Below are 84,362 nucleotides of genomic sequence, written 5' to 3'. Positions count from 1 at the left end.
GTCGGTGCGCACGTATTTCACCAGGTAGGCGCCGTCGGAAGTGCGGGGCTGAAGGGTCTCGCCGCGGCTGGTGGTGACTACGGGTTGCGACTCGCTGTAATCCGCATCCAATGTGAGGTAGAAGCGGAAAGTGCTCCACGACTCCGCCTCGTAATCACCTGCCACGGGGTCGGTCGCGGCGCCCTCGACAAAGGGCAAGGTGACTGTGTAGTAGACCGGGGTCGGTTCGGGCTCAGGCTCGGGTTCGGGTTCAGGCTCAGGCTCGGGCACCGCCTTCCACCGGGCATAGAGGGTTTGCGGCTTGTCGATGGTTTCTACTTTGGCTCCGCCACCGGAAGCGTCGTACCAACCCTGGAAGGTGTAGTCCGGACGGGTGAAGATATCGTTCGGGAGTGCATCGCCTTGAAGGATATATTTTTCAACAGCAGGGAGTGACGAATAGTTGGCATTAAAGGTGATGTTATGGTACGGCAAATTACCCGTGATGGGGTTGCCTGTAAGGGTTCCTTTGTCGTAGATAGTGCCGCTATTCGTAAAGGTGCCGCTATTCGTAAGGGTGACATTCGGGTCAATGGTAAAGGTTTGCCCGTCGCCGATAGTGACCGTTGCCCAAGCGGGGATTTCGGCGTTGCTCTTCAATGTGACGTTGCCTACCAGAGCGGAAGAGGTCTGCTCGATGGTGCCGCCGGGCAGTTGCTTGCCCCGGATAAACAGGCCGTTCTGATGTTCCTTTATCTTGGTAGTCGCAGGGTTTTCGCCCTCATCATCCGTCCCGTCGATGGCTATGACAAAGGCGTTTAATTCGATGGAAGAATAATCGAAGGAGATACCACCATCTATGCCGGGAGCCGGATTTTCGCCGCCACCGCCGATGGCGGTTACCGTGCCTCCGTTGATCTGAATCGTCATGCCCATTCCAGGATCGCTTACACCGATACCGGGCGCACCTGCCCCGCCTTCGGCATGGATGATGCCACCCCCTATGCTCAGGTATGTTTCACCACCGATCCCTGCTCCTCCGCCAGTACCGTCGGCTCCTTTTGCCCCTATGGCAGTCAGGGAACCGCTTCCTCGTAAGTTGAGCATGTTTCCGACCTCTATTCCGGCAGTTCCCGACGAGCCTGTCGAAACAAACCGGTTCGTTCCTTCTATTATGATAGTAACGAGATCCCCCCCCCTATTTTCAGAGGTACCCCTTCTCTTTCGATATTCAGGTCTTTTATTGTCACCCGGAGAGAGAGGCCTAAAGATTTTATTTCAATTCCCCAGTCGGTAGGATTTCCGTTTCCTGTAATGGTTACGTTATCACTACTTCTAATGGAAAGTACTTTATTTTCGTAGGAAATAGCAGTATTATTCCCATCAACGGTAACCTTAAAAGGACAGTCTTGCTCTTGTGCCGCCGCCCCGTTTACTCCGAACAGCAGGAGAGCCATAATCAGAAATATATAAGATGTAACATGTTTCATAAGTGATATCATTTTAGCTTGTTTGTGAATACCGGAAGAGCCGTTTGCCTGCCGGGTGAAATCGAAGCGGCTTGTTCGATGCCATCGAAACGGGCGGTTCGACGGCATCGAAAGGGACGTCTCAACGCCGTCGAGAGGAAGCGCCCGACGCGGGTGAGAGGGAGCCCTCGACGCCGTCGAGCCGATCCATGCCCGGGGATAGGGTTTATTCGATCACCGGACGATCGTCTTCACCGCCGCCACCGGGGTTGCCTACCACCAGCGGAATGGCATAGACCAGGGTACGCGACTGCTTGAGCTGCAAGCTGTTGGTGCTGAACCAGGTTTCGAGCGTGAGCTGGTAGCTGCCCTCCGCCAGATCGGCAGGAATGTTAAACATCAAACGTTTCGGATCGTTGATAGCCAACAGGGTGATGGTGGCAGCCACCGTCTGGTCGGCCATGTTGACCAGGGTAAGCGTACCCAGCCCGCTGCCGTCGGCATTGACGCTGCGTATCTTCACGCCTGAAACGTCGAGGATTCCGCCCGGGGTGACGGTGCCGTCGGTCTTGCCGGTGGTCACGTCTTTCACCAGCCCGAAGCCGGCGCCGCCCATGTCGCGCACGTTGCCCGAAAATTCGAGGGTTACGAGATCGGCCTCGGCACGCATGGCGGCGGTGCCGATCATGTTGATAACGGCTTTATTCTTCGCCGGGTCCACCAGGCCTTTTTTCCCGAGGAAAAGGCCGCTGACGGCGGGCGAATACTGCACGTTGTCGGTCACTACAATGTTGTTTCCGCAAACCAACTGGCGGATTTTCTCCTCCACCAGCTTGGTGATGTTCACGATCGTATCGACACGGTATTCGGTACGTTCTTCCGAGATGAGACGTGCCACGTCGGCCATGTAGAACGTCTGGATAGGTTTCACCTTGGCCGCGAAGTCTTCCTTCACGTCCTTTGTCATCAGATACTCTTCGAGATCGAATTTCCATACATACTTTTTTGTTGCCATGGTAATCAGTGTTTAATATTATTACTAGCGATAATTATGTTTGTTTATTCCTTTTCGTGTTCGTCGAGGATGCGTTGCGCTTCTTTCATCTCGAAATAGAGCCGGCACGCCAGCACGATCAATACGACCATCAGCAGGCTCAGCACCGCCACACCTACCCAAAAATACCCGGAATCATAATAAGCGACGAACCAATCGGGTACGGCGGTATTCCTATCATCGATGTGTTGCATTCCTATCATGTGCTTTATTTTTATGCCGCAAGGTGAAGAAAAAGGGGGAGAATGTTGTAACATTTTGCAAAATGTTACAAAATAGTGGGGGAATTTGCCGAATAATCAGATGTGTTTGTTGAGTCAACCACTGGTAAGCGAATGAATGTTTCTCCGGAAAAGGCTTTCGACATCTTTAAAGACGGGGTTATTCAATAACTCCCATATTTCATCCTACCCCCTATTCTTCCTGAAAGTAGCCGGGTTGAGCCCTGTTTGTGCCTTGAAGGCACGGTAGAAGGTTTGGCGGTTGGAGAAGCCGGAGTCGAAGGCGATGGTTTCGAGCGAAAGGTTGTCGTTGGCCGGATCGGAAAGCAGCAGGATGGCCTGACGAACGCGGCATTCGTTGATATATGCGGAGAATGGTTTGCCGTGGACGGTATTTACAGCTTTCGAGATCATGTTACGGTGAACACCCATGCGTTGCGACAGGGTTTCGAGATCGAGGTCCGGGTCGAGGTAAATCTGCTCTTCATCGGTCAGGCGGCCGAGATTTTCCATCAGGGTCCTGTCGATAGCATCTGCCTCTGCCGGAGGCACGACAGCCGGGACCTGCTCCGCCCATTCACGGCTACGGGCGGCCAGCCTGCGATAAGCCTGATGCTTTTTCCTGTAAAGGACGGAGATGACGAGCAGGACGACAAAGATTACCCCCGCCGTCACACTCATGATGACCGAGACGTGACGGAAGGTAACGAGCTGCGCCTCCTTACGGGCACGCTCCGACTCGAACAGTTCCTGTTTGGCACGGAGAACCAGAAGGCCGCTGTATTTTTCGTCCTGCCGGCGGTTTGCCACCGTAGTCGAGTCCATATAAGCAATCGAATGCTCCCGGTCGCCGATGCGGGCATAATAGCGGGCCATCACCGGATAGAGGTCGCACGAACGGTACGACATCACCCAGGGCCATTGTTCGATATGGTAAAGGGCGCTGTCGATCATGGCCTTGCAGCTATCCGGACGGCCCAGTTCCAGGTAACAGTCCGCCAGCCCGACGTAGATACCCGAGGTGAAGCTATGATCACCCTCTGCCTGTGAGGCGGGCAAAGCCGCAGCATGCAAGACGAGTGCTTCGCGGTACCGGCCGCGCAGGCGGTAGTTGGAGGCCAGGTTGCTCAAGGCGATGCAGTCGAACATGGGACGCTGCTTGACACGGTCTTTACATTCGAGCATGGAGCGAAAATAGTAGTCGGAAGTATCCGTTTCGCCGATAGTACGGTAATAAAGCCCCAGTGCATTGCGTGCCTGAAGGTTATAGAGATTGTAATAACGGAGAACAGGGGTATCCTGTAAAGCGGCTTTCAGGTAAGTGACAGCGATCTCATAATCGCGAAAGTCGAAATAAAGACGGCCCAGGTCGTAGCGGATGTTTTTCTCTTCCGCAGGATCGATATCACTACCGACCTCTTCCAGGCGTTTGGTGATATGTTCGGCACAAAGAAAAGCCCCGTAATATTGTTCATGTAAATACAGCCGGCGAAAAATATAGATAAGCGCCCTCATTTCCATAGAGGCATCCCCGCGGGCGACACATTTATCGGCAAGGGCGTAGAATACGGCTATTTTCTTATCGCGCTTTTCCGGCGTATTATCGGGCAGGGCGATGGCTTCGCCATATTCCAGTTCACGCTTGAGGATGCTCCCTCCGATCCGTCCGACTGTTTCACGCATCCGGCGGACGGCTTCGCGGCGGTCGGCATCTTCGGGGACGGCGTCGATGGCTTCTTCGTAATAACGTTGCATCTGATCCTCTATCGCTTCGTATCCGACTTGTGCGCAAAGGGCCAGGAGGCTGTCGCGATCGGGGATCCGGGTTTCGTTGTTTCCCGGAAGGTAGATACTGTCGGCTGCACGGGCCTGCATCTCGGGTATGTAACGCAGGTCGGATGCGAAATCAGGCAGAAAAAGGGTATCGGCCCTACTCTCTGTTGCCCCGAGGGCGGCAGAGAGTAAAAGGCCGATACCAATTAGTATATGTATTGTTTTGCTTGTTTGCATTCCGTTCCCTTTAATATTCACCGGAGATGCAAATATAAGCTTTTCAGGCTTAAGTATGACTCGAAAGGCTGAAAAATCAACAAATACGTATCAAACAGGCTATTTCTTGTTACCGTTTCCAGTATTGCTCCATCTGCTCCAACGTCTTCCCTTTGGTTTCAGGGACGAACTTCCAGATGAAAGCGGCAGCCAGGATACCCATCAGACCGTAAATCCAGTAGGCCATACCATGGTTGAATGTTTCGGTCAGGTACTGGTTCTTGTCGAGCATCGGGAAAGTCCAAGATACGAGGAAGTTGGCTATCCACTGTCCGGCTACGGCAATACTCATTACGGTAGAACGGATAGAGTTCGGGAATATTTCAGCCAGTAATACCCAGCAAACCGGTCCCCATGACATGGCGAAACCTGCTGTATAAACCAGCATGCAGACCAGCGAACCGATGCCTACCGAGTGCGTATAGAAGGTAGTCCCCAGTATTATCATAGAAACAGCCATAATCAAAGCACCGATAATCATCAACGGACGGCGGCCGAACTTATCGACGGTAAAGATTGCCAATACGGTAAACGACAGGTTCACGGCACCTACCACGATCTGCTGCAACAATGCGGCATCGGTAGCGGCACCCATCGTCTTAAATATCTCCGGTGCGTAATATAATACTACGTTAATACCGACAAACTGCTGGAAGCCGGACAACAGGATACCTACCATAATGATAAGTACGCCATACGAACGGATCGGGAACACCAACGATACAAAGAAACTGCCGATCAAAGCAATCTCCAACGCACTTGTATTACCGGCCAGTTCCAATGCCCCGTAAGCCAACAGGAACAAAACCAGCCACGCTCCCATAAAACGGAAGTACGGACGCATGGAGGGGGCCTTTTCTTTGAAACTTTCCTTTATATCGACCAGCTCTTTCGCCGCTTCGTCTTTCCCCATCAGACGGTCGAGGATGGTCAATGCTTTCTCCGTCTTTCCACGCATCACCAGGTAACGGGGCGTTTCGGGCACGAACATCAACAAGGTAAAAAAGAATACCGCCGGAATGATTTCGGAAGCAAACATCCACCGCCAACCCACGGTATGCAGCCATGAGGCGTCCCCTTGCAAGGCGATCGTGTAATTCACAAAATAAACGACCAGCATACCGAAGATGATAGCAAACTGGTTCCACGAAACCAGGTTACCGCGACGGTCAGCCGGGGCAACCTCAGCGATATACATCGGTGATACCATCGAAGCCAGACCGACCCCTATTCCTCCCAGGATACGGTAAGCTACAAACAAATACATATAAGTATGATCTCCGCTTCCGGGCAATCCCAATCCGAATTCGGGCCATGCCGAACCGATCGCCGAGAGCAGGAAAAGAATAGACGCCACAATCAATGTCGGCTTACGACCGTACCGCTGGCTGACCCAGCCGGCAAAAGAGGCTCCGAGGATACAACCGATCAGCGCACTGCTGACCACAAATCCTTCCAGCGAGTTAGCCTGGTCGAGAGGTAATCCGTAGGGCTCGATAAAGAATTTTCTTAGTGATTCTACAGTTCCGGAGATAACAGCCGTATCATATCCGAATAGTAACCCTCCAAGGGTAGCAACGAGGGTGATGCCAAAAATGTAACTATTGTTGTTTTTCATATCTATCAGACTAAGAAACAAAAAGTAACCTCTCTGATCCGGAGATGGGTCCGGAGGTGTGCTTTCATTTGGAAACACATAAATCACACACCTCCTACCCACTTCCCGGAAGGGAAAAAGTCACTCTTTGTAACTAATTTTATATATATAAATTGAGAATCATTTCATACAACTCCTGCTTGCCGCTGATCTGTTTCGGCTCGCCGTCGCGAAGAGCGATCGTACGCAGGTCTTCCAATGTCAGCTTGCCGTCTTCGAAAGCCTTACCTTCGCCATTATCGAAGCTGGCATAACGTTCGGCACGCATTTTCTTGTAATCGGAGTTTTCAAGGATAGCTGCAGCTGTCATCAAAGCACGGGCAAAAGCGTCCATACCACCGATATGAGCCAGGAATATATCGTCCAGGTCAGTCGAGTTACGACGAGTCTTCGCATCAAAGTTTGTTCCTCCTGTAGTCAGACCGCCACCTTGAAGGATCACCAGCCATGCCTGAGTCAGTTCGTAGATATCCATCGGGAACTGGTCAGTATCCCAACCGTTCTGGTAGTCACCGCGGTTCGCATCGATACTGCACAACATACCAGCATCAACAGCTGCCTGCAATTCGTGTTCAAATGTATGTCCTGCCAAAGTAGCGTGGTTCACTTCGATGTTCAGGGCGAAGTCTTTATCCAAGCCGTAATGACGCAGGAAGCCGATCACCGTTTCAGAATCCACATCATACTGGTGTTTAGTCGGTTCCATCGGTTTCGGTTCGATCAGGAAAGTTCCTTTGAAACCATTCTTTCTGCCATAGTCACGTGCCATGGTCAACATCATGGCCAGGTGATCTTTTTCACGTTTCATATCGGTGTTCAGCAGGCTCATATATCCTTCACGGCCACCCCAGAATACATAATTCTCACCGCCCAAAGCGATACAAGCGTCGATAGCGTTCTTGATTTGCGTACCGGCACAAGCGACAGCCGGGAAATACGGATTGGTAGCTGCACCGTTCATATAACGTTTGTTACCGAATACGTTGGCAGTAGACCATAACAGCTTCTTGCCTGTTGCCTGCTGTAAACCTTTGGCATGTTCTACCATTGTCTGCAGGTCTTTTTCAAACTCAACCATTGTAGGAGCCTCGTCTACAACATCCACATCGTGGAAACAATAGTAAGGAATGCTACATTTGGTCATGAATTCGAAAGCAGCATCCATTTTATATTTTGCACGGCTGATACGGTCGGCATCTGTATTCCAGGGGAATGTTTTTGTTCCGCCGCCAAACTGATCACCGCCTTCGGCACACAGTGTATGCCAGTAAGCCATAGCAAAACGCAGATGGTCTTTCAACGTTTTACCCATCACAACCTTGTTTTCATCATAATAATGAAATGCCATCGGATTCTTAGAATCACTTCCTTCAAACTGAATCTTTCCTATTCCGGGAAAGAATTCTTTTTCACCTTTATAAAAGTCCATGAAATTAAATGTTTTAATGATTTATATTACATTGGTATATTATTACATGCCCATCAACGTATCCAGACGTTCTTTCCAGATACTGTATGCTGCGCAGTATTTATCTGCTTTCAATCCGTCAGGTTCGATCACATCGATCTTCTTCAAAGAGGCGAATGCTTCTTCTGCCGACTGATAGATACCGGCACCGATACCGGCTCCCTTAGCGGCTCCGACGGCTCCGTTCGTATCGAACAGCTCGATCACCGCTCCCGTCACACCTGACAGGGTATCACGGAAAATCGGACTCAGGAACATATTGGCATTACCGGCACGGATCACACCGATGTCGATACCCATTTCGTTCATAATATCCATACCGTACTTGAAGGAGAACACGATTCCCTCCTGGGCGGCACGGGCAATATGCGCCTTATTATGAATATTAAAATTCAGTCCGTGTATAGAGCAGTCTATCTGTTTATTCTGCAGCATGCGCTCTGCACCGTTTCCAAACGGCAGGATAGACAACCCCTCCGAACCAACCGGCACAGTGGCAGCCAGATCATTCAGCTGCGGATAATTGATACCTTCCGGAGCCACGTTCTTCTTCACCCATGAGTTCAGGATACCGACCCCGTTGATACAAAGCAGTACACCCAAACGGGTCTGTTCGGATGAATGGTTCACATGGGCAAATGTATTTACTCTTGACAACGTGTCGAAGTTTACTTTCCCGTTTACACCATACACAACACCGGAAGTACCTCCTGTGGCAGCGATCTCCCCCGGATTCAGTACGTTAAGTGATAGAGCATTATTAGGCTGGTCGCCTGCACGATAGGTAACAGGAGTTCCTTTTTTCAATCCCAGCTCCGTTGCAACGGAGCCCAGCAGCTCGCCCTGCAAGCCGAAAGTCGGACGGATCTCCGGTATCAGATCGTTGCTGAATCCGAAGAAGTTCATCAGATCTTCGGAAACCGTCTCATTCTTGAAATCCCAAAAGATACCTTCCGATAAACCGGAAACCGTAGTAACGATATCTCCCGTCATCCGCATGGCTATAAAGTCACCCGGCAACATAAACTTATGGACGGAACGGAACAGCTCGGGTTCAAATTCTTTTACCCAGGCAAGTTTCGCCGCGGTAAAGTTTCCCGGAGAGTTCAACAGATGAGACAAACATTTCTTCTCCCCTATATTTTTAAAAGCACGATCGCCATAAGGAACGGCACGGCTGTCGCACCAGATAATAGAGGGACGCAACACCTCCATCTTCTTATCTACCAGCACAAGTCCGTGCATTTGGTAAGAGATACCGATTGCCCGGATATCCGTTCCCTGAATACCGGCTTGAGCAATGGCTCCTTTTATGGCTTCTTTCAGATATTTCCACCAGTCATCCGGTTCCTGTTCTGCCCAACCGGGTTTTACAGCTTTAATAGGAGCTTCTTCTTTCGGATAGAAATCGGCACCGACCGTCAGCCCTGAATGGGCATCCACAATAGATGCTTTTACAGAAGAACTACCTATGTCACAACCTAATAAATACATATTCTTACGTGATTAATTCTTATTAAATTTTGAATGTAACTTATTATATTTCACTTTATCGAAACGATAATAGCGGGCGGCACGATGGGCAACTCCGGTTTCAATCTCGTCGGTAGGCACTATGTATTCCAGTGAACTCATTTTCTTATGGAAGTTACGGACGTCCATTTCCTTATTATATATGATCTCATAAGTACGTCTTAACTGGAAAGCCGTGAACTTCATCGGCAGGTAGTCGAAGATGATAGACGGTTCTTTTTCCACCCATTCCCGTATTTCTTCCACAGCAGCTCCGATGATCTCCCGATGGTCGAAAGGCAGAGGCGGTAGTGAATCGACCGGGAACCAGGCCAATGAGGTATATTTATTGGTTGGATTCGACTTCCGCCCAATCTTGCTCAGTGCCAAATAAGCTACCGTGACGATCCGTTCGATCTTCAGCTTCATCGCATTTTCCAGCCATTGCATATCGTCGGCATTTTTTGTACGTGAAGGAGACCCGAAACTACGGAACTGTTTCAGAGGAACGCGTTTTAAACCGGTGGCCTCATTAAATACCCGGTATGCAGCCGTATCCAAATCTTCATTTTCATAAATAAGACTTCCGGGTAATTTGTAATGTTTCTCATCGCTCTTATCCACCTTCCGTTCTACCAGCAATACGCAAAGCTTGTCTTCATTTACTCCCAGTAGCACGCAATCAACAGATACGTGCGAATAAAGCATTTTCTTGTTTTCCATATGTGTTTCCATGATATTACGTTAAACAGTTGCAAATATAATCATTAATCCAATATACAAAACAGACAAAACATTTTTTTCAATATTTATAACAGCTTATTTATCTGTGATTTTACTATCTTACCTCATACAATAACATTTATCCCCCATAATGTAAACAAAACAATATTGCAGTAAAGCTCTGATATTTTTCTCTTTAACATGCTTTATCAAAACTTTCTGAACTATTCCCAGTCCAGAATACTTTTATTAATACATTTGTTACAGATTTTACTTGATCATGGACATAAAACATATACAGTTTACGTGCCGGATGTACTGGGCCAACGCAAAAGGACTGCTGAATATAGGGGCAGAAGGCATCATACTACTGGCTTCCATCGCTTCCCTGTTTGTTCTGGTGTATCAGTTCGGTTTTCAGCAGACCAGCGAAACCATACATCATTTATATCTGAGCCGCATCTATATTTTACTGGGATTCTTTATTGGGATCACATTAAGGTATATAGTCCGGTTTAACGAGATCATACAGGAAAAGTTACTGTATCTGGATATCGGCATCTATTTTCTTTTGTTTGCCGTTCTTTCAGCGAAGGTCTTTTTCAAAGATATTATCGAACAGTCGTTGCCTTATCTCGCTTTTCTCTCGAAACCACTGTTCGTATATATGCTGATGTTGCTGCTCAGTGTCATCCATCTGTCGCGGCAGACATTTACGCTGATGCAGACCCGCATCAAACCGTCTCTGCTGTTCCTGCTCAGTTTCATTTTCGTGATCCTGATCGGAGCGGGATTATTAATGTTACCGAACGCCACTACCCGACCGATTCATTTCGTGGATGCCTTGTTTACGGCTACGACTTCAGTTTGTGTAACGGGACTTACCACAGTGGATGTGGCAACCACTTTCACCCATATCGGGCATGTGATCATTATGATCCTGATACAGATCGGAGGGATCGGCGTGATGACTTTCACGAGTTTCTTTGCGCTTTCCTTTATGGGACATTCTTCTTTTACCAGCAAACTGATGCTGAAAGATATGCTGAACGAGGAGCGGATCGGAGGATTGTTCCGGGTGATACTGAATATCCTGTTCGTCACGTTCTTTATTGAAGGGATCGGGGCGTATTTCATTTATATGGATATAAGAGGGACATTACCGGGTGCCACGTTACAGGATGACATATTCTTTGCCATCTTTCACGCGGTGTCTGCTTTCTGTAATGCCGGTATATCTACGCTGAGCGGCAATATGTGTGATCCGTTGGTTGCCCACAATTATAATCTGCATGTGTGGATTTCTCTGCTGATTATCTTTGGCGGACTGGGATTTCCGATTGTATTCAACTACCTGAAATTGTTAAGGCATTTTATTGTAAATACGTTTATGGTAGCTACAAAGATGCAGAAGCGGTATATCCATACCCCCCGCATCATCAACATACATACTTATATTGTAGTGATAAGTACGCTGGTGCTGATCATCGGCGGTACGATCCTTTACTTTATTTTTGAAACGGACAACACGCTGGCAGGACTGCCGATGAAAGGAAAACTGGCAGATTCTTTGCTGGGGGCAGTCACTCCGCGAACAGCAGGGTTTACGGTTGCCGACATGGGAACGCTTCGTCCGGTAACACTGATGCTGACGCTTATCCTGATGGTGATCGGTGCCGCACCGATGTCTACCGGTGGTGGACTGAAAGTAACGACTGTTTTTGTAGCAATCGTAACGGCATTGAATGTGGCCCGTGAAAAAGAAAAGGTAGAAGTACGTAAAAGGGAAATATCTCCTTCTACGATCCGCCGGGCTTTCGCGACGATTGTCCTTTATTTTATCTTTGCTTCGGTTGCAGTCTGGATGTTGTCCTACACGGAAGAAGGGACACCGGTCTTTACGCTTACCTTCGAAGTTGTCTCTGCGCTGAGTACGGTAGGATCGAGCCTGAATTTTACTCCTTTGCTTTCCATGTCGGGAAAGCTGATCATTATCTGTGCGATGCTGATCGGGCGTATCGGGGTACTGACTTTTATGGTCAGCTTTATAAGAGAATACAAAAAGAGGGATTACACATACCCTCAGGAAAATATATTAATGTAATAAGAAATGCCTTATGAAATTTCTGGTTATAGGATTAGGAAATCTGGGACGTGCCATCGCGGAAAATTTGACCCGCATCGGCGATGAAGTGATAGGTGTCGATTTGAATCTGCATAAAGTGGAAGCTGTCAAACAGACTATCTCCGGTTCAGTCAGCCTCGATACGACCGACAGGGATGCGCTGAACACGCTCCCTCTAAGCGAGATGGATGCCATTTTTGTGACTTACGGCAAGAATTTCGGAACTTCGGTACAGACAGTCGCCTTATTAAAGAGCCTGGATGCCGGCAGGCTGATCGTCCGCTCGATCTCTCCTATCCATGAAACGGTGATCCGTTCCATCGGAGTGTCGGAGATCATTCGTCCGGAACAGGATTATGCGGCTACATATGCCTCACAAAGCTTACTGGGCGATCTGTTCCAGCGTTGGTATCAGGTAACGGAAACGCATCATCTGTATAAAATAAAAACACCCGGCGCTCTGATCGGGCAATCTTTAAAGACAATCGATTTTCAAACGAATTTCGGTATTCGCCTGGTGGGGGTTGAACGGGCAAAAGAAATACGCAACCTGATCGGACTGAAGCAAACTCAATATTATGTAATAGATCCGCTGAGCGACGATCTGGTCCTGGAAGCGGAAGACAGGCTAATACTCTTCGGGAAGATGGAGGTGCTTCATAAAATAAAAGAACTATAAGGAAGAAAAAAAGCGCTAGTCTTTTTCCTTAAAGACTTACGCTTTTCCCGAAATAAGCAGGCATCACCATAGGGAAAGGTGATGCCTACTTTATAACGATAGACACTAGTCGATCTTCTTAACGAGCACTTTATCAATACGTGCCCCATCCATGTCTACAATCTCGAATTCGAAATTCAGCCAGGTTAATGTTTCACCGGTTTTCGGAACACGTTCCAAAATTTCCAGGATCAAACCGCTCAACGTATTATAATCATGTTCGGCATACAGGTCTTCCAGGTCGAAATATTCCAGAAAATCGTAGAAGTTATACTGTCCGTCCACCAACCAGGAACCATCGGCGCGCTGAGTAATCTCTGCCTCCTCACCGATTTCCGGAACCTGGCCGATCAAACCTTCCATGATATCTTTCAAAGTAACGATACCCTGGATACCTCCGAACTCATCCGTCACGATACCATATTTGACACGAGCCTGCTTGAACTGCTCCAACGCATTATAAACACTCTGATTCTCCGGCAGATACTGAGCCGGACGTATTACCTGCTCCAAAGAGAAATCAGGTTCATCGATCCGTCCAAACAGATCTTTCAGGTAAACGACACCTTTGATATTATCGAACTTTTCGGAAGCTACCGGATATATATTAAATAGGTTTTCCTGTACTTTCTCACGAATCTTTTCGATACTGTCCGTTACATCCAGCCAAACCAAGTCACTCCGGTGTGTCATGATCGAACCGACATTCCGGTCTCCCAGGTTGAACACACGTTCCACAATGTCTTGTTCAACTTCCTGCACTTCACCTCCGTCAAAGCCCTCTTTGACGATCGCCTTGATCTCTTCTTCTGTTACTTTATTTTCTTCATTTGCTTTAATTCCGGTAATTTTAATAACAAAGGAAGTACTTTTCGACAATAGCCATACAAAGGGTAAAGCCAACTTTGATAGCAGAAACATGGGTCTGGCAACCAGCATCGAAACCCGTTCGGCATATCCCATGCCGATACGTTTCGGCACAAGCTCACCCATGATCAAAGTAAGATAAGTAACGATTATAACGATTACAGTCTTTGATAATCCAAGAGCATAAGGTTCGAGTACGGGAACATGACGAACCACTTCTGCCAGGTTATAGGCGAAAGCCTCTCCTGAATACAAACCGGTCAGGATTCCGATTAGCGTAATACCGATCTGGATAGTAGATAAGAAACGATCGGGTTCACCAGCCAACTTCAGGGCTGTTTGCGCAGATTTATTACCTCTTTTTGCCTCTAGTTCCAACCGGGCCTTACGGGCAGACACTAAAGCGATCTCAGACATCGACAAAATACCATTCAACAAAATAAGGCCGACAATAATAAAAATTTCCATTTGCTATATATACAGCGATTGATTAGGGAGCGAAGATATGAATTATATCGAAATTAATACTACATTTAGAACCTTAATTAATATATGATATAAAACATGAAACATCAGATCATATTACTTGGCAAAGATATCACCTCTGTTTATCACGGGATCAAAGAGTTTGCACCCGACCATGTGCATCTTCTTTGCACGAACGAGACAAAAGATGTAGCTACCCCTTTATTTCCGCTACTCCCCGCCAGCATCCGCCGGACCTTATACCGGACCGAACCGTACGACGGAGAAAACGTTCGCAACGTATGCCGCAAGATACACCAGGCCTACCCTACCGACGAGTTTGCCTATAATCTTTCGGAAGGAACCAAGCTGATGGCATTCGCCGCATTTACAATAGCCAAAGAATATAACGCCCCGGCCTTCTACCTGACTCAACTGGGCGACCTGATCCGGTTGGAAAACTTTGAAAAGCATCCGATGCAAAGCCAGTTGGATAATAAAGAGATATTGGGCCTGAGCGGAAATATCCTGACAGAATACCAGGACGCCAAACAATTGAGCGATGCCGACATACAGGCTTCCGTCTCCATCAAGCAGTTTATCGAACAATACCCGAAAGAACATACCATGATCCAGAAGTTCTTCAATATATTCTGCAATAAGGAACTATCTCGCTTACCGTCATCACGGGTTTTCAAGAGCGGATTGCGCTTCAAGCAAAGACAGGATACTTTCCTCATTGCACAGCAAAACCGTGTATTGCTCAGGTTAACGACTCCCAACGCAGGTATGTTATTTTTCAAAGGACGCTGGTGGGAAACACTCGTTGCCCATAAAGTCAGGACATGGAGCCAGAGACATCCCAACCGTCCCGAGGTATGGCAGAGCGTTCTATTCAGGACAGAAAACAACAGTTCCAGGACAAAAAACGAAGTGGATGTCTTGTTGAACAACCAACAGAAACTGATATTCATCGAATGTAAATCAGGAAATGTAACGCAGAATGATATATATAAGGTAGATGCGGTACGTGAAACCTATGGCGGAGATATCTCGCTGGCTGTATTAGCCAGTTATTACCCGGTGGAAGACAGTTTACAGGAAAAATGCAAGGATCTGCAGATCAATTTATTTGCCCCTGCCTATATCGACGATCGTATCCATCATCTGGATACCCTTCCCGACTGGTTGGAAAAGCTGTCCAACTCCCTGCAGTTATAAAAAAATGAAGCCGTTCTACCTTCTCAGGCGGAACGGCCTTTATCAATCGATAAGTTTTTGCTAATCTAATACATATTAGAAAACAATATCGGGAGATAGATACTTACACTTATTCTAAATTCTAAACTTCATCATCATATTCATAGAGGGGAACTCACTTATTCCCCAACACCTTTATTTATGCAAATGACGTGCCAAAAGAATATAAAGTCGGGATATACCTATCTAATATACTAACTATCAACAGATAAAAACATTTTATATCACATCTTGTATTTCCGCACATCTCACAACTGTGGTGTGGAATCGATGTGGAAGTGTGGATTTTTTCCACACCACACTAAAAAAGCCGGTCTATTCCTAGACCGGCTTTCACACGTACCTTTATATATTATACTTTACTTATTTTACAAACTTGGCTTTCAAAAGATAATCGGCACAACCTTTTATCCCGTCAAACTGGGTACGGCCATCCGGCATACCTTCCAGTTCGACATAATATTCCTTTACACCGATCTGATAGGCCTGTTTGAAGATCATCTCAAAGTTCATAAAGCCAGATTGTCCAAGGATTGCACGATCTTTGATATGCAACAGTTTAATACGATTCGGATATTTCTTCATGTATTCCACCGGATCATTCTGCCCGATCACCGTCCAATATACATCCATTTCAAAGAATACCAGATCAGGATCCGTATCTTTCAGGAAAAGATCATAGATTTTTTCGCCTTTGTTATGGCGGCCGAATATAGCTTCTTTACCTCCGGGAAGTACTTTGGCAAACTCAAAGTCATGGTTATGGTAGCCAAAAGGAATACCTGCCGCTTTTACAATTTTTCCGGCTTCGTTGAAAACATCGCAAACATAGCCTACCTCTTCCACACTGCGGGTACGGGGTTGTCCGGGCTGAACCAGATATTTCACACCTAACTTGGCATGATCGTCTGCCGTCTTTTTCCAATATTCCATAATCATATTGCGGGTATCCGGCGTGTACTCGCCTGTCGGAGGATTCACGTGAGAACTGGTGATCTTCAATCCGGCATCTTCTGCCATCTTCTTGAATTCCATCATATCGACACCATTGATCTTGCCGTTATTGTAACCCGCCAGTTCAAGAGTGGAATAACCCATCTTTTTAAGGTTCTTCATTCCACCGGGAACGTCCTTCATCAGTTCACCTCCCAAAGAATAAATCTGTAAACCGATACTTTTGGCAGCAGTCGTTTCCGATACGACGGGAGTGGCTGCATGTAATGATTCAGCCTTTCCGGCTACCAGCCCCCCTAAAGTCAGGACAGAGGCACTTTTTAGAAAATTTCGTCTATTTACCATGGTCTATTAAAATTTAAGTCTTCAAAGGTATTGTTTTTAATCTGAAAAATAATTCTATATTTGTTCTAAAATAAGAGGCTTATAAATAAATTTAAGAGTATGGAACCTATTTATTGTCAAAGTTGCGGTATGCCGCTGATATCCGATACGGATTATGGAACAAACCAGGACGGGAGTAAAAACAAAGAGTATTGCGCGTTCTGTTTTAAAGACGGGAAATTTGTACAGGATGTAACGATGGATGAAATGATCCAAATCTGTCTTCAGTATTCAGATTCTTTCAAACACGACAACGGCGAAAGCTACACAAAAGAAGAAGCGCTTGCCGGCATGCAGTATTATTTTCCTCAACTGAAACGCTGGAAAAAAGAGTGAACCTCTACGAATCCAATCAAACTGTGTAATACGCCATTATGTACCAGGAATATCCTCCATGCCCGTCACTGGCTCCCTATATCGACAAATATTGGGAGGTGAAAGGCGAGACTGAATACGACATGCGTTATAAGATATTGCCTGACGGATGCGCGGATTTCATCTTTTCCATCCAGGAACCGTCGCAACCTCTGAACGGTGAAATGCTGATGCAGCCTTACCGTTTTTATTTCGTCGGTCCCATGCGGGTTTATTCCGAACTGGTCACACGTTCGACCAACCTTCATATGATGGGTGTACGCTTCTCTCCTTGCGGACTGGCGGCATTCACAAAGGTTCCTTTGGGAGAATTTACCGACATGCGAATCGATGCTTCCGAATTGGATATGCTTTTCGACAATAGTTTTGCAGAAATGTTATGCGAAAGAGAATCTTTGCAGGAACGCATACAAATCATAGAAAGGTTCCTCCTTTCCCGCCTGTCCGCTATCATTCCCATAGACCGGCAGATGTTGCAGGCAACCGATCTGATCATCCGGTCGAACGGGATGCTCCCCATCCGTCAACTGACCGATAAATTATATCTCGGCCAACGTCATTTCGAGCGCAAGTTCAAACACGTCACTGGTTATACACCGAAAGAATTCAGCAGGATCATCAAATTCAGGAACGCAACCCGAGTTTTAAGGGGCATAAAAGATACAGACATGCAGCAGTTAGCCATCGACTGTGGCTACTACGACCAATCTCATTTTATCAAAGAGTTCAGAAGATTATCTGGAAGCAATCCATCCGCATTCATGTCTTTACCGATACCGGAAGACGATCCGCTTACCTATATATAATAGAAGAAAGTCGATTTTTTACAACAGCAACCGCGAAGTTTCCCTTATGTTTGCCTCCGAAACAAAAAAATAGTTTTATGGAAAAGATCAAACAAGAGGCAATCGAATTGCTGAATAACTGCGAGGTGTTGACATTAGCCTCCATCGACGAGCAGGGTTATCCCCGTCCTATAGTCATTTCGAAGATCAAGACAGACGGGATCGATACGATTTGGTTCTCAACGGGAACGAGTTCTGAAAAAACAAAGAATTTTATCGAAAACCCGAAAGCAGGCGTCGCTTTCTTCAAGGAAGGCGACAGTGTGACGCTGACAGGCACCATCGAAGTAGTCGAAGACGCTGCGGAAAAGAAAGCATTATGGGTAGACTGGTTTTATGAGCATTTCCCCAAAGGTGTGGAAGACCCGGAATATTGTATCCTGAAGTTCACCGCCGAACATGCAACCTACTGGATTGGCCATAAGTTCGTGAAGGGGAAAGTGTAAACATCATATACGTTTTAAATAAATATTCGTTCGATAACCGTTCTTTATTCGTTCGACAACCATCGAATAAATAAAGAACAGTTATCGAACGAATAGAGAACAACTGTCGAATGAATACTTATTTTAAACCCAACGGTAGTTTACATTCAGACATTAATCATCCAACTCTCCCTGATTCCGCATATGTTTGCCATCGCAGAAGGGTTTGTTCTGTGAAAGACCGCAACGGCATAATGTAACGCGGTTGCGCACCGGATAGACACGTCCGTTTTCGTCTTCTATAGGAATACCGCCTTTCACCCAGATAGGACCGTGTACGCTGGCAGGGACATCTTCCAGGATACTGATACCTTCGGGCAGTTCGGGTTCAATCCGTTTGCCATCTTTCGTAACGGCTGTCAGACGACCGCTGGGGCAGTTGGCGCACTGCTCTTTCACTATTTCAATCGTATCCTTCGAGTCACCCTCCTCCACCTGTTGCCAGGCAGTACCGTGCGTATCGCAGAAACGGGCTACCGCACAGAGGCTTTCGGCATCCAGCATATCGATGACTTTACCTTCATAAAGGACAGACATTTCATCATACGAATCGTGACTGGCCGTCGTATCTCCTTTAAAGCCAATCTTTTTATGCGTTCCGTCGCAGAAAGGTTTGTTGTGCGAGCCACCGCAGCGGCACAGATGATATACGCCTTCAACGGAATACTTTTGTATTTCCTTATAACCGGTGGAAGCTCCTTTCCGGTCGCCGATATAACGTAACTGATTCACCGGGACATCCCCGATCACTTCGTAAGGTCCGTTTGGGAGAACCTTGATTTTCTTTTCACTATTAGATTCCATCACCTAAGTTGTTTTAATTTTATGTACTATTTATTAAACAACCTGGATTTCAGTTTGCTTAGTCAAACCTTCCGGAAAATCAAGCCATCCGCTAAAATCCCAGTCCAAGCTCGAACATGAAACGGAAACTATCGGTCGAACCGAACCATGAATACTTCGTCGTGACCTTGTTGATCAACGTCAGCCATACCCCTCCTCCGTACGAGGTATGCCATCTTTTCGATTCTTCACCCGGAAACCAGACACGGCCGTAGTCGAACCCGGCAAACACTCCGTACTTCAAAGGGGTGAACGGATTCTTAAGTTTCCCCATATCCAACCGGATATCCGAATATTGGTAAAAAGCCTGTTTCCCGATAAAACGGTTATCCCGGTAACCGCGTAGTTCGGTGGATGCCGCCTGGTAGAATTCATATTTATTATTGAAGAGCAGTTTACACTTCGCCATCGTCGCCCAAGTCAGACGATCGGTAATCCGTACGTCCAGTTCCATAGAAGCACCGGCATAAGGGAAATTACGTCCGGCATCCCTCAGATTCATCATCCAACCGGCTGTTACAGCTCCACCGATCCGGGGGATAAAAGAAGAAAGCTCTTTCTCCGTCTCCAGCGTAGCCCCCAGGTCGAAGAAGTAGTTATTCTTGAAAATCCGGTGATCTTCGGGATAATATTGGTTGATGAAACGGTCGCTCGTTTCCTTCGCCTTGAACATTTCCAACGAAGTTCGAACAGTCAGCTTTTCATTCTTTCCGAAATTGAGCAGAAAAGAAGGCGACAGTTTGAACTCGCGGATATGGACACGGTTGTAATTTTTCTTCGCTTCCTTATATCCGTCCGTATTATTCCCGAAACCGAAAAAGTTATAGAAATTCCTCTTCGAACTGATTGTCGCCTCTATATTGAACGATTTCTTTCCGTCGTAAGAAGGAAAAATCCCTTGGTACATGAACCCTTGCAGGTAATTATAGCCGACACGGTGCTGGTAAGTAAACGGCGAACGTTTAAAGCCATACATCGTATAGGTAAAGAATGTACCGAGACTGAATCCTTTATCCGAGTCGTAAATCCCCCAGGGTGTGAGCGACATTTTATGATATTTGATCTTATTGTAGTCATACTGATGTATTTCCGGTATATCCGAAAAAACTTTACGGGCATGAAGAATGGAGTCTAACCGGGCCTTTTCCGACTTATACTCGTAAATCCGTATATGATGACCCGGGTCCAGCCGGTAGCTATTCTCACCACGGCCGGCAATCAGGAAGACGGGCATTTCTTTCTTTGCTTCTCCGTTCACTTCAAAACGGTCGTCACCTTCAAGACCGTATAGCCAAAGTTCCTTGGTCTTTTTACGGCTATATTTCCGGTCGAACACCAGTCGGTCTGTCTCTTTATCGTAGATGCGGATAAACAAACTGTCGGGATTAGTACGATCGATGACGAAACGGTCAGAGCGGTTGCTTCCCGTCAGAACCGGGGTTCGCTGCAACTGATCGAAATAAGCCGTTGCTATCTCTTCCAGCCTATCCCGTCTCTGTTTCACGATCGCGCCGATCCGTCCGATCTCCTTATCCTCTATTCCCTTCGGCAAACGCGAGAAAGCATCGTCTATCACCGAATCGGTCAGTGTCCGGCGGATGAATCGGGCCTGCTGCATCCATACATCGGCATCACTTTGGGAAGCCAACGCCATATCCAAAGAAAAACCCAAGGCGTTCTCTTTGCGGACGCTTTTCAGCGAAGGATCGTAATTAACAATGAAACCCAGGCCCAACACCCGGAGCATTTGTTTGAACAAAACGCCGTCAACCTTCGTAAAAGCATGGTTACGGTCGATGACGATCGGGTCGAAGGTTAGGCTGTCGCCCCGCTGACGCGCTATCCAGTTCCAGTTTTCGGGTATCTTATTCCAGTCACCTATCACCATATCCAACAGACGTTCGCGGATATAAAGTTCCTGATTCACCTGATAATTCTTATCCGTCCGGATAGTATCCAGCAAATCTTCTGTCAGGAGAATATTCGGGCGGGTATTAAAATCGGGCACATCGATGACACTGACCAGCTTATTTCCGATAGGCGTTCCATCCGCCACTGTATCGGTTGTGGAATACTCGGGCAAGTAAAAGATCCGCGAATTATTTGAGTTCAGGCCCGACGAACGCGCCAGATAATCGGCAGAGATAAAGGTAAACGGATTGATAATAGTATAGGCATCGCCGATGAACTGGTCCAGATATGTATTTCTGAATACTTGTTTGCTATAGACTTCCTGGAAGAATTTCGATTCGAGGAAGGTAGTATATCCGCCTAGCGGCTTCAAAAGACATAACTGTGCCTGATCGTTTTCCAGAAGTAATCCCTGGAAATCAGTAGCCTGCTCCACCACCTTCATCCCACCCCAAAGCGTTTGCAGGGTGACGGCAGGCACGGTGATCGGGATAGAATATAATTTCCGGTAATGTTCTCCCCAAAGCATCTTATAAAAATCACTTTTCTCAGTGGCCGACGACGGGTAGATCGATTTTCGGACCAGCGAATCGCCTTCGGTCATACCGGCACTGTCGACCGGCAACAATAGATCCGCTGCCGCCTCCGGAGACGGAAAAAACAGCAGGACCAACAATAATATATAGTAACAGACAGTATAAACATGTAATTTCATCATCTGCAAACTGAATCACAATTATATTCAAACAAGTAACACCTGTATATTTACATAACAGAGCAGACATTCAACTTGTTTTACTCATAACGCCTGGCAGCCTGATCCGGTTTTTTTTCGTATTTTAGCAGACAATAAACGAATCCTTTAAAAAGAAAAGCTTATGAGTTTTGCTGGCCATGTTTTCGATATGATACGAAGGAACAAAGAGGATCGGGAGATGCTCAGACAACTCCGTGACCGGGGAAAAGACACCCGTGCAAAGTACGCTTCCCAACTCCCGGACATCAGTGCCGAAGAGTTCGACCGGATCAACCGGCAGGTGAAAGAACGCGAACAAGATGAACAAAAGTACTTCTCACAAATAAAATATGTGATTTTACTGGCTGCCCTTGCTGCCTTTGTCTTATTATGGATCATATTAAAAGTATTCTCTTTCTGAAATTCTCATAAAAATATGGCAAAGAATAATCTGACTTACTGGTATCATCTGATCGCAATCATCACGGTTATTATTTGGGGTACGACTTTCGTTTCGACAAAAATCCTGATTCATAACGGGTTGTCTCCCGTCGACATTCTTTTCTACCGTTTCGCGCTGGCTTATGTCTGCATCTGGTTTATTTCGCCTAAGGTGCTGTTCGCCCGGAGCAAACGGGATGAGCTTATGTTCGTAGCCGCCGGGCTTTGCGGGGGATCGATCTATTTTATTACAGAAAATACGGCGCTGGGGATCACGCTGGCTTCAAACGTGTCGCTCATCATCTGCACCGCTCCTATCCTGACGGCGTTTCTTTCGCTCCTGTTTTACCGCGGGGAGAAGATCAAACCGAACCTGATCTACGGCTCCGTCATGGCGCTGATCGGGGTGGCGTTTGTCGTGTTCAACGGTAGTTTTCTATTGAAGATCAATCCACTGGGGGATATGTTGACGCTGATCGCAGCGTTGATGTGGGCGTTTTACTGTCTGATACTGAAACAGATGGGGAACCGGTATCCGACATTGCTGATTACCCGAAAGGTGTTTTTCTACGGGCTTGTCACATTAACCCCGATGTTCCTGCTCCATCCGCTGAATACGGATACGGCGATACTCTTCCGCCCGGTCGTTGCAGCTAACCTGCTGTTCCTGGGTGTGGTAGCATCGATGCTTTGTTACATCATGTGGAACACGGCAGTCAAAGAGCTGGGTCCGTTCCGCACGGCCAACTATATCTATATTGTCCCGCTGGTGACGCTGATCACTTCCGCCATCGTGATCGACGAAATCATCACGGTGATCGCCCTGATCGGATCGGTCTTTATCCTGAGTGGGGTTTATATTGCGGAGAGGGGGGTTCATTTGAAAAGAAACAAGGGATATATGTTTTAAACAATATCGAGATCATGGAACGATTACCTAAAGAACTCAACAACCAAATTTTCCGCAAACTGAAAAGCATTGTGGAAGTAGCGAGTATGACTCCCGACCAACGGCTTGAATACGAATTGAGCCTCTCCGTCGAACGTGACCTCTCCGCTGCCCTCGATACCAGCTTCGAAGACGGGATGGAAAAAGGCAAGGCAGAAGAACAACGCCTTATCGCTGCCAACTTAAAAAAACAGGGAATAAATATCGACACGATTGCGCAATGTACCGGATTGTCGGTAGAAGAAATAAGTAAATTGTAATCTATAATTGCTTATAAATCGAATCAGCCAGGTTGCTATACATGAAAAGCCGCCTGGCTGATTTTATTTTAGCTCATCTTTTTGAACTTTTCCCCTCTTTTCTCTTATTTATTTACTATTCATCTCCCGTGTGCCGAGTAAAATAATCGAGGGTGGTAAACCTCTCACCGCAGTGGTATTCCTATCAATCGTCTCAAAACCTCTCCGAAAACCCCAATTATTTTGTCTCATTTTGCAAATTGTTACAGATTCCTTGTTGCGTCCGACTACATTTAGGCAAAAATCAGTCATCACCATAACAACACTATTATTAATAATAAAGAAAGGAATCTGTTTATGCCTACAACAATTCATCTAAGGAAAAGTATCCGGGCGATGCTACTATCGCCCGGATACGGAACTGATATCAGTTCCGCCCGTTTACCGTACGGCAACGCAGCGCTGATCCGTCACCTGCCCGCCGCAGCCTTTTCACCCCGTACCCAAGACGCCCGTTCAACCCCCTTCCGTCCCCGTACCCCGAAGGCAAGCGTCTCCCCTGCCGTCCTGGCAATCCTGCTTTTAATCCTGCTCCTTCCCGCCGGTTGCGACAAGAAAGAGGGCCACAAGACCTCGCACCCCGACAAAGGTGCCGTAGCAGGCACCACGGAATGGTCGCAGCGCGGCGAAGACGTGGCAATCCCTGCCCGGTACCGTGTAGAAGCAGCCGGCAACACCGCCACGGCAAACAGTGCGGCATTCGTCGTACCCGGACTTTTCGAGCCGGGCACCGTGGAAGTGCTCGCCTATAACCTCCCGGCAGGCGTCAGCGTGAACGACGGTATCGCCACGATAAACACAATGCCGGACGCTGCGGCAAATGCTGCGGCAGACGATACACCGCCCACCCTGCTCATCCCCGATGCAGGCGTCTTCTTTTCCGGTACGGCAACCGCCGACGCGATTGCCGACGACACCGTACGGATCACGCTGCCCATGCACCAACGGATGCGCCGGATACACTTCACCCTCACCGTCACGGAGGGCGACCCGGAACGCATCGCCTCCGTCGAATCCCGCCTGGAAGGCGTAGCGGCGGCAATAGACCTGCGGACAGGTGAAGTGACAGGCGATTCCATCGCCGTACGGATACCGTTCGCCCGTACCGCCGACCGGCTCACTGCCGATGTATGGACCGCAGGTATCGTCGCGGAAGCAACACACCGCATCGTAACGACGCTCACCTTCTCCGACGGCCACCATATCACGACCATCGCCGACGTAACCGATCTCCTCCGCGACTTCAACGCAGACAAGCTCACCCCGCTCGACGTCACGGGCAGCCTCTTCGCCCCCGTGGGGGCCGGGCCGAACGGAACGATCATCGACTGGACCTCGGGCAACGGCAAGGGCGACGACGTGGATGCGAATATGTAACCGAATAACAGCATATAAAAATAAATACAAGTAGAAGCATGAAAACAATCAATCAAATCCGATTCGTTGCCCTCGTGGCAACAGCAGCCACCCTCTTCGGAGGATGTGAGAAAGAGAATACAAGCCCGGCAGACCATCCCTTCGTGGAGGCACGGATCACCTCCGTCATCGACGCGATGGCTACCCGTGCAGCAGGTACGGTATGGGCGCATGGCGACGCCATCGGCATAACCGGAAAGTCGGGAACGACGGAGTACAGGAATGTGAAATTCACCACCATGGCAGCCGACGGCATATTCACCCCGGACGGCGGAGCAACGGGCGGCATCTACTTCCAAAACACCGACCCCGTCGATTTCACCGCCTACTATCCCTATGCAGGCAGTAAAGGCACCCCGGCAGGCAAGGTCACCGCAAACGCCGATGACCAGACAGCCGCGGGGCAGGCGAAATACGACTTCCTCTTCGCCCGGGCCACCGGCAGCGCGGCGAAACCCGACGTGCAGTTCCGGTTCCGTCATTGCATGAGCCTCATCGTATTGAATTTCCTGCCGGGCAAAGGCATTCCGACGCTCGGTGACCTTCAATACGCCATCGACGCACTCGCATTGGAGGGAACATTCGATACCGCAACGGGGAAAACGGAAGGGACAAAAGCGAAGAAGCTGACCCGGAAGGTTCCCTCCAATGCAAGCGGAATGTCCTCCTCGCTGATTGTTTTCCCGCAACAGCAGAATAGCGCAAAGATCGAAGTCACCCTGGGCGACGCGGTTTATTCCGCGACGATCGACTACCCGGAGAACCCGGAAAACAGCCGCAAACGCGAATTTGCAGCCGGTTATTCCTATACCTATAATATAAAGGTGAACAAATCCGCGCTCACCATCAGCCCGGCCACGATAAAACCGTGGGAGAAAGGGAACGGCGAGAATGGAGAAGATGTCCCGGTGTGGAACTGAGCAGTTGACAGATGACAGATGAGAGAGAAGAGAGAAGAGAGAATAAAGAGAGGATAAATTAAATAAGAGATAAGTTATGAAAGCATACATTATATATATGATAGCTGCGCCGGCACTGCTGATACCGGCAGGAGGATGCAGCGACGGGCTGACCGAAGGCGGCGCAGCAGCAGACGGCGACATCGTGACCTTCAGCGCTACGGTCGCCCCGATGACAGGCGACACACAGACCCGCGCCACCGTGGACGGAACGTTCGAGGAAGGCAACACGATAGGCGTCCTCTCTAAGGGCGACACGAAGGCAAAGACTTACGTCTACCGCAGCGGACAGTTCGTCCCCGCCACCGATGCCGACGCCATCCGCTGGCAGGGCACCGCCAACGAGCAAAAAACCCTCACCGCCTGGTATCCCAACGTGAAGACGGACAAATTAACCGACCTATCCGCCGACCAGAGATCCGACGAGAATTTTGACGCCGCAAACTTTCTTGGTGCCGAGGAAATCACGATAACACGTACGCAGACGAGCCTTCTATTCGAACATTACTATAACGTCCGCATCACGGTGAATCTCCGTGCGGGAACAGGCATAAGCGAGGCAGCCCTGCGTCAAGCGACAGTGATGCTTCCCGCATTCAATATGAATAATTATATGCCGAATTCGGACGGGACTATTTCTATAGATGACGGAAACGTATCAGGCCCGGTTTTCCCCCACGAACGCACCCCGGCCACCGCCGGCTATATCCGAACGTTCGATGCGGTCGTGGGGGTAATAAAGTTTCAATACGACGTCATACAGTCCACCCCCATCGAACTCATCCGGATAACCATCGACGGCAACAAGGACTATTCGTATCGGAAGATACTGCAGCAAGGTGATCTCACGTTTCAAGATAACTGCCACTACACCTACAACGTGACGGTAAACGACGACGGTCTCACCCTCGCGCCCCCCACCGGCGGGACATGGGAGCAGGGCGGCAAGGACGATAACATCGAGAGCGAGGATGCCAATAGCACCCCAAGTAATAACCCATAAATCCATTCCCCATGAAACGAACAGAACAATTATACCGAACAGCGGTACTGCTGACGCTCCTGATGCTGGCAGCAGCCTGCACCCCCGACGACGCATTCGATAACGCTGCCCCCGGCAACGGCACCGACCCTGCCGCCGTGCTCACCATCACCGTTACCGACGGAGCCTATGCCGCCGCCCCGGAAGCCTCCGCCGCCAATGCCGCGACGAACAACGGCGCACCCGTGACCCGCGCCGTGGAAAGAGGCTTTGCCACCGAGTTTACCAAAGGCGACGCGATAGGCATCTATGTGGTGAAGAAGACGAAGGAGGCGCGAGAGGCAATTCTCGAAAACGGGAAATTCACCTATGATGGCCAAACATGGAAAGCTGAAACAAACCAGGCACTCCCGTCCATCCCCCACGACGACGAATACCTTTACTTTGCCTATTATCCCTACCAGAAAGACATGTCGTCCAAATATACAGTAACTATCAAAGAAGACGACGTGAAATATTTCTTCTGGAATCTTATCAACAAGTGGGATGTCAAAGATGACCAGAGCACCTACGCCAAGTACACCGCCAACGACCTGATGGTGGCGCGTGGCGTAGTCGCTCCCCTTCCGGACGGCAGCCCGGCTTCCCCCTCCGGCTCTACCCTCACCTTCACGATGGAGCATCAGATGGTGCTGTTAGTCATTCGCCTGCCGCACACCATCTGCACCTATACCGAAACCATCGACGGCAAGAATATGTCGAAAAGCTACAACCTTTATACAGGCGGCCATGTGAACAAGTGGTGGCAGGAAAATCATTACACGGCACGCCACATAATACGTATCAATGAAAATTGGGACGCCGGCACTGCTTCTTCTTACTATGATTCCGACTTTAAGAAGCACAAGTTCACACCGAATATAACGGAAAATGACGCATCAGGTGGCACATACCAAATCTACACCGTCGACAAGGGCACGGAGACCACCACAGAACGTCCGCTCGCGAAAGGCGACTTCTACATGAAGGACGGCACCGTCCTGCCGCAGGAGGCTTTCAGCAACGGAAAACTGCCCGACAACGTGAAAAAGGACTGCATCGGCGTCATCTTCTGGGTGGGCGAGAAGGAAGGGACACACTGGACGCAGACCAAAAATCGGCAAGGCGACCACCTCCTGATGGACGAGCATCCCACGTGCATCCACGGCATGGTGGTGGCACTTCAGGATGTCTCTGATTCCCCCGTCGCATGGGCTACGAAGCCGGAGGACGAAAAAACCCTTTGGGAGTGGGCTTATGCTTTCGACGGATTCACGGACAACGAGAAATCCCTTTGGGAGATGGTTTTCGCTTCAAACCCCTCCTACGGTTATGCCTACAACGCCCTTTTCGGGCTGTACACCGCTCACAATAAAGATGCTGATTTTCCGGCCTACGACGCGGTGAAGACCTATGCCGGCAGTCATCCCACGCCGGAGGGGTGCAGCGGGTGGTTTTTCCCGGGCAAGTTTGAGCTGGCAACGATATGGTTCGGCATACCTGATAATATCACTGGGAAATCGATTATATTAAATGAAATGAATCAGCAGATTGAAAAAGCCGGTGGAACCAAACTTAAAGGAAAGTATTGGAGTGGTTACAACTTTCAGGAATCGTACTCGTGGTTTATCTCCGACTCAGAACCTCATTATGGAATAGAAGTCCAAACCAAGGAGTGCAATGTCCGCGCCGTATTGGCCTTCTGAGGCCGGGCAGCCGGAAACGAAGTCAGCCATTTAGGTTCAGCCCCCGGCTGAAACGACAGCAATAAACCGGATAATTCACCCCCGCCCCGTCAAAGAAAGGAGGGCAACGCAAACGGGCGGGTATGTATTGAACAAGATTATAAACTTTCTAAAAAGAAACAAGTATGAAAACAAGAGAAGACAAAAACGAACCCACGGTTGAGGAACAGGACACATCGAAATACTTCGAGGACATCAAAAACGACCGTGCAGCCTTGCGCCAGTTCTTCACCGCCATGCCCAAAGGCGGCGACCTTCACAATCATCTTACCGGCTCGGCGTATGCCGAAACCTACTTCGAGATGGCAGCGAAAAAAGAAATGTACGTCGATATGACAACAGGCAAACTTTATAAGGACAAACCGGAAGGTATAAAGGTCGTCCGGCTCTCCAAAGATATGGACGACCTCCACAACCATCGCATGGAGCTTATCGACAAATGGAGCATCCGCAACTTCCAGCCCTACAAGTATCCCCTCGGCCCGGACGAATATTTCTTCGGTACCTTCGGCCTCCTTTCGGCACTGACTTCGGATATCGACGACCTCGCCCATCTGATGCGCGAACTGAAAAAACGCGCCGTCAAGGAGAATGTGCAATACCTCGAAGTGATGGCATCTTCTCCCCACGTCCCGGAATACTGTTTCCTCGACGAAGCCGACTACAAGAAATATGACACAGACCTGAAATATTATGTAAAGAAAGGGGATGATGATAAAGCGAAGGCACTGCTGGGCGAAATCTATGATCTTATCGACACGAAAGCTACTGAAGCCGCTGCCGACTACCTCGAATTTATAAAGCAGTTGGACGAGAAAAGCAGAATCAACGAAGAGGCTTGGGAAACCACGACCGACAACGGCAAAAGAAAGCTTCTGTGCCGCTATCAAGGATACTCTTCGCGTGGTGGGGAACCTCTGAAAGTATTCGTCCAGCTCTACGTTGTACATAAGGCATGCCTGCTTTCGTCCGATGAGAAAGAGAACTTGCTGGTGGGATGCAATATTGTCGCCGCCGAAAATGGGGAAAAGTCGATGCTCTATTACCACCTGCACATGCAAATGTTTGCCGTGCTTGCCGATAAACAAAACGAAAACAAAGACGAAGTCAAAGTCAACACCTCGCTCCATGCCGGCGAACTGACGCTCGGCCTGACACGCCCCGAACATCTGACTTATCATATCGACCAGGCTGTAAACATTGCCGGAGCAAACCGCATCGGCCACGGCGTAGACCTGCCTTTCGAGCCGAACAGCAATGAGATTTTAAAGACAATGAAGAAAGAGCCTGAGGGAGAACCAGAGGATAAGCCTACGGGAATCCCTGTGGAAATCAACCTTACCAGCAACGAATTCATCCTCGGTGTGAAGGACAGCGAACACCCCATCCTGCTTTATCATAAGGCCGGTGTCCCCATCATTATCTCCACCGACGATCCCGGTATCCTGCGCACCTCGCTCACCGAGCAATATACGTTGGCGACATTGCGCTACGGATTCTCGTATCCGGAAATCAAGGAGTTTGTCAATAACAGCATCCTATACGGTTTCCTCAATGACAAGGACAAGGGGCAGTTAAAGAGTGAATTGGAGAAACTGTTCCTGGATTTTGAAGCAACAATCCGGGAAAATCACCCCCAGCCCACCCTCATATAGCAAACGGAGGTTGTGTCAAAATGCACTGAGTTTTGACACAACCCCTGCTAACCGGCAAACACAGTATTAATAACCTAAAACAAAAAGCTTTATGGCAACAAAAAAGTATGTATGGAAATTCGACCTCGAAGAGTACTTAATGACCAAAGACGTATTGGAAGACTACAAAGCCATCCTTAAACCGATCCAGTCGCTGGACATCACCGACGTGGCACGCGCCATCGTCGAGGAAAGAACCGAATACCGCGTCGACACCCTGGTGAACACCGCCAACCTCATCGACGAGAAAATCCGCCAGTTGGTTTGCCAGAACAACATCGTCAAGACCGGCACGGCCATGTTCACCCCCGCCATCGAAGGCCTCTTCCTGGGTAAAACCGGTACGGTAGACCCTGCCAAAAACAAATGCACCGTCAACATCATCCCCACCGCCGCCATGCGCAGCGAGCTCGACAAGGTGACGATGGAGTTCTCGGGCACGGTCAAAGAATCGGGCGGCGCACGCATCGGCCTGGTGAAGGACGTCACCACGGGCAAGACCGACGGCACCATCACCCCGGGCGGCATGATCGACGTGACCGGCTCGAAGATACGCTGCATCAACGCCGACGGTACGGGTATCGGTTCGCTCACCCTGCTGAAAAGCACCGACCGCAGTGTGGCAACCTCCATCACCCTCTTCGGTATCAACGACCCGAGCCGCCTGATGTTCACCCTCCCCGCCAACCTGGAAGCCGGCACCTACGAATTGACCCTCGAAACCTACTTCAGCACCAACAAAACGCAGCTGAAACAGCCGCGCACCCTGGTCTACTCCATCCCCCTCGTCGTAGGCGGTGGCAGCAGCGGTGGTGGCGACGATCGGCCCGAAATCGAATAAGTTTCCTTAAAAAGCATGAGGAGGGGGTCACCCCTCCTCGATTATCCAACGCTCGATATTACGCTCCGCGCTGCTGAAATTCACCCCGATGCGGAACACACGCCGGGGATCGGCGGCAAACGGGTCAGCATAACGGCGTTCGGCAATCTGGCGAAGCGCCTCTTCGGCGGTGCCGTCCAGCTTAAATTCCATCACGTAGACGAAGCGGTCGGTCTGAAGCACCAGGTCTATCCGACCGCGGGAAGTGTGATATTCCACCCGGGTGTAGAAACCCACGAGGCGGAAAACGATGAAAAGTACATTCTGATAATGCAGCTCCAGGTCGCGGATCAACTCGTAAGGCGTACCGGCCATAAAGCTCCGCAGGCGGCTGAAGAAAGACTCGGGGTCGCCGGATTCCACCTCGCGGACAAACTTCTTGATCTCGAACTCTGCCTCCCGCTTCGGCTTGCCGGTGTAGTAAGGAGCGAGGAAACGGACAAAACCCTCCTCCACCTCGCGGTTGGGAAAACCCAGCAGATAGGTTTCAAACCGGGAATCGTAACCGTGAATCGTCAGGTAGCCGCTTTGGTAAAGCACCGGGATCGGATCGCTATCGTCGGTATAGATGCTGTCGAGCACCTCGGCGGTAGCCTGTTCTTTTTCCAGGTGAGGCAGGTTATAGTTATGTTCCTTCAACAGTTCCACCAGGTAGGTAGGCGTGCCGGTCTCGAACCAATAGCTGCCCATCTCCTCCTTGTCCAATGCATTGAGCAGGCTGAAAGGATTGTAAATGCCTTCGGAGTTGGGGGCGAAATGATAACCGTCGTAATAGGTCTTCAGCCGGGCGCACATCGCGTCGTACTCCATTCCTTGCGCCGCGGCAAGCGCACGGATGCCCGGCCGGAAATAAGCGTGAAGCTCCGATTCGGTAATGCCGCAAAGATTAAGGAACCTTTTATCCATCGAGATGTCTTTCAGGTTGTTCAGGTCGCTGAATATACTCACTTTGCTGAACTTGGTAACGCCGGTGAGCAAGGCAAACTTGATGTCGCCGTCCCTCGATTTGAGCACGCCGTAGAAGGCTTTCAGCGTCAGGCGGTAGGCGTCTTGCAACTCTTCGTCGCCGATCGCTTGCAGCATCGGCTTGTCATACTCATCCACGAGAACCGCTACCCGCTGTCCGGTCTGCTGATGGGCGCGCCGGATGATACCATCGAAACGGAGGGCAAGGGTCGTTTCGCCTTCACCCGCACCATAAACTGCCTCCCAGTCGAGCAAAGCCTTGTTGAGGACAGCTTCCAGTTCCCCGGGTGTGTTATACTTCCCGATATTCAGATCGAGGTGCAATACGGGATAGACGGTCCACTCCTTCTCCAGTTCCTCCATCGCCAGACCGTCGAACAACTCGCGCTTCCCCCGGAAATAAGCTTCGAGGGTAGACACCAGCAGGCTTTTACCGAAACGGCGCGGGCGGCTGAGGAAATAGTAGGTACCCGTACGAACCAGGCGGTGGATCAATGCCGTCTTATCTACATAGAGATACCCGTCTTTGCGAAGACTCTCAAAGTTCTGAATCCCGATGGGATAAAGTATTTCATTCATAATCGGTTCTCCTATCCTATGGATTAATGATTCAATTTACACCGGGCGGTAACCGTCAGGCAAAGACAAAGATAGCGATTGTTTTCCATATACAGCCAGCACACGGGGCGAAATATACCGAACCGAACGGCTCCATCCGGTCGAATCGCTCGGTTCCGACACATCGAATCGGACGACTCCACCCTGTCGAACCGTTCGGTTCTGACACATCGAACCGGACGGCTCCGGCAAAGGATACCGCCCGGTTCGATCGTTTCGATATACCGGATAAGAAAACTATTCGTTCCGGTGCACAAAGCTGAATCTTTTTATTTCAGTGCTTCGACCACCTGCGGCATCATCGTCCACACGGTATGTTCGCACTGGGCGGTGAAGAAGTTTCCGTCGATCTCCGATTTCTCGTCGGTGGCATGGCCCAGCTTGATAGCCGGTTTTGCCAACGGGTGAACCGCCACTTTCTTGCCTGCGGTGATCCCTGCGATGTCGAACATCATGGCTGCCGCGCAATGGCCGATCATGATCTTGCCTTTGTCGCCGAATACTTTGATGACCGCCAGCATATCCTGGTTGTAAGGCTTGCCTACATTTTCACCGAACTGGGGAACAGCGTCGCCACAACCGAATACCAACGCATCGTACTCGTCCTCATGCCCTTTCAGGTTGGCAATCACATCGTCCACGATCAGCGTAACGCCGGAATTGCTTTTTATCTCCGTCGAATCTGCCACCGCAAACACCTTGTAAGGTATCTTATTCTCAAAAAATGTTTCCAGATACTGGAACAAACCGAATCCGTTCACCGGATTCACTGCCAAAACTGCTACTTTCTTTGCCATGATCTTAATTATTAAATGAAACAATAGTTATTTTTCGTAAGTTTATTACTTTTGTTCGTCAAATGTAGATTATCCGGTTCGTCCAAACAAGAACGCACCTCGGAATAAGCAACTTACATAGAGATAACAATTGTTGAGCTTCAATAGAATATCAGAATATTAAAAATATGAAAAACTTTCATCCTACGGGAAACTGCCCGGTACGTGACGTCCTCAGCCGTCTTGGCGACAAATGGTCGATGCTGGTCCTGACTACACTGAGCGCGAACGGCACGATGCGTTTCAGCGACATCCACAAGACCATCGACGATATCTCGCAACGGATGCTGACCGTTACGCTCCGTACCCTCGAATCCGACGGCCTTGTGCACCGCAAAGTCTATCCCGAAGTGCCGCCCCGCGTGGAATATTGCCTCACGGAAATGGGCACGACACTCATGCCTCATATCCAGAGCCTGGTAGATTGGGCACTCGGACATATGGACGAGATTCTGACCAGCCGAGAGACGGCCAAGGGATAAAGAATACAGGGGGATGAAGTCGGCCGCTTTCAGATGCGAATCTTGCCGATCAACTCCCGGACAACCGTTTTCAAGGCTTCCGGCGCGATGATCTCCGCCCAGTCGGCAAACGACAGGTACCAGTGGCCGAACTTGTCGAGCGAATAGGTCCGGTATTTCTGGACGAAGTACTCCCCGTCCGCTACCTCCTCATAAAGTCCGTAGGTGTATTTGGAGACTTCCGTATCGCGTGCCACGTCGCGGTGGACACGGAGCATCACTTCGACCTCATCCTCTACATGATAGATCCGGGGGATCAGTTCGTCGAGCGGAAGATGCTCCTCCTCGAAACCGTTTTCGCCCAGACAGAGGTGGACGATTCTGCCGAGGTGGAAGGTACGGTAATCCCTCCTCAACTTGCACCAGGCGAGGACATACCAGATGCCGCCCATGAAGAACATACCCTGGGGTTCGATCGTACGGTGGGTGACCTGGTAGTTGTAGCCCGCCTTGTAGGTCATGACGAGCTGTTTCTTGTTCAGCAACGCCTTTATAAGGGTTTGCAGGACATTGGCAGAGGCGGTGCGCGTATTCTGGTGGATGCCCGAGATACGGATATAGGGGTCGAAATGATGGAGGATATCCTTGTCGGCCGTCCGCAACACGGCGCGTATCTTGTCCATCCCGCTGCGGAATACATCGTAGGTATCGCCGTCGGTCTGATGGCGGACAAGTTTCTCTGCCACGAGGAAAGAGAGGGCCTCGTCGATCGTGAACATCAGGGGCGGCAGCTTGAAACCGTCCACTAGCGAATAACCCAGCCCTGCCTCACCACCGACAGGGATCCCCGACTCTTCCAACGAACGGATGTCGCGATAAACCGTCCGGAGACTTACACCGAACTGATCCGCTATCTCACGTGCGGTGACGATCGGGCGGGATTGCAGCTTGACCAGTATAGCGGATATTCGTTCCAGGCGGTTCATTGTGTGCGTTTGTCTGATTGATTGGTGACAAAGATACAACTTTTACGTTACCGGCAGCGGGATCAGCAGATCATCGCCCGGATAGAAGCCGGGATAAGGCGGATGATACAGATGCCCTCTCCCGTCGGTCCTTCGGGTGAGTATTCGTTCATCCAGTCTTGCCAGAGTTCGCGTTTCAATGCTTCGTCGGTGATGATCTCGGCTTTGCCTGCGATCTGGACCTGCCCGCTCTCCATCGTAGCGTACATCACTTCACAGCGCGGATCCAGGCGGAGGTTCGCTAATTTCTGACAGCTGGCTTCTGTCGCAAAATGGAGTTGCTGCAAGGTCTGGCCTGCCAGGTTGTTGAGTCCCGAAAGGCGCGGTCCCGTCTCCGGATTGTTGGTGGCAACGATACCATATTCAAATCCCCGGATGAACTTTTCCGCTTCTTCCACCTGCTCTTTCGTCATCCCCGCAACTTCCCCTAAATAAAACAATTTCATTTCCATCTTCGTAGTTTTTTAATGTTAATATTCGAACTGTGAAGCAAAGGTATGGGGAGGGGGTGACAACAGTATGTCAGCAGGGAAGAGATTATTTCGTACTAATTACGAAAATATATTCTCGAACGCACCGCCTGTCTTCATAGAATTTTTTCTTTACTTTTGTCCATGAATATTTTTGGACAATCTCTATTTCTTTTTCATACATTTGCGAATCGACATAACCATATACATAAATCATCTTATTATGAACGACAAATTAAACATTCTCTGGACAACCGACAATAAAGACACCATATTCAATATGTTATCGATGTACACCCTCAACTCCAAAAAGAGAGGCTGGTGGAAAGAAGTGAACGTGATCCTTTGGGGAGCCTCCGTTAAACTCGCCGCCCGGGACACGCAGGTGCAGACGGAAATCCTGGAAATGCTTCAAGCAGGCGTCACCGTCGAAGCCTGCCAGGACTGCTGCGAAAGGTTCGAAGTGAAGCCAATCATCGAGAAACTGGGTGTTACCGTCAGATACATGGGAGCCCCGCTAACCGAATATCTCAAGAACGGAGAAAAAATATTGACCCTTTAACGGGCAACATATCCTTATATAATTCTCTTTATTTTATACACCGAAATACACAACATTATGGAACCTCTGATTTTAAAAGACAAAAACGTTTTCCCCACTAATGAAGTCATCGCCGACGTTCTGAAGGCTAGTTTTCCCGCATTCGAAGAATTCAGCGCATCGGCCGCAGCCGCCGACCTGACACTCGAGTGGAACTATTACAACGACGGGAAGGCCTGGTTATGCAAAGTCCTGTCAAAGAAGAAAAACCTTGCCTGGCTGGTTGTCTACCAGAGCTTTTTCAAAGTCACTTCCTACTTCACGGAAAAACACCTGGACCGTATCGCCGGAATGGAAATTACGGAAAGCATCAAAGAAGAATTCTACCGGGCCAAACCCAGCGGAAAACTCATCCCTATGACCGTTGCCATCACCGAAAAAGAGCAGGTGAAGGATGCCTTATCGATGATACTTTTCAAAAAAGGATTAAAATAGACGCATATGCAACCCTACGAGATCATAAAGAAACATATCGCCCCCTGCGGACTTCACTGCGGAGGCTGCTTTGCCTTCGCATATTCGCCAGTCCCGTTTGGGAAATCAGATTAAAATCGAGTACCTTTGCCTGCATGGAAAAGTTAGTAATTGTCGGATGCGGACGGCTCGGAGGTATCGTGGCCGACGCTGTAATCAAAGGCATTTTGCCCGAATATGAGTTAGTGGGGGTCTACTCCCGCACAGTCTCCAAAGCAGAAAACCTGGCTGCCCGGATGCAACAACACGGGAAACCTTGCCGGGTATGTGCGACCATCGAAGAATTGCTTGCCCTGAAACCGGACTATCTGGTGGAAGCCGCCTCGCCTGCCGCCATGAAAGAGCTGGCGTTGCCTGCACTGAAAAACGGCACTTCCATTGTCACCCTTTCGATCGGGGCGCTGGCCGACGACCTCTTTTATCGCGAGGTAGCGGAGACAGCCAAGGCAAACGGCACCCGTGTCTACCTGGCCTCCGGGGCTACCGGCGGCTTCGATGTGCTGCGGACTGCCGCCCTGATGGGAAACGCCACCGCCCGTTTTTTCAACGAGAAAGGCCCTAACGCCCTGAAAGGAACCGCCGTCTACGATGAATCGCTGCAAACGGAACAGCGCGTCGTCTTCTCCGGAAATGCGGTGGAAGCCATCCGGCTCTTCCCGACGAAAGTCAATGTTACGGTAGCGGCTTCGCGCGCCTCGGTAGGACCAGCGAACATGGAGGTGACAATGCAGTCCACCCCCGGATTTACGGGCGATACCCAGCGGGTAGAGATCAGGAACGATCAGGTGCATGCCGTCATCGACGTCTACAGCGCAACGGCAGAGATAGCAGGATGGTCGGTAGTGAACACCCTGCTTAATATCACCTCACCCATCGTATTCTGAGAGGTTGGCCAGTACTTTTTCGCTCAGGCGGTCGAACGCCTGGCGTGTACGGCCGGTCGACACCTGCATGCAACGTACGTGCGGATGGCTCAACAACTGGACGTTGCCCAAAGCACCTGCAGTATCACAGAAACAAAGGTTGTCGCCTTCCAGCCACTTCACAAACGGAGTCTCGTCCCAGGCGGGAGACAACCCCGTATTGAACAATATCTTTTTATTACCGAGCTGCTTAAATTCCGCTTCATGCAGCAAGACCGTGTTCTTATTCAGGCAGCAGCAAACCACTTCGCTTTGTGCCAGCAGCTCACCCAGTGGCAGGAAACGGTAACCTTTCCTACGTGCCTCTTCCTTCTCGCTCCGGGCGAAATAGGAGACATCGGCACCGAAGAACTTCAAGGCATCGGCAATCATCCCACCGGACTTACCCAGCCCGACGATCCCCACTTTCAATCCGGTGATCTCGCGAGGCATCTCATCCCATGCCTCCTGTCCGAAGCCGTGCAGGCAACGAACCAGCTCGCTGATAACATACTCCACCACCCCTTCGTCGCCATAATCGCGGATACCGGTCACAACAATCCCCCGTTCGTTGGCATAGCGGATATCGACATTGGCGCTCTCCGGCGAGTAAAGGGAACAGCACATCCCGATATAGCGGACATTCGGGCATTTCTCCAGTGCCGCCCGTTCGATCCGGGAGGTGTAACTCAAAAGGACAGCGTCCGCATCCCCGATACGGGCAGCCACCTCTTCATCCCCCGCGGGTATGTCATCGTACATAACTACTTCTTTCGCAAAATCTTGCAATTTCTTTTCTGCTGACGGAATCAGGCTTACAGGCTCTATCGCCACTAATTTATTGAACATGAATATTTCTGCTTATTTGTTTCCTCACAAAATTAATCCTTTTCGGTAAGAAACAAAAGACTATTTCCATCCATTCTTCCTTTCTCTCCCCTATTTGCGCATCTGTTATGCTGCCGGGAAGCATCTGTTATGCCATCGAATAGCATCTCTTTCCCGGAAATTCCATATCTCGAAAACTTATCTTATCTTTGGAAACATGGAAACAAAGCAAGCAACAATCAACCGGATCAACATCGTGATCGACTGTAAGGACGCGGGCCTCATGGCTTCCTTTTACAGCCGCCTCCTCAACTGGCAGTGGACACACCCGCAGGCAAACGGCTGGTCGGCCATCACCTCGCCCACAGGCATGGTCATCGCCTTCCAGGAGATAGAAGAATACGAACCACCCGTCTGGCCCTGGCAAGAAGGGAGACAGGGACAAATGCTCCACCTCGACTTCTACGTCGACGACCTGGAGGAAGCCGTCCGCCACGCCCTCAGCCTGGGAGCCAGCTTGGCCGGCGAGCAATACTTCAAAACTTCCCGTACACTGCTCGACCCCTCCGGCCATCCTTTCTGCCTGGATACGGACGAACCGGAATAACCTTTCCAACCCTACCGCCATGAAAAATAAGAATTTGAACGAAATGAGTAACGAAGAACTCTGGCAGCTGTTCCCGATCATCCTCTCGGCACACGACCGGGACTGGCCCAAGCGTTACGAAACAGAAAAAGACCGCCTCGTGAAAGCCATAGGAGCGGAAAACATCGTCCGCATCAGCCATATCGGAAGCACATCCGTACCGGGACTGACAGCCAAACCGACGATCGACATATTGCTAGAAATACAACAGGAAACCGACCTTGCCCGCCTCATCCCGACCATCGAAGCGGAAGGCTACATCTATTCCCCCCAACCCGGGAATCCGCCTCCCCATATGATGTTTATGAAAGGCTATACCCCCGAAGGCTTTAAAGGTCAGGCCTTCCACCTCCACATAAGATACTCCGGCGACTGGGACGAACTCTATTTCCGCGACTACCTTCTCTCCCATCCCGACACGGCGCAAGCCTACGGAGAATTGAAAGTCAAACTACAAAAAGAGTATGAACATGACCGCGACGGCTACACCGATGCGAAAACCGGTTTCATCCGCGAAATAACGAACCGGGCAAAAGAACAGATTACCCATCCTTCAAAAACAGAATAAATTATGAAAACCAGAGAGATTATATGGTGGACACTCCTGCTGATCCTCATCGATCAGGCGACAAAGATCGTGATCTATCATTTTTATATGGACACCCATTTCGATATTATCCCTTCGCTCTTCGAGTTCAGGCCGGTATTCAACGACAAACACAGCTACGTCAACTATCTTCTGAACCAAAAACTGAATATCAATATAGGCTTTTGGATACACATGGTCATCTTCGCCGTTGCCGAATGTATCATACTGGTATTATACGTATTCTTGAGAAGCCTGTCAAAAAAGACAAAGCTCCTCGACATTGCCATCATCTTCCAAACATCGGGGATTATCTGTGCTTTGCTCAGCAATATAGTCTGGGAAAAGGGGGTATTGGATTTCATCTATCTCAAACCCTTGTTTATTTTCGACCTGAAAGATATATACTTAAATACTTTTATTGTTTTCTTTCTTATATATGTACACAAGCACAGGGAAAAAATAAGGACGGCAAAAATAAAAGACGTTTTCAACCATCTCCGTAACAGATAGAAGAGACGGATGCACAGAGGCAATCGAAACGAAAACGAATTTGGCCGGATTGGACAACTCCCGGTCAGTATAGATTGCCTACTTTTGTCGCTAAAGAATCAGAAGCATGCGAAGCAGTACCGAAAATATCTATCAGGAAAAGGTGAACCAGGTAATCGATTACATCAGCGCTAACCTGCACCAGCCGTTACAACTGGACGTTATAGCCGGAAGGATCTGTGTATCCCGGCGGCAGTTGCTCCGCATCATGCGCTCCGCCCTCGACGAATCCCTCTATGCCTACATGGCCAGGCAGCGGATGGAACGGGCCATCATGTATATGCAGACGGAGGAGATGACGCTGGCCGAACTGGCCGCGCGGGTAGGCTACGACAATCCGCAATCGTTCTCGAAAGCCTTCAGGAAGCTGTTCGGAATCTCGCCGAAAGCCTATATCAACGGGTTGAACGCCCGCTTGCAGGAATATGTGAAAAGCAGCGGTGGCAAATACGAAACCGTCCCTTCGGAAATCTGCGAGGAGGAAGACCTGAATCTTATTTATATCCGCATCGTGGGACAGTACGGGGAGGAAAAGCCTTACGAAATGGCCTGGAACAAGCTGATAAAGTTCCTGGAAGAAAAGCAGGCACTATCCGCCGCCACCCGCTTCATCGGCCTGAGCTTCGACGATCCGAATGTCACCACAGCCGGACAATGCCGCTTCTACGCCTGTGCAACGGTGGATAAGCCGGTCGAAGCGGCAGGCGTCTTCGGCACACTCCGGCTGCGGAAAGGGAAATATGCCGTTTATACGTTGAAGGGCAGTTATTCCAGCCTGCAGGAGTTTTACAACAACATCAGCGTCAGCTTCAACCACACCATCCGCCACGGGATGCCTTTCGAGGAATACATCCATTACACCGGGACGGACAGCGAAGCGGCTCTAACCAAGATTTACATACCCATAAAATAAAATCATCATGGAAACGAAATACATCACCCTGACGAAGGAAAACATCGCAACCGAACATATCTGCTGCGCCTTCTCCGACAAGAAATGCAAGGAAAGTTACGAGCTGAAAAAGGAATGGCTCAGGAAAGAGTTCGATAACGGATACGTATTCCGCCGTCTCGACGAACGCGCCAAGGTATTTATCGAATATGTTCCCGCCGAAAAGGCATGGGTTCCCGTCGATGCCCCCGGTTATCTGATGATAAACTGCTTCTGGGTTTCAGGGCAGTACAAAGGATACGGGCACGGAAAGGCCCTGTTGCAATCCGCCATCGACGATGCCAGGGCACAGGGGAAGGCGGGGCTGGTCACCGTAGCGGGCACCTCCAAGTTCCATTTTATGAGCGACACCAAATGGCTTTTGCGCCAGGGTTTCCAAACGGTGGAGAAGCTGCCTGACGGTTTCAGCCTACTGGCTTTGAAAATCGACTCCGAAGCCCCTGACCCATCGTTCAGGGCAAGCGTGCGAAGCGGGGAATGCGAGGAGAAGAACGGCGCGGTCGTCTATTACACCAACCGTTGCCCGTTCACAGAATTTCATGTACGCGGTACGCTGGCAGAGATGGCCGAAAGGAAAGGTATACCGCTGAAAATCATCAAACTGGAGACGATGGAACAGGCACAGGACGCTCCTACCCCGGCTACCCTGTTCACTCTTTTTTACAACGGGAAATTCGTTACGACCGACGTCAGCGTATGTATGGAGAAGCGGTTCGAGAAGATTGTCGGGATTTAGCCATCGGTCTACCAACTATCCAAACAAGCTTGCAGGCGATTCCAGTTCGAGCAATAACTTTTTCGCCTCAAGCCCTCCGGCATAACCTGTCAGCTGATGATTGCTGCCAATAATACGATGACAAGGAACGAATATCGAAATGGCATTCGCACCGTTGGCAGCAGCTACTGCACGTACGGCTTTGGGATTACCCAAACGCTGTGATAGCCCGGCATACGACTCTGTCATCCCATAAGGTATTTTCAGCAGTTCATTCCAAACCTTCTTCTGAAAATCTGTTCCGGCGAAAAGCAAAGGAATATTGAAAACATTGCGTTTTTGGTCGAAATATTCATCAAGTTGAGTCATTGCCTCTTCAATGATAGCAGACGTACCTTCCTCATATACGGCATGCAGTTCTTTCTGAAGCCGGGCATCTATCAGCTTTCTACGCTCCTCATTCAGCCAGTCACATAAACATAATTTACCTCCATATGAACCGATAATCAATTTTCCGCAAGGGGACTGATAATACTGTATCCAAATAGTTTCTTCCATTTAGGGTATCATTTTTATTTGTTCACAACAAATCTACGAATTTAATAGGAAGAAAGCAATAAGGTAAATCTCTAATTAAAATTAGATAGATTCTCGGCGTCACTAAAAAAAATACAGAACATACGTTCTGATATTCAACGAATAATGTGGTGACACCGGAGCTCTTTTCCAGCGTCACCACGCTAAAACTGAAAGGTGACGCCGCTTTTTAAGGTGGCGTCAGCAAGTTACTCTATAAATATCAATACCTAAACCACAAATACAGATCAGGTGAATCCTGATTTAAGAAAAAAAATCTCGAAAAGTACGAAGCCTGAAAATGAATGCCTACCCGTTTACAAAGCGCTGCCTACCCATCTGTTAAACACTGCCTATCTTTTTGAAAAAAGCTGCCGGACAGTTATGAAAAATACTTACGTATTCAAAAAACAAAACACCTATGTTTTTTAAGATTGCTCCTTTTTCATACCTTTATACCATAATATATATCTTAAATCGGGATTCAAAATAATGAAAGAAATAAACAACTACCAACGTTTTTTGTCCGGAGAATATTGCAACTATTTGGATGCAGAAGTTTTAGAAATGATAGTCAAAACCCAAAAGTGTCTATCTGTGTTGAATGATATAACGACCACAGAAAAGGAAAGAAAAGAAATCCTTTCCAAGATGTTAGGAAGCATCGGGATTCATTCGAGCATAGGCTATAACTTCACTTGTCAATGCGGTAAGCATATTTTTATCGGAGAAAAGACGATCATCAATAATAACTGTACGATGATGGATGAAAATCATATTCATATTGGTGACAGAGTAAGGCTATTGGCTAAAAAACATAAAAATACACGACCTTATATTGAATGCAAAAAGGGTGTAAATCTCATAAATGACTGATTTACACCCTTATATCGCGGAGAGACAGGGATTCGAACCCCGGGAACCTCGCAGTTCAACGGTTTTCAAGACCGCCGCAATCGACCACTCTGCCACCTCTCCAATATGTTTTGCTATCGTTTTCTCTCGATTGCGGTGCAAAGGTAGTGATTATTTTTTTATATCCAAATATCAAAGGCGCTTTTTTCTTTTTAGGCTAATATTTTTCTTTTAACTCTGCCAGATAAGCGTTGTATCCGTTTTATTGCTATTTTTGTATTCTATAATTATCAATGAAGTAATAAGTTTTATATGAGAAAGTTGAAAGATTTATTCCTGATTTCAGTCGTGTTGCTGCTCGTCAGTTGCTCCATGTCTGCCAAATCGGATAAAAACGAAACGGGAGGTGTCGCTGCTCAGGGCGAAGTGGTCGTTCTAAACAAGGCAGATTTCCTGACCAAAGTATATAATTACGAAAAAAATCAATCGGAATGGGTGTACGAAGGCACCAAACCTTGCATCGTGGATTTCTATGCCGACTGGTGCGGACCCTGCAAGAAAGTGTCGCCGATCCTGAAGGAACTGGCCGGAGAGTATAAGAACGACATCATCATCTATAAGATCAATGTCGACAACGAGAAGGAACTGGCTGCCGCTTTCGGCATACAGAGCATCCCTACCCTGCTGTTCATCCCGGCAAAAGGTAAACCGCAGATCGCACAGGGCGCACTTTCAAAGGAACAGTTCGTTGAACAGATCAACGGATTCCTACTGGGTAAAAAGTAATTTTCAGCCACGTGGTTATATCATTCCACGTGGTTTCAACCATAAAAAAAGAGGGCACCTCAACGAGATGTCCTCTTTTTTATTTGGCATTGAGCGAATTATTCAGCGCTTTCTGCTGCGGGAGCTTCTTCTGCAGGAGCGTTGGCTGCTGCTTCTTCAGCTGCCTTTGCTGCAGCAGCTGCTGCTAATTCTGCTTTCTTTTTAGCTACTTCTTCAGCTTTTGCCTTGTTTGCTTCTTTTTCTGCTTCAAGACGAGCTTTTTCTGCTGCCTTAGCTGCTTCGCTGTCTTTTGTCTTTACTGCTTCAACAGAAGCCTGTTTGTTTTTCAACCAAGCCTGGAACTTTGATTCCGCTGCTGCTTCGTCGAATGCACCTTTCTTTACACCTTCCAGTAAATGCTTTTTCATGCATACACCTTCGCGTGACAGAATGTTGCGAGTTGTGTCTGTAGGCTGTGCACCTACCTGTAACCAATACAAAGCTCTTTCGAAGTTCAAATCTACTGTAGCAGGATTAGTGTTCGGATTATAAGAACCTATCCTTTCAATAAACTTTCCATCACGTGGAGCCCTGCTGTCTGCGACTACGATCTGATAAAAAGCGTAGCTTTTGCGACCGTGTCTCTGCAATCTAATTTTTGTTGCCATGTTTGAATAATTAATTTAAGCTGTTTGTATTAGCGGGTGCAAAGATAAGTTGTTTCGATTCATAAAACAAATCTTCGGAGAGAAAATATCCGGGAAATCCGGACTTTTTATGCGACAAATTGGATCGCCGGTTGCTTTTACAGACATTTTTCCTACCTTTGCGCCTTCTTTTTACACATATATATAATGTACGTATGATTTCTATAGACGGACTTACAGTAGAGTTTGGCGGAAGCACCCTCTTTTCTGATATATCTTTCGTGATTAACGAGAAGGACCGGATCGCCCTGATGGGGAAAAACGGTGCGGGCAAATCGACTTTGCTCAAAATACTTGCCGGGACACGCGAACCGACACGCGGAAAAGTGTCGGCTCCCAAAGATACGGTGATCGCTTACCTGCCCCAGCACTTGATGACGGAAGACGGCCGGACGGTTTTTGAAGAAACGGCACAGGCCTTCGCCCACCTGCATGAGATGGAAGCGGAGATCGAGGCGATCAACAAGGAACTGGAGACACGGACCGACTACGAATCGGACAGTTATATGGAACTGATCGAGCGTGTCTCGACACTCAGCGAGAAGTTTTATTCGATCGAAGAGATCAACTATGACGCCGATATCGAGAAAACATTGCTCGGACTGGGATTCAAGCGCGACGACTTCGGGCGGCAGACCAGCGAGTTCAGCGGCGGATGGCGCATGCGTATCGAGCTGGCAAAGTTGCTGTTGAAGAAACCCGACGTGCTGCTGCTGGACGAGCCGACCAACCATCTGGACATCGAATCGATCCAGTGGCTCGAAGACTTCCTGATCGACAACGGACAGGCGGTGGTTGTGATCAGCCACGACCGCGCGTTTGTCGACCATATCACCACCCGTACGATCGAGGTCACGATGGGCCGCATCTACGACTACAAGGTGAATTACAGCAGTTACCTGCAACTCCGCCAGGAACGCCGCGTACAGCAGCAGAAAGCCTTCGACGAGCAGCAGAAGATGATTGCCGAAACAAGGGAATTTATCGAACGTTTCAAAGGTACATACTCCAAGACCCTGCAGGTGCAGAGCCGCGTCAAGATGCTTGAAAAGCTTGAGATACTGGAGGTGGACGAGGAAGACACTTCGGCACTTCGCCTGAAATTCCCGCCCTCTCCCCGCTCCGGCAACTATCCGGTGATCGTGGAGGACGTGGCAAAGGCGTATGGCGACCATGTGGTGTTCCGCAACGCCAACCTGACCATCGAACGGGGCGACAAGATCGCTTTCGTAGGGAAAAACGGTGAAGGAAAGTCCACCCTCGTGAAATGTATCATGAAAGAGATCGAACACGACGGTACGCTGACGATCGGGCATAACGTGATGATCGGCTATTTTGCGCAGAACCAGGCTTCGATGCTGGACGAGAACCTGACGGTTTTCCAGACCATCGACGACGTGGCGGTGGGCGATATCCGCAACAAGATCAAGGACTTGCTGGGCGCGTTCATGTTCGGCGGCGAAAATTCAGCCAAGAAGGTGAAGGTTTTGTCGGGAGGCGAGCGCACACGTCTGGCGATGATCAAGCTGCTGCTCGAACCGGTCAACCTGCTGATCCTCGATGAGCCGACGAATCACCTGGACATGAAAACGAAAGACATCCTGAAACAGGCGTTGCTCGACTTCGACGGTACGCTGATCGTGGTGTCGCACGACCGTGACTTCCTCGACGGCTTGGTAACCAAAGTCTACGAGTTCGGCAACCAGCGAGTGACGGAACATCTGGAAGGCATCTACGAATTCCTGCAACGGAAGAAGATGGAAAACCTGAACGAGTTGGAACGAAGCAAGGGGAAATAAAACTCCATCACCCGTTAATTTCGCTTATTTCCCTACTAGCCCAAAAGTGTTTCACCCTAATGAAACAGTTGTTCCATTACTTAGAAACAGTTGTTTCATTAGAGTGAAACACTTTTGACATAACAAAGATACTAAATGCGTATACCGAACGTCAGCATCACATCATAGGTAGACCGGCTGACATCTTCATGATACTTATAATGCGTCCTCCGCGAGAAGTAGCGGTTCGACAACGCTATATGCCATTTCTTATTGGAAGAATAAACCAATTTAAGCCCCATCACCGTCAGGCGTGAATGCCCTTTGTCGCCCTGTACGCTGAAGGTATTCGGGTCGACCGTACTCAGATCGATGTCCGGATTGTAACCTTTCCAGGTAAAGATATGGTAGTTCTCCATATTCAGCAGAAACGACCAGTGCCTGTTGTAAGTCAACCCCGTGAAAGCCTTCACGCTGTAACCGCTTCCCATATTATAATCGCGTTCGTCGAGGCGGAAATAATCGGACGAGCCACCGCCCAGGGCGACACCGTTCACATAAAATTCGCCGTAAGCATCCACCTTGTCACTCGGTTCCGACCGTTTGTAATAGATCAGGCCGCCACCCACCGCTGCCGCTTCCGAGATGCGGTAAGGGGAAACCTTGTCGCCCTCGCTGTCGCGCAGCTGCGAGTCATAATAGTCAAAATGCTGGAAGATACCTGCCGTCAACGTGCGCGGTCCTTTCTCCCACACCCGCTTTCCCCACAGGGCGCCGATGGCATTCACCTGGGTGATGACGGGCTGACTGGAGAAGAAATCGAAACCGGCACGCAGTTGAAACCACTCGTAGGGCGAATAGAACTCATCTTCAAACGGGTCGCCATAATCCAGCCGCAGCGACAGGTGCATACTGGTCGTGCCATGCTTCGAATGCTCCTGCTCAGCCAGGAAACGGGGACCGGCACTCACGATAAAGTTCACGGGCACAAACGAATAGGTACGGCCTTTGTGCGGACGATGACGCCACGCCTCACCTGTTATCAGACGGTTGATGCCGCGCACGGGCGATATCAGTCCCGAAAGGATCTCGCGCCCGACACGCTCGGCTCCCGAGGTACGGTCGTCGATGAAAAGATCGGACAGACGGTAGGTGATCTCGCCCAGTTCCACCCCGCCGAACGTAGTGGCCATCAGGTCGTTGATGGAGGGCGGCTCCGCCTCCATGAAGAACTCCCACATCAGACTTCCTCCGGCGGCGAAGGGAATGGATTGCCAGAAGTTCATCCCATTACTACGGGCAGCATTGAAATACAACGACCCATGATAAGGATGCGCCACCAGGTTGGTAGAGAATTTATCCGTGTCCCAGACGGGACCTGTCTTGAAATTGTTCTTGATCGTACGGCCATTGATGCGGGCGAAGTCTTCGTTCATCGCAAAACGGTCGAAGGCCCAGATCGCCATGTTCAGGCCAAACACCTCACCGGCTGCCAGCCAAGGCTTCTTAGGCATAAAGGTGGTCGAGTCACTCACGTAATTTCTTGTATCCATTTTTGGGAAGTGCTGCGCCCGAATCCATTGGGTCGAAAACAGAGCCAGCACCCCTATCCAAATAAACTTTTTCATTTTTTTCAATCTTGTGCCTTAAAGACTAATCAACTAACTCATGCAAACTTATACATAATTAACAGTATGGAACTCGTTTGGTTTAAATTATTCTTAGGTTGTGTTGCTAGAAACAGACACAATTCAAAGGAAATACTTACTTTTGCAGAAAAAAACAAAATGATAGATTTCATTACCTTTTGCGACTACACTGGAACGTTCGCCTTCGCAATTAGTGGGATCAGACTAGCTTCTGCCAAACAATTTGATTGGTTTGGCGCCTATGTGGTCGGGCTGGTGACGGCCGTCGGAGGCGGTACGATACGCGATATCCTGCTGAACGCGACTCCTTTCTGGATGGAGCAGACTTCTTATTTAACAGTTTCGGCTCTCGCCTTATTATTTGTTATCATCTTCCGGAAATATGTGATCCGGCTGAATAATACCTTTTTCATATTCGACGCCATCGGCCTGGGGCTGTTCGGCGTGGTCGGGATCGCCAAAACACTCGAATTCGGCTTCCCCATGTGGGTGGCAATCGTGATGGGAACGATCACAGGGTCGTTCGGAGGTATGATGCGTGACATATTGATCAACGAGGAACCGCTGATCTTCCGGAAAGATATCTATGCCCTGGCGTGCGTGTTCGGCGGAGGCGTATATTATTTATGTATGCTTGCCGGGCTGAATCCCTCCATCACCCAGTTCGCGGCGGCGCTGGGCATATTCCTGGCACGTATTATAGCCGTAAAATATCACATAAGCGTTCCCGTATTGAAGGGAGAAGAATAAATTTATTACCTTTGCATTATGACAGTAAATATGAACGATCAGCGAGATAAGGCCTCCATCCTGCTCATCTACACAGGCGGAACAATCGGTATGATTGAAAACCCCGAAACCGGAGTATTAGAATCATTTAATTTCCAGCATCTTAGAGATAATATGCCGGAATTGAAGAAGCTCGGTTACGCGGTTTCGACCTATCAGTTCGACCCGGTGCTCGACTCGTCGGAGATGGGCCCCGACTCCTGGATGAAGATCGTGAAGATCATCGCAGACAATTATGCGAAATACGACGGCTTCGTGGTGCTGCATGGCACAGATACGATGTCGTTTACCGCCTCTGCCTTGAGTTTCATGCTCGAAAACCTGAGCAAGCCGGTCATCTTCACCGGTTCGCAGTTGCCCATCGGCATGTTGCGGACGGACGGGAAGGAAAACCTGATCACGGCGATCGAAATAGCTGCTGCCAAGGAAAACGGCGTACCGATCGTACCCGAAGTCTGCATCTTCTTTGAAAACGACCTGTTGCGCGGCAACCGGACAAGCAAGATCAATGCGGACAATTTCAACGCATTCCGTTCATACAATTACCCGGCGTTGGCGCATGCCGGCATCTATATCAAATATGACACAGGCCAGATTTATCACCCTGTTTCGCGCAAACCGCTGAAACCCCACTATCTGCTCGACCGCAACATAGCGATCCTGAAGCTGTTTCCCGGCATCTCGCCGCAAGTGGTGGAAAGCATCCTCAATATTCCCGACCTGAAAGGGGTCGTGATGGAAACCTTCGGCAGCGGAAACGCTCCGAGCTACGACTGGTTCCTGAAGATGCTCAAAGAGGCGGTCGACCGTGGCATCGTGATCGTAAATGTAACCCAGTGTTGCGCCGGAAGCGTTGAGATGCACCGATACGAAACGGGCCATAAATTACTGGAAGCCGGCGTTATAAGCGGGTTCGACAGCACAACGGAAAGTGCCGTCGCCAAGCTGATGTTCCTTTTCGGCCACGGACTTTCTCCGGAGGAAGTGAAGGACCACATGAACTGCTCGCTGATCGGGGAAGTGACAATCCCTGATACGTTCCGTTCCTGAATATACTATGTAAAACAGAATGAGCCGCGAGGCGGAATAGAAAAACATGAAACTATCATTTCTTAGCTTAGCAAGTGGAAGCAGTGGTAACTGCTATTATCTGGGTACTCCCGAGTTCGGGATACTGATTGATGCTGGTATCGGAATACGTACCATAAAGAAGGTGTTGAAAGATAAGGCGATCGACTTTTCTAAAATCGTGGCTGTCCTGATAACCCATGACCACGCCGATCATATAAAGACGGTAGGTTGCCTGGGAGAGAAAATGAACATTCCGGTATATTCTACCGCCGCCGTCCACCGGGGGATCGAAAAGAGCCGCTATGTGGAGGAAACCTTGATCGGTTCGCGCCGGATCATCGAGAAGGAAGTGCCTTTCTCGATACGCGATTTCCTGATCACCGCCTTTGAAGTTCCGCACGACAGCACCGACAACGTCGGCTATTATATCGAGTATGGCGATCATAAGTTCACCTTCGCTACCGACGTGGGCCATATCACGGATACGGTCAGCCATTACATGCGGCTAGCGACCCATCTCATCATCGAAGCGAACTATGACGAGGAAATGTTGAAGTTCGGCACCTACCCCGCTTTCCTGAAAGAGCGTGTAGCAAGCCCGACCGGCCACCTGAGCAACCGCGAAGCTGCCGAATTCCTGGCCGCCAACTACGACCCCAAACTGAAGGATATCTGGTTGTGCCACCTCAGCCGCGACAATAATCATCCGGAGCTAGCCTATAAAACCGTCGATATCCGCCTTTTCCAGGAGGGTGTCCGTGTCGGTAAAGATGTCTCACTTATAGCACTTAAGCGTACGACTCCGTCTGATATATTTGAATTCGAGTAAAATTTAGTCAGAAAAAAGCGACAAAAAAATTTGCAAAGAAAAATTAAACCCCTATCTTTGCACCCGCAATCGAGAAACAAAGATCACGATCAGGAAACGAAGATAGCAACAGATTGACTTGGTAGCTCAGTTGGTAGAGCAAATGACTCTTAATCATTGGGTCGAGGGTTCGAGCCCCTCCCAGGTCACTCCAAGATACCAACATCGACTTGGTAGCTCAGTTGGTAGAGCAAATGACTCTTAATCATTGGGTCGAGGGTTCGAGCCCCTCCCAGGTCACTTAAAGGAAGATATTACGAAAGTGGTATCTTCCTTTTTTATTTCCCCATTATATATACATTCCTGATCAATCGTTAATCATTCTAATTTATTCCTTTCTGTCACATATGTTACAATTTTAAATGGATAAACAGTGTATTTTTGTTCCAACTAATTAATAAGATAAATTTATGGAACAGTTACATGCACACGAAGTTCTTTTCATGATGGAAGGAAATAGTTATTCGGAAGCCAGCCTGCGGGAAGCAATCATTGGGAAATTTGGCAAGGAACAACGTTTTTATGCTTGTTCGGCTGAAAATATGAATGTGGATGAGTTGATTGAATTTCTGAAACAAAAAGGGAAATTCATGCCGAAAGATGACGGATTCACTGTGGATATCACTAAAGTTTGCAACCATTAGGCTATACAACACCATCCTGTATATTTGTTGTCAGCATCATAAATAAAAACCGCCCTATTCTCACGAACAGGGCGGATGTTTGCCCACTAAAGGGCTTGGGATACAACGTTATTAGATATGAGGATTAACGTTATAGAGTAAAAAGTATGATTTCACCAATTACATTGAATTCATAAAAAAATTAGTTAGTCCAATCAACTACAAAATCAACGCCGGGGTCATCTCTTGTACCCTGCGGCTCCATAGGGATTTCCCAATCCGTAATAAAAGCACCCGTATAATCAGATCTGTAACCCACTTCCTGGGGATTATCCTCGCCGTTCGGCGAGTTTTTACAATTCCATACCGGTGAAGCACCACGTCTGCGCCTTGCGAAACAGACGGCATACACTGATCTCAGTCTTCTTTTGTTCCCTCCACCCTTCCGGGGGAAGAAATTAGTTTCAGCTCCAAAATATTCAACTACAATCATCTATATATAAATTTTCTCTAGTTACCCTAGCAAGAGCCTTAAAAACTCAGATGTAAAGGTATTCCTCCGGAAACACTGTTTTGCACCCATCTTCAACTATTTTATTTACGAAATTTATAAATGTAGGTCGTAGCAGAGACCAAATACTCCAAATATGCCAAAACGAGAGAACCGGAAGAAAAAATCCTCCTTTTCTGTCAAAACAGATTGTTTGTTGATAAAATCAGCTTATTTTGCAACGGCTGGCAGAAACGGAGGAAATACGCCTCCAACATTTCCCGCATGCCTGCTGTTGTATTGATATAAAAATAAAGAAAATGAAGAATAAGACACATCAAAAAAGAGTCGCAGCCATACACGACATTTCCGGCTTCGGAAAATGCTCGCTGACAGTCGCATTACCCATTTTATCAGCTGCAGGAATCGAAACCTCGGCGCTTCCCACAGCTATTCTCTCCACCCATACCGGAGGAATCAGCGGATACACATACAGGGACCTGACAGAGGACATGCGTCCGATCATGCAGCACTGGAAATCGCTCGACATACAATTTGACGCCATATACACCGGTTATCTCGGATCATTCGAGCAACTGGACATCGTAAAAGAGTTCTTCGACACGTTCAGGAGAGATGACAACCTGATCCTCGTCGACCCGGTGATGGGCGACAACGGTGAGCTGTATACCAGTTTCACCCGCAAGTTTGCCGCCGGAATGAGATCACTCTGCCAAAAAGCGGATATCATCGTCCCCAACCTTACCGAAGCCGCTTTATTGTTGGACGAACCTTATCGTCCGGGCCCCTATACACATGCCTACATCGAAAGCCTGCTGCGAAAACTAAGCGAACTGGGACCGAAACAGGTAGTCCTGACAGGTGTTTTCTTCAAAGACGACGAACTGGGAGCAGCCACCTACGACCGGACGACGGATGCAATCGATTATGTCTTTACCAGGAAAGTGCCCGGCTACTACCACGGGACAGGCGACGTATTCGCAAGCGCATTACTGGCAGCTTTGCTGAATGACTTCACCCTGATCGGATCGGCCGCCATCGCCGTGCATTTCACCGCCGAAAGCATCCGACGAACCTATGAAGCCAAGACGGACTATCGTTTCGGTGTTAATTTTGAACAAAGTTTCCCCGACTTTCTAAAAGAACTGAAACTCATATAAATGGTTTCGATTTTATTTTTCATCTTTGCGTTATTATATAAAGTATTAACTTGAAACTGCCTATATTACGACATGAGTAAAATAAAAATTGCTATTTCCGGAATAGGGGCTGTAGGGGGATATTACGGTGGGTTGCTGGCAGCGTACTACCAAAACTCAGAAGAAGTGGAAATCTTTTTCATTTCACGGGGTGAAAACCTGCAGGCTATCAGAAAAGACGGATTAGAAATAAAAAAATCATTTAAGAAAATAACCGCCATTCCAACGCTGGCTACTGACGATCCGACAGAAATCGGACCGGTGGACTATCTGTTCTGCTGCACCAAAAGCTATGATCTGGAAGATAATATCCGGGATCTTGCGCCGGTAATCGGCCCGGACACCATCATCATCCCGTTGCTCAACGGTGCGGATATATCCGAACGGATACAGCAAATAGTGCCCGACAACAAGGTATGGAAAGGCTGCGTTTACATCGGATCACGCCTTGTCTCACCCGGCCATGTACAAAAATTCACGTTGAAAGACCGTCTCTTCTTCGGCCACAACAGCAAGGATAAAGAAAAGCAGGTCGAGTTACAGAAGTTACTCAGCAGCGCCCGTATCCTGTCGACCAATCCTGCCGACATAGACTTCGAGATCTGGAAAAAGTTTTTTATGATCTCCACTGCGGCAACGATCACCTCTTATTTCAACGAGACGATCAACGAAGTGATAGATAAGCATATCGACCTGTTCATCACCCTGGGATACGAACTGCAGAGCGTAGCGGAAGCCAAAGGTATCAAATTGCCGGAGGATATCGTTTTCTCATCGATCAAGTCGCAACAAATGATGCCAAACGGCTCAACCACTTCGATGCACACCGACTTCAGACGGGGAAGCAAGACCGAAATAGAGACACTGACCGGTTACGTGATACGCGAAGCAGAGGCGTTGAAGCTGGAAGTTCCTACCTACCAATTTATGTACAAGGGACTGACTCAATTCCCCTACCCCCGGTAAGAAACAAATAAAGAGGAACGCTGATTTTCATTTTTGATGAATTTCAGCATTCCTCTCTTTATTTTATGCCGCTTGCAGGCGGCTTCAAGATTCCGGAAAACTATCCGATTATCCGATATAAGTCTCCATGAACTTTGCATTCGGAGCCGGTGAGATTGTCACCACTTCCGTATCGGCCGGGATCAGAACAGTCTGTCCCTGATGGATGAAGATCTCGTTTCCTTTATTGTCACGGATAGAAGCCTTACCCTCCATACATATATATACGACAAACGAATCGAGTTCAGAGAAGTCGCGCACCATCATCGTATCCAGGTCGAGCAGGTTGGTGGTGAAATATTTGCAATTGGCAAGTTCAACCGTGGCATTGGTATGTGCCTTATAATGCGTACGGTAGTCGGGGAGCGTCGTATAGTCGATCGCATCCTTTGCCAGTTCGGTATGCAGCTCACGTCCGTTGCCGCTGGCATCCTTACGGTCGTAATCGTAGATACGGTAAGTAATGTTGCTGGTCTGCTGTATCTCAGCGATAAAGCATCCCGCACCGATAGCATGTACGCGTCCGGCAGGCAGGAAGAAAACATCGCCCGGAGAAACTTCATAGCGCTGCAAAACGTCCATGATCGTGTTATCACCTACACGTTTCACATATTCGTCCGCGTCGATCTGCTGTGAGAAGCCGGAGTACAGCCCCGCCCCTTTCTCTGCCTTTATCACATACCACATTTCTGTCTTACCGAAAGAGTTATGGCGTTTCATAGCCAGTGCGTCGTCAGGATGCACCTGAATGGAAAGGTCATCGCGAGCATCGATAAACTTGATAAGCAGGGGAAATGTAGAACCGAATTGCTCCATTACCTTTTCTCCCAGCAACTGTTTGCCGTATGTACGGATCAGTTCATCGAGTGACTTACCTTCCAAATCACCATTATCGACGATAGAATAGTTTCCTTCTACATGAGAAAGTTCCCAGCTTTCGCCGATCCCTTCTTCTACTGGCGTAATGCCCTTAAACGGGCAGATGTCTGAGCCTCCCCAAATGATCTTCTTGAGGATAGGCTTAAATGTCATTGGATATAACATAACTGTGTTTTGTTGTTTGGTTATTTTTTTACTTTTACTTTTCTGAGTACAACAGCACTACGTGCCGGAATGTACAGCTTCAACCATTCTTTTTTCTCTTTTTTATATAATGGGTCGAGTAATGTGAAATGATGTATCGAATCGTCCGCGATACCAAAACCGCCGAAACGGGTAGCATCCGTATTCAATACCACCTCATACTCACCTTTAGGCACGAGGAAGCCGTAGTCGGTGTACGATTTCGTAGGACTGAAGTTGAAGACGAACACCAGGTCTTTACGCATATACGCCAGAACCTGGTCGCCATCGCTGTCCCACACCTTCTGTATCGGAGTAGACTGAAAATTCTTCACGCTGCGGATCAGTTCGACCATCTCGCGATCGAAATCGCCCAAATAATGATACTTCAAATCCATATTGTCTACCAGATCCCACTGGCGTCGGGCATATTTATGTGACCAGCCGTTACCTTCGCGCGGAAAATCGATCCATTCCGGATGTCCGAACTCATTACCCATAAAGTTTAGGTAACCGCCGTTGATAGTCGAAGCCGTCACAAGACGTATCATCTTATGGAGTGCCACCCCGCGTTCAACCATAAAGTTATGGTCGTCTTTCTGCATATGCCAGTACATATCCGCATCTATCAGGCGGAAAATGATAGTCTTATCTCCTACCAGCGCCTGGTCGTGACTTTCAGCATAACTGATTGTTTTTTCGTCAGCACGACGGTTGGTCGTTTCCCACCAGATAGAAGAAGGATGCCAGTCCTCGTCTTTCTTTTCCTTGATTGTCTTGATCCAGTAATCGGGAATATTCATCGCCATACGGTAATCGAAGCCATAACCGCCGTCTTCATATTTAGCTGCCAGGCCGGGCATACCGCTCACTTCTTCAGCAATAGTGATGGCATTTTTATTGACCTCATGTATCAGTTTGTTGGCAAGGGTGAGATAAGCGATCGCATCGCCATCCTGATGCCCGTTAAAATAATCACCATAATTGCAGAAAGCCTCGCCCAACCCATGACTGTAGTAAAGCATGGAGGTCACGCCGTCGAAGCGGAAACCGTCGAACTTATACTCTTCGAGCCAGAATTTGCAGTTGGACAGGAGAAAATGCAGCACCTCGTTCTTTCCGTAATCAAAGCAAAGCGAATCCCATGCCGGATGTTCGCGGCGGGAACCACTAAGGAAATACTGGTTGTAAGAACCGTCGAAACGTCCGAGACCTTCCACTTCATTCTTAACAGCATGGCTGTGTACAATATCCATGATCACGGCAATACCCATCCCGTGAGCGTCGTCGATCAAGTGTTTCAGTTCTTCGGGCGTACCGAAGCGTGATGAAGCTGCGAAGAAACTGCTGACATGATAACCGAAAGATCCGTAATAAGGATGCTCCTGGATAGCCATGATTTGAATGGCGTTGTAACCTTCACGTGCAATGCGGGGCAGAACGTTGAGGCGAAATTCATCGTATGAGCCGACCTTTTCCTCGTTCGTTGACATACCTATATGGCATTCGTAAATGAGCAGCGGGGAAGTATCCGGTTTGAAACGCTTATTTTTAAATGTATATGGCGTAGCAGGATTCCATACCTGAGCACTGAATATCTTCGTCACAGGATCCTGGACGACACGGCGTATCCATGCCGGGATGCGTTCACCGCTTCCTCCGTCCCATTCGACCAGCAACTTGAACAGGTCTTCGTGGTGCAACAGATCTTCTTCGAGAGCGATCTCCCACACGCCATAGCCCTGGCGCTTCATTTTATATTGTTCTTCTTTTTTCCAGTCGTTGAATGTACCGATCAGGTAGATGGCCGTGGCGTTCGGGGCCCATTCGCGAAATACCCACCCCTTGTTGGTTTTGTGTAAACCGAAGTACAGATATCCGGAAGCCATTTCCGACAAGGTTTGTTTCCCCTTGTTAGTCAAGCTCTTTTCCTTATCAATCACGTATTGATACCGTCCTTCTATCGCCTCTTTATAAGGGGCAAGCCAAGGGTCATTCTTTATTAGATTCAGAGACTCCATGATTTATTTGAGATTGGTTTAGCGCAAAGATAAAAGAAAAAAACATACCGTATTGATATTCCGTAGATATTTCTTAATTTTGCGTCAAACCCATATAACATATGAGTAAAGGAACAAAGAGTATTGCCTTTTATTTTATAATGATCCTGGTTTTTGGTTCATTAATGTATCTGATCGCCAAAGAAGGAGAAAGACAACAGATTGAAAGCGCCATCACTGCTGCCTACGACGCCCCGAAAGACCTTGGTGAAGGTTTTTCTTTGTTTTGGGAGCTGATGACGCACCATATACAGTCGCCTATCGGAATATTATTGCTGCAGATCATCACGATCCTGCTGACCTGCCGCCTGTTCGGGTGGCTGTTCCAGAAGATAGGGCAACCGACCGTTATCGGCGAGATCGTGGCGGGTATCGTACTGGGACCGTCGGTGCTGGGACATCTGTCGCCCGAAGTCTCGGGATTCCTCTTCCCGGTCGAGTCGCTCGCCAATATCACGATCCTGAGCCAGTTCGGGCTGATCCTGTTCATGTTCGCCATCGGTATGGAGTTGGATATTACCGAAGTACGAAAGAAATTAAAGGAAACCATCCTGATAAGCCATACGAGTACGATCGTACCTTTCTTCTGCGGTATGCTTACTGCCTATTTCGTTTATGACACCTATGCAGATAAAAGTACCCCTTTCCTGTCGTTTGCCCTATTTGTCGGTATCGCGATGAGTATCACTGCTTTTCCTGTGCTGGCACGTATCATACAGGAGAAAGGGTTGACGCGAACGCACCTGGGAACGATCTCGCTCGCCAGTGCTGCCAACGGTGATATTACAGCCTGGTGCCTATTGGCTGTCGTGATCGCCATCGCACAGGCGGGAACGATGCTGAGTGCGATCTACAACATTCTTTTCTCCGTACTTTATATCGCTTTCATGTTTTTTGCCGTGCGTCCGTTCCTCCGGATGATCGGGCACGTATATCATAATAAGGAAGTGATCGACAAAGGGCTGGTAGCTTTTATGTTCCTCCTCCTGATAATTTCCTCCTATCTGACGGAAATGCTGGGGCTGCATGCGTTGTTCGGAGCATTCATCGCAGGCGTGGTGATGCCGAGTAATGTGAAGTTTCGTAAGATCATGACCGAGAAGGTGGAAGATGTCTCACTGGCATTGTTTCTGCCGTTGTTTTTCGTCTCGACAGGGTTACGCACCGAGATCGGTCTGCTGAACAGCCCGGAGCTGTGGTGGATGTGCGGGGTATTTATCGTGGTTGCCATCGTCGGTAAATTCGGTGGAGCGATGTTCTCCGCCCGTTTCGTAGGCGAAAGTTGGAAAGACAGTCTATATATCGGTGCGCTGATGAATACGCGCGGGCTGATGGAGCTTGTAGTGCTTACCATCGGTTACGAAATGCATATCCTCCCTCCTTCTATTTTCGTCATGCTGGTGCTGATGACATTGGTGACGACATTCATGACGATCCCGTTGGTTTCGTTCATCAAGTTCTGCTTCCAGGCACGGGAGAAAATCAAAGAATACAAGACTGTGGACGTAGCAGACGGTACTTACAAGGTGTTGCTCTCATTCGGACGGGCTGCCAACGGACAGATCATGCTTGATGTGGCATACCAGATGTTTGCCCATAAACGGCATCAGGTGGATCTCACGGCACTTCACCTTACTGTCGGTTCGGACGTGAACCCGTTGCATACGGACAACTTCGAAGAGGTAAGTTTCGGTCCCATCCTGTACGGAGCCAAAAAGCTGGGGATTAATATAGATACACGCTACGAGGTATCGAACAACGCCGGACAGGACATCACCGACATTGTCAACACAGAAGGTTTCGACTTTCTGCTGGTAGGTTCGGGTATCTCGATGAGTAACCAGCCGGATGATATCGAAGCGAACCGTTACCGTACGTCGTTCTACAATCGTTTCTTCCGCCGTTTCAAGGCACCTGAATCATGGTTTTACCCGGGTGCATTATTGAAAGACAAAACGAAGATGTTTATCGGGAAAAGTAATTGTGACGTAGGTGTATTCGTAAACCGGGGATTCGTCAAGGCTAGTAATGTGATTGTAGTAATCGATTCGGAAAAAGATTTGTTTATCCTGGAATATGCCTCCACGCTACTCAAGACGACGCATGGTTCGGTAAGCATTCTCGACCGGAGCAGTTCAACGACACCGGGCAGCGAGAAGATACAATATGCCATCCGCCAGTTTGTCGAATCGACCAAGCAGGCGAACCTGCTGGCAGAGAAGGATATGACGGCTTCACTTTTCAACGGTTACACTTTCATGCTGATCAGTTATGATAGCTGGAATGACGTTTCCGAACATCGTCGCGAGGCGTTGCAGAAGATGCCGTCGACTCTGATTCTGAATCATAAGGAGAAAACAGAAGAATAAGCAGGATAAATAACAAGTCCCTCTATTTGTAATTACAAGTTCCCATTATTATCTACAACATCTACAAGTTCATCCTGTATATGTTGTAAATAAATGGTTTTAGCAGTGGTGGCAGATGTTTTTTTATCTACCACTTCAAGATTGTATCTACCACTATTATGCCGCTTTTGACTTGCAGATGGCTATTATTCCTTCCCTACTTACCATTCTTCACCCGCTATGATTCTTTAGTTTTAGTGCCTGAAAAACTTTTGTTTTCCAAACACTAAACAAGAGTTTTCCAGGCACTAAACAAAAGTTTCCTCGGCAAGAAACTTTTGTTTATTCGAGAAGAAACTGTATACTAGAACGTCACATCGATCCCGCCCATAAACACAGCTTTCGGCATCGGGTAACCTTCGTTGATGGAATAACGGGTTGCCGTCAGGTTCTCTCCTTTGACAAACAGCTTCAGTCCCTTATTCTGCGAGCCAAAACGGTAAGAAGCACGGGCATTCAGCACTGTATAGTCCTCTTTTTTATTATCTTCCGGCTTATTTCCTACATTCGTATACAGGTCAAATATGGACTGTACGCTCAGATTAAAGGTAAAGCGTCCGGGCATATAAGTTGCGCTGGCATAGAATTTATGAGCTGGGGCAGCTACTATATCCTTATTCATATGCAGATAGCTGTAGTTCATATCCAGATTCAGGTTGTTCAGAATCTGATAACCGGCTTCAAATTCGACCCCTTTATTATAAAAACGTCCGATATTCGACATCTGTCGGTTTACTACAGAGATCATATCTTTTCCTTCAATATAAAAAGCAGTCAGCTCGGCGTGCAAACGATTATCCAACAGATATTGTCCGACAGATAATTCATAACTCAGCATACTTTCCGGCTTCAGGTCCGGATTCGCTTTTGAATAAGGAAGATAAGAGATATACAATTCGCGCAACGTCGGACTTCTGTATCCCTTAGAGAAAGAACCTTTGATCGTATTTCCTTCGAACGGGCGAAGGGCAAATCCCGCCTGCGGAACCCACTCGCCGCCATACGCGCTGCTATGTTCGTAACGCACACCGGCATTCAGGCTCAGGATATCAAAGAGATCCTGCTGCATGATCGCATAACCAGCCACCTCGTTTACCGATTTCTTGACGATCTCACCGATCGGTCCGTTAATCGTATCGTTCCAGGCATGACCTCCCCAATTCTTATAATCGATACCGGCAGTAAACGTATTTCCTTCTACCAAACGAAAAGACTGATACAACTGAACACCCGTATTATGGTCGTCAGAATAGAACAGGAACGAACGGGGATCGGCATTTACCGCATGTCCGTCATTGATTTTATGATGACCCCAGTTATAAAAAACACGCAGGGCGCCGCTTGTCTTTTCATGGTGATTCTCCAAAGCAAACGAAGTTGTACCACGAAGAATATGCATGTCATGGTCCAGCAATGGGCTGGTGATTGTTCCCGGATCTTCGGTATTATATTTTGCCAAACTCAAATTGCCGGTTACCTTATATTGATTGTTGATCCGGTATCCGAGGTTGGCAAAGCCGTTAGTGATATCAAATTTGGAATCCGGCCTGTGACCATCCGAACGGTCATGGTTCACCGATATGAAACTGCTGAAATTTCCTATATTATAGCCGTTATTAATCATATACTTCTGTGTGTTATAAGAACCGAACATCACACGAGCCTGTGTACGACGCCCCTGTTGCTTGTGCTGGCGGGTAATAATATTGACTACGCCGCCCATCGCATTCGATCCATACAATAACGAACCCGGTCCGCGGATCACCTCTACCCTTTCAATATCAGATGCGACATACGTATCCGGCAAGGAATGCCCGAAAACACCTGCCCATTGTGGCTGGCCGTCAAACAACATAAGAACTTTATTTCCTTGTCCCACCCCACGGATGTTCACAGTCCCTGCCGATCCCGAGGAAACGCCAAAGCCGGTCACGCCTTTTTCCGTCACAAACAACCCGGGAACGCGCTCCGACAACACCGGCAGCAAAGCCGACTCGCTACTCGCTTCTATCTGATCCCTGTCTATCACCGAGACAGTAAGGGGAACACTGTTACGGTTCACCTGTATCTTATTCGCAGATACAACGACCCCCTGCAGATTGATCAGACTGTCTATTTCCATTGGTTCGACAGGTTCAGTTGCATAAGCTGCCGCTCCTGCCAATAATCCCGAAATAAGTAAAAATCCTTTCTTCATAATTTATTCTTGTATAACATTAATCGTTAACCACGGTAACACAAAATAATAAAAACGTGTTACCATTCAGGCAAAAAAATATATTCAATCCGCCCGGCTCATCACCAACTTTCCATGCTTAATACCCTTGATAGCAGTCAGTTTATCTGACAATTCAGTCAATCGGTGGGCTGTACCCATCACTGTAACGATGTGCAGACAAAAGTGCTGATTGACATAATACTGGGAAGAGGAAAGGATCACGTTCTGATAATCCTGCTCGATACCGGCAATCTTTGCAGAAATAGCCTTTTTCTCCTGGTCGTACATAATGATAATAGTACCTGCCACGATGTGATTACATTGCCATTTCTTCTCTGCCACGTTCTTTTCTATCAGAAAGCGGATGGCCTGTGAGCGGTTGGCAAAGCCATTCTCGTCCACATACTGATCCAATGATTCTAACAGGTTGTCTTCCAGGGAGACACCAAAACGTTTTATCGACATATAATGCTTCATTTATTTTGAGCGGTAAATATACAATTTTATTACCGGTACAAAGGTAATTTGTCTAAAAAGAAATAATGTAATATAAATTACAGATATTATTACCTATATTACTGATTACACAAAAAACGGGAGCCACATCCCTGCAACTCCCGTTTCCATCACCTAATACTCAAAACCTTAATCTAATAACTCTGTGTTATCAATCTAAATAACGTCGTATCCCTTAGAAGTTCCTTCCGGTATCCCACCACAGACGGGTTCCGCAATTGTCTGCACCACCCAAAGCCGTTACCAAAGCTGAATATTGCTCAGGATTAGCTGTTTTGATGCCGACAAAGAAATTCAATCTACGCGGTCCCAGGTTCGAATCGATCGTGCCCTGGCTGTCGTTCACCAAAACCGGGAACAACTTAGGATAACCGGTACGTCTTTGTTCTGTCCATGCTTCGCAGCCTTCCGGATAACAGGCAATCCATTTCTGAGTAATAATTTTTTCCAACTTTTCTTCATTGGTTGCTGCGTTATCCCATGCCGGCGTTACTTTGCCTACAGCTTTTGCATTGAAGGAAGCATCAAAAGCATCCTGATAATCTTTCGGAGTCTTCGTACTTTCCAGGTATGCAGCTACATCTTTAGCACCCCACTGGGCAAAAGAGGCTTTGACACCATTTTCATAACAAGAACCCGGATCTTCGGAAGACCAGCCTCTCAAGGCAGCTTCCGCACGCAGGAACCATACTTCGGCAGCCGTCATTAGAACTGCATTGGATGTCTGCGCAATCGTACTTTTCGAATGTTTACTGTAATTTTTATGATTGAAGCCTGTTCCCTGACGGATACCTTTGTAAGTACCCTTTACCGGAATGATCTCAGTACCTTCGCCGCCGGCAGCCTTATCAAAATACTTCGACAAACGGGGATCGTCATAACCACCCATATAAGACTCCATATTTGCATTCAGGAAAACTTCTCCCCATCCCTTATTGATCTCGCCAAACGGGTTATTATAACCGGTACCATCCGTAGAAACAGCAACGATATCGTTATCTTCTTCCAATAAACCTCCTGCATCCGTCAAGGCTTTTTTCGCTTCTGCTGCAGCCAGTACGGGATCGGCCATAGCGATACGGACAGCCAGGCGGAGGCGTAACGAGTTACCGAATCTGATCCATTCGGCATAGGTCCGTTTGCCCTGCGGCATCAGGATATCGAACTTCGCGAAGTTCTCCACGTCTGGATTCGCTTCCATATAGGCACGGATCAAACCGATTCCCGTATCGAGGTCTTCAAAGAAAGCCTTATAGGCAACCGGCTGTGTATCCGGCATGGAACCGGTTTTCGAACCGAACTGCGTATAAACAACAGGACCGTATAAATCGGATACGCGATGTATCAATTCCACTTTCAATATTTTGGTAATCCCATAGAATGAAGGATAATCCTTTTCCGTCAGATCTTCGGATTTCTGAATCTCCGTCATGATATATCCGTAGGTATTCTCCCAAAACGATCCGTTCCATCCGTCCTGCATGTTATAGGTCGTGTTCGCACGTCCTTCGTTGAACGGGTTGAAATCGTGTACATAACCTGAAAACATATCGGCGCTCAGATTCTGCATGACCTGGAACGGCCAGTTTTTACCGCCACCCCAATCGTAGTTGAAGTAAATACCCTGCTGAACGACTCCCAGAGGAATACCATATTTATTAAATTCCTGCTCCTTCGACTTATCCGGGAAACCAGCCTCGTTCGTATTAAAAGATTCAAAATCATCCGTACAAGCTGAAAAACCTATCAATCCGCCCAAAAAGATTGCGGCTATATATTTATAATTCTTTTTCATAATATACTGTCTTTATTAGAATGTAAATTTAACATTGAAACCTAAGCTTCTAGTTGTCGGCATACCGAATACATCGATACCCTGGTTGTCGTTGCCTGTCGAAAGGACTGCATCCGGATCGAAAGGAGCCGATTTGTGGAAGAAGAATAAGTTACGACCTACAAATGACAACTGTACATCCTGGAAAACCTTTGTTTTCTCCAGCAATCTCCTCGGGAATGTATATCCTAAAGAAAGTTCGCGCAGGCGGATATTGGTTGCACTATACATATAATATTCCGTACATCCGTTACGGCCACTGACAGCCGTATAGAATTTTGACGGGTTGACATGCGTACCTTCCAGGTCTACGAATCCGGCATTACGGGCTTCGGCTGATTCAATGCTCACACCTTTCTGGTCCATATCGGCCTGTGTCTGTGACAATACATCGCCACCAAAACGGCCATCGATCAGGAAGTAAAGGCTGAATCCTTTATAAGTCAGCGTATTGCCCCAACCCAACATAAAGTCAGGATTGCTGTTACCTACTTTGACCGTATTACCTGAACCGACTACGTTAGGGATCAGATCACCGTCTTCATCTTTTGTAAAAGCGATCTCTCCAGTCTTATCGTCGCGTTCGAACGCCTTACCATAGATATCACCCAGTGCACCACCTTCAACAAGGCGCATAGAGTAAGAAGAAGAGAAACCTTCGTCACCATAAACAAATGTCTTCAGGTCAGGATGAAGCTCAATCACCTTGTTCTTGTTTGTCGAGAAGTTAAAAGAGGTCTTCCAACGGAAATCTTCCGTCATCACCGGAGTGACACCCAAGCTGATTTCAACACCCTGGTTCTGGATATTACCGGCATTTACATAGTAATATTTATAAGCTGCACCGGCAGAAGAAGGCAACGTAAACAACTGGTTCTTCGTGTTTGTCTTATAGTAAGTAAAATCGAAGTCCAGACGGTAGTCGAAGAATTTCCATTCCGTACCCACTTCCCATGAAGTACTCATTTCAGGTTTCAGTTCGTCGAACGGAGCCTTTGAATTGGTCTGGATAGCTCCGCCAGCCACGATCAGGTCGTTGCTTCCCGCAATCGGGTTACTGATGAAAAGAGGCAGGTCATTACCTACTTTACTCCATGAACCTCTTACCTTACCGAAGTTAATCCATTCCGGCATCGTCAGCGAATTATTGATGATCCATGACAAACCTACCGACGGATAGAAGAAACTGCTGTGTTTCGTATAAGCCAGAGTCGACGACCAGTCGTTACGGGCAGTCAGGTCCAAGTACAGGCTTTCTTTCCATCCCAGCTGGGCAGTTGCAAAGAGAGACTGCATCACACGTTTCTGATCGATCTGCTGGTCGATATAAGAAGCTGTTGACATCACGATGTTGGCAACCGAGAACTGGTTCGGATAATACAAGGAAGCTGTCTTCGAGTCCAGTCTCAGCGAGTTGAGAGTCGTACTGTTGATGCTACCACCGATTGCGCCCGTCAAAGCGAAATCACCCCATTTCTTATTGAACATAGCCATAAAATCACCATAATACAATGTCTCTGTATGATTCAGGTCGATATAACGACCGTTTGAACCAGCGATAGCCGGTGCGGTTGAAGCATACATCTTTTGATTATATGTATCGTGTGTATAATCGACTGTTCCACGAGCTTGCAGGCTCAGCCAATCCGTAATCTTCAGGCTGGCAGTCAAAGAAGCGATGGCACGTGCACGCTTGTCGTTACTCTTGATACGGTTCGTGATCCAGTACGGGTTCTGTTCCATGTCGCGTTCGGCATCCGTATACCAGTTTTGTTCCATCAGGTTGCGGGTATCATTAAATGTTTCAAAGTTCGTGCGATATTCACCGATATTCTCACCACGCGGGAAACGGTAAAGACCAACCAACGGGTTCATATAATAACCACCGGAAGCCGGACGGTTCTTGATACTCTGCGACATCAGGTTCACGTTTGCATCTAGTTTCAGGTAATCATCGAAGAAACTGGCGGTTTCGCGGAAGTTCAGGTTATGCTTCTGCAACTTGTTATGCTCCACGATTCCCTTGGCACTGGTGTTGGCATAGGAGAAGTAAGTCTGCATCTTTTCGTTACCGGTTGTCAAAGACAGGGAGTTGATAGCGGTTACGCCGTTCTGGAAGAAATCGCCTGCATTATCATAAGCAGTCAGATTACCTTTCGGTCCCCAGCTGGTCTTCGTTTCCTTATCCATACCATATTCGTTCTGAAATTCCGGCAAACTCATTGCATGATCGACTGTCAGGTTGGAAGAGAAAGTTACTTTCTGCACACCAGCCTTTCCTTTCTTCGTTGTGATCAGGATAACACCGTTGGCAGCTTGCGAACCATACAATGCAGCAGCCGAAGCACCTTTCAGGATACTCATACTTTCGATGTCGTCCGGATTCAGGTTGGAAATACCATCGCCACCGTCACGGTTACCGGCATCCGCCGTACCACCGATCGCACTGACAGCCTGTTCATTGCTGCTGTTCAGCATCGGCACACCGTCGATTACATATAATGGCTGGTTATTACCGCTTACCGAGCGGTTACCACGGATAGAAACCTTGGCAGATCCACCTAAACCGGAAGAACTCTTACTGATCTGTACACCGGCAGTCTTACCAGCCAGGGCATTGATCATGTTCGGGTCCTTGGCACGAGTCAGCTCGTCGCCGCCGACCTGCTGGGTCGAATAAGTCAGGGAGGATTCTTTTTTCTTGATACCCAAAGCGGTTACCACCACTTCTTCGATATTCTGGGAATCTTCTTCCAACAACACTTTTAAAGATGATTGTCCTGCATATTTGATTTCCTGTGGGTTATATCCGATATAAGATATAACGATGATGGAATTATCGGGCACGGTCAATGTGAAATTACCGTCGACATCGGTTATCGTACCGTTCGTTGTCCCTTTCTGCAACACGTTCGCACCGATGATCGGTTCGCCGGATTTATCCGTAACAACTCCTTTGACAGTCTTGGCTGCCTGCTGCATAATCGCCTCTTTCTTATTGAGGATAATTTTGGTGTTTACTACCGTGTAGGCGACATCGGATTCACCGAACAATTTGTTCAGCACATCGAAAATGTTCTTTTCGTCCACTTTCACCGACACTTTACGGCTGGTGTTCACGATACTGGCATCATAGATGAAAGAGAAATCCGTTTGGTTCTCAACGGCTTCCAGCACGTTGGCTATCGTACTGTTCGACATATCCAGCGAGAGCGTAGCATTCTGTGCATACGTATTACCCGCTACTGCGATACCAAGACTAAGGAAAAAGAATACAACGCTCAATCTCATAACTAATGGTATTTTTCGGAAAAGATGAAAACTTTTCTTCCCGATAATTTCTAAGGTTACAATTTTATTCATAATTTTGTGATGCTTATTATTTAATATAAAGTTAACTATAGCTGCGTCAACAGCTTGGACTTTTACATGCGGGGAGATGCGTCAACATCTTTCCGTATGTTTTTTGGACTTTTTTCTCTACTTCCACATAGGCAATTCTGATTTAAAAAGGTTCTACACTCTATTTTACTCTTTTGATATTTCTATGACTGACATTTCCAGCCGGTTGTCGGCGGTTATCGCCGGTTTGCTGATCTTGAACTTGACGTTCGATGCCAGTTTGAGATATTCCATCACCTGCGGCAACTGTTCGTCTTTAAACCTGGCAGTGATGATGGCTTCAAGCACTTCCTTGTCTTTCACGTCGAAGCGTACATTATAATGGCGCGTCAACGCCTTAAGTACCCGCGACATGGGCTGATTCTTGAAAATAATCTCGCCGTTCCGCCAGGCTGTATTGTTGGCGGCGTTGACCGGAGTGATGTACAATTTACCGCCCACCCGCGTAAACTCCGCCCGCTCATCGGGCTTCAGGAGCTGGTGGGTGATGTGACCGCTTGCCTGCGAGATGTTCAGCTGTACCGAACCTTCCACAAGGGTGGTCGAGACAAAATCGTCATCTTTATAGGCGGAAACATCGAAACGGGTTCCCAAAACTTCTACCGAATAAACCGGATCGACTTTCACGATGAAAGGTTTTTCCGGATTCTTCGTCACTTCGAAATACCCTTGCCCGGTCAGTTCGACCTGACGGCATTCGGGCCAGAAATTAGCCGGATACTTCAAAGAACTCCCTGCGTTCAACCAAACTTTCGAACCGTCCGGCAGGTCGAACGTCGAAACTACCCCGGGATTGGTGCGCACTTCGACCATGCGCACCTTCTCCTGCCCCATCTGCATAAAGAAATAGGCAGACATAATTAACACCGGGATAAAAAGTACGGCTGCAACTCTTTGCAGCATCTGTAGGGAACGGTGTAAACTAACTTTTTTATTTTGTTTACGAACTTTCGATTTGAAACGGACCAGGGCCATTTCGGGATCTACCGACTCCATCACCCGTACGCGGTCTGTCACCTGCAGGGTAAAATAGACCTGCTCCAGTAACTTCGCATTTTCCGGCGAGGCTGCCACCCAGTCGTCAACCTGGGAGCGTTCGTCGTCGGGCAGTGTGCCGTCGATGTATCTTATCAGTATATATTCGTCTACTATCATCGTTTTTTTCCTGTTTCTATTATTAATACAATTCAGGAAAAGGATGTACTAAACGGAAATGTGATTTTTTTAAGAAAAAATTCAAAATCTTTTTCCTGTCTCCGGTTGTTATCTAAAATACAGACAGTTATCATAAATAAAAAAGAACATGAAAAAGATAGTTTTGCTCCGTCACGGCGAAAGTGCCTGGAACAAGGAGAACCGGTTTACCGGATGGACCGATGTCGATCTTACCGAAAAAGGTATTGAGGAAGCCCGTAAAGCGGGCGATTTGCTGCGGAAAGAAGGGTATGTTTTCGATAAAGCCTATACATCTTATTTAAAGCGTGCTGTTAAGACATTAAATAATGTACTCGACCGGATGGACCAGGACTGGATCCCGGTGGAAAAAAGCTGGCGGCTGAACGAAAAGCATTACGGCGCACTGCAGGGTCTCAATAAAAGCGAGACGGCAGAAAAGTACGGCGACGAACAGGTGCTGATCTGGCGCAGAAGTTACGACGTGGCACCGCATGCCCTGAGCGAGGACGATCCGCGTAACCCACGTTTCGAGATCCGTTATAAAGATGTACCCGACGAGGAGCTGCCGCGCACGGAATCGCTGAAAGATACCGTCGACCGTATCCTGCCTTACTGGAAAGAGGTGATTTTTCCGTCGCTCGAAACAGCCGACCAGATTCTGGTGACGGCTCACGGGAACAGCCTGAGAGGTATCATTAAATATGTACGCAACATTCCGGATGAGGATATCGTACATTTGAACCTGCCTACCGCCGTTCCTTACGTACTCGAATTCGATGACGACCTGAACCTTGTAAAAGATTATTTCCTGGGTGACCCGGAAGAAATCAAGAAATTGATGGAAGCCGTTGCTAACCAGGGGAAAAAAGATAAAAAATAGTTGTTTTTCATAACTCACGCCCGGGATTTTTTTGGAAATTTTCCGGGCGTTGATTCTTTTTTCACCAAATATTTGTTTAAGTTTGCATTAAATCAAAGTAACTATCAGTGATTACAAGCAACGAAGAGACCTTAAATAGACTAAAAACCGGCGACGAAAGCGTATTTGATACGGTCTACAAACAATATTACAGGGGGCTATGCGCATTTGCATCCCAATATGTGGCCGAAACAGAAACTGAAGAAATCGTGCAGGAAGTAATGATGTGGCTTTGGGAAAACCGTTCTGCGCTGATTCCCGAAATGTCCCTGAAATCCTTGCTGTTCACTATGGTGAAAAACAAATGCCTGAACAATATCACCCACAACCAGATCAAACAACGGGTACACGAGGCGTTATACGCCAAGTTCGAGAACCAGTTTGAAGATCCCGACTTTTATATGGAAGGCGAGCTGATCGCATTGGCGACCAAGGCTATCCATGCACTACCGGAAGAATACCGAAAAGCGTTCGAGATGAACCGCTTCGGACACCTTACCTACAACGAGATAGCCGAACGCACCGGAGTCTCTCCCAAAACCATCGCCTACCGCATTTCCCAATCATTGAAAATACTCCGCACGGAACTGAAAGATTACATGCCGCTGCTGACCGCTTTATTACATTAACCTATATCTTCCTGACACCCCATTCGGAACAAAAAATAATTTCTTTCGAATGAAATTTGATTTTCTTCCGAAAGAAATTATTTTTTCTCTCGGACAGAATGTTTTACCCCACAAATTCACTTTTACAAATAAAATACAATAAGTCACTTTTATGGATATAAATGAACAAAAATTAATCAATCCTGTTTAAATAATGAGGGCCTTCAAAGATTACTGAATTAAATTATAAAGAAAATATGAAACGTACATACTTAATGATATTGTTCGTCGCACTGGCAACTATCGCATACGGTCAGACTGACGATAAAGGATATGAAGAAGGAAAATTTGTGTTAAAAGGCGTATCGGGTCTTAACCTGTCGCAGACAGCCATGACCAACTGGTCGGCAGGTGGCGAAAACTCCGTTGCCGGAAACGCCTACCTGAACGGATCGCTGACACATAAAAGCGGCAACTGGCTCTGGGTGACCAACCTCGTTCTCGACTACGGACTGACGAAAACCAAATCGCAGGGCATGCGCAAGAGCACCGATAAGATCGGACTCTCCACCCAGCTGGGCTACTCGACCAACAATGTCTGGTTCTACACGCTGATGGGTGATCTGAACACGCAGTTCGCTAAAGGATACAATTATCCGGACAAGGAACATTACATTTCCAACTTCTTTGCTCCTGCTTATTCCAACATCTCTTTGGGTATGGAATACCGCCCTAAAAGCAATTATTCGATCTTCCTCTCTCCTGTTTCCGCCAAGATGACTTGGGTGGCAGACGATTACCTCTCCGACCTGGGCGCATTCGGCGTCGATCCGGGCGACCGTTTCAAGATCGAATGCGGCGCTTACCTGAAAGCCCGTGCGGAAATGCCGTTGATGGAAAACGTGAGCCTGATCACGACCGCCGACTTCTTCACCCCGTACGACAGCCAGTTCGGAAACATCGACGTCAACTGGGATATGCTGATCAGCATGAAGATCAACAAATTCCTCTCAGCTACGCTCAACACGACGCTGAAATACGATAACGACGTGAAAACCTTCGACGACAACGGAGAAAGACACGGCGCAAAAGTACAGTTCAAAGAGATACTCGGTGTAGGGCTTGCTTACAATTTCTGACAATATTAGGGGACGCAGATGACGCAGAAAACGCAGAATTTCGCAGATATTTTATTTAAAAGAAAAAATAAGTCTGCGAGCGTCTGCGTTCTCTGCGTCCCCTAATCCCGACAATTCCTTTTTAATAAAGCAACCAACCTATAGAAAAACGTTTTTCGGAAAAAACCTGCTGCAATCGGTTGCAGTATCCAAAAGAAAGGAGTAAATTTGCACGTCGAAAACAAATATGATTAGAAATGATCGATAAAATTAAGGCTCTGCTTCAGGAAGTAGAGAATATGAAGGCTGCAAATGCCGAAGAACTGGAAGCTTTACGTATCAAATATCTCAGCAAGAAAGGTGAGATATCTTCCCTGATGAACGATTTCCGCAATGTTGCGGCAGATCAGAAACGTGAAGTGGGACAGTTTCTGAACCAGCTGAAAGAAGCTACTCAAAATAAGATCAACGAACTGAAAGCAGGTTTTGACAACGTACAGACAGGCGATGATGACATTGACCTGACCCGTACCGCTTATCCGGTGCAACTGGGTACGCGCCATCCTCTTTCCATCGTTAAAAAAGAAATCTGTGATATTTTCGGACGACTGGGATTCAGCATCGCTGAAGGACCGGAGATCGAAGATGACTGGCATGTGTTTTCTTCTTTGAATTTTGCTGAAGATCACCCTGCACGTGATATGCAGGATACATTCTTCATACAACATAATCCGGATGTTTTACTGCGTACGCACACTTCGTCGGTACAGACCCGCGTGATGGAGAATCAAGAACCTCCTATCCGTATCATCTGTCCGGGACGCGTATATCGTAATGAAGCCATCTCTTACCGCGCTCACTGTTTCTTCCACCAGGTGGAAGCGCTTTACGTCGATAAGAATGTCTCATTCGCCGACTTAAAACAGGCATTGCTTTTCTTTGCAAAAGAAATGTTCGGTCCGGAAACGAAAATTCGTTTGCGCCCCTCCTACTTCCCCTTCACGGAACCTTCTGCGGAAATGGATATTTCCTGCAACCTCTGTGGCGGTAAAGGATGTGCATTCTGTAAACATACCGGCTGGGTAGAAATCCTCGGTTGTGGTATGGTAGACCCGAATGTGCTCGAAAATTGCGGTATCGACAGCAAAGTCTATACCGGCTACGCTCTGGGAATGGGTATCGAACGTATAACCAACCTGAAATACCAAGTAAAAGACCTTCGAATGTTCTCGGAAAACGATGTCCGTTTCCTGAAACAATTCGAATCAGCCAATTAAATTGAAAACCTAAATCATGTACCATCATCCCCGGGCCTTTAACCAGCCCGGGGAAAACACATTGGAGGATGAAATATGATAAAGGTTTTGATTTTAATTACAGGAGGAGCTATCGGATCGGCACTACGCTATTGGGTTTCCATGTGGGTGCAACGGTCGATGCTTTACTCCTTTCCTTTTGGGATACTTTCCGTGAATGTTATCGGCTCTTTTCTGATCGGCTTCTGCTGGAGCCTTGCCGAAGACTATAATTTCTCTGTCAACACAAGAGCTTTCCTGTTCACCGGACTTTTCGGCGGATTTACCACTTTCTCTTCATTTGCATTGGATACGATGTCGCTCATGAAAACGGGCGATTATAAATTAGCATTTATAAATATACTGGCCAGCAATATCTTAGGACTTATTGCCGTATTTTTTGGTTTGTTACTCGGAAAAAATGTCTTATCTTTATTGAAATAACGATATGAGAAAGGAAGAACGATATAAAGGTGTATTGAACTGGTTCGAAGAAAACGTACCGGTTGCGGAAACGGAGCTTCATTATGACGATCCGTATCAACTGCTTATTGCCGTCATCCTGTCGGCTCAGTGTACAGACAAGCGTGTGAATATGATCACTCCTGCCCTGTTCAGGGATTTCCCTACAGCGGAAGTGCTGGCGGCATCGACACCGGAAGTGGTATTCGAATATATCCGCAGCGTTTCTTACCCGAACAATAAATCAAAACACCTGGTCGGAATGGCAAAGATGCTGGTCTCCGATTTCGGCGGCGTGGTGCCGTCCGACATCGACGAACTGCAGAAACTGCCCGGTGTAGGACGTAAAACAGCGAATGTCATCGCTTCCGTTGTCTACAACAAACCGACAATGGCAGTAGATACGCATGTATTCCGTGTAGCCAACCGCATCGGTCTGACCAACAACAGCAAGACACCGCTCGAAACGGAAAAGGAATTGGTGAAGAATATTCCGGAAAAACAGATACCGATTGCCCACCATTGGCTGATCCTGCACGGACGATACGTCTGCGTGGCACGAAAGCCCAAATGTGAATCCTGCGGCCTGACGCCCTGGTGCAAACATTTCCTGAAGGTAAAACTATAACACATGAGAATATACAGGCGGGAAATAGTGATCATCCTCTTAACTGCTCTCGCTACCCTGTCAGCAGTCTACTACTTTTTCGGCGACATGAAAAAGAGTAAGGAGCTGGCACAAACCGACCTGTACACATTGACTGCCCCGGCTTCGGAAGCTATACTCGCTGTCAATCGCCCTGCCGTCTTCGCCAAAGTCATACTGACGAAAGAGTTTGTTTACGAGGCGTTCGCCTCCGAAATACCGGATATATACCTGAACATTATCCGGAAGAATCCGGAGATAGCTTCGCTGCATTTCTCGTTTCACCCGCAAGGGGTTGTCATGTACGCTAAAGCGGACAACAGCATCGTCCGGCAAATCGAGGAGAATGTGCAGAAGCACTTCTTCAAATCGTTCGCTCCCCAGCAACAGTCCAAAGGGGGAATTACATTCACCTATTGCCCGGATGCGGGGAACAGATTCTTCGGATATTACCAGTACAACGGCATTTGGGTGGCAAGTTACAGCAAGAAGTTGCTGGAAGAAGTGGCATCCATACAAAGGAAACAGCAGAACAGTCTGTCGAAAGAACAGATGCAGCTCCGCAAAACACTCGACAACAACGCTCCGCTCAACCTGATGATCCAGTCGAAATTGTTGGATTTATACGTAAAAAGCAACGATTCGACCTTGTGGAGGGTCAGTGACAGATGGCTGGCAGCCGACTTGTTCGAAAGCGAAGGAAATATCTGTTATTTCAGCAGCCTGCCTTATCTCGAACCTGCTGACACACTTTTCCGTACGATAGCCGATACTTTATCCCTCAGGCTGGAACAACATTTCCCCCAGCTACATATCTCCAACCAAATCTACGAAGAAGACGGAAAGTTCTTTTACACGGGATGCACCAACCCGTCATACGCCAGATGAACATGCTCAGGCAGCATCTTTTCCACCTCGGCATGCAATCCGATCCGGTGACTCATATGGATAAGGAAAGCTTCTTTCGGATGCAAGCGTTCGATCAAGGCAAGCGCCTCATCCAGGCTCTCATGTGCCGGATGTTCCCCTTTCCGGAGAGCGGTCAGGATAAGCACATCCAATCCCTGTAACTTGGCAAACTCTTCCTCCGGCAGCGACTTCAGATCAGTCAGATAGGCCATATTCCCAATCCGATACCCCAGGATAGGCAAGCGCCCGTGCATCACGCGGACCGGCACGATCGGCAAACCGGCGGCAACGAAAGGTGTATTATCTATATCGTGAAGTTCCAGCTTCGGAACACCGGGATATTTATGTTCGCGGAAGACATAAGGAATGCGGGTACGGATCGCTTCAGCCACATTCTCCTCCGCGTAGATATCCACACTCTTGTCGCGGGTAAAGGGACGCAGGTCGTCCAGCCCTCCGACATGGTCATAATGCTCGTGCGAGATCAGAACTGCATCCAGCTGATACGTTTTGCTTTGTATCATCTGCCAGCGGAAATCCGGTCCGCAGTCCAACAAAATACGTTTGCCCTCTGTTTCTACTAATACCGATGTGCGCAAACGCCAGTCGCGGGGGTCTTTGCTTGTACATACTTCACACTGACAACCTATTTCGGGAACTCCGGTCGAAGTCCCCGTTCCCAAAAATGTAATTTTCATTATCCTACATATTTAACCTCAGGCATTATCTCGATGCCAAAACGATCTTTTACAGCGGTACGGATACTTTCAGCCACCAAAGCGATCTCGTGCCCCTTCGCCTCTCCCAGATTGACGAGGACCAACGCCTGCTTTTCGTATACTCCGACCTGCCCATGCGACTTTCCTTTGAAACCGCATTGCTCGATCAGCCAGCCGGCGGGCACTTTCACTTTTCCCTCGCCTGCCGGATAAGAAGGTATTGCCGGATACTGCTCCTTCAGCTTGTCGAACTGAGCCGACGGAATAACCGGATTCATAAAGAAACTGCCGGCATTTCCCAGCTTTTCCGGATCGGGCAGCTTCTCCTCACGGATCGTGATCACCGCCTGGCGAACAGCATCCAAAGTAACCTCCGGATAAGCAGACAACGCCTCCTTCAGGTTTCCGTAATTTATGGAGAAAACAGGTTTCTTATCCAACCGCAATAATATATATGTAACAATGTACGGATCGTTATGTTCGTTTTTGAAATAGCTGGAGCGGTAACCGTACTGGCATTCTTCGTTCGTGAAAATCCGTTTCTCGAAAGTCAGCTGGTTGTATGTTTCGACACTTTCTATCACATCTTTTATCTCCGCTCCGTAGGCTCCGATATTCTGGATAGCGGCAGCACCTGCCTCACCGGGGATCAGAGACAGGTTCTCGATCCCTCCCCAGCCGTTGGCAACGGCATGCGCAACAACGTCGTCCCACTTCTCAGCGGCTCCGACACGCAGCCAGATATGCTCGTCGGTTTCCTTCTCCACGCTGATACCTTTGATGTCAGAGTGTAGAATGATACCGTTAAAGTCATTTATAAATAACAGATTGCTTCCGCATCCGATATGTAATGACAAACATTCCTGAAAATACTCGTCCCGTAAGATCCGTCCTAATTCTTCTTCGTTCGTATATTCCATGAACCACCGTGTTTTCACCGGCAGATGAAATGTATTATGCTTCTCCAGGGAGTAATTTTCTTCTATCCTCATAATATCTGTTTATTTATTGCAGGACAAAAGTAGCCAGAAAATTGAAAATGGAGAATTGAAAATTGAAAATTATTTCCATCAAACTCTTAATCGGTCATTTTCAATTTTCCATTTTCAATTATCACAGGGTATCGACAATTTCACGCTGTTTCGTAAAAAAGATCATTCGCTGTATCTCTCCGCTCTGCGAGATCAAAGTGGAATAACGCTTCAACGACTGGATCCATTCTTTCTGGGCACGGCATACTTCCGGATGCTGCGAATCCATATAGTTGATTGCATACAGGCGGAACATGCACAACTGGAAACTTCCTTTCTCCAGGAACGTGTAAGTCGCTTCGAAATTGATATTCGACAGATACATATATGCTTTGTTGCCGTTCGGATATTCTCCCCGCGCCGCGATCTGTTCCATTTCGTCCAGCAAACGGTGAAGTTCCTGCTTCATCACGTCGATATCGTCGTCGGTCAGCATATTCAACCCGGCAAAGTATTTGATCTCCCTGACCAGCGACTGGAAAATGTTGCTATCTAATATTGTATAGGACGACGGTACCTGACGGACTTCCTGCATCAACCGGCGCTGTGACTCCAGCACCTTCTCAGGCACCACTATATCAGACATGCTCGCTGTTATCTTCATCCCGTTGTTCTGATGCATCCAGCGGCAGAGACGGAATTTCGTCAAACGCTCAAAAGGCGAATATAAAGTAAACGGCACAATGTTGCACGCCGTGCTGAGGACTGATTTCGGATCGTCCTTGAGGAAGGCAAATTGCTTCTGGTACCGTTTGAGAATATCATGGTAATTATCCATCTGGCTCATGGTATTGGAAACGTTCAGATTAAAAACGGCTCCTTCCGCCCGGTTGGTTCCCACGATCTGATCCAGCGAGATACCCAGGCTCTGAGACAACAATGATACTTCAAAAAAAGTAAACGGAACTTCTCCGCGCAACCGGCGATAGACAGCCTCTTTTCCTATGGATATGACATCCATAATATAATTGGCCAGATTCGTCTCCTCCGGGAGATGTTCTCTCATGGCTTTTATAAGCCCGTTATTCAATGCATCTTTCATAATTATTAGCGTGTTATTTTACTGTTTCTACTCATACATTTTCATAGCGTTTGTTTCGATTACCGCAACCGGGTGTGAATTAACGTTTTTTGTTTCTCAAATCGTAACAAAAGCCCGGAGCTATTGTTTAATAAGAAATGAAAGCCAATTTGCTTAGTTGGAAAAAGACACCATATAAAAAAAGCAATGGCTTACATTTGCAATGTATATAATCATTAAAAAGAAACACTCATGAACAAAGCAGAACTTATCGAAGCCTTAGCAGATAAGGCAGGGTTACAAAAACAGAAAGCAAAAAAAGTATTAGATGCTTACATCGAGATCGTAACCGAAAAAATGTCACAGAAAGAGGAAATCACTCTTATTGGTTTTGGTACTTTAATACCTAGACCTCAAACAAGTCGCCTGGCTCGTAATCCAAAAACTGGTACTCCGGTACAAATTCCAGCCAGAACAACGGTAAAGTTCAAACCCGGTAAATTCTTGCTGGAAGCTATGAACGGTACTGGAGAGAAAAAATAATATGATTTTTTTCTATAACTTCCTTCTTGCCTCTGCAGGAAGGAAGTTTTTTATACCTCCTTTTCTTTTATCTGATCATATCTGCAAAAGTACACACAGATTCTTAGTAAAATGAGGTATTTTTTACGAATAACAGAACGCTCCGGTTCTAATTAAACAACCCACAGCATGCCCCCAACTCAATTATCGCAATTTCAGAATCCGGACAACCCTCCCTGTTTCGGAATATGAAACTTTTGTCCCTAATTTAGAATTTTACAGAGAAACATTTGTGTGGTGCTCTAATTATATATAATTTCGGCTCCGAAAAAATTAGTCTGCATAACACAATTGAATACAAATGAAAATAGTTAATCTTGGGGAATCAAACTCCGTCCTGAACAGGTTCGTATCCGAACTCAGAGATGTAAATATCCAAAAAGACAGCCTCCGTTTCCGCAGAAACATCGAACGTATCGGTGAAATCATGGCTTACGAGATCAGCAAAGATTTTGCTTACAGCCGGAAAGAAATTCAGACACCACTGGGCATCGCGCCGATGGACACACCCGACGACCGGATCGTGATCAGCACTATCTTACGTGCAGGACTGCCTTATCATCAGGGCTTTTTGAGTTATCTCGATTATGCAGAAAACGCCTTTGTCTCTGCTTACCGCAAATACAAAGACCGCTTGAATTTCGACATCCACATCGAATATATAGCCTCTCCAAGACTGACCGAAAAAACTTTGATCATTACCGATCCGATGCTTGCAACCGGAAGTTCGATGGAACTCGCCTACGAAGCGTTACTGACCAAAGGTCATCCGTCTCACATCCACGTAGCCTCCATCATCGCCAGCAAACAGGCTATCGAATACCTGCAACGAAAAATGCCGGACGACAAGACAACAATCTGGATCGCCGCACTCGACGATGAACTGGATGATCATTCATACATCATCCCCGGATTAGGTGATGCCGGTGATCTGGCTTACGGGGAAAAGGAATAATTGAGATATAAAAAAGCTATGGTTCTTTAACCCATAGCTTTTTTCTTATATATGCAGAACTAACAAAAGGTTTTTCATTCTATCAGACTTTCACTATCATCTGAATACCGTGTCATATTCCTTTTCACGCACTCTCTGTTTGTATTAGCATAGCAATATACGCAAAAATGGTGGCAAGTATTATACATTCCGATGTCTTTACTCACCATACAACCGCAAATCTTTCGTTGTCCTTTATCTTTCAAATTCTTTTGTTTGTCAGGAATAGCTGGTAAAAAACCAAACAGATCAGGTTCTGGAAATTTACCTGTCCGAAGATAATAAACCAATTCGTAATCATCCCCAAAGACACGCTCCATCAGTTCACCGTCAATGCAACGATTGTGTTCAATACCATAAACAACAAGATCAATATCCTCAGCACAAGTAGCAAGCGTAACATGCCAACCTTCAGAAGCCCAGACTTCTCTCAACTTTACCAAACCCTCTACAACCTCTTGACGTTGCATCGCATTCATCTCTGCTGTTTCCACACCCTCTTTCGTAAAACAATTCGTTTCCTTTACCAGGTTGTTCTGCACCTTATGGTATGCCTTTACATCCACAAAACTGAATACGAGTTTGTCAGTATATCCTTTCAAACGATTTCCAATTTTCCATATCCGGCTAAGTAACATGCGTGGTGTAATAGTCGGCATGATAATCAACGGATCGAATCGCCATATCATTCGCTCGTGACCGATTTGATCAGACAATTGCCGAAAAGTGTCTATTCGTTGTTCCACACTTGGTACATTCGGTTCAAGACCTTCATTCACATAATCATTCAATGTCACTTGAAAATAATAATGAATGCCACGTTTATCCAGTTCTTTCAGATAAGGCAATATCGGTTTCGGATTCTTTGTCCAAAACACAATGACTTTACACCGCCCAAACGATACATACATTTTCTGTCGGTTAAACGGATTATACCACACACAATATCCTTTATCCAAACGATTAAAGAACCACCTGGCATAAAAAGCAGGAATGTCTGTCGACCGACTGGCAGAAATTATGATCGGAGCTGTTGCTTCAACTCTGATACCAGAATCAGTAGTGATAAGTAGTTTATCAGTTACCATAACAATCACGAAGATATCGAATTATTCGTTGATTTTATAATAAATGATAGTATGATAGTTGTTTTCAAAAGATTATCGGGGTAAGATAAACCAAAAACGCGAACCTTTGCCGATTTCTGAGCTTACTCCGATCTTTCCTTTTTGTTGTTCTACGATACTCTTACAGATAGAAAGTCCCAAGCCCGTTCCCTGTTTGAAGTCATTTCCTTTATAGAAACGGTCGAAAACATGCAACTGGACCTCTTCACTCATTCCCTCACCCGTATCCGTTACCGAAAACTCGATTTCATCCGGACGAAGTTCATAAGCCAGCGTGATGGAACCTTCTGCGGTATGCTTGATCGCATTATTGACAAAATTAGAAAAGAGCTGGCTCAGCCGTACATGATCGAACCGGAAGACACAAGGCTCCAAACCCGGCCGACAACGAAGTTCCACATCACCGTGAATTTTAATTTTCATGGATTTCACCAAATCATCCAGGAATCCTTTCAACTCGATATCCATAGGCTTGAACTCAATCGTGTTCGCTTCTATCTTCGCCAGGTCCAGCACATCGGAAATCAACTGTAATAGAAGCTCATTGTTCTTTTGGATTATTTCGACGAACTGCAATTGTTCTTCCCTGTCTTCCGCATCGACCAACAAGGTCGAGAAACCGACAATCGCGTTTAACGGAGTCCGTATCTCATGGCTCATATTCGCCAGGAAAGCTGATTTCAACCGGTCCAGTTCTTCCGCCTTTTCCCGCTGCTGTTCTGTTTCCTTCAGTTCTGTGATATCATAATTCACGCAGATCATCTCGATCTTGTCCTGTTCTTTCTCTTGCGAAGTACACATCACATTCACACGTATCCATTTCCAGCCGTCTTCATGTTTGATACGCAATTCCTTGCGGATACTGGTCGCTTCTCTCCGCTCCACCTTATCGAAAAACTCCAGCATCACAGCCCGGTCTTCCGGATGTACGCTTTTATAAGTACCTATAATCTCAGTCAGAGGCGTCCCATCCTTTTCACCCAGATTCTGATACCATTGGCTGATTGCAAACCCTTCACGAGTCAGCAGGTCGAATTTGGCATAGCCGACTTTCGCATAGCGGCTAACCAGGGTAAAGAAATATTCAAACTCTTCAATACGGTTGTAAGCAATTGTCTTATCAGTATTATCCAGATTAATAAAAAGATAGTTTATCAGCTCCCCTTTATTGTCATAAAGCATGCTGACCTTCGTTATCAAATCAATAGCCCCTCCTTTGTTTGTCGAAAAATAACCGTTGGAACTAACTCTAGTAAAATCATAACTCAGACGGAATGAAACCGGTTTCTTCTTCCGCATTTTATCTAGTATATCTTCCGGGATAACCGGATTATCAAAAATATTGATCCCCAACACATCTCTCTTGGAAGCCAAACCAAATATCTCCACATCCTTATTATTGATATCTACCAGGAAACCATCCTTGTCATACAGTTCGATTCCGACCGGTATGTTCGTATAAATATTGCGCAACAACTTTTCACCACGGTCGAGGGCTTCATTGATACGTGCCATCTTTGTAATGATACTGATGATATTGGCTATGGAAGAAAGCCACTGATAATCTTCCAGATTCCACATACGATACTTATCGACGATATCGATACCGATATAACCCCATGCTTTTTTCTTAATGATCAGAGGAATCAGAATAAAAGAAAGAACACCTCTCCGCTTCAGATACTTTTTCTCTTCGGCGGCTTCTTCCGGCAGTTCATCCAGATTATTGATCATCACCGGATAAAGATTCCGTATCCGGCGGGTCGACCAGGACAAGGTAGAAACCGGAATATTCTGCAAGGATGAACGGACAGCAAAAACGCCATCACTGCAAACCTCATACGTACAACTGATCGTTTGTTTGTCATCACTATACTCCATTATACAGGCACGTCCTCTCGTATCGATAGAAAACAGGATCTCCGTCAGGACCAACTGGATAGAGGTCAACAAGTCGTTTGTCTGGATGAAAGAATGCAGAGCACGGGATATCGTATTCAGATGGCGAAGCAGGCTGTCCACCTGATTATCCACAGCCGGTTTATTCCCATCCACTTCACAAAAAGGTACTAACTGCAGGATGCCCAACACATAAATATTCCCATCAGCATCGACCTCTCGTTTACATATTTTTGTCCGGACAAACTTTGTGCCGTAACAGGTCTCGATCGGAAATGTCTGCTCATAAATGCCCACTTCCTTGAAATAAGCAAACTCATTGGCTATCCTCGCCCTGTAATCCTCACGGATCAGACCTAGAAAATCTTCTGCCGGAATTGTCTTACCATCCAAATCCAACAGACTCACCAAATAATCGGAACAGATGTAACATTTCTTTTCAAAGTCAATCTCCCACCAACCAACCTGTGCCGCATCCAACAATAACTTATATTGAGCTGTATCCATTTTACCTTGATTCATACTAGTATGGATACAAAATACGGTATTAAAAAGCATTTTCCCAAATTAAAATTCATTTATATTCAAAGCTTTCCAAAGTTTCTGCATGAAAACAAAAAAAACGGAGACCGGTAAAACCGACCTCCGCTTTCCTTGCCAGATAAAAATCTGTTATTTCAATTCCTTGATACGGATATTGCGGAACTTCACAGGTGAGCCGTGGCCCAGGAATCCGATATGTCCCTTCTTATTGAACAAGCCCGGATGTTCCTTACCGTCAGGTGTGCCGTTCTTAACTGCGTCGCGGATATTTCCTTCCAGGATCACTACGCCGTTCACAGTTACACGGATATTATCACCGTTGGCAACGATCTCTTCTTCATTCCATTCACCCACCGGCTTAAAGGCCTTGTGGTGATCGGCATTCGTAGGGATAATGCCATAAACGGAACCGTGGTGCTGATATTTGGTAATATCCTTATAAATAGGATGTTCGCAATCCAAAATCTGAATTTCCATACCTACATAAGCAGCATCGCCTTCCATCGGAGTACGGATACCCACACCGTTGTTTGCACCCGGAGTCAGCTGGAACTCAAAGCGATAAACGAAGTTTCCGAATTCATCTTTCGTATACAGGTTTCCACCGTAACTTTTACTCGGGATCATAGAGATGCAGCCGTCTTCAATCGTATAATCGACCGTGTTACCTGTCCACTGATGCATATTCGTACCGTCGAACAACACCTTGAAACCTTCTTTCTGTTCTTCTGCAGACAGTTTGAACGGTTCTTTGCGTTCCAACTCTTTCACATAGATATCACGGTAATATACCTTGCTGCCATGTGCCTGCAATTCGATCTGTTCGATCGGGAAGATCGGTTGCTTGCGATCCCAATAGTTTTCAAGGATCACGTCGTCCACCACTTTTTCTCCGTTCAGGATAACCGTTACGCGGTCGCCCACCATCTTGATGTAGAAGCTGTTCCATTCGCCCAGCTTGTTATCTGCCACCTTAGACGGCTTGCTCGGATTCACCTGGTTATTATACAGACCGCCGGAACCAACCTGGGCACCCACATTCACACGGGAAGTATCCCAAATCTGTACCTGAGGCGTTCCGCGCAGATAGATACCTGCATCAGCTTCAGGACCTGCCGGATCGAGCATCCAGTCTACATACATTTCAAAGTCACCGTATTGCTTTTCCGTACACAGGTTGTCCCCTTTTCCATTAAAGACAAGAACTCCGTTTTCAACGCTCCAGCCGCTACGCATAACCTCGTCAGCTTTTGCCTGTTCTTTCGCCAACTCGGCCGGTTT

General features: G+C 47.6%; 79 protein-coding genes and 3 tRNA genes (1 of these 82 cut by a window edge). 46 read left to right on the top strand and 36 right to left on the bottom strand.

The genetic code is table 11. From position 1 onward, the window contains the following. From DXD68_RS24755 to DXD68_RS11845, 9 genes are all read right to left on the bottom strand, one after another. Positions 1-1,086, bottom strand: a 1,086-nt coding sequence (locus tag DXD68_RS24755; RefSeq protein WP_410510719.1) for an InlB B-repeat-containing protein, incomplete at its 3' end; no start/stop codon positions are given. A 65-nt stretch (positions 1,087-1,151) separates the two neighbouring features. Then, entirely contained in the window at positions 1,152-1,469 is a 318-nt protein-coding gene (locus tag DXD68_RS24840; protein ID WP_233577119.1) for a hypothetical protein, read from the bottom strand. A gap of 205 nt (positions 1,470-1,674) precedes the next feature. After that, positions 1,675-2,463, bottom strand: a complete 789-nt coding sequence (locus tag DXD68_RS11875) for a DUF4469 domain-containing protein (RefSeq protein WP_122361691.1) — start codon at positions 2,461-2,463, stop codon at positions 1,675-1,677. 44 nt (positions 2,464-2,507) lie between these two features. Further along, positions 2,508-2,705 carry a hypothetical protein gene (locus DXD68_RS11870; protein ID WP_122361690.1) on the bottom strand — a complete coding sequence of 66 codons (198 nt, stop codon included), beginning with the start codon at positions 2,703-2,705 and terminating at the stop codon, positions 2,508-2,510. A gap of 204 nt (positions 2,706-2,909) precedes the next feature. Continuing rightward, entirely contained in the window at positions 2,910-4,733 is a 1,824-nt protein-coding gene (locus tag DXD68_RS11865) for an AraC family transcriptional regulator (protein ID WP_122361710.1), read from the bottom strand. 109 nt (positions 4,734-4,842) lie between these two features. Next, on the bottom strand, positions 4,843-6,390 hold the full coding sequence (gene xylE, locus DXD68_RS11860; protein ID WP_122361689.1) for a D-xylose transporter XylE: 1,548 nt from the start codon (positions 6,388-6,390) through the stop codon (positions 4,843-4,845). 139 nt (positions 6,391-6,529) lie between these two features. Then, positions 6,530-7,858, bottom strand: coding sequence for a xylose isomerase (gene xylA, locus DXD68_RS11855; protein ID WP_122361688.1), 1,329 nt, complete (start codon positions 7,856-7,858; stop codon positions 6,530-6,532). A gap of 42 nt (positions 7,859-7,900) precedes the next feature. Continuing rightward, positions 7,901-9,391 (bottom strand): xylulokinase, encoded by a 1,491-nt coding sequence (locus tag DXD68_RS11850; protein WP_122361687.1) that lies wholly within the window; start codon positions 9,389-9,391, stop codon positions 7,901-7,903. 12 nt (positions 9,392-9,403) lie between these two features. Further along, a complete protein-coding gene (locus DXD68_RS11845; protein ID WP_122361686.1) occupies positions 9,404-10,144 on the bottom strand; it encodes an NUDIX hydrolase in 741 nt (246 codons plus the stop codon). Positions 10,145-10,412: 268 nt separating this feature from the next. Between DXD68_RS11845 and DXD68_RS11840 the strand changes: the two genes are divergently transcribed. Further along, positions 10,413-12,236, top strand: coding sequence for a TrkH family potassium uptake protein (locus DXD68_RS11840; protein WP_122361685.1), 1,824 nt, complete (start codon positions 10,413-10,415; stop codon positions 12,234-12,236). A 13-nt stretch (positions 12,237-12,249) separates the two neighbouring features. Further along, on the top strand, positions 12,250-12,936 hold the full coding sequence (locus tag DXD68_RS11835; RefSeq protein ID WP_122361684.1) for a potassium channel family protein: 687 nt from the start codon (positions 12,250-12,252) through the stop codon (positions 12,934-12,936). 105 nt (positions 12,937-13,041) lie between these two features. Here the strand turns inward: DXD68_RS11835 and DXD68_RS11830 are convergent, their stop codons facing one another. Continuing rightward, complete coding sequence (locus DXD68_RS11830; protein WP_122361683.1) at positions 13,042-14,310, bottom strand: hemolysin family protein; 1,269 nt, start codon at positions 14,308-14,310, stop codon at positions 13,042-13,044. Between the two features lie 96 nt (positions 14,311-14,406). On the opposite strand from DXD68_RS11830, the gene DXD68_RS11825 reads away from it, so the two are divergent. Further along, positions 14,407-15,528, top strand: a complete 1,122-nt coding sequence (locus DXD68_RS11825) for a Card1-like endonuclease domain-containing protein (protein WP_122361682.1) — start codon at positions 14,407-14,409, stop codon at positions 15,526-15,528. A 402-nt stretch (positions 15,529-15,930) separates the two neighbouring features. On the opposite strand, the gene DXD68_RS11820 is transcribed toward DXD68_RS11825, so the two are convergent. After that, positions 15,931-16,866 (bottom strand): TIM barrel protein, encoded by a 936-nt coding sequence (locus DXD68_RS11820; protein WP_122351646.1) that lies wholly within the window; start codon positions 16,864-16,866, stop codon positions 15,931-15,933. 99 nt (positions 16,867-16,965) lie between these two features. Between DXD68_RS11820 and DXD68_RS11815 the strand changes: the two genes are divergently transcribed. From DXD68_RS11815 to DXD68_RS11805, 3 genes are all read left to right on the top strand, one after another. Beyond that, positions 16,966-17,241: a zinc ribbon domain-containing protein gene (locus tag DXD68_RS11815; protein ID WP_122361681.1), complete on the top strand. Its 276-nt coding sequence runs from the start codon at positions 16,966-16,968 to the stop codon at positions 17,239-17,241. Between the two features lie 38 nt (positions 17,242-17,279). Next, positions 17,280-18,086 carry an AraC family transcriptional regulator gene (locus DXD68_RS11810; protein WP_122361680.1) on the top strand — a complete coding sequence of 269 codons (807 nt, stop codon included), beginning with the start codon at positions 17,280-17,282 and terminating at the stop codon, positions 18,084-18,086. Positions 18,087-18,163: 77 nt separating this feature from the next. Next, positions 18,164-18,571 carry a pyridoxamine 5'-phosphate oxidase family protein gene (locus tag DXD68_RS11805; protein ID WP_122361679.1) on the top strand — a complete coding sequence of 136 codons (408 nt, stop codon included), beginning with the start codon at positions 18,164-18,166 and terminating at the stop codon, positions 18,569-18,571. A gap of 153 nt (positions 18,572-18,724) precedes the next feature. Here DXD68_RS11805 and DXD68_RS11800 read toward each other — a convergent pair whose 3' ends face one another. Both DXD68_RS11800 and DXD68_RS11795 read right to left on the bottom strand, forming a co-directional pair. Then, positions 18,725-19,414: a CDGSH iron-sulfur domain-containing protein gene (locus DXD68_RS11800; RefSeq protein ID WP_122361678.1), complete on the bottom strand. Its 690-nt coding sequence runs from the start codon at positions 19,412-19,414 to the stop codon at positions 18,725-18,727. A gap of 91 nt (positions 19,415-19,505) precedes the next feature. Further along, the gene (locus DXD68_RS11795) at positions 19,506-22,082 is read right to left on the bottom strand and encodes a hypothetical protein (RefSeq protein ID WP_233577118.1); all 2,577 of its coding nucleotides are present in this window, start codon (positions 22,080-22,082) and stop codon (positions 19,506-19,508) included. Positions 22,083-22,242: 160 nt separating this feature from the next. On the opposite strand from DXD68_RS11795, the gene DXD68_RS11790 reads away from it, so the two are divergent. The 9 genes from DXD68_RS11790 to DXD68_RS11745 all read left to right on the top strand — a co-directional run bounded on the left by DXD68_RS11790 (position 22,243) and on the right by DXD68_RS11745 (position 31,465). After that, the gene (locus DXD68_RS11790) at positions 22,243-22,521 is read left to right on the top strand and encodes a hypothetical protein (protein ID WP_122361677.1); all 279 of its coding nucleotides are present in this window, start codon (positions 22,243-22,245) and stop codon (positions 22,519-22,521) included. Between the two features lie 15 nt (positions 22,522-22,536). Next, positions 22,537-23,451 carry a DMT family transporter gene (locus tag DXD68_RS11785; RefSeq protein WP_122361676.1) on the top strand — a complete coding sequence of 305 codons (915 nt, stop codon included), beginning with the start codon at positions 22,537-22,539 and terminating at the stop codon, positions 23,449-23,451. 14 nt (positions 23,452-23,465) lie between these two features. Then, on the top strand, positions 23,466-23,750 hold the full coding sequence (locus DXD68_RS11780) for a hypothetical protein (protein ID WP_233577117.1): 285 nt from the start codon (positions 23,466-23,468) through the stop codon (positions 23,748-23,750). A gap of 336 nt (positions 23,751-24,086) precedes the next feature. Continuing rightward, a complete protein-coding gene (locus tag DXD68_RS11770) occupies positions 24,087-25,166 on the top strand; it encodes a hypothetical protein (RefSeq protein ID WP_147382994.1) in 1,080 nt (359 codons plus the stop codon). A gap of 38 nt (positions 25,167-25,204) precedes the next feature. Then, positions 25,205-26,125 carry a fimbrillin family protein gene (locus tag DXD68_RS11765; RefSeq protein ID WP_122361673.1) on the top strand — a complete coding sequence of 307 codons (921 nt, stop codon included), beginning with the start codon at positions 25,205-25,207 and terminating at the stop codon, positions 26,123-26,125. A gap of 76 nt (positions 26,126-26,201) precedes the next feature. Beyond that, complete coding sequence (locus DXD68_RS11760) at positions 26,202-27,167, top strand: fimbrillin family protein (RefSeq protein WP_122361672.1); 966 nt, start codon at positions 26,202-26,204, stop codon at positions 27,165-27,167. A gap of 11 nt (positions 27,168-27,178) precedes the next feature. Further along, positions 27,179-28,891: a fimbrillin family protein gene (locus DXD68_RS11755; RefSeq protein WP_122361671.1), complete on the top strand. Its 1,713-nt coding sequence runs from the start codon at positions 27,179-27,181 to the stop codon at positions 28,889-28,891. A 164-nt stretch (positions 28,892-29,055) separates the two neighbouring features. Beyond that, the gene (locus tag DXD68_RS11750; protein WP_122361670.1) at positions 29,056-30,585 is read left to right on the top strand and encodes a hypothetical protein; all 1,530 of its coding nucleotides are present in this window, start codon (positions 29,056-29,058) and stop codon (positions 30,583-30,585) included. Between the two features lie 91 nt (positions 30,586-30,676). Beyond that, positions 30,677-31,465, top strand: a complete 789-nt coding sequence (locus DXD68_RS11745; RefSeq protein WP_122361669.1) for a DUF4469 domain-containing protein — start codon at positions 30,677-30,679, stop codon at positions 31,463-31,465. A gap of 27 nt (positions 31,466-31,492) precedes the next feature. Here the strand turns inward: DXD68_RS11745 and DXD68_RS11740 are convergent, their stop codons facing one another. Next, complete coding sequence (locus DXD68_RS11740) at positions 31,493-33,049, bottom strand: ATP-binding protein (RefSeq protein ID WP_122361668.1); 1,557 nt, start codon at positions 33,047-33,049, stop codon at positions 31,493-31,495. A gap of 26 nt (positions 33,050-33,075) precedes the next feature. Here DXD68_RS11740 and DXD68_RS11735 point away from each other — a divergent pair, with 26 nt between their 5' ends. Further along, a complete protein-coding gene (locus DXD68_RS11735) occupies positions 33,076-33,351 on the top strand; it encodes a hypothetical protein (RefSeq protein ID WP_122361667.1) in 276 nt (91 codons plus the stop codon). 6 nt (positions 33,352-33,357) lie between these two features. Here the strand turns inward: DXD68_RS11735 and DXD68_RS11730 are convergent, their stop codons facing one another. Then, entirely contained in the window at positions 33,358-33,885 is a 528-nt protein-coding gene (locus DXD68_RS11730; RefSeq protein ID WP_122361666.1) for a DJ-1/PfpI family protein, read from the bottom strand. 167 nt (positions 33,886-34,052) lie between these two features. On the opposite strand from DXD68_RS11730, the gene DXD68_RS11725 reads away from it, so the two are divergent. Continuing rightward, entirely contained in the window at positions 34,053-34,406 is a 354-nt protein-coding gene (locus tag DXD68_RS11725) for a winged helix-turn-helix transcriptional regulator (protein ID WP_122361665.1), read from the top strand. Between the two features lie 29 nt (positions 34,407-34,435). On the opposite strand, the gene DXD68_RS11720 is transcribed toward DXD68_RS11725, so the two are convergent. Both DXD68_RS11720 and DXD68_RS11715 read right to left on the bottom strand, forming a co-directional pair. After that, positions 34,436-35,371: a helix-turn-helix transcriptional regulator gene (locus tag DXD68_RS11720; protein ID WP_122361664.1), complete on the bottom strand. Its 936-nt coding sequence runs from the start codon at positions 35,369-35,371 to the stop codon at positions 34,436-34,438. A 62-nt stretch (positions 35,372-35,433) separates the two neighbouring features. Next, positions 35,434-35,856: a pyridoxamine 5'-phosphate oxidase family protein gene (locus DXD68_RS11715; RefSeq protein WP_233577116.1), complete on the bottom strand. Its 423-nt coding sequence runs from the start codon at positions 35,854-35,856 to the stop codon at positions 35,434-35,436. 247 nt (positions 35,857-36,103) lie between these two features. On the opposite strand from DXD68_RS11715, the gene DXD68_RS11710 reads away from it, so the two are divergent. The 3 genes from DXD68_RS11710 to DXD68_RS11695 all read left to right on the top strand — a co-directional run bounded on the left by DXD68_RS11710 (position 36,104) and on the right by DXD68_RS11695 (position 37,839). After that, positions 36,104-36,442, top strand: a complete 339-nt coding sequence (locus DXD68_RS11710) for a DsrE family protein (RefSeq protein WP_122354032.1) — start codon at positions 36,104-36,106, stop codon at positions 36,440-36,442. A gap of 57 nt (positions 36,443-36,499) precedes the next feature. Then, positions 36,500-36,916 (top strand): DUF3788 family protein, encoded by a 417-nt coding sequence (locus DXD68_RS11705; protein ID WP_122361662.1) that lies wholly within the window; start codon positions 36,500-36,502, stop codon positions 36,914-36,916. A 134-nt stretch (positions 36,917-37,050) separates the two neighbouring features. Then, complete coding sequence (locus DXD68_RS11695; RefSeq protein ID WP_122361661.1) at positions 37,051-37,839, top strand: aspartate dehydrogenase domain-containing protein; 789 nt, start codon at positions 37,051-37,053, stop codon at positions 37,837-37,839. Here DXD68_RS11695 and DXD68_RS11690 read toward each other — a convergent pair. Next, entirely contained in the window at positions 37,822-38,706 is an 885-nt protein-coding gene (locus DXD68_RS11690) for a D-isomer specific 2-hydroxyacid dehydrogenase family protein (RefSeq protein ID WP_122361660.1), read from the bottom strand. The genes DXD68_RS11695 and DXD68_RS11690 overlap by 18 nt on opposite strands. Before the next feature lie 94 nt (positions 38,707-38,800). Here DXD68_RS11690 and DXD68_RS11685 point away from each other — a divergent pair, with 94 nt between their 5' ends. The 5 genes from DXD68_RS11685 (at position 38,801) to DXD68_RS11665 (ending at position 42,157) form a co-directional block, all read left to right on the top strand. Next, on the top strand, positions 38,801-39,292 hold the full coding sequence (locus DXD68_RS11685; protein WP_233577115.1) for a VOC family protein: 492 nt from the start codon (positions 38,801-38,803) through the stop codon (positions 39,290-39,292). Between the two features lie 19 nt (positions 39,293-39,311). Continuing rightward, positions 39,312-39,899, top strand: a complete 588-nt coding sequence (locus DXD68_RS11680) for a GrpB family protein (protein ID WP_122361659.1) — start codon at positions 39,312-39,314, stop codon at positions 39,897-39,899. A gap of 3 nt (positions 39,900-39,902) precedes the next feature. Next, positions 39,903-40,430 carry a signal peptidase II gene (locus tag DXD68_RS11675; protein WP_122361658.1) on the top strand — a complete coding sequence of 176 codons (528 nt, stop codon included), beginning with the start codon at positions 39,903-39,905 and terminating at the stop codon, positions 40,428-40,430. 106 nt (positions 40,431-40,536) lie between these two features. Next, on the top strand, positions 40,537-41,382 hold the full coding sequence (locus DXD68_RS11670; protein WP_122361657.1) for a GyrI-like domain-containing protein: 846 nt from the start codon (positions 40,537-40,539) through the stop codon (positions 41,380-41,382). A 7-nt stretch (positions 41,383-41,389) separates the two neighbouring features. Continuing rightward, a complete protein-coding gene (locus DXD68_RS11665) occupies positions 41,390-42,157 on the top strand; it encodes a GNAT family N-acetyltransferase (protein WP_122361656.1) in 768 nt (255 codons plus the stop codon). A gap of 15 nt (positions 42,158-42,172) precedes the next feature. Here the strand turns inward: DXD68_RS11665 and DXD68_RS11660 are convergent, their stop codons facing one another. Next, positions 42,173-42,694: a methylated-DNA--[protein]-cysteine S-methyltransferase gene (locus DXD68_RS11660; RefSeq protein ID WP_122361655.1), complete on the bottom strand. Its 522-nt coding sequence runs from the start codon at positions 42,692-42,694 to the stop codon at positions 42,173-42,175. A 510-nt stretch (positions 42,695-43,204) separates the two neighbouring features. On the opposite strand from DXD68_RS11660, the gene DXD68_RS11655 reads away from it, so the two are divergent. Beyond that, positions 43,205-43,588: a maltose acetyltransferase domain-containing protein gene (locus DXD68_RS11655; RefSeq protein WP_122361654.1), complete on the top strand. Its 384-nt coding sequence runs from the start codon at positions 43,205-43,207 to the stop codon at positions 43,586-43,588. A 17-nt stretch (positions 43,589-43,605) separates the two neighbouring features. Here DXD68_RS11655 and DXD68_RS11650 read toward each other — a convergent pair. Next, positions 43,606-43,690, bottom strand: a tRNA-Ser gene (locus DXD68_RS11650). 189 nt (positions 43,691-43,879) lie between these two features. Between DXD68_RS11650 and trxA the strand changes: the two genes are divergently transcribed. After that, a complete protein-coding gene (gene trxA / locus DXD68_RS11645) occupies positions 43,880-44,353 on the top strand; it encodes a thioredoxin (protein ID WP_122354041.1) in 474 nt (157 codons plus the stop codon). A 98-nt stretch (positions 44,354-44,451) separates the two neighbouring features. Here trxA and DXD68_RS11640 read toward each other — a convergent pair whose 3' ends face one another. Further along, positions 44,452-45,000, bottom strand: coding sequence for a 30S ribosomal protein S16 (locus DXD68_RS11640; RefSeq protein ID WP_122361653.1), 549 nt, complete (start codon positions 44,998-45,000; stop codon positions 44,452-44,454). A gap of 194 nt (positions 45,001-45,194) precedes the next feature. Between DXD68_RS11640 and DXD68_RS11635 the strand changes: the two genes are divergently transcribed. Further along, complete coding sequence (locus DXD68_RS11635) at positions 45,195-46,838, top strand: ABC-F family ATP-binding cassette domain-containing protein (protein WP_122361652.1); 1,644 nt, start codon at positions 45,195-45,197, stop codon at positions 46,836-46,838. A gap of 131 nt (positions 46,839-46,969) precedes the next feature. On the opposite strand, the gene DXD68_RS11630 is transcribed toward DXD68_RS11635, so the two are convergent. After that, the gene (locus DXD68_RS11630) at positions 46,970-48,445 is read right to left on the bottom strand and encodes a DUF3943 domain-containing protein (RefSeq protein WP_122361651.1); all 1,476 of its coding nucleotides are present in this window, start codon (positions 48,443-48,445) and stop codon (positions 46,970-46,972) included. A gap of 159 nt (positions 48,446-48,604) precedes the next feature. On the opposite strand from DXD68_RS11630, the gene DXD68_RS11625 reads away from it, so the two are divergent. From DXD68_RS11625 to DXD68_RS11600, 6 genes are all read left to right on the top strand, one after another. Next, entirely contained in the window at positions 48,605-49,216 is a 612-nt protein-coding gene (locus DXD68_RS11625; RefSeq protein WP_122354045.1) for a trimeric intracellular cation channel family protein, read from the top strand. A 30-nt stretch (positions 49,217-49,246) separates the two neighbouring features. Then, positions 49,247-50,305: an asparaginase gene (locus DXD68_RS11620; RefSeq protein WP_370449275.1), complete on the top strand. Its 1,059-nt coding sequence runs from the start codon at positions 49,247-49,249 to the stop codon at positions 50,303-50,305. A gap of 46 nt (positions 50,306-50,351) precedes the next feature. After that, entirely contained in the window at positions 50,352-51,155 is an 804-nt protein-coding gene (locus tag DXD68_RS11615; RefSeq protein ID WP_122354047.1) for an MBL fold metallo-hydrolase, read from the top strand. A 115-nt stretch (positions 51,156-51,270) separates the two neighbouring features. Next, positions 51,271-51,343: transfer RNA gene (locus DXD68_RS11610), tRNA-Lys, on the top strand. An 18-nt stretch (positions 51,344-51,361) separates the two neighbouring features. Then, positions 51,362-51,434, top strand: a tRNA-Lys gene (locus tag DXD68_RS11605). Positions 51,435-51,604: 170 nt separating this feature from the next. Next, positions 51,605-51,838 carry a YecH family metal-binding protein gene (locus DXD68_RS11600; protein ID WP_122361650.1) on the top strand — a complete coding sequence of 78 codons (234 nt, stop codon included), beginning with the start codon at positions 51,605-51,607 and terminating at the stop codon, positions 51,836-51,838. A 181-nt stretch (positions 51,839-52,019) separates the two neighbouring features. Here the strand turns inward: DXD68_RS11600 and DXD68_RS11595 are convergent, their stop codons facing one another. Then, a complete protein-coding gene (locus DXD68_RS11595) occupies positions 52,020-52,310 on the bottom strand; it encodes a hypothetical protein (protein WP_233577113.1) in 291 nt (96 codons plus the stop codon). A gap of 317 nt (positions 52,311-52,627) precedes the next feature. Here DXD68_RS11595 and DXD68_RS11590 point away from each other — a divergent pair, with 317 nt between their 5' ends. Both DXD68_RS11590 and DXD68_RS11585 read left to right on the top strand, forming a co-directional pair. Further along, positions 52,628-53,488 carry a pyridoxamine kinase gene (locus DXD68_RS11590; RefSeq protein WP_122361649.1) on the top strand — a complete coding sequence of 287 codons (861 nt, stop codon included), beginning with the start codon at positions 52,628-52,630 and terminating at the stop codon, positions 53,486-53,488. Between the two features lie 72 nt (positions 53,489-53,560). Beyond that, a complete protein-coding gene (locus DXD68_RS11585; protein ID WP_122361648.1) occupies positions 53,561-54,493 on the top strand; it encodes a ketopantoate reductase family protein in 933 nt (310 codons plus the stop codon). A gap of 108 nt (positions 54,494-54,601) precedes the next feature. On the opposite strand, the gene DXD68_RS11580 is transcribed toward DXD68_RS11585, so the two are convergent. Next, the gene (locus tag DXD68_RS11580; RefSeq protein ID WP_122361647.1) at positions 54,602-55,576 is read right to left on the bottom strand and encodes a type I phosphomannose isomerase catalytic subunit; all 975 of its coding nucleotides are present in this window, start codon (positions 55,574-55,576) and stop codon (positions 54,602-54,604) included. 20 nt (positions 55,577-55,596) lie between these two features. Then, positions 55,597-57,615: an alpha amylase C-terminal domain-containing protein gene (locus DXD68_RS11575; RefSeq protein WP_122361646.1), complete on the bottom strand. Its 2,019-nt coding sequence runs from the start codon at positions 57,613-57,615 to the stop codon at positions 55,597-55,599. A 101-nt stretch (positions 57,616-57,716) separates the two neighbouring features. Here DXD68_RS11575 and DXD68_RS11570 point away from each other — a divergent pair, with 101 nt between their 5' ends. Beyond that, positions 57,717-60,023, top strand: a complete 2,307-nt coding sequence (locus DXD68_RS11570) for a cation:proton antiporter (RefSeq protein ID WP_122361645.1) — start codon at positions 57,717-57,719, stop codon at positions 60,021-60,023. Between the two features lie 343 nt (positions 60,024-60,366). Here the strand turns inward: DXD68_RS11570 and DXD68_RS11565 are convergent, their stop codons facing one another. The 5 genes from DXD68_RS11565 to DXD68_RS11545 all read right to left on the bottom strand — a co-directional run bounded on the left by DXD68_RS11565 (position 60,367) and on the right by DXD68_RS11545 (position 69,187). After that, complete coding sequence (locus DXD68_RS11565) at positions 60,367-62,259, bottom strand: TonB-dependent receptor plug domain-containing protein (RefSeq protein WP_122361644.1); 1,893 nt, start codon at positions 62,257-62,259, stop codon at positions 60,367-60,369. Between the two features lie 84 nt (positions 62,260-62,343). Then, positions 62,344-62,745 (bottom strand): nickel-responsive transcriptional regulator NikR, encoded by a 402-nt coding sequence (gene nikR / locus DXD68_RS11560; protein WP_122361707.1) that lies wholly within the window; start codon positions 62,743-62,745, stop codon positions 62,344-62,346. 226 nt (positions 62,746-62,971) lie between these two features. After that, the gene (locus DXD68_RS11555; RefSeq protein WP_122361643.1) at positions 62,972-64,591 is read right to left on the bottom strand and encodes a SusD/RagB family nutrient-binding outer membrane lipoprotein; all 1,620 of its coding nucleotides are present in this window, start codon (positions 64,589-64,591) and stop codon (positions 62,972-62,974) included. A 15-nt stretch (positions 64,592-64,606) separates the two neighbouring features. Continuing rightward, the gene (locus DXD68_RS11550) at positions 64,607-67,993 is read right to left on the bottom strand and encodes a TonB-dependent receptor (protein ID WP_122361642.1); all 3,387 of its coding nucleotides are present in this window, start codon (positions 67,991-67,993) and stop codon (positions 64,607-64,609) included. A gap of 165 nt (positions 67,994-68,158) precedes the next feature. Further along, positions 68,159-69,187, bottom strand: coding sequence for a FecR family protein (locus tag DXD68_RS11545; RefSeq protein WP_122361641.1), 1,029 nt, complete (start codon positions 69,185-69,187; stop codon positions 68,159-68,161). Between the two features lie 148 nt (positions 69,188-69,335). Here DXD68_RS11545 and gpmA point away from each other — a divergent pair, with 148 nt between their 5' ends. From gpmA to DXD68_RS11510, 7 genes are all read left to right on the top strand, one after another. Further along, a complete protein-coding gene (gene gpmA, locus DXD68_RS11540) occupies positions 69,336-70,088 on the top strand; it encodes a 2,3-diphosphoglycerate-dependent phosphoglycerate mutase (protein WP_122361640.1) in 753 nt (250 codons plus the stop codon). 107 nt (positions 70,089-70,195) lie between these two features. Continuing rightward, positions 70,196-70,756, top strand: coding sequence for an RNA polymerase sigma-70 factor (locus DXD68_RS11535; protein ID WP_122361639.1), 561 nt, complete (start codon positions 70,196-70,198; stop codon positions 70,754-70,756). A 236-nt stretch (positions 70,757-70,992) separates the two neighbouring features. Then, positions 70,993-71,874: a DUF3078 domain-containing protein gene (locus DXD68_RS11530; protein ID WP_122361638.1), complete on the top strand. Its 882-nt coding sequence runs from the start codon at positions 70,993-70,995 to the stop codon at positions 71,872-71,874. Positions 71,875-72,110: 236 nt separating this feature from the next. Beyond that, positions 72,111-73,130: a phenylalanine--tRNA ligase subunit alpha gene (pheS, locus tag DXD68_RS11525; RefSeq protein WP_122361637.1), complete on the top strand. Its 1,020-nt coding sequence runs from the start codon at positions 72,111-72,113 to the stop codon at positions 73,128-73,130. A gap of 75 nt (positions 73,131-73,205) precedes the next feature. Then, positions 73,206-73,592, top strand: a complete 387-nt coding sequence (gene crcB / locus DXD68_RS11520) for a fluoride efflux transporter CrcB (protein WP_122361636.1) — start codon at positions 73,206-73,208, stop codon at positions 73,590-73,592. A 4-nt stretch (positions 73,593-73,596) separates the two neighbouring features. Continuing rightward, positions 73,597-74,238 carry an endonuclease III gene (nth, locus tag DXD68_RS11515; protein ID WP_122361635.1) on the top strand — a complete coding sequence of 214 codons (642 nt, stop codon included), beginning with the start codon at positions 73,597-73,599 and terminating at the stop codon, positions 74,236-74,238. A gap of 3 nt (positions 74,239-74,241) precedes the next feature. Beyond that, positions 74,242-75,144, top strand: a complete 903-nt coding sequence (locus DXD68_RS11510; protein ID WP_122361634.1) for a hypothetical protein — start codon at positions 74,242-74,244, stop codon at positions 75,142-75,144. On the opposite strand, the gene DXD68_RS11505 is transcribed toward DXD68_RS11510, so the two are convergent. From DXD68_RS11505 to DXD68_RS11495, 3 genes are all read right to left on the bottom strand, one after another. Then, positions 75,108-75,863 (bottom strand): MBL fold metallo-hydrolase, encoded by a 756-nt coding sequence (locus DXD68_RS11505; protein ID WP_122361633.1) that lies wholly within the window; start codon positions 75,861-75,863, stop codon positions 75,108-75,110. The two genes, DXD68_RS11510 and DXD68_RS11505, sit on opposite strands and share 37 nt — an antisense overlap. Beyond that, complete coding sequence (gene murB / locus DXD68_RS11500) at positions 75,863-76,876, bottom strand: UDP-N-acetylmuramate dehydrogenase (RefSeq protein WP_122361632.1); 1,014 nt, start codon at positions 76,874-76,876, stop codon at positions 75,863-75,865. The genes DXD68_RS11505 and murB overlap by 1 nt, the downstream gene beginning before the upstream one ends. A gap of 121 nt (positions 76,877-76,997) precedes the next feature. Next, a complete protein-coding gene (locus tag DXD68_RS11495; RefSeq protein WP_122361631.1) occupies positions 76,998-77,957 on the bottom strand; it encodes a hypothetical protein in 960 nt (319 codons plus the stop codon). 231 nt (positions 77,958-78,188) lie between these two features. Between DXD68_RS11495 and DXD68_RS11490 the strand changes: the two genes are divergently transcribed. Beyond that, positions 78,189-78,479 (top strand): HU family DNA-binding protein, encoded by a 291-nt coding sequence (locus tag DXD68_RS11490; protein ID WP_007652950.1) that lies wholly within the window; start codon positions 78,189-78,191, stop codon positions 78,477-78,479. Between the two features lie 340 nt (positions 78,480-78,819). Beyond that, on the top strand, positions 78,820-79,473 hold the full coding sequence (upp, locus tag DXD68_RS11485) for a uracil phosphoribosyltransferase (RefSeq protein ID WP_122361630.1): 654 nt from the start codon (positions 78,820-78,822) through the stop codon (positions 79,471-79,473). Positions 79,474-79,547: 74 nt separating this feature from the next. Here the strand turns inward: upp and DXD68_RS11480 are convergent, their stop codons facing one another. The 3 genes from DXD68_RS11480 to DXD68_RS11470 all read right to left on the bottom strand — a co-directional run. Continuing rightward, complete coding sequence (locus DXD68_RS11480) at positions 79,548-80,600, bottom strand: DUF1848 domain-containing protein (protein ID WP_122361629.1); 1,053 nt, start codon at positions 80,598-80,600, stop codon at positions 79,548-79,550. A 72-nt stretch (positions 80,601-80,672) separates the two neighbouring features. Beyond that, positions 80,673-83,060 carry an ATP-binding protein gene (locus tag DXD68_RS11475; RefSeq protein ID WP_233577111.1) on the bottom strand — a complete coding sequence of 796 codons (2,388 nt, stop codon included), beginning with the start codon at positions 83,058-83,060 and terminating at the stop codon, positions 80,673-80,675. A 150-nt stretch (positions 83,061-83,210) separates the two neighbouring features. Continuing rightward, on the bottom strand, positions 83,211-84,362 hold the 3' portion of the coding sequence (locus DXD68_RS11470) for a family 16 glycoside hydrolase (protein ID WP_122361628.1). Its footprint extends 2,310 nt past the window's final position; 1,152 of the gene's 3,462 nt are visible here — the last part of the coding sequence; its start codon lies beyond the right edge, outside the window — the gene reads right to left on this strand; the stop codon is at positions 83,211-83,213.

It is taken from the genome of Parabacteroides sp. TM07-1AC (assembly GCF_003480915.1).
Taxonomy (GTDB): Bacteria; Bacteroidota; Bacteroidia; order Bacteroidales; family Tannerellaceae; genus Parabacteroides; species Parabacteroides chongii.
This window is presented reverse-complemented; position numbering and strand designations above follow the sequence as displayed.

Excerpts from the sequence above, each read along its gene's own strand:
- DXD68_RS11625 (WP_122354045.1), top strand. The coding sequence starts at position 48,605 with ATGATAGATTTCATTACCTTTTGCGACTACACTGGAACGTTCGCCTTC.
- DXD68_RS11655 (WP_122361654.1), top strand. The coding sequence starts at position 43,205 with ATGAAAGAAATAAACAACTACCAACGTTTTTTGTCCGGAGAATATTGC.
- xylA (WP_122361688.1), bottom strand. The coding sequence starts at position 7,858 with ATGGACTTTTATAAAGGTGAAAAAGAATTCTTTCCCGGAATAGGAAAG.
- DXD68_RS11810 (WP_122361680.1), top strand. The coding sequence starts at position 17,280 with ATGTACCAGGAATATCCTCCATGCCCGTCACTGGCTCCCTATATCGAC.
- trxA (WP_122354041.1), top strand. The coding sequence starts at position 43,880 with ATGAGAAAGTTGAAAGATTTATTCCTGATTTCAGTCGTGTTGCTGCTC.
- DXD68_RS11510 (WP_122361634.1), top strand. The coding sequence starts at position 74,242 with ATGAGAATATACAGGCGGGAAATAGTGATCATCCTCTTAACTGCTCTC.
- DXD68_RS11585 (WP_122361648.1), top strand. The coding sequence starts at position 53,561 with ATGAGTAAAATAAAAATTGCTATTTCCGGAATAGGGGCTGTAGGGGGA.
- DXD68_RS11640 (WP_122361653.1), bottom strand. The coding sequence starts at position 45,000 with ATGGCAACAAAAATTAGATTGCAGAGACACGGTCGCAAAAGCTACGCT.
- DXD68_RS11725 (WP_122361665.1), top strand. The coding sequence starts at position 34,053 with ATGAAAAACTTTCATCCTACGGGAAACTGCCCGGTACGTGACGTCCTC.
- DXD68_RS11690 (WP_122361660.1), bottom strand. The coding sequence starts at position 38,706 with ATGTTCAATAAATTAGTGGCGATAGAGCCTGTAAGCCTGATTCCGTCA.
- DXD68_RS11840 (WP_122361685.1), top strand. The coding sequence starts at position 10,413 with ATGGACATAAAACATATACAGTTTACGTGCCGGATGTACTGGGCCAAC.
- DXD68_RS11710 (WP_122354032.1), top strand. The coding sequence starts at position 36,104 with ATGAACGACAAATTAAACATTCTCTGGACAACCGACAATAAAGACACC.
- DXD68_RS11780 (WP_233577117.1), top strand. The coding sequence starts at position 23,466 with ATGGAACGATTACCTAAAGAACTCAACAACCAAATTTTCCGCAAACTG.
- DXD68_RS11495 (WP_122361631.1), bottom strand. The coding sequence starts at position 77,957 with ATGAAAGATGCATTGAATAACGGGCTTATAAAAGCCATGAGAGAACAT.
- DXD68_RS11835 (WP_122361684.1), top strand. The coding sequence starts at position 12,250 with ATGAAATTTCTGGTTATAGGATTAGGAAATCTGGGACGTGCCATCGCG.
- DXD68_RS11715 (WP_233577116.1), bottom strand. The coding sequence starts at position 35,856 with ATGAAATTGTTTTATTTAGGGGAAGTTGCGGGGATGACGAAAGAGCAG.
- DXD68_RS11745 (WP_122361669.1), top strand. The coding sequence starts at position 30,677 with ATGGCAACAAAAAAGTATGTATGGAAATTCGACCTCGAAGAGTACTTA.
- DXD68_RS11820 (WP_122351646.1), bottom strand. The coding sequence starts at position 16,866 with ATGGTAAATAGACGAAATTTTCTAAAAAGTGCCTCTGTCCTGACTTTA.
- DXD68_RS11770 (WP_147382994.1), top strand. The coding sequence starts at position 24,087 with ATGCCTACAACAATTCATCTAAGGAAAAGTATCCGGGCGATGCTACTA.
- DXD68_RS11550 (WP_122361642.1), bottom strand. The coding sequence starts at position 67,993 with ATGAATAAAATTGTAACCTTAGAAATTATCGGGAAGAAAAGTTTTCAT.
- DXD68_RS11765 (WP_122361673.1), top strand. The coding sequence starts at position 25,205 with ATGAAAACAATCAATCAAATCCGATTCGTTGCCCTCGTGGCAACAGCA.
- DXD68_RS11790 (WP_122361677.1), top strand. The coding sequence starts at position 22,243 with ATGAGTTTTGCTGGCCATGTTTTCGATATGATACGAAGGAACAAAGAG.
- DXD68_RS11480 (WP_122361629.1), bottom strand. The coding sequence starts at position 80,600 with ATGGTAACTGATAAACTACTTATCACTACTGATTCTGGTATCAGAGTT.
- DXD68_RS11505 (WP_122361633.1), bottom strand. The coding sequence starts at position 75,863 with ATGAAAATTACATTTTTGGGAACGGGGACTTCGACCGGAGTTCCCGAA.
- DXD68_RS11870 (WP_122361690.1), bottom strand. The coding sequence starts at position 2,705 with ATGATAGGAATGCAACACATCGATGATAGGAATACCGCCGTACCCGAT.
- DXD68_RS11795 (WP_233577118.1), bottom strand. The coding sequence starts at position 22,082 with ATGATGAAATTACATGTTTATACTGTCTGTTACTATATATTATTGTTG.
- DXD68_RS11865 (WP_122361710.1), bottom strand. The coding sequence starts at position 4,733 with ATGCAAACAAGCAAAACAATACATATACTAATTGGTATCGGCCTTTTA.
- DXD68_RS11630 (WP_122361651.1), bottom strand. The coding sequence starts at position 48,445 with ATGAAAAAGTTTATTTGGATAGGGGTGCTGGCTCTGTTTTCGACCCAA.
- DXD68_RS11490 (WP_007652950.1), top strand. The coding sequence starts at position 78,189 with ATGAACAAAGCAGAACTTATCGAAGCCTTAGCAGATAAGGCAGGGTTA.
- DXD68_RS11615 (WP_122354047.1), top strand. The coding sequence starts at position 50,352 with ATGAAACTATCATTTCTTAGCTTAGCAAGTGGAAGCAGTGGTAACTGC.
- DXD68_RS11695 (WP_122361661.1), top strand. The coding sequence starts at position 37,051 with ATGGAAAAGTTAGTAATTGTCGGATGCGGACGGCTCGGAGGTATCGTG.
- DXD68_RS11735 (WP_122361667.1), top strand. The coding sequence starts at position 33,076 with ATGATTCAATTTACACCGGGCGGTAACCGTCAGGCAAAGACAAAGATA.
- DXD68_RS11530 (WP_122361638.1), top strand. The coding sequence starts at position 70,993 with ATGAAACGTACATACTTAATGATATTGTTCGTCGCACTGGCAACTATC.
- DXD68_RS11545 (WP_122361641.1), bottom strand. The coding sequence starts at position 69,187 with ATGATAGTAGACGAATATATACTGATAAGATACATCGACGGCACACTG.
- DXD68_RS11850 (WP_122361687.1), bottom strand. The coding sequence starts at position 9,391 with ATGTATTTATTAGGTTGTGACATAGGTAGTTCTTCTGTAAAAGCATCT.
- DXD68_RS11750 (WP_122361670.1), top strand. The coding sequence starts at position 29,056 with ATGAAAACAAGAGAAGACAAAAACGAACCCACGGTTGAGGAACAGGAC.
- DXD68_RS11555 (WP_122361643.1), bottom strand. The coding sequence starts at position 64,591 with ATGAAAAAGAATTATAAATATATAGCCGCAATCTTTTTGGGCGGATTG.
- gpmA (WP_122361640.1), top strand. The coding sequence starts at position 69,336 with ATGAAAAAGATAGTTTTGCTCCGTCACGGCGAAAGTGCCTGGAACAAG.
- upp (WP_122361630.1), top strand. The coding sequence starts at position 78,820 with ATGAAAATAGTTAATCTTGGGGAATCAAACTCCGTCCTGAACAGGTTC.
- murB (WP_122361632.1), bottom strand. The coding sequence starts at position 76,876 with ATGAGGATAGAAGAAAATTACTCCCTGGAGAAGCATAATACATTTCAT.
- DXD68_RS11805 (WP_122361679.1), top strand. The coding sequence starts at position 18,164 with ATGGAAAAGATCAAACAAGAGGCAATCGAATTGCTGAATAACTGCGAG.
- DXD68_RS11660 (WP_122361655.1), bottom strand. The coding sequence starts at position 42,694 with ATGGAAGAAACTATTTGGATACAGTATTATCAGTCCCCTTGCGGAAAA.
- DXD68_RS11580 (WP_122361647.1), bottom strand. The coding sequence starts at position 55,576 with ATGTTATATCCAATGACATTTAAGCCTATCCTCAAGAAGATCATTTGG.
- DXD68_RS24840 (WP_233577119.1), bottom strand. The coding sequence starts at position 1,469 with ATGAAACATGTTACATCTTATATATTTCTGATTATGGCTCTCCTGCTG.
- DXD68_RS11755 (WP_122361671.1), top strand. The coding sequence starts at position 27,179 with ATGAAACGAACAGAACAATTATACCGAACAGCGGTACTGCTGACGCTC.
- DXD68_RS11740 (WP_122361668.1), bottom strand. The coding sequence starts at position 33,049 with ATGAATGAAATACTTTATCCCATCGGGATTCAGAACTTTGAGAGTCTT.
- DXD68_RS11845 (WP_122361686.1), bottom strand. The coding sequence starts at position 10,144 with ATGGAAACACATATGGAAAACAAGAAAATGCTTTATTCGCACGTATCT.
- DXD68_RS11635 (WP_122361652.1), top strand. The coding sequence starts at position 45,195 with ATGATTTCTATAGACGGACTTACAGTAGAGTTTGGCGGAAGCACCCTC.
- DXD68_RS11720 (WP_122361664.1), bottom strand. The coding sequence starts at position 35,371 with ATGAACCGCCTGGAACGAATATCCGCTATACTGGTCAAGCTGCAATCC.
- DXD68_RS11575 (WP_122361646.1), bottom strand. The coding sequence starts at position 57,615 with ATGGAGTCTCTGAATCTAATAAAGAATGACCCTTGGCTTGCCCCTTAT.
- DXD68_RS11620 (WP_370449275.1), top strand. The coding sequence starts at position 49,247 with ATGAACGATCAGCGAGATAAGGCCTCCATCCTGCTCATCTACACAGGC.
- DXD68_RS11875 (WP_122361691.1), bottom strand. The coding sequence starts at position 2,463 with ATGGCAACAAAAAAGTATGTATGGAAATTCGATCTCGAAGAGTATCTG.
- xylE (WP_122361689.1), bottom strand. The coding sequence starts at position 6,390 with ATGAAAAACAACAATAGTTACATTTTTGGCATCACCCTCGTTGCTACC.
- DXD68_RS11475 (WP_233577111.1), bottom strand. The coding sequence starts at position 83,060 with ATGAATCAAGGTAAAATGGATACAGCTCAATATAAGTTATTGTTGGAT.
- DXD68_RS11815 (WP_122361681.1), top strand. The coding sequence starts at position 16,966 with ATGGAACCTATTTATTGTCAAAGTTGCGGTATGCCGCTGATATCCGAT.
- DXD68_RS11665 (WP_122361656.1), top strand. The coding sequence starts at position 41,390 with ATGGAAACGAAATACATCACCCTGACGAAGGAAAACATCGCAACCGAA.
- DXD68_RS11760 (WP_122361672.1), top strand. The coding sequence starts at position 26,202 with ATGAAAGCATACATTATATATATGATAGCTGCGCCGGCACTGCTGATA.
- DXD68_RS11600 (WP_122361650.1), top strand. The coding sequence starts at position 51,605 with ATGGAACAGTTACATGCACACGAAGTTCTTTTCATGATGGAAGGAAAT.
- DXD68_RS11590 (WP_122361649.1), top strand. The coding sequence starts at position 52,628 with ATGAAGAATAAGACACATCAAAAAAGAGTCGCAGCCATACACGACATT.
- DXD68_RS11830 (WP_122361683.1), bottom strand. The coding sequence starts at position 14,310 with ATGGAAATTTTTATTATTGTCGGCCTTATTTTGTTGAATGGTATTTTG.
- DXD68_RS11570 (WP_122361645.1), top strand. The coding sequence starts at position 57,717 with ATGAGTAAAGGAACAAAGAGTATTGCCTTTTATTTTATAATGATCCTG.
- DXD68_RS11595 (WP_233577113.1), bottom strand. The coding sequence starts at position 52,310 with ATGATTGTAGTTGAATATTTTGGAGCTGAAACTAATTTCTTCCCCCGG.
- DXD68_RS11785 (WP_122361676.1), top strand. The coding sequence starts at position 22,537 with ATGGCAAAGAATAATCTGACTTACTGGTATCATCTGATCGCAATCATC.
- DXD68_RS11730 (WP_122361666.1), bottom strand. The coding sequence starts at position 33,885 with ATGGCAAAGAAAGTAGCAGTTTTGGCAGTGAATCCGGTGAACGGATTC.
- crcB (WP_122361636.1), top strand. The coding sequence starts at position 73,206 with ATGATAAAGGTTTTGATTTTAATTACAGGAGGAGCTATCGGATCGGCA.
- DXD68_RS11565 (WP_122361644.1), bottom strand. The coding sequence starts at position 62,259 with ATGAAGAAAGGATTTTTACTTATTTCGGGATTATTGGCAGGAGCGGCA.
- DXD68_RS11705 (WP_122361662.1), top strand. The coding sequence starts at position 36,500 with ATGGAACCTCTGATTTTAAAAGACAAAAACGTTTTCCCCACTAATGAA.
- nth (WP_122361635.1), top strand. The coding sequence starts at position 73,597 with ATGAGAAAGGAAGAACGATATAAAGGTGTATTGAACTGGTTCGAAGAA.
- nikR (WP_122361707.1), bottom strand. The coding sequence starts at position 62,745 with ATGTCGATAAAACGTTTTGGTGTCTCCCTGGAAGACAACCTGTTAGAA.
- DXD68_RS11800 (WP_122361678.1), bottom strand. The coding sequence starts at position 19,414 with ATGGAATCTAATAGTGAAAAGAAAATCAAGGTTCTCCCAAACGGACCT.
- DXD68_RS11680 (WP_122361659.1), top strand. The coding sequence starts at position 39,312 with ATGAAAAATAAGAATTTGAACGAAATGAGTAACGAAGAACTCTGGCAG.
- DXD68_RS11675 (WP_122361658.1), top strand. The coding sequence starts at position 39,903 with ATGAAAACCAGAGAGATTATATGGTGGACACTCCTGCTGATCCTCATC.
- DXD68_RS11670 (WP_122361657.1), top strand. The coding sequence starts at position 40,537 with ATGCGAAGCAGTACCGAAAATATCTATCAGGAAAAGGTGAACCAGGTA.
- pheS (WP_122361637.1), top strand. The coding sequence starts at position 72,111 with ATGATCGATAAAATTAAGGCTCTGCTTCAGGAAGTAGAGAATATGAAG.
- DXD68_RS11825 (WP_122361682.1), top strand. The coding sequence starts at position 14,407 with ATGAAACATCAGATCATATTACTTGGCAAAGATATCACCTCTGTTTAT.